This window comes from Methylobacterium sp. D53M, from assembly GCF_053345625.1.
Genome location: NZ_JBKFAL010000009.1, coordinates 1 through 114,140, shown reverse-complemented (window position 1 = coordinate 114,140; position 114,140 = coordinate 1). Strand labels below are relative to the sequence as shown.

The window sequence follows — 114,140 nt, the reverse complement described above, 5'->3', positions numbered from 1 at the left end:
GGCGCGAATGGATCGCTTCGCTCCGCTCGCAAGGACGGTGGGGCTGCTGCATCCGGATCTGCTCTCAGTCTGCCGGATCGGGCTCGCCCCGCTCCAGGCGGTGGCCCTCGTGCCGCTCGGTCTCCAGGGCCTTGCGGCGCTGCTGGAGGGTCCTGGCCTTCTTCGGCTGCCCGAAGGCGATGCGGTTGGCCTCGGCCTTCGTGTCGGCCTCGGCGCGGGCCTTCGCCTTGCGGACCTGACGCAGGTTGATGATCTCGGCCATGGATCGCCTCCCGGCAATGGCGGCCGGCGCAGGACACCCGCGCCGGCCAAATACCCAAGAAACTAGTCGGCGCTGGGGGCCAGCATGGTCTCCGGCCGGACCACGCGCTCGAACTCCGCCTCGGTCACGTAGCCGAGGCGCAGGGCCTCCTCCTTGAGGGTCGTGCCGTTCTTGTGCGCGGTCTTGGCAATCTCGGCGGCCTTGTCGTAGCCGATCGAGGGGGCGAGCGCGGTGACCAGCATGAGCGACCGGCTCATCAGGTCGGCGATCTTGTCCTCGTTGGCCTTGATGCCGACGACGCAATTGTCGGTGAAGCTCACCGCCGCGTCGGCGAGCAGGCGGATCGACTGCAGCACCGCGTTGGCGATCACCGGCTTGAACACGTTGAGCTCGAAATTGCCCTGGGAGCCGGCGAAGCTCACCGTGGTGCCGTTGCCGATCACCTGGGCGCAGACCATCGTCAGGGCCTCGCACTGGGTCGGGTTGACCTTGCCGGGCATGATCGAGGAGCCGGGCTCGTTCTCGGGGAGCGACAGCTCGCCGAGGCCGGAGCGCGGGCCCGAGCCGAGGAAGCGGATGTCCTGGGCGATCTTGAACAGGCCGGCGGCGAGCGCCGAGAGGGCGCCCTGCGTGAACACCAGGGCGTCGTGGGTCGCGAGCGCCTCGAACTTGTTCTCGGCCGACGTGAAGGGCAGGCCGGTCAGCTCGGCGACCTTGGCGGCGAAGCGCTCGGCGAATTCCGGATGGGCGTTGAGGCCGGTGCCGACCGCCGTGCCGCCCTGCGCGAGCGCCAGCACACCCGGCAGGGTCGCGGCGACCCGCGAGCCGCCGAGGGCGACCTGCGCGACGTAGCCGGAGAATTCCTGGCCGAGCGAGACCGGGGTCGCGTCCTGCAGGTGGGTGCGCCCGATCTTGACGATCGCGTCGAAGGCCTTGGCCTTGGCGTCGAGGGCGGCGTGGAGGTGGGAGAGCGCCGGCAGCAGGCGGCCCTGGATCTCGCGGGCCACCGCGATGTGCATGGCCGTGGGGAAGGTGTCGTTGGAGGACTGGCCGCGGTTGCAATGGTCGTTCGGGTGGACCGGCGACTTGCCGCCGCGCTGGCCGCCCAGGCGCTCGTTGGCGAGGCTGGCAATCACCTCGTTGGCGTTCATGTTCGACTGGGTGCCCGAGCCGGTCTGGTAGATGACGAGCGGAAACTCGTCGTCGTAGCGGCCCTCCACGACCTCGGCGGCCGAGGCCGCGATGGCGTCGGCGAGCTTCGGGTCGAGGGCGCCGAGATCCTTGTTCACCAGGGCGGCGGCCTGCTTCACCACCCCGAGGGCGTGGACGAGCGGCGCCGGCATCCGGTCGGTGCCGATCTTGAAGTTCTGGATCGAGCGCTGCGTCTGTGCGCCCCAGTAGCGGTGGGCCGGGACCTCGATCGGACCGAAGGTGTCGGACTCGGTGCGGGTGGCGGTCTCGGTGGGCGACATCGTGGCCTCTACGTCTGGTGCAGTGCGGTGCCTACTTAAATGAGGCGCGGGTGAATCGCGATGCCGGTTTTCCCGGCGCGCCGACAAGGGCGGGGCTCTGTTCCCGCCGGACAAGGAGCCGATGAGCGCCACGATCGATCTCTCCGAACCGATGGCCGGCACCCGGTTCCGCCCCGTCGTGCCGCCGCCGCTGAAGGAGCCGCTCGGCTTGTTCGAGTTCCTGCGGGCGGCGCGCAAGAACCCGATCACCACCTGGATGGACGCGCATTTCAAGCTGCCGGTCGTGGCGGCCGAGGGCGCGATGGGCCGGATCACCCTGGTGAGCGACCCGGCGCTGATCCGCTACCTGCTCATCGAGAACCCCGACGGTTACCGCAAGGACGACCTCCAGCGCCGCGTGCTGGCCCCGGGGCTCGGCAACGGCCTGCTCAGCGCCGAGGGCGACGAGTGGCGGCTCCAGCGCCGGACGCTGGCGCCGATCTTCAACGCCCGCACGGTCCAGGGCTTCTCCGACGCGATGAACGCCGCCGGGGCGCGGCTCGGCCGCCGCCTCGTCCGCCGCGACGGCAAGCGGGTCGACGTCGCCCTGGAGATGACCCGCGTCACCCTCGACGTGCTGGAGCGGACGATCTTCACGCAAGGTTTGCCGAGCGATCCCGACGCGCTGGGCCGCGCGATCACGCGCTTCCTCGAGGCCGTCGGGCCGATCGACCCCCTCGACGTGTTCGGCGTGCCCGACTTCGTGCCGCGGATCGGCCGGTTGCGGGCGCGCCCGGCGGGGCGCTTCTTCGCCGAGGTGGTCGACGAACTGATCGCCCGGCGCAAGGCGCTGATGGCGGGGGGCGAGGCGCCCCGGGACCTGCTGACCCTGCTGCTCGCCGCGCAGGATCCCGAGACCGGCAACGGGCTCTCGGACCTCGCCGTGAAGGCCAACATCGTCACCTTCATCGCCGCCGGCCACGAGACCACGGCCAATTCCCTGACCTGGGCGCTCTACTGCCTGTCGCAGGATCCCGCCGCGCAGGCGCGGGTCGAGGCCGAGGTCGACGCAGCCGGGCCGGGGGATTTCGCCGTCGAGCGCCTGCCCTTCACCCGGGCGGTGATCGAGGAGGCGATGCGGCTGTTCCCGCCGGTGCCGTTCCTCAGCCGGCAGGCGGTCCGCGACGACCGCCTCGGCCGGATCAAGGTGCCGCGGGGCTCGCTGGTGATGGTGGCGCCCTGGGTGCTCCACCGCCACCAGCTGCTCTGGGACGACCCGGAGGCCTTCGTGCCGGAGCGGTTCCTGCCCGAGAACCGGGACGCGATCCCGCGCTTCGCCTACCTGCCGTTCGGGGCGGGGCCGCGGGTCTGCATCGGCCAGAGCTTCTCGATCCAGGAGGCGGTGATCGTGCTGGCCCACGTGGTCCGGGCGGTGCGCTTCCGGCTGCCGGCGGATCACCCGCCGGTCACGCCGCTCCACCGGGTGACGCTCCGGCCGGAGCACGGCTTGCGCATGGAGGCCGAGCGGCGAGCGTGAGCGGGTTGACGGGTTCCCCGTGCGTTCTCACATTGCCGGAACGGGTCAGCAGAGTCGCGCTGGCTGAGATCGGGCACGAACCGCGATGGTCGACACCGTTGCTCCCGCGACGCTGGATTACGCCGAGCAGGTCGCCCGCGTCCTGCGGTCCAATGCGGAGACGGAAAAGTTCGTGGCCGAGCAGCGGAAGCTGATCGACGAGCAGACCAAGCTTCAGGCCGAGGCGGCGAAGCTGCACGCCGAGACGCTCAAGCTCGGTCGAGACCGTGTCCTGGCCCCGCTCTCCATCGGTTTCGCCGGCATGGCAGCAGCGGCCGCATTCTTCGGCGCGGGCGCCGCGTTCGTCAAACTTCTGAGCCCCTGATCGTCGATCTGGGGCAGGACCGGCGCCGGCGCGGTCCGAAATGCCTGCCGCGACTGTGTGAAGCTCCCTGGGCGATCGTCTGGGCAACGTTCTGTCGTGGCCGGCTACGGAGCACGCCCCCGAGCTTCGACTTGAGCGCGTTCCCATCGCCTCGCCTCACTGCGCCTGAGCCTGACGGATCTCGCAGCTGAAGGTCGTGACCGAGTCGGCCAGGGGCGATCTCAGCTCTTCTTGCGGAAGGCGTCCAGGCTCACGACCTCGGCGCTGCCCTCCTCGCCCTCCTTCTTGGCGGCGGGGCGGGGGGCCTTGTCGTCGGTCTTGCCGGCGTCCTTCTCGCCCGGGGCGGCGGGCGCGGGCAGCCCCTTCGGCGCGCCCGCGCCGATCGTCGCGAGACCGGCGCTCTTGGGCCGCACCTCGCCGGGTTCCGAGCCGGCGCCGCGGGGACCGGGCTTGGCCGGGGCGGCGTTGGCCTCCTCGGGGGTCTCGCCGGCCTCGCTGAGGTCGAACTTCAGGCCGAACTGCACGGAGGGGTCGAAGAAGCCCGACAGGGCGTCGAACGGCACCAGCAGGCGCTCCGGCACACCCGAGAAGGACAGGCCGACCTCGAAGGCGTGCTCGGTGACGTTGAGGTCCCAGAACTGGTGCTGCAGGACGATCGTCATGTCCTGCGGGTACTTCTCGCGCAGGGCCTGCGACATCCGCACGCCGGGGGCCTCCGTCCGGAACGAGACGTAGAAATGGTGCTCGCCCATCAGCCCCTCGCGGGCCGCGTCGGTCAGGACCTTGCGCACCACGCCGCGCAGGGCGTCCTGTACCAGGAGGTCGTAGCGGATCAGGTCGTCTGCCATCTGCGGTCGCGCTCTCGCCCGGTCTGCCCGGCGCCCCGCCGCGGATGGCCGGACCGAGGACTGAAGTGGAGGCTTCTGGTGCCAGGCGCCTCCGAACCCCGCCTATGCGGAGCTACCCGCTAGGACTTCAGGTCGATATTGGGGACCGCTTACGCGGCCACCGCCACCGGAGCAAAGTTGTCGTTGGCAACTATTGCAAAGGCCCGATAACGGCGGAACCATGCCGAGCGAAAGCTCAACCTTTACGCCCTCGTCGATCCTATTTCGCCCCCGCCGAAGCCCCGGTTCCGATCACGCCCCTTGCGGCAGCATGTCCTGGGCTCGGGTGGAGGCGCCGGGTACCGCCCCCGGGTCCGATAGGTTTATTGCGAAGAACGTTTATCGCCATAGCCGGCCTCGCGACCGGCTCCCGAGATATAGAGGGGATCGGTCCGGTTTTGAAGCCCGATCGTGTCGCGCCGCCGCCTCATTTGGAGCCTCCGGGGGAGGCTGTTGCCGGAAGTGCGCAGTCGCGCGCCGCCGTCCCCGGTGCGCGGGGCCCGCTCGAGCGCGCCTGGGGCGCGACGTGGCGGCTCGGCGCCCTGGTCGCCCTCGTGGTCGTCTATCTCGGCGCGGCGAGCCTCCTGTCCCTCGCCACGGTGCGCGTCGGCTTCGACCTCTGGAGCGGGATCGACCCGTTCCTGCCCCCCGAGCGGCGCCCGTTCCTGGGCGCGGTGGAACTCGCCCACCGGGCCTTCGCGATCGACGCCCTGCGCCAAGTCTACCTCGCCGCCCTGGTGCTCGGCGGCGCGTGGTGGCACGACCGGACCGGTTGGCGCCGCCGCCTCGCCCTCGACCGCGAGCGGCCGAACGGCATGCGGCCGGTCGCGCTGCTGGGCCTCCTGCTGGTCTGGCCGGTGCTGCACATCGCCTGGGTCACCGGCACGGCGGAGCTGTTCGGCGCGAGCTTCGGCCAGCACGTGCGGCTGTCGCCGTTCATGAGCCAGGCGGCGGTCGCGGCCTGGCTCGCCTATCTGGCGATCCTGGCGCCGGTGGCCGAGGAGCTGCTGCTGCGCGGCGAGGCCTTCGCCCGCGCCCGGGCGGCCGTCGGACCCGCGGGGGCGATCCTGGTCACCGCGCTCATCTTCGCCGCCGCCCACATCTCGTCCTGGGGGCTCGCCCGGCCGGTCTCGCTGCTGCCCCTCGCCCTGGCGCTGGGCTGGCTGCGCTGGCGCACCGGCCGGCTCTGGCCCGGCATCGCCCTGCACGGCTGGTCGAACCTCGCCCTGGTGACCTACCTGCTCTGGCCGGTCTGAGGGCCGGTCTGAGGGCCGGTCTGGCCGACAGGGCGCCGCGCGCAGGCCTGCGCCGGAGCGGCTCCCGCGTGACGGCGGTGGACATATGGCGCCGGCGCGCTTGCCGGCCGGCGCGCCGGCGCGCAGGAATGGGCGATGGACGCTTATCACGACCTGCTCCGGCGGATCCTCGACGCGGGCGTCGCCAAGGACGACCGCACCGGCACCGGCACGCTCTCGGTGTTCGGCCACCAGATGCGCTTCGACCTCTCGGCGGGCTTCCCGCTGGTCACCACGAAGCGGCTGCACCTGCGCTCGATCATCCACGAGCTGCTCTGGTTCCTGGCGGGCGACACCAACGTGGCGGCGCTGAAGGCGAACGGCGTGACGATCTGGGACGAGTGGGCGGACGAGCACGGCGATCTCGGCCCGGTCTACGGCAAGCAGTGGCGCTCCTGGGAGAAGCCCGGCGGCGGCACGGTCGACCAGATCGCCTGGGTGCTCGACGAGATCCGGCGCAACCCCGATTCCCGCCGCCTGATCGTGTCGGCCTGGAACCCGGCCGACCTCGACCGGATGGCCCTCGCCCCCTGCCACTGCCTGTTCCAGTTCTACGTCAGCGAGGGGCGGCTCTCCTGCCAGCTCTACCAGCGCTCGGCGGACGCCTTCCTCGGCGTGCCGTTCAACATCGCGAGCTACGCCCTCCTGACCCACATGATCGCCCAGGTGGCCGGCCTCGGGGTCGGCGACTTCGTCCACACCTTCGGCGACGCGCACCTCTACAGGAACCACCTGGAGCAGACCCGCACCCTCCTGGCCCGGGAGCCGCGCCCGCTGCCGCACCTGCGGCTCAACCCGGAGGTGCGCGACCTCTTCGCCTTCCGGTTCGAGGACATCGCCATCGAGAATTACGACCCGCATCCCGCCATCGCGGCCCCGGTGGCGGTATGAGCCCGATCGTTTCCCTGGTCGCCGCCGTCGCCCGCAACGGCGTGATCGGCCGCGACAACGGGCTCGCCTGGCATCTCTCCAGCGATCTCAAGCGCTTCAAGGCCCTGACCATGGGCAAGCCGATGCTGATGGGCCGGCGCACCTGGGATTCGATCGGCCGGCCCCTGCCGGGGCGCCGCACCCTGGTGCTGACCCGGGACACGGGCTTCCGCGCCGAGGGGGTCGAGACCCTCCACGACTGGGACTCCGCGCTGGCCGCCGCCGGGGCGGAGCTGATGGTGGTCGGCGGCGCCGAGATCTACGCGCTCGCGCTCCCGCACGCCGACCGGCTCCACCTCACCGAGGTCGAGGCCGAGCCCGCCGGCGACGTGCGATTCCCCGCCTTCGACCGCGCCCGCTTCCGGGAGACGTTCCGCGAGGCGCACCCGGCGGGCCCGCGGGACGAGCACGCCTTCGCCTTCGTCGACTGGGAGCGCGCACGCTGAGGCGCGCCGCCGCATTTGCGTTCCGCGCCGCGCATGCCCACCTGCCAGCCTTGACAGCACGGGGCGTGCGCCCGCAGGTGCCTGTCGGGTGCGCGCGCTCACGCCGGGCCTGCACATCCTGCGGGAAGATGCGCGTGCGGGCCCTCGAGGCCTCCAGCCGGGAGCGGTCGCGGTGCGATCGGTCCGGATGGTCGGGACTAGGCGGGCGAGCGTGGCCGTTCAGGCAGGGGGCGCCGGTCGGGACGTGGGCCGGGCGCGGACAGGCAGGAGACGACGGCTAGGATGCCTTGGAGCAATCAGAGCGGCGGCGGGGGGCCCTGGGGCCGGCCCGGCGGTAACGGCGGTGGTCCCTGGGGTGGCGGCAGCGGCGGCGGCGGTGGCAAGACGCCGCCGAACCTCGAGGACCTGCTCCGGCGCGGGCAGGACCGCCTGCGCGGTCTGATCCCGGGCGGCGGTGGCGGTTCGGGCGGCGGTTACGGCGGCGGCGGCTCGACCGGCGTCGGCGGCGGCCGCAGCGCGGCGGTGATCGCCGTCCTGGCCGTCGCCATCTGGCTCGCGACCGGCTTCTACACCGTCTACCCCCGTCAGGTCGGCATCGAGACCATCTTCGGCCGCTACGTCGGCACCAAGGGCGAGGGCCTGCGCTACAACTTCCCCTATCCGATTGGCGGGGTGGTGAAGCCGGATGTCGGCTCCCAGAACTCGATCCAGATCGGCTTCCGCGCCGGCCCGAACGGGCAGGGCCGCAACCGCGACGTGCCGGACGAGAGCCTGATGCTCACCGGCGACGAGAACATCGTTGATCTCGACTTCGAGGTGCAGTGGCGGGTCAACCCGCTGAAGGCCTCCGACTTCGTGTTCAACCTCCAGAATCCGGAGGGCACCATCAAGGCGATCTCCGAGAGCGCGATGCGCGAGGTGATCGGCCGCCGCAACATCCAGGCGATCCTCACCAACGAGCAGTCGAGCATTGCCCAGGAGGTGAAGGAGATGGTCCAGAAGGCGCTCGACGAGTACGGCGCCGGCGTGCGCATCGAGGTGGTGCAGCTCGTCTCGGTCAACCCGCCGCCGGAAGTGCGCCCCGCCTTCATCGACGTGAACGCGGCCCAGCAGGACGCCGACACGGCGCAGAACGAGGCCAAGACCTACGCCAGCCGCGAGGTGCCGCAGGCCCGCGGTAAGGCGTCCCAGATCGTCCAGCAGGCCGAGGCCTACCGGACGAAGGCGACCGCCGACGCCACCGGCCAGGCCGCGCGCTTCAGCGAGGTCTACGCCTCCTACAAGGCCGCCCCGGCGATCAGCCGCGAGCGGATCTTCCTGGAGACGATGGAGAAGGTCCTGGGCTCCGTGAACAAGGTGATCATCGACCAGAACGGGACGCAGTCCGGCGGTGCCACCGCGGCCGGCGTGCTGCCGGTGCTGCCGCTCTCCGAGTTCGGCGCCCGCGCCCAGACCCAGACGGGAGCTGCCCGATGAAACAGGCTCTCCGCACCGGCCTGATCGTGGTCGCGGCCATCGTCGCGATCGGCCTCTACGCCTCGATCTTCACCGTCGGCCAGATGCAGCAGGCGCTCGTCCTGCAGTTCGGCCGCGTCCGGGCCGTCCTCAACGCCACCGGCGAGGACAAGCCCGGCCTGTACTTCAAGATCCCGTTCATGGAGAACGTGGTCGTCTTCGACAAGCGCGTGCTCGACCTCGACCTGCCAGTCCAGACGGTGCTCACCGCCGACCGGCAGAACCTGGAGGTGGACGCCTTCGCCCGCTACCGGATCGTCGATCCGCTGCGCTTCTACCAGGCGGTGGGCAATATCGGGCTGGCCAACCAGCGGCTCGCGAGCTTCACCAATTCCGGCCTGCGCAACGTGCTCGCCCGCTCGACCCGCGACGCGATCGTGAAGACCGATCGCGGGCAGCTGATGCACCAGATCCAGGAGGACGTGAACCGGCAGGCCAAGGCGCTCGGCATCGAGATCGTCGACCTGCGCATGACCCGCGTCGACCTGCCCGCGCAGAACTCGGCCGCCGTCTACCGGCGGATGAAGACCGAGCGCGAGCGCGAGGCAGCCGACATCCGCGCCAACGGTGACCAGATCGCCGCCACGATCCGCGCCAAGGCCGACCGCGAGGTCACGGTCATCCTGGCCGAGGCGACGCAGAAATCCGAGCAGCTGCGTGGGCAGGGTGACGCGGACAAGAACCGCATCCTCGCGGACGCGTTCGGGAAGGACGCGGATTTCTTCAGCTTCTACCGCTCGATGCAGGCCTACGAGAGCGGGCTGAAGGGATCCGATACCCGCCTGGTGATCAGCCCGAACACGGACTTCTTCCGCTTCTTCAGCGATCCGCAGGGCCGGGCACCCGCCCCGGCCGCCCGCGGGCCGCGCGGGCCGGCCGATCCGAGCGCCACCACGGGCTCGACGACCGGCTCCACGGCGGGGACGGCGCGCTGAGGGGGCCCGTTGGCGCCCCGGCGCCCGGGGATTACCGTGCAGGACAACCCGCGGGCGATCGGCCATCGGTCGAGGCCCGCGGGACCGGAAACGCGTTCTTGAAGAGGTCGACCATGCACCCCGTCGCGAGCGCCCCCGAGGCGCCGTTCGACCGCGCCCCGGCGCGGCCCCGCTCCCGCGCCCGCGCGGTGATGGCCTCGATCCTGATCGGCGCCTCGGTCACCGTCTCCGTGGCCGCGGCCGCCCTGCCGGTGCCGGCCTTCGCCAAGGGGCCGGCCTCCCTCGCCGATCTCGCCGAGCAGGTCACCGACGCGGTGGTGAACATCTCCGCGTCCACCACCGTCGAGGCCCGCGCCGGCCGTGCCGGGCCGCAGGTGCCCCCGGGCACCCCGTTCGAGGACCTGTTCGAGGAGTTCTTCAACAGGCGCGGTGGCCGCGGCGGTGGTGGCGGCGGTGACGGCGACGGGCCGCGTCAGCAGCGCAAGTCGAACTCCCTCGGCTCCGGCTTCATCATCGATTCCGCCGGCCTCGTGGTGACGAACAACCACGTCATCGGCGACGCCAACGACATCCAGGTCATCCTGCACGACGGCACGAAGCTGAAGGCCGAGATCGTCGGCAAGGATTCGAAGATCGACCTCGCCGTCCTGCGGGTGAAGCCCCCGGCCGACCGCACGCTGAAGGCTGTGCCGTTCGGCGATTCCGACAAGATGCGGCCGGGCGACTGGGTCATCGCCATCGGCAACCCGTTCGGGCTCGGCGGCTCGGTCTCGGCCGGCATCGTCTCGGCGCGGGGCCGGAACATCGAGTCCGGACCCTACGACAACTACATCCAGACCGACGCGGCCATCAACAAGGGCAATTCCGGCGGCCCGCTGTTCAACATGGACGGCGAGGTGATCGGCATCAACACGGCGATCCTGTCGCCGACCGGCGGCTCGGTGGGCATCGGCTTCGCGGTCCCGTCGGGCACGGCCAAGCCCGTGATCGACCAGCTCCGCGACTTCGGCGAGGTCCGCCGCGGCTGGCTCGGCGTGCGCATCCAGAACGTCGACGACACCACCGCCGAGGCGCTCAACCTCAAGGGCGGCGCGCGGGGCGCCCTGGTGGCCGGCGTCGACGAGAAGGGACCGGCCAAGACCGCCGGGATCGAGGTCGGCGACGTGATCCTGAAGTTCAACGGCGCGCCGGTGAAGGCCTCGGGCGACCTGCCGCGCATCGTCGCCTCGACCCCGGTCGGCCAGAAGGTCGACGTGGTCGTCATGCGCAAGGGCGAGGAGGTGACGAAGCCCGTCACCCTCGGCCGCCTGGAGGACGGCGACAAGCCGCAGCTCGCCAACCTGCGCCAGCCGGAGCCCGAGAGCGCGACCCGGCAGGCGCTGGGCCTCAACCTCTCCGGCATGACCGACGAGCTGCGCAAGAAGTACTCCATCAAGGACACCGTGAAGGGCGTGGTCGTCACCCGGGTCGACCCGAACTCGACCGCCGCCGACAAGCGGATCCAGCCCGGCGAGGTGATCGTCGAGGTCGGCCAGGAGTCGGTCAGCACCCCCGCGGAGGTGACCAAGCGGATCGACGCCCTCAAGAAGGACGGGCGCAAGTCGGTCCTGCTGCTGGTGGCGGGCGCCACCGGCGACGTGCGCTTCGTGGCCGTCGGCCTCGACTGAGCAGTCTCATCGCGTTTCCGAGGGCCGTCGCTCCCCGGGGAGCGACGGCCCTCGCGCGTTCAGGGCGCCCCACATTGACGCTGCGCCGCGGCACGGCACACTGGGGCCGCGAGTCGGTGCGGCTCGGGCGGGTTCGGACCCATGACGGCCGTAGCGTTCGACACCCTGAAATTCGCCCGCGCCCTGCGGGAGAAGGCGAAGCTGTCGCCCGAGCAGGCGGAAGGCCTGGCCGACGCGCTGGTGGACGTCTTCGACGGGAATCTTGCAACCAAAGCCGACATTCGCGACGTGCAGGCCGAACTGCAGATCGTCCGCGGCGATATCGAAGCCCTCAAGATACAGACCCGCGGCGACATCGAGGCACTGCGACTCACGACCCAGGCGGATATCGAGGGGCTTCGCATCTCGACCAAGGCGGATTCTGACAGTCTTCGTCAGTCGACCAAGTCGGATATCGAAGCCCTCCGCCTATCCACAAAAGCCGACATCGACAGTCTGCGCCTCGAGACCAAGGCCGACATCGAGGCCGTGAAGGGCGCGATCGCCTCCGCGAAGGTCGAGACGGTGCGCTGGCTCGTCGGCGCGATCGGCTTTCAGACGCTCGCCGTGCTCGGCGCGGTCATCGCCCTGACCCGCACCCTCCACTGAGCCTCACCCCACGAACTCCGCCGCCGCGTAGCCCTGCAGGTACAGGAGCGCGGTGAGGTCGCCGTGCTCGACCCGGACCCGCGCCGCGGCCGCGACCGCGGGCTTCGCCCGGAACGCCACCCCGAGGCCGGCCTCGCCCAGCATGTCGAGGTCGTTGGCGCCGTCGCCGACCGCGAGGGTCTCGGCGGCGCCGAGGCCGAGCTGCCCGCGCAGCGCGATCAGCGTCGCGCGCTTCTCGGCCTTCCCGACGATCGGGTCCTCCACCAGGCCGGTGAGCCGCCCGTCCGCCACGCCCAGCACGTTGGACCGGTGCTCGTCGAAGCCGATCATCGCGGCGATCGGGCCGGTGAACAGCGTGAAGCCCCCGGAGACCAGGCAGGTCTGGGCGCCGTGCGCCCGCATCGTCCGCACCAGCGTGCCGCCGCCCGGGGTCAGGGTCAGGTGCTCGGCGATCAGCCCGTCGACCGCGCCGACCGGGATGTCCTTCAGGAGCGCGACGCGCTCGCGCAGGGCCGGCTCGAAGGCGATCTCGCCCCGCATCGCCCGCTCGGTGATCGCCGCCACGTGGTCCTTGAGGCCGAGCGTCCCGGCGAGCTCGTCGATGCATTCCTGCTCGATCATGGTGGAATCCATGTCGGCCAGGAACAGGCGCTTGCGCCTGTGCGCGTCGGCGGGCAGCACCGCGAGGTCGATCGGCTCGCCGGACAGCGCCGCCCGCAGCCGCTCCGTGAGGGACGCCGCGGCCGCGGGCTCGCCCGGCACCAGCAGCTCGGCCGCCACCTCGCCGTGCAGGATCCGGGGCTGGTGCTCCGTCCGCAGCACGGCGCGCGTCTCGGCCAGCACCGCGTCGGTGATGGACGGCCGATCCGGGTTTGCTATCAGGACCGCGACCAGCATCGTGGAGTTTCGCCTTGCCGCCAGACCGGGGGGAAGCCGGGGGGCGCCCGGCCGCGGTCCTCATCGCAGGGCCCACCGCGTCGGGCAAGTCGGCGCTGGCCGCCCGGCTGGCGGAGCGTCACGGCGGCGTGGTGATCAACACCGATTCCATGCAGGTCTACGCGGACCTGCGCCGCCTGACCGCGCGGCCCGACCCGGACGAGGAGGCGCGGGTCCCTCACCGGCTCTACGGCCACGTCGACGGCGCCGTGAACTACTCCGCGGGGCACTTCTCGCGGGACGCGGCAGCGCTGCTGGCGACGCTCGGCGGGCGCCTGCCGGTCTTCGTCGGCGGCACCGGCCTGTATTTCCGGGCGCTGGAGCAGGGGTTTTCGGAACTGCCGCCGGTGCCCGACGTCGTGCGGCGGCAGGTGCGGGACGCGGCCGAGGGCCGCCCGACCGAGGCGCTGCACGCCGACCTCGGCCGGTACGATCCCGAGGGGGCCGCCCGCCTGCGGCCGAGCGACCGGATGCGGGTGATGCGCGCCCTGGAGATTTTTCTCGCGACGGGTCGGCCGATCTCCAGCTTCTACGGCGACCCGGTGCCCGGGCCGCTCGCCGGCCGGAACCTCCGGAGAATCTTCCTGGCACCCGACCGGGCGGTGCTGCGCGCCCGGATCGACGCCCGCTTCCGGACCATGATCGCCGAGGGGGCGCTGGACGAGGTCGCCCGCCTGCGTGCGCGCGATCTCGACCCGATGCTGCCGGTGATGCGCGCCCACGGGGTGCCGGGCCTGATCGCCCACCTCGACGGGGCGATGAGCCTCGAAGCGGCGATCGTCCGGGGGCAGGCGGACACGCGCGCCTACGCCAAGCGCCAGGTCACGTGGTTCCGCCACCAGATGGGGGAGGCGTGGCGCTGGGTGGATCCGGAATCCGCGGGGGTCGAGGAACTGTTCTGAGGCGAGCGTCCGACCCGCCGGGGGAGACCGGCGCGCGGCGCCGCGATCCAGGCGGCCCCCTCTCGCGCGTGAGAGGGAGCCTGTCGCGTCTTGCCCGGTCCTCGGCTCCGGGCGAAGGCCGGAGGCGTCAGCGCTCCAGCCGCGCCACGAGGCTCGACGTGTCCCAGCGGTTGCCGCCCATCGCCTGCACCTCGGCGTAGAACTGGTCGACGAGGGCCGAGACCGGCAGCTTGGCGCCGTTGCGGCGGGCCTCGTCCAGCAGGATGCCCAGGTCCTTGCGCATCCAGTCGACCGCGAAGCCGAAGTCGAACTTGCCCTGGTTCATGGTCTTGCCGCGGTTCTCCATCTGCCAGGAGCCGGCGGCGCCCTTGGAGATCACGTCGAGCACCGCCTCGACGTCGAGGCCGGCGCGCTTGGCGAAGTGGACGCCCTCCGACAGGCCCTGGACGAGGCCGGCGATGCAGATCTGGTTGACCATCTTGGTGAGCTGGCCGGCGCCGGCCGGGCCCATCAGCCGGCAGGCGCGGGCGAAGGACCCGATCGCGCCCTCGACCTTGGCGTAGGTCGCCGCGTCGCCGCCGCACATCACGGTGAGCACGCCGTTCTCGGCGCCCGCCTGGCCGCCGGAGACCGGCGCGTCGATGAAGCCGAGCCCCTTGGCCTCGGCCGCCGCGGCGAGTTCCCGCGCGACCTCGGCGGAGGCCGTGGTGTGATCGACGAACACCGCGCCGGGCTTCATGCCGGCGAGCGCCCCGTCGTCGCCCAGCACGACGCTGCGCAGGTCGTCGTCGTTGCCCACGCAGGCGAACACGATCTCGGCGCCCTCGGCGGCCTGCCGGGGCGTGGGCGCGTGGGCGCCGCCGTAGGTCTTCACCCAGGCCTCGGCCTTCGGGGTGGTGCGGTTGTAGACGGTGACGTCGTGGCCACCCTTCTTGGCGAGGTGTCCGGCCATCGGGCCGCCCATCACGCCGAGACCCAGGAATGCGACCTTCGCCATTGTCGTGCGCTCCTCGCAGGCCCGACCGCGCCGGCGCCCTTCCATCTCCGACGGCGGGCGGCGACGGAGCTCGGCAGCCGGGCCGTGAAGGGGGTCGGGGCCGTGCCGGGGGACCCGATGTGACAGATTGGGCGTCGTGCCGCCGCCGACGCTGCATCACAGCTCGGATCGCTTGCGTCAACGCCGGACCAATAGGATAACCCGCCCGTGTAGCCCGGGACCACGAAGTCCCAGCCGGAGCCCCCCGCGCGTGGCCCCGCGCGCGAGGCGTTCGGTCAGGGAGTGGGACATGGGTTCGGCGATCGGCAGGCACGGGCCCTGGGCCCTCGTGGGGGCGCTCGGCGCCGCGGCGCTGGCGATCGTGGCGAGCCAGCGCGGCGAGACGATCAACGCCCTCTGGATCGTGGTCGCGGCGGTCTGCGTCTACCTCATCGCCTACCGCTACTATTCCCAGTTCATCGCCGACAAGGTGATGCGGCTCGACCCGAAGCGCGCGACCCCCGCGGTGCGCCACAACGACGGGCTCGACTACGTGCCCACCAACCGCGGCGTGCTGTTCGGCCACCACTTCGCGGCGATCGCGGGCGCGGGCCCGCTGGTCGGCCCGGTGCTCGCCGCCCAGATGGGCTACCTGCCCGGCATGCTGTGGATCCTGGCCGGCGTGGTCCTCGCGGGCGCCGTGCAGGACTTCATGGTCCTGTTCGTGTCGATGCGCCGGGACGGCCGCTCGCTCGGCGAGCTGATCCGGGCCGAGCTCGGCACCGTGCCGGGCATCATCGCCCTGTTCGGCACCTTCCTGATCATGGTGATCCTGCTCGCCGTGCTGGCGCTGATCGTCGTCAAGGCGCTGGCCGAGAGCCCCTGGGGCACCTTCACGGTGATGTCGACGATCCCGATCGCCATGCTGATGGGCGTCTATTCGCGCTACATCCGCCCGGGCAAGATCGGCGAGGTCTCGATCCTCGGCTTCGTCCTGCTGATGCTCGCCATCGTCGCCGGCGGCTCGGTGGCGGCGAGCCCGGTCTGGGGGCCGGCCTTCACCTTCACGGGCCCGCAGCTCTGCTGGATGCTGATCGGCTACGGCTTCGTGGCGTCGATCCTGCCGGTCTGGCTGCTGCTGGCCCCACGCGACTACCTGTCGACCTTCCTCAAGATCGGCACCATCGTGGGCCTCGCGCTGGGCATCGCCTTCGTCGCCCCGCACATGCAGATGCCGGCGGTCACCAAGTTCGTGGACGGCACCGGCCCGGTCTGGGCGGGCAGCCTGTTCCCGTTCCTGTTCATCACCATCGCCTGCGGCGCGGTCTCGGGCTTCCACGCCCTGATCTCGTCGGGCACCACCCCGAAGCTGATCGCCAGCGAGTCCGACGCCCGCTTCATCGGCTACGGCGGCATGCTGATGGAATCCTTCGTGGCGATCATGGCGCTGGTCTCGGCCTGCGTGATCGACCCGGGCGTCTACTTCACCATGAACTCGCCCGCGGCCCTCATCGGCACGACGCCCGAGACCGCCGCCGCCGCGGTGACCAAGCTCGGCTTCGCCACGACGCCGGAGGTCATCACCCAGACCGCCGCCGACGTCGGCGAGCACACGATCATCTCGCGGGCCGGCGGCGCGCCGACCCTCGCGGTCGGCATGGCCCACATCATCTCATCGGCCATCGGCGGCAAGGCGATGATGGCCTTCTGGTACCACTTCGCGATCCTGTTCGAGGCGCTGTTCATCCTCACGGCCGTGGACGCGGGCACCCGCGCCTGCCGGTTCATGGTGCAGGATCTCGTCGCCTTGGCGATCCCGTCATTCAAGAACACCACGTCGTGGGGGCCGAGCATCGCGGCGACCGCCATCTCGGTGGGGGCCTGGGGCTACTTCCTCTACCAGGGCGTGACCGACCCGCTGGGCGGCATCAACACCCTGTGGCCGCTCTTCGGCATCTCGAACCAGATGCTGGCCGCGGTGGCGCTGACGCTCTGCACGGTGGTGATCTTCAAGATGAAGCGCGAGCGCTACGCGTTCGTGACCATCATCCCGACCGCGTGGCTGTGCATCTGCACCCTCACGGCCGGCTGGCAGAAGATCTTCTCGGCCGACCCGAAGATCGGCTTCCTGGCCCACGCCGAGCGCTACGCGGCCGCCGCCGCGGAGGGCAAGGTCCTGGCGCCTGCCAAGAACGCCGACCAGATGAGCCAGATCATCCTCAACGACCGGATCGACGCGGTGCTGGCGGCCCTGTTCATCGGCCTCGTCGTCGCCATCGCGGGCTTCGGCATCGCCGCCTGCGTGAAGGCGTGGCGCGCGGACCGCTGGACCGCGCTGGAGACCGAGCCGCACATGGTCGCGGCGGAATAGGAGGTCCCATGCTGCCGTCGTCGAACCTGCGGGACCGGATCCGGACGCTGTCCAAGTGCGTCTGCGACGGCGCCCGCCTGATGGTCGGGCAGGGGGACTACGCGGCCTATGCCGAGCATGTCCGCCGCACCCATCCCGACCAGGCGCCGATGAGCGAGGTGGAGTTCTTCCGCAACCGGGAGAACGCCCGCTTCGGGGTCGGCAACACCGCGGGCTTCCGCTGCTGCTGACAGGCGGCCGGTGAGCTTTGTCGTCCTTGCGAGCGGAGCGAAGCAATCCAGGCAGCGCTGCGTCTTCCAACGTGGCGTTGCCCTGGGTCGCTTCGCTGCGCGCGCGATGACGGCGGCGTGTCCTCGCCGCGGACCGGGCCCCGCTCGCTGCGCGGACCCGATCGGGCCCGGCCGGCGTTCTCCACGCCGGAGGGCCGCCCGGCCCTTGCCAGATGCGGAAGGCCGATGACCGACCAGAGCGTGCAGGACCCGATCGAGCCCCGGGCCGTCAACATCGCCCATGCCTGGGAGCGGGCCTACTGGGCGCGCCGGTTCATGGTCCCGGTGGAGCAGGTCGAGGCCGCCGTGGCGGCGGTCGGCGACGATCCGGCCCGCGTGGCCGCCCATCTCGGGCGGGACTGGCCGGGCCACGAGCCCGCCACCTGATACCGCCGCGCCAGGACTAGTCCTCCGCGATCTCGGGCTTAAGCTCGGCCGCATCTTGACTCCGCCGCCACAATATCCGCCATCTCAGGCCCGACGGGAGGTCGGCATGAGCATTTTCCAGGACGCCATCCTTCGGTTCGGCCGCACGATCATGTCGTACGCGGGCGACGCGGTCTTCCTGCAGGCCGCGGTCTCGTCCGCCGCCAACGTCATCGTGGCCGATGGCGACGTGGGCGAGGAGGAGATCGAGTCGGCGATCACCGGCATCCGCGCCAACCCGATCCTCGAGAAATCCTACGACACGCTGCGCGTCGAGCAGGAGCTCTACGAGGCGATCACCCGGGCCAAGACCCGGGCCGGGCGGCTGGAGAACCTGCGCCATGTCGGCGCCATCGCGGATCGGCCGATCGAGCAGCGCCAGGACGTGTTCCTGATCGGCGCGGACGTGGCCGATATCGACGGCATCAGCGAGGTCGAGCACAAGGCGCTCGACGAGATCGCCGGGGCGCTGCAGGTCGACAAGTCCGCCCTGCTGCGCTGATCCGGCCGGCCCGTCGCCCGGCAGACCCCGGGACGGCGCGCCGGGACCGCTCTCCCCGTCCGGCACCCGCATCCCGAGGTGACGCGGCCCGGCCCGCCGTGCCGGGTCTTCGCGGACGCCGGCGCGGGCGCGATGCGGGCCGCGACGCGGCCGCCACCCCGAACCCTGCGGCGACGCGGCCCGTCCCTTGCCTGACCGGACGTGATAGCGAAACAGTCCGGGTTTAGCCGGTGAGCCGGTATACAACGCGGAGTTGCCGGCCCGGGGCCGGACGGCGGAGACCGCATGGGCCTCGTCCTCTACGCGCTCAAGTTCCGGATCACGACCTACGTGCTCGCGGTCCTGATGATGCTCGGCGGCGTCGGGGCGATCGTCGTCGCGCCGAAGGACGTGCTGCCGGTCGTCGACATCCCGGTCGTCGTGGTGGTCTGGACCTATACCGGCCTCTCGGCGCCGGAGATGGAACAGCGCATCACGACCTACGCCGAGTACGGCATCTCCAACAACGTCAACAACATCCGCCGCATGGAGTCGACGACGCTCCAGGGCACGGCGGTGCAGCGGATCTACTTCGAGCCCACCGTCAGCCTCAATCTCGCCATTGCCCAGGTGGTGTCCTCGACCAACTCGATCCGTGCCGTGATGCCCCCCGGCACGCAGCCGCCGGTGATCGTGCGCTACTCCGCCTCCTCGGTGCCGGTGATCCAGCTCGCCCTGACCTCGGCCAAGGAGAGCCTCAACCAGGTCTACGACTACGCCCAGTACCGGATCCGCCAGACCCTGGCGCAGGTCCCGGGCTCGACCCTGCCGTCGCCCTTCGGCGGCGCGCCCCGGCAGATCATGGTCGACCTCGACCTCAACGCCCTCCAGGCGCTCGGCCTGACGCCGCTCGACGTCACCAACGCCATGACGGCCCAGAACCTGACCGTGCCGTCCGGCCTCGCCAAGATCGGCGAGCAGCAGTACCCGGTCCAGCTCAACGGCACCCCGCCGTCGATCGAGACCCTGAACCTCGCGCCGATCAAGGTGGTGGCCGGCCAGCCCGTGCTGGTGCGCGACGTCGCCTATGTCCGCGACGGCGGCCCGCCGCAGGTCAACGTGGTCAGCGCCGACGGCCAGCAGGCCGTGCTGATGCAGATCATCAAGAACGGCAACGCCTCGACCCTGAGCGTGGTCAACAACGTCAAGGCGGCGATGCCGACGATCCGCGCCGCCGCGCCCGAGGGGCTGGCGATCAAGCCGCTCTTCGACCAGTCGGTCTACGTCTCGAACGCCATCGAGGGGGTGCTCCACGAGGCGCTGACCGCGGCGGCCCTGACGGGCCTCGCCATCCTGCTGTTCCTCGGCTCCTGGCGCTCGACGATCATCGTGCTGATCTCGATCCCGCTCTGCGTCATGACCTCGCTCGCCGTGCTGGCGGCGCTCGGCGAGACCATCAACGTGATGACGCTGGGCGGCCTGGCGCTCGCGGTCGGCATCCTGGTGGACGACGCCACGGTGGCGATCGAGAACACCTACCGGCTGTTCGAGGAGGGCGAGGAGTTCCGCGAGAGCGTGGTCCACGGCGCCGCCGGCATCGCCAAGCCGGCGCTGATCTCGACGCTCGCGATCTGCGCGGCCTTCACGGCCGTGTTCGCGCTCACCGACACGCCGAAATACCTGTTCACCCCGCAGGCGCTCGCGGTCGTGTTCGCGATGCTGACCTCCTACCTGCTGTCGCGGACCCTGGTGCCCCTCCTGATCGACGTGATCGTGGCGCCGGAATACCGCCAGAAGCACGCCAAGGACCGGGACGCGCACCGGGACGCGCACCCGGCGCAGCACGCGGCGCCCCGGCGGGGCCGGATCGCCCGGGCCGTCGGCCTCGTGGGCGCCCCCGCGCTGCGGCTCGCCGGCCGGATCCACGGCGCGTTCGAGCGCGGCTTCGCGCGGTTCCACCGGGGCTATGTCGGGCTGCTCCACGCGGTGCTGCGCCACCGCGTCGTCACCCTGGGCGCCGTCGGCGGCGTGCTCGGCATGACCGGCGTGCTGTTCGTCTTCGTCGGCCAGGACTACTTCCCGCAGATCGAGGCGAGCCAGATGACCATGCATCTGCGCACCCGCGTCGGCATGCGCATCGAGACCGCCCGGCAGGTCTTCGCCGAGGTCGAGGACACGGTCCGCGAGGTGATCCCGGCGGGTGAGGTCGACCAGATCCTCCAGAACATCGGCCTGCCGTCGAACAACTACAACTTCGCGTTCTCGGACGGCTCGTTCGTCTCCTACAATGACGGGCAGATGCTGATCAGCCTGAAGGAGGGGCACGGCCCGGTGGCGGGCTACATGAAGCGCCTGCGCGAGGTGCTCATGAAGCGCTTCCCCGACGTGGTCGTCTACTTCCAGCCCGCCGACATGATCACCCAGATCCTGAACTTCGGCGTCCTCACGCCGATCGACGTGCAGGTCTCCGGTCGGCACAAGGAGAAGGACCTGGAGGTCGCCCAGCGCATCGTGCAGCGGCTGAAGCACACGAAGGGCCTCGTCGACGTCCACCTGCAGCAGATCGTCAACGAGCCGCAATTCTACGTCGACGTCGACCGGCGCCTCGCCTCCGAACTCGGCCTGACCGAGCAGCAGGTGGCGCAGAACATGAACATCTCGCTGTCCGGCAGCTACCAGGTCACGCCGAACTTCTGGCCGGACCCAAAGACCGGCATTCCCTACCAGCTTTGGGTGCAGACGCCCGAGTACCGCAACAGCTCGCTCACCGACCTGCGCAACACGCCGATGTTCGTGCGCGCCGCCGCGACCTCCGGCTCCGGCCCCGGGGTGCTGACCCTGCTGTCGAGCCTCGCGGACATCCGCCGGACGCCGACGCAGACCATGATCAGCCACGTCAACATCCAGCCGACCTTCGACATCTTCGCCTCGGTGCAGGACCGGGACCTCGGCTCGGTCGCGCGCGAGATCGACAGGATCGTCGAGGACGAGCAGAAGAACCTCGAGGCGCCGGACAAGATCGTCGTCCGCGGCCAGATCGAGAACATGCGCTCGGCCTTCTTCCGCCTGGAGATCGGCCTCGGCATCGCGCTGATCGCCGTCTACCTGCTGATGGCGGTGAACTACCAGAGCTGGGGCGACCCGTTCGTGGTGATCGCCGCCCTGCCGATGGCCTTCTGCGGCATCACCTTCGCGCTGTTCGTGACCGGCACGCCGTTCTCGATCCCCTCGATTTTCGGGGCGATCATGTCGGTGGGCATCGCCTCGGCGAACTCGATCCTGCTCGTCACCTTCGCCAAGGAGCACCGGGAGGAGACCGGGTGCAGCGCCCTGGAGGCGGCGATCACGGCGGGCGAGACCCGGCTGCGGCCGGTGCTGATGACCGCCTCGGCGATGTTCCTGGGGCTCATCCCGATGGCGCTCGGGACCGGCGAGGGCGGCGAGCAGAACGCCGCGCTCGCCCGCGCGGTCATGGGCGGCATCGCCTTCGCGACGCCCGCGACCCTGCTGCTGGTGCCGTTCCTCTACGTGCTGATGCGCGGCGGCCCGGCGCGGCCGGTGCAGGATTACCTGGAGCCGGAGGGCCGCCCGGCGGCGGCGTGAGGGACGGCGGCGCGTCGCGCGCCGCGGCCGGTGTCGCTGGCCCGATCCGGATGCCTGACCGTCGGATCCCGATCGGGGGGATGCCCTTGCGGGCCGCTCACCCCTCCTTGAAGCCGTATTCCGGCGTGTCGTCGTCGTTGCCGTAGTACTTGTACGGCAGGAACTTGCCCGACATGGTGAGCTTCACGCGGTCGCCCTTGTTGTTGGCCTCCCGGGCCATGTCCATGTTGAAGTCGATCGCCGACATGATGCCGTCGCCGAACTCCTCCTGGATCAGCTCCTTGAAGGTCGTGCCGTAGACCATCACCAGCTCGTAGAACCGGTAGATCAGCGGGTCGGTGGGCGGCATGGACGGGATCGAGCCGCGATAGGGCGGCTCGTTGAGCATCCGCTCCTCGGCGGCGGTGAGGCCGAAGAGCTCGGCCGCCCGCTTGGCCTGGGCCTTCGGGAGCTTCATCTGGCCCATGCAGGCCGCGGTGATCAGGAACGGCGACAGGCCGCCGATCTCCGCGTGGATGTGCTTCCAGCTCCACCCCTTCTCGCGCTTGATGTCGAGAAGCTTCTCGGTGAGGTCTTCGCGCTTCATCGTCGGCTCCCGGATCTCGATCTGCGATGGGTCCGGTGAGGCCGCGCGCTCCGCGGCCCCACCCACCCGGTGCGGGTGCGCGTCCGGACCGCGACCGGTGAGGGTGGACGGTCGCGTCCGGACGCGGACGTCCGCCGGGCGTCGTCGCGGCGCGCCTTCGGGAGCGGTGCCGGCCGACGGGCGGACAGCCTCACTCGGCAAAGGGTGTGCCAGAAGGGATGCCGGAGAAATGGCTCGGTCTGCCAGAGGTTTGGGTCGCCGGATGTCGCTCACGACATCTCGTTGGAAACGAGATATCGTGAGCCAATGACGATATCTCGTGAGTCCGGTGCCGCCGGAAGCTTCGGGCCGGTCTTCGAGGCGAGCCCGGATCCCATGCTGGTCCTCGCGCCGGAGGAGGACCGGGTCGCGGACGCCAACCCGGCGGCGGCGCGCCTCCTCGGCTACGGCCGCCCGGCGCTGCGCGGCGCGCGGGCGAGCGCCCTGTTCCCGGGCCAGCTCCCGGCGCTCACGGTCTTCACCGAGGCCGCGCTAGCCCGGGGGCACTGGTGGACGCGCACATTGGCGCCGCGCGACGCGGCCGGGCGCGACCTGCGGGTCGAGACCGCGGCCTTCCCGCTCCCGGGCGACGCGATGCGCCTCCTCGTCACCCTGGCGGACCCGGACACGCTCCACCGCCGCCAGGTCGACGGCGAGGCCGAGGCCCACATGCGCGCCGGCCTCTCGGAGTGGCAGCGCGTGGAGCGCATCTTCCGCGACATCGAGCGGGGCAACCAGCTGATCCTGCGCGCGGCCGGGGAGGGGATCTACGGCGTCAACGCGGAGGGTGTGACCACCTTCGTCAACCCGGCCGCCGCGCGCATGCTCGGCTGCGAGGCCGCCGACCTCGTCGGCCGAGACATGCACGCCGCCGTGCACCACACCCGCCCGGACGGGAGCCACTACCCCCACCGCGACTGCCCGATCTACGCGGCGTTCCGGGACGGGACCGTGCATCAGGTCGATCACGAGGTCTTCTGGCGCGCCGACGGCACCGCCTTCCCGGTCGAGTACACCTCGACGCCGATCCGCGACCGGGGGCGCCTGCTCGGCGCCGTCATCGTGTTCCGCGACATCAGCCAGCGCCGGGAGGCCGAGGCCCGCCTGACGAGCGCGCTCGCCGAGGTCGACTCCCTCCGCGAGCGCCTGGAGCTGGAGAACGCCTACCTGAAGGAGGAGATCCGGGCCGAGCGCCAGCACCAGGGCATCATCGGCCGCTCGCCCGCCATCGCGGCGACGCTCCGGCAGGTCGACCGCGTCGCCGCCACCGACGCCACCGTGCTGATCACCGGCGAATCCGGCACCGGCAAGGAGCTGATCGCCCGGGCAATCCACGAGGGCAGCCGCCGCAGTGCCCGCCCGATGATCCGCGTCAACTGCGCGGCGATCCCCCGCGAGCTGTTCGAGAGCGAGTTCTTCGGCCACGCCAAGGGCAGCTTCACGGGGGCGCTGCGCGACCGGATCGGCCGGTTCGAACTCGCCGACGGCGGCACGCTGTTCCTCGACGAGGTCGGCGAGATCCCCCTCGACCTCCAGGGCAAGCTGCTGCGCGTCCTGCAGGAGCGCTCGTTCGAGCGGGTCGGCGAGGCGCGCACGCGGGCGGTGGACGTGCGCGTGGTCGCGGCCACCAACCGGGACCTGCGCGCCGAGATCCGGGCGGGCCGCTTCCGGGAGGACCTCTACTTCCGCCTCAACGTCTTCCCGATCCAGGCGCGGCCCCTGCGCGAGCGGCCCGAGGACATCCCGCCGATCGCCCAGCACCTGCTCCGGGTCGCCGCGCGCCGCCTCACCGTCCCGGAGCCGCGCCTCACGGAGGGCGATGTCCGCCGCCTCTGCCGCTATTCCTGGCCCGGCAATGTCCGGGAACTGGAGAACGTGATCGAGCGGGCGGTGATCCTCTCCGCCCGGGGGCGCCTCCGCCTCGACCTGCCCGACGGTGAGGCGACCGGACCCGCGGACGCGGCCAGCCCGGCCGCGCCGCCCGGCGGGCGGCCCGCCACCGAGGCCGAGCGCCGGGCGCGCGACCGCGCCGAGATCGTCGCGGCCCTGGCGCTGTCGGGCGGCCGGATCTCCGGGCCGGGCGGCGCGGCCGCGCTCCTCGGCCTTCGGCCGACGACGCTGGCCTCGCGGATCAAGGCACACGGGATCCCGCGCGGCTGATCCGGCGGGCCTTTGATCCGATCTTAAGGCCGCTGTGCCAACGCTCGCGCCGGGCTTTCCCCGCGAAGGCGCAGCGTCCCCGACCGATGCACGACCTCTCCGATCCCGTCACTCTACCGGCCGGCACCGTCCTGTTCGAGGAGGGGGCGATCGGGCACTGCGCCTACCTGATCCTGAGCGGGCGCATCGCGATCTTCCGGCGGCGCGACGGCGCTGAGGCCGTGCTCGCCCGGCGCGGCCCCGGCGAGATCTTCGGCGAGATGGCCATCCTCGACGCCCTCCCGCGCTCCGCCGGCGCGCGCGCCGAGGCGGATAGCGTGCTCGTCCCGGTGGACGCGGCGCAGATCCGCCAGCGGCTCGCCGGCGCCGATCCGATCCTGCGCCTCTGCCTCGAGGGGCTCATCGCCCGGTTCCGCGAGACCCTGCCGCGCCTCGGGCCGGCTTCCGCCGAGGGGCTTCAGGCGCCGCCGTCGCCCTCCGCCCGCGCCGATTTCGACGCGACGGTCGCGTCGCTCGCGCAGGAGCGCGCCCTGCGGCGCGCCCTGGCCCGGGACGAGTTCGCGCTGTTCCTGCAGCCGATCGTGCGGCTCGCCACCGGGCGCCTCGCCGGCTTCGAGGCCCTGATCCGCTGGCACGATCCCGAGCGCGGGCTCGTGCCCCCCGCCGCCTTCATTCCGGCCGCCGAGGCGAACGGCCTGATCCTGGCGATCACCGCCTGGGTGATCGACGCGATCGGCCGGATCGTGCCCCGCATCCTGCAGGCCGGCCTGCGCGCGCCCGCCTCCGTCGAGCCCTCCCTGTTCGTGAGCTTCAACGTCACGGCCCAGGATCTCGCCCGCGCGGACATACCGGGCCTCGTCGACGCGATGCTGCGCCGGACCGGCCTCGCGCCCGGCGCCCTCAAGATCGAGGTCACCGAGAGCGCGCTGATGCAGGATCCGGCCGGGGCCGCGGCCGCCCTCGCGCGCTGCCGCGCCGCCGGCCTCGGCATCGCGGTGGACGATTTCGGCACCGGCTACTCCTCGCTCAGCCATCTCAGCACCCTGCCGATCACCACGCTCAAGGTGGACCGCGCCTTCGTCCGGGCGATGCTGGCGGAGCCGCGCGATCGCCGGATCGTCCAGACCATCCTGCGGCTCGCCGAGGAGATCGGGGTGGCGGCGGTCGCGGAGGGCATCGAGGGCCGCGCCGAGGCGGAGGCCCTCGCGGCGATGGGCTGCGCCCTGGGCCAGGGCTACCATTTCGGCCGCCCGATGCCGGAGGCCGACGCCCTCGCGGCGGCGGCGGCCTGGAACGCCGAGGCGTGGCGCGTCGGGCTCTCCGGGGAGGCTGATCCGGGGCGGCACGGGTTCCACGCCCGGGCCTGACGGATTCCCGGCCCCGGCGCGGTCTTTCGCCACCCCCGCGAGCGTGGTTTCGATGCACCGGGCGGGCGGGAAGCGCGCGGCTCCGGGCGGAAACGCTTGCATCCGGTGCGTGTTTTCGGACCATGCGTCTTCGGGTCTCGGAGGCGGGCTTTGGGCGGAGACGAGCGGGACGGGCAGATGGCCGAAGGGGCTGCGGGGGCATCCGCGCATCCGGCGCCCTGGGAATTCGTGCTGCCGGAGGAGACGGCCACCGAGGATCTCGGCCTGTTCCTCTCCGAGTTCCTGATGCCCGGGGACGTCGTGGCTCTGTCCGGCGGCCTGGGTGGTGGCAAGACCACGCTCGCCCGCGCGGTCATCCGCGAGCTCGCCGGCGACCCGCGCCTGGAGGTGCCGAGCCCGACCTTCACGCTGATCCAGCCCTACGCGGCCCGCGACGGCCGGCCGATCGTCCACGCCGACCTGTACCGGCTGCGCGACCCCGACGAATTGGTGGAACTCGGCTTCGACGAGATGGCCGAGGGCGCGATCACCCTGGTGGAGTGGCCCGACCGGATGCCGCCCCGCGCCGGCCCGGTGCTGACCGTGGACCTGTCCCTGCGGGCGGAGTTCGGCCCCGAGGCGCGGCTCGCGCGGATCGACGGCACCGGCGGCATGCGCGCCCGCCTCGACCGGGCCCGCGCGGTGCGCCGCCTCCTCGACCGCAGCGGCTGGGACATCGCCGAGCGGACCTTGATGCAGGGGGACGCCTCCTCCCGCGCCTACGAGCGCCTGACCAAGCCCGACGGCACCAGCGCCGTGCTGATGATCGCGCCGCCGCGACCCGACGGGCCGCCGGTGCGGGACGGCAAGCCCTACAGCGCGATCGTGCACCTCGCCGAGAGCGTCCACGCCTTCGTGGCCCTCGACCGCGGCCTGCGGGCACTCGGCTTCTCGGCCCCGAAGATCTACGGCGAGGACCTGACCGAGGGCCTGCTCATCCTGGAGGATCTCGGCAGCGAGCCGGTGATCGAGGGGGGCGCCCCGCGGCCCGAGCGCTACGCCGAGGCCGTGCGCGTGCTGGCCAAGCTCCACGCCAACCCGCTGCCCCCGGTCCTGCCCGTGGTGGAGGGGATCGAGCACAGGCTGCCGCCCTACGACATGGAGGCGCTGCTGTTCGAGGCGGAGCTGATGCCCGAATGGTACGCCCCGGCGATCCGGAACGTCAGCCTGTCGGCGGAGGCGCGGGCGGCCTTCGTCGACCTGTGGCGGGGGGCGCTCCAGGGCGCGATCCCGGACCGGCCGACCTGGACCCTGCGCGACTACCATTCCCCGAACCTGATCTGGCTGCCCGAGCGCGACGGGCTGGAGCGGGTCGGGCTGATCGATTTCCAGGACGCCGTCATGGGCCACCCGGCCTACGACGTCGCCTCGCTGCTGCAGGATGCCCGGGTCGATTCCAGCGCGGAGTTCGAGCTGCGGCTCCTCGGCCTCTACGCCCGCGAGCGCCGCGGCCGGGACCCGACCTTCGACGTCGGCGCCTTCGCCACCGCCTACGCGCTGCTGGCGGCCCAGCGGGCCACCAAGATCCTCGGCATCTTCGCGCGCCTCGACCGGCGCGACGGCAAGCCCGGCTACCTCGCCCACCTGCCGCGGATCGAGGGCTACCTCGCCCGCAACCTCGCCCATCCGGCGCTCGCCGGTCTGCGGGCTTGGCACGCGGACCATCTGCCGGGCCTCGTCGCCCCGGCGCCCGACCCCTGACCACCGGATTCCCGACCGCATGAGCGATCCCAGCCCCGCCGTCAGCCGCGCCTTCGTCCTGGCCGCGGGCCTGGGCAAGCGCATGCGGCCGGTGACCGCCACCGTGCCGAAACCCCTGGTGGAGGTGTCCGGCAAGGCCCTGCTCGACCACGCCCTCGACCGGGTCGCCGAGGCCGGGATCGGGAGCGCAGTCGTCAACGTCCACTACCTCGCCGACCTGATCGAGGGGCACCTCGCGCGCCGGGCCGAGGGGGCGGCCCCGGGACCGGCCACGACCGTCTCCGACGAGCGCGCGGCGCTGCTGGAGACGGGCGGCGGCATCCGCAAGGCGCTGCCGCTCCTGGGCGACGCGCCGTTCGTGGTGCTGAACTCGGATTCGTTCTGGCTCGAGGGGCCGGCCTCCAACCTGCGCCGGCTGATCGAGACCTGGGACGGGGACCGCATGGACGGCCTGCTGCTGGTGGCGCCGACCGCCACCAGCCTCGGCTACGAGGGCGCCGGGGATTTCGTGATGGATCCGGACGGCCGCCTAGAGCGCCGCGGCGAGCGCGCGGTGGCGCCGTTCATCTACGCGGGGGTGGCGATCCTCACGCCGGGCCTCTTCGCCGACACGCCGGAGGGCGCCTTCTCGCTCAACCTGCTGTTCGACCGGGCGATCGCGGCGGGGCGGCTGTTCGGGATGCGGCTCGACGGCCAGTGGCTGCATGTCGGTACGCCGGAGGCGATCCGGGCCGCGGAGGAGCGCGTTCGCGCGAGCGCCCGGGCCCCGTAGAGAGCCGGATCCGGGGCACAATGCGCGGAGCGCGAAGTCCTTGTCCGAAGTGTCTTGCCAAGCCGGATCTGAGCCTCTAGAAGCCCCTTCACACCGGCGGGCCGAGAGCCCGCCGCCGTGTCAGGCGCCCGTAGCTCAGCTGGATAGAGCACCAGACTACGAATCTGGGGGTCAGAGGTTCGAATCCTTTCGGGCGCGCCATCTAACCTATTCTTATACATCGCGATTTCCTTTCAATGCCTTCGGTTTCGGAGGCGCGGTTTGCAGTTGGTTTGCAAATTTGGTTCGCGGTGAGTTCTCCCAGTTGAAGATGGCTTGGTCCGCGAGCGCTCGCGTTCGGGCGAGGTAGCGGTCCAGGATCACGGTCACCGTCTTGAGCGAGTGGCCGGTGATGGTCGCGATCTGCTGCGGGTTGCAGCCGGCCTCGGACAGCATGGTCACGGCCGTTCCGCGGAGATCGTGGAAGTGCAAGGCTACCGGCTCATCAAGGCCGGGCAGGCTGATCCGGCTGAGACCCGCTTCGGCCGCCGCCTCCTCCCAGAGCCGGGCGAAGTAGCGCTTCTGCAGCGCCCTCCCGGTCTTCGTCGTCAGCACCAGCGGCGAGCCTCGTGGCATGCCGTCCAGCATGCGCCGCAGCGCCAGGGTGCAAGGAATGGTGATCAGAGGCGCCACGCGGCCGCCGCGGGCGCTCTTGCCCTGCCGTAGGGTAATCGCGGTCCCATCGTAGGCAGACCAGGGCAGGCGCAGGATGTCCGCCTGCCGTTGGCCCGTGTGCAGGGCGATGATGAGAGCACGTTGCAGCTCGATCGGTGCAACCGCCATGAAGGCTGCGATGTGCTCGGGCAGCCATACGATCTCGGAGCGATCGGCGTGATAGAGCCGCTTGAAGCCGCGGACGTGATTGGCCTGGATCCGGCCGTTTTCCTGAGCCCAGGTCAGCATGGCCGAGATGACGGACAGCCGGTTGTCGCCCTCTCGCTCACCCGAGGCGCGGGCGACCTTCGCGCGCCAATCGAGGAAATCGCGCCGCACGCCGGGCTCGTTCAAGGCCTCGATCGGCATGTCGCCGAACTGGGGCTCGGCCTTGGTCAGCATGCGCTTGTACTCGCGCTGCGTCCCAGCCGAGAGCTTCGTCTCGAACTCCGGTGAGGCGGTGAACTCGCGCACCAAGCCGTTGAAGGTTTCGCCCGAATGCCGAGCCTTGAGCGTGCGTTCGGCTTCGGCATAGCTCAGGATGAAGGAGCGCTCGCCAGGCTCACCTTCGAGCCGCATCCCGGTTGCGCGGTGATACCAATAGGCCCGCCGCGTTCCATCCTTGAGCGCCTTGTAGGTGGCGAAGACGCCCGGGTAGTCAGCTCGCACCACGGCTCGCCCTCCAGGCTTCGAGCTTCGTGAGCGGCTGAACAGAGTCGTCCCCGGATACGACGACGATGCGGCCAGTGCTGGGATCAATCTCGACGCGCCCGACCTTGAGTCCGGCGGCCTGAGCGCCCTTCACGGCACGTGCGATTGCGGCCTGGGTGATGACCGGGCGTCGCGGCATCATCAGTCCTTCTGCTTCACGACGCGCCAGAGTGGGCAGCCAGCACGATCAAGGATCGTGTCAGCCAAACTGCGCAGGTTGAGGATTACGGTTGCGGCCGGGACCGAATCGGAAGCGAAATAGGCGTCGACGGCGCTGACGAACTCGTGGCCGTTGCCGTCCCAAACGAGATACCAGCGGTCGAAGCCGGGCGGGGCGCGAACCGGGGGCTCGTTGGCCAAGCCCTCGGGATCTTCGACGGCCCCCTCGATCTTGGCGAGTGCCATCACGATGATGGCCGAGGCGCTATCTGCGATCGCGGCGCTCGCGCTGGGGGGCACCTTGAAAGCCGCCAGGCTCTGCATGACGAGCAGCTTCGCCAAGGCGCGAGCATCTTTGCGCTCGTGCCCAGGATTGGACTTGGCGTCGTGATCCGCTCGCCGAAGATTGCGCTGCTGGGTCGTGCTGACGCCGGTGATCGCCTCAGTACCGCTAGCGGAAAAGGTCACCGGTTCGAAACGAATGGTCACGTTTCAACCTCGCGATCGTGTAGCCATACACGAACCTGACACAGCAGTGGTTTCGTGTAAAGCCACACGATGCGAGCTGTCCCTATCGTTCAAGATCGCCGCCGCCTCCGCGCAGCCACACGATCTGCGAGACGTGCCCTTCGGGTGCACCGAGGCTCGGCTCCGCGTCGCCCCCGTCCTCGAGGTCCGGATCCTCATCCATCTCGTCGAGAGCGGCCACGAGGTGGTCGACGGCGTCGAGAGCCAGGGCCAGCGCCCCCTCGATGCGGGCCCGGGTGTCGGGGATGGTCAACCGCTGACGGCGGCGGAACGGGATGACGTTGCTCATCGTGTAGATCCCGAGGTGACGTTGATCTTGGCGAGTTGAGCTGCGCCTTGCTGGATCTGCCGGAGCACATTCCAATGGCTCGCGAGGGGGCCCTGTGCCGCGATCGGCCGGCACGGCCCGGAGTCGTCGCTATCAAGCCGCGCCAGCAAGAGCGCCTTGATCCCGAGGCCCTCAACCGTTCCGGCCGGTAGCCGGGCGATCTGCTCCGCGAGCTCGGTGCAGGCCCGATAAGCGGCCTCGTCACCGTCCGATTCCTCGGCCACCCATGCCGCCATGAACTCGGCGCCGAGAGCGGCTAGGGCAGCGTCGGGACGCGACGCGGTGGCGGATGTAGGCGTCTCCCGCTCAGCATCGCGCAACAGGGAGTTCAGCAGCCGGCCGCCGGGATAGTCGCTATCGTGCTCGTCCTCGTAGTGCCCGGCAGCTCGTAGCTTGATACGCAGGCCTTCGGCGCTGAAAGCCGGCATCTCAGCGATGCGATCAGCGAGCGCCTGGACCTCGACTTCTGCCGCTTCCGCGCGATCCTCCCTGTCATCCTCGTCACTTTCGAACGCGGCGCGGACCCGCGCACATTCGGCCTTCCACGCGTCCCACGCGGTGATGATCTCGTCGGCGCGAGCCTGTGCCTCCGGCCAAGGATGATGCTCGACAATCGTGTGAGCGTCCGCCGGCAGCCCATCGTCCGGTCGAGGCGCTCGCCTCACTTCACGGACGTATGGCTTCCGTCGCATCCAGGCGACATCATCTGCGGACACCTCCATGCCGTCGAGCGCAGCCGGCTCGGTCAGATATTGGCGGAGGTAGAGTCGTCGATCGTCCTCGCGGAAGTAGAGGCATGTCGGACGCTTCGGCGTCGCAGAGATCCGGGCCTCAATCAGCTGCTGCGATGCCTCATGAAGGGCTCTGGCTCGAGCGATCGCGTTGTCCAGCTGAGCACCGAGCTGCAGCAGCTCGGCGTCTACCACTTCGGCCGAGGGCGGCGGCGACGGATCCGGACGTCGGATGAACCGCCCGGCGGCGTCCCGGGCGCGGGCGGCACGCTGGCGAAGATCCTGAGCTTCCGGCGCGGCCTTCGCGGTGTTGGGCCTCCTCATGGCAGCCTCCCTCACGCGAGAGGGATGTAGCCGTAGGCGAACACGCCCCCGGCTACGATGAGAGCAGCGGTAACGAGCTCGCCGGCCAGGTCGAGGAAGCGCGGCGCGCGGACGTGCTCGGTGTCGGGCCGGACGGGTGCGACCGCCTCCCAGGCCTCGACCGTGCCGGGGACGAGCTCGTTGGCCTCCAGCGTCGGCTTGGCGCGATTGTAGTGGGCCGCAGGCGAGCAAGAGCGTTCACCGGCCCGCGCCGGTGCTGTAGAATGACGGGTAGCCATGATCGTCTCCGAGGGACGTGCGTGGTCAGGGCCGCGAGCGAGGGTTCCAGCCTTGCTCCGGCCCGCACTTTGTGACATCATAAAAATACGATGTCAATTTGTGATGCCACAAAAAAACGGGGACGCCCCGCCACAGGTAAAGGTGAGCCTGTGACTGTCCGGCTGCAGCCAGATCACACAGGTCCCCTCGACGCCTGGATCAACGCTCAGCCGGATCCGAAGCCCTCGCGACCAGACGTGCTGCGTCAAGCGCTTGCAGATTGGCTAAAAGAAAAAAACAGGAGGAACGCGTGACTTCTGAAGTGTGCGTGATGAATAGGCAGGCACTTGTATTGGCTGCCGATAGCGCCGTCACGGTTTCCAAGTGGGACGACAACGGCAAAAAAGAAGAGAGATACTTTAAAGGCGCAAACAAGGTTTTCCAGTTATCAAACCATCAGCCTATTGGAATGATGATTTTTGATACGGCTGACTTGCATCGATTTCCGTGGGAGATTATTGCAAAGCAATATCGCAAACAACTTGGTAATAAAACATGCGGTTCTCTTGAGGATTATGCCGCAGATTTCTTCTCGTACATAGAGCAAAATCTAGATATATTTTCTGCCGCGGATCGGATGTCCATATTTGTTGAGGCTGTCGATCGCGCGATGGTCAGAAATATTGCTATAGCCAACGACGATCCGTCTGTGAAAGCTGCTGCGGGCAATCAAGCGGCGGAAGATGCTGCGCGAAATATTGCGCTCGATAAAATTAGAACTCTGTTTGCCGGAATGCCCATAGTTGCTCCCATAACTCAGGCTGAAGTAGACGCCTTGGTCACATTGCACCAAGCTGAACTGGATAAAGAGGCGACAGACGATCTGACAATTTTTGCGGCCGGATCAACATATCCCATCGCTCATCTAATCGAAATTGGTGTTGCTGCCGTCTTTAAAGTTGAGGATGCTTATTTATCTGAGACCGGGATTGTCGTCGCCGGCTTCGGTGACACGAGTCATTTCCCTGAATATATAGAGTATAGCTGCTTAGGGCTGTTTGGGAACAAGCTTCTGACAAAAAAGATCGGCGATCACAAGATCACCAGACGCAGTACTGGATTTATCAATGCGTTTGCCACCAAGTCAATGGTTGACACGTTTTACCTTGGGTTCAGCCCAGACGTATTCTACGCCGTGAGGCACAATCTTAAAGATATTCTCAAGGCTAACGCCGCAGCTATTATCACTGCTGTGGGCGGGAATGCAGTTGCTATACCAGACACTGTCATAGACATGGTGGTAAAAGATCACACAGACTCTTGGACTAAGTATGTATTCGACAGGCATGCGTCGCCTTTCCGCTCAGTTGTAGGGTCATTGCCAATAGATGATTTATGCAATTTGGCAGAGACTTTAGTGATGCTAGAGTCTCTTAAGGAAAAAGTAACTAAGCCGTCGGAGTCTGTCGGCGGTCCTATTGATGTCGCTGTCATTACAAAAGCAGAAGGCTTCCTTTGGGTTAAGCGGAAGCACTTCTTCGACGCAAAGCTAAATCCACGATATATGCACCGTCAGCATGCAAGTTAATATGAATGTGGAGGAGGCTATGATGAACGTTTCTGATATCGAGCGGCAAAAGCTTATCGATGAGCTGTCTAAAATTGAGGATCGCAGCCTAGATATCCTTGTCGAGACACCGCCGCAGCGGCCAGTTATAGAAGATAGATCCAACAAAGAGGATTATAGGAAGATTCTTCAGGAGTTTAAAAACTCTGATGATACGTCGAGCAAAATGTCGGCTAGACGTCGTTCGAATTGACGCTTGCCATTCCAATGTGCCGATCACTCAAGAGGAACTTCAGGGCAAACTGTCGTGAACCCTAAGGATGATTGACTCAGTTTGCCTTCCATCTGGGTGAACATCTCGTGGCTGCCGTATCTCGCGAGCTTCGAGCGGCACAGGTGCGGTTCTCGGTCGACCCGGCCGACATCCCGCCGGAGAAGGTCGCGCGCCGCCTGCATCTCACGCTGGCGCAGTTCGTTGCGGTCCGGACGCGACTGTTCATGCGGGGCTTCCCGCTCCCCGACATCGACACCGGCATGTACTGCCTCGAGGCGGTCGACCGATGGCGCCTGCAACGATACCCAGCCCTATTCCCCGAGCTGCCCCGGTTCGATGCGGCAGTCATCACAGATGGCTCGGGGAAGGATCTGGGGACGGCGACCCGTGAAGTCTTCGGGAGGAAGCCTGCCAAGCGCAACCGAAAGATCGACGATTGCTTATAAGAGCCGGCGCCTCAAAGCCTAGCCGCGGCAGCTCCGCGTGCGTCTATCCTGTGGCTCGCCTAATCGCGACAGTGATCCGCGAGCGCGATAGTGACTAGGTCATAAAACTGACCCAAAATTGATATTTACGGTGGCGCTTCATGGGTAACCTGCAGCGGGCGTTAAATGATGTCATCTCCCAATTGCCGCGGAATATACTCAAGAAATTTGTCAAGGAAAAACTTGTTTCAAGCAATGTTGCGCCATCGGAGGGAATGATCGATGCTTTGACCGATCACATACTAAAGGGGGAGGCAGAAAATTTTGTGTGGCATGACGACTCCTTAGGCGACGAAGATATAGATATCAAATTATCATTCGATGGTCGGGATTTTGAGGAGTTAGATCGGCTAATTAATGACCTGCCTGGAAAGATCGAGCATGTAGTACAAGACTCAGTCGAAGTAGGCGGAAAAATTCTACACCGGCAGCTCACGAAGAATTGGCAAACCTACGGCGAGATTCAGCGCATTGAGATTTCAGAATTTGCAGGCAGGCTGGAGGATCGTTGGGGAAAGGGCCTTGATCAACTTCGCATGCTTTTGACGGCATCTAGAGAAATCAGCCAAGAGGCCGCCAAGCGTCATCGCCGATCGAAGTCGAATTCTCATAGGCAGCGCCACTTTATACTCGCGCGATTACATATGCGAGCATGCCAGATTTCTGATGAGATCATCGTCCTGCTCGAAAATGGTTTTGCTGATGGTGCGATGGCCCGATGGCGGACGTTGCACGAGATTGATGTCGTGGCGACAGTCATTGAAGACGGAGATGAGGTACTCGCCCAACGCTACATTGATCATGAAATTATAGATCAAAAAAAGATGATCGACGACTGGGATGAAAACCAGGTCAATTTAGGGTATTCTCCGGTTGATCAAAAAACACGTCGCGAAGTCGAAAGCAAGTATCAGGCTGCTCTAAAAAATTATGGGCCCGAATTCAAAAACGAGTACGGGTGGGCGTCACAGCATCTAAGTATGAAGAGACCGGATTTTCGAGCGATGCAACGCGCTTCCGAGCAGTCTGGTATGAGTACCTATTACAAGCTCGCCAATTACAACGTGCACGCAAGTTCAAGGAGTATGTTTGTTCGATTGACTGATATGGGCAGCGATATTCCGATCGCAGGACGAAGCAATGCGGGTCTTCTAGAGCCAGGTCAGAACACAGCTTTTACGCTGACACGTATCACCGCAGCTCTACTCGGCCGGGTCCGAGGATTGGACGAACTCGTAAAGGTGCGAGCGCTCACCATGATGCGGGATGCAGCGCAGGAAGCGTTCGTGAGGGCAGATAGAAGACTTCAAAGAGACGAAGCTGCGTTACGGCGCGCGCAGAAGAAGAAGGCGAATCGATCAAGAGCGAGACGTTCAGTGTCTGCGAAGACGTGACCATGCGAGGCCGGCATATCGTGGCGGGGGGGGGGCGCTACGGCGAGCCGTAGAACACCCGGATTGCCCGCACGATCGAGCATTCGACGCCGACCAGGAACGTCTCGAATTCGTGCTCGAGCATCCGCCGGTTCGAGCGGTCCTGTGCGTTCCCGGCGCGCTGCTCCGCGAGAATAGCAGCCAGACGCTTCTCGGCCGCGGCGCGGGTAGGCCCGAAGGTGCCGCGCATCAGGTTCGGGACGATCCGTACCTCAGCCGATCGGTAGGCGAGCACAGCCCTGTACCACTCCTCCTCGGGCAGCTCTCGCTGGCGCAGCGCAGGTTCAAGGATGGCTCGCTCTTGGGCCGTGACGATCATGTCGCCGTGATCCCCGACGAGCTCGTCGTCCGACAGCGTGCGGGCGCGGATGTGGGCCTCGACTACAGGCGCGGCGCCTTTGGCGAACCGGCGCACAGCCTCGGCGGCCTCGTCCTCGGTCGCACCTTGAGCCCTGCGAGAGACCCCGTACATCACGCTGGCATCGGCCACCATCGCCTGCAAGTGCTCGAAGCGGTCCCGATCGTCACCAACCTCGTCGCAGGCGCGGCTCGCGACATCGTGCCCGATTACCTCCGCCTCAGGCATGCGTGCGTCCCTTCTTGGCCTGTGCCTCAGCAGCGCGTCGCTGCTGTCGCGTCATGCCGCCAGTGGCGAGGGCAACGATCCTATCTGCAATCGCCGGTAGGATCACGTCGGCGCGCTGCGCGGAGATCCGCCGGCCGGGCACGTCCGGGAACACGATGCCCTTCACAGCCGAGACGCCGTGCCGGGTGATCGTGGTCATCATCATGTAGCCGCCGACGAAGCACACCGGCTCGCCGCCAGGCAGCAGAGGCTCCCGTAGCTCGCGCTGGGCGCAGACGATGCCGGCGGCGTAGTGAGCGATGGAGGGCAGCTCGTCGAAGTCCGCCTCCGGGTCGACCTTGTAGAACTCCATGGCCTCGGAGGTCGGGAGCGGCCGCACGTAGCCCGCGTCGATCTCCAGGACCTGGTACGGCAGGGCGAGATGCATGGTCTCGGCATCGATCTCGATGCCGCGCGCCGCCGCCTCGGCGCTCTCATCCTTCGAGCTGAGGAAGATGGCGCGGGGCCGGTCCTGCGCCTTCGACCACCCGACCGCGATCACCTCAACGTGGCCCTGCTCCATCCACCCTGTGAGGTGATCGGCCTCGCGCTCGCACCAACGCCGGAGGAAGTCCGCCGCGCCATCGGCGAAGGCGTCGAAGTCGGCGAACAGCAGGCTCGCCTCGGTCGCGATCGTAGCGTGTGCCAACCCCGGGCCGCGCGTGGCGATGGCACCGGGCCAATTCGCCACTACCTGGCTCTTCGGGCCGAAGTTCTGCACCACGCCTTCGAGGTCGTACCACGCCGCGTCCGTGACGAGGTGCCCAGCCTCACGCTGCAAGAGGACGTTGATCGCGGTCATCGGCCGGCTTCTCCTGATCGGGCTTCGGGTTGTCGTTGGCGGTCCGGCGCTTGCCGAAGTGACCGCCGATGCCCAGCGCGGGGCCGGCCGCGGCCAGCAGCGGGTTGGCCGTCATGGCGCCGGCGAGCGCACCGCTGAGGCCGCCCAGGAGCGGGCTCTGCGACGAGTAGCCAACCGAGGCACCGGCCGCGATCGTGGTCAGGCCCTGGCCGAGCGGCGAGGTGAGGATGCCGCCGCCCTGGCGCGATTCCTTGAGCCAGCCCGAGACTGCGCTGCCGAGGCCGGTTTCGGCGCCCAGGCCGAGGGCGGACGCGATCTTGTCCGTGTTGAACATGCTCCCGAACATGCTCGCGGTCGGCAGGGACGGCCCCTGCGCGCCGGGTAGGGGCGAGCCGGCCTCGCTCGACGTGCCGCCGCCGAACAGGCTGCCGAGGCTGATCTTGCCGCCGAGCAGGCCGCCCAGCTGCCCGCGCTCGCTCGAAGCAGTCCCGAGGATGCCGGCGAGCGGCCCCTCGCCGGAGATCAGACCCTTGAGGACGCTGCTGCTGAGCGACTTCGACAGCGAGGCGAAGGCCTGCTCCATCTTCTGGCCGCCGAGTACGATATCGTCGACGAACCCGGTGAAGCCGTCGGCGAGCTCGCGCTGGCCCTCCTTCAGGAGCTCGAACGCCCTGCGGTTGTCGGCGAGACGGGACGTGCTGGCGGCCAGCCGATCGCCGAGGCGGTCCCACTCCACGCGCATGGCCTGCGTGACTTCGGTCCCGTCCTTCTGCGCGGCGCGCTCCAGATCGTGCGCCAGCTTCAGCTTGATCACCGCGTCAGTCGTCTTGCCGACGCTGTCCGCCTCCAGGTTCAGCTCGTCGATTCGGTCCTCTGTGCGCTTCAGCAGGAGGTCGTAGGACGAGGCTGCCTCCTGGGCGGCCTGCTTCGCCTGCTTCGCCGCCGCGGTCGCCTTGGGCAAGTTCTCGACGCCTGGCCCGAAGTTGTACGGGAACGAGCGGCCCGTGATCTTGAATGGCGGGCCCTGCGCCTCGGGCGGCCCCTGCACCTCAGCGGTCTGCTGCTTGGTGATGATGCCGTACTTCGCGGCCAGATCCGCGGCGGCCGAGCCCGCGGACTTGATCCCGTCGAGCATCTTCGTCGTGAGCGTGCCGACCAGATCCGCGCTCGCCGCGTTCGCCTCGTTGACCTTCTCCAGCACCCACTGGACGGACTGAAGGATCTTCAACCATGCTTCGTTCGCAGCGATGGCAGCGGCTGACAAATCGAAGGTCACACCGACAGCATCGCTAATACCTTGTTTTGCATCGGCGATCTGCTTGTTCAGTTCGAGGGCCTTGTCTACCTCTGCCTGCTTCAAGACTTCTTTGTCCTGAAGAGAGTTAAGGTCGGCAACAATCTGGCCGATATTCGCCTGTCCCGTCCGGACGCGCTCGGCCACGTCGGGGCCGAACAGTTTCTCGGTCAGGTCGAGGGCCGCGAACTCCTGTCCGCGCTCCTGAAGCTCCTTGATCGCGTCCAGCGTCGCGCGGACCTTCTCCTGTGCGGTGTTCGCGGTCTCCAGGGCCGCCATGGATGACGGCTTGTCCGCCCCGAACGCCCCGGAGGTGTAGAGGCTCGACACGGTCGAGAGCGCGCCGCTGGCCTGCCCGTAGCGCTCCTTCACGAAGTTCGAGGCCTGCTGCAGGGCCCTGTCCATCTGATCCGTGGTCGCCTGGATCTTCGGGCCCAGCGCCTCGAACGATTTCACGAAGGGGGCGGCGAGGTCGAGGCTGCGCGCCTTCTCGCCGAGGGCGATCAGCCGTTCGAGGTCGTCGCCGGCCTTGCCGATCGCGGCGCGCACCGCCTCGAATGCGACGAACGCAAGCACCGCCGGCCCGATCGCGCCTGGCAGGCCGCCGAGCGCCCGGCTCATCAAGCCTGTCGCGGTCGTGATGCCGGCCACTTTCTCGGCATAGGTCCCGAGGCCGCTGGCCGCCGCCGTGGCCGCCGTCGAGGCGAGGCCGAGACCGCGCGCGGCCACCGTGGCGGCTGCGACCACCGTGGGTCCCATGGCGGACGCACCCTCGGCGAACGCCGCCGTCGAGGCCGACGCGGCGCCGAGCGACCCGGCGGCCGACGTGGCAAGGGCCGCGAGCCCGCGCGCCGCCGCGACGCTGCCGGCGATCACCAGCAAGGGGTGTTCGAGGGCAAATTTCCCGGCGGCTCGATACGCCTCGTTCTGCTTCTCCAGCGACTGCACGTTGTCGTTCGACGCCCGGTCGACCGCCGCTGCCGAGCGGGCCGCAGCAGCCTGAGCGTCGGAAAAGCGCTGCGTCGCGGCCGTCAGCGCGTCCTGCTGAGACTGTGCCATGCCCAGGATCTGCGCCTGAGCCTGCATCTGCGCCTGAAAACGATCATTCGCGGTCGCCAGCTTCGCCTTGCCTTGCGCCGCTCTGTCGGCCGAGGCCGCAGCCTTGGTCTCGGCGTCCATGGCCTTGGTCTGCGCGGCGGTCGCCTTTCCCAGCGAGCCAGCCAGCTTGTCGGCCTCGGCCTGGGTCTTCTCCAGGCCCTCGTTGCGCCAGCGGAAGACGGTCTCTGTGACCTGCAGCGTGTTGATCTGGGCCACGTCAGCACCTCGCGCGGCGCGTCGCCACCTCAGGCGGCGGAATCAGGGGCCCCGAGCGCCGGTACATCCGCGGTCGCCCGGGGCATCAGCGCCGGGGCGCCGAACGGAATGGGGGTGCCGGCCGCGCCCGTACTCACTCGGGCCGCCGGCTCTCGCTGTTCTCTCGGGCACCTGCGAGTGGCCCGCGCCGAGGATGCACACCCCGGCAGGAAGGCCTCAGCTCTGAGCCGGAGCCGGGAAGCTGCCAGTGATCAGGGCCTGCGACCGCTTCACGGCCAGCGCCAGGCGCTTCTCAGCCCGGGCCGTGAGCATGTTGCGGATGAAGTTGTCCCGGTCCTCGCTGGAGACGAGCACCTCGGCATCCATCCGATCGAAGATCTGGGCGGCCACCGCGAACGAGCCGACGAGGAACCGGCCCTCCGGCATCACTGGCGTCACGGCGGTCGGCAGGCCCCACACCCGGCGCAGCTGCTCCGGCCCGAAGGGGCCGCTGCCGATGTACTGGCCGGTGGTGTCCTTCATCGCCACCATGCGGATCCAGTCCATCGTGTTGAGCACCATGCCGGTGGCCGGCAGTAGGGACTTCTCGGCCTGCCCGATCGCCATCAGCAGGGTGTCGGCCCGCGTGGGGCTCGCGATACCCGTGAGCAGGGCCGTGTCGAAGGCGGTCGCCTGCGGCAGCAGACCGAGCAGGTTCTGGCCGGTGCCGTCACCGAGCAGAAGCTGACGCTCCTCGGCCTCGTCCAGGCCATAGACGAGCTCGCCGTCGAGGGTGGAGCGCAGCGCCGGCACGTCGTCGAAGAGTTGCCGCGAGATCGGGATCCAGTGCGCGATCGTGCGCACCGCGGCCTCGGCCTCCTCGTAGCTGATCACCGATTCCGGCTTCAGCGCGCCCTCGGCCACGGTCGCCGCGTTGTTGGTCCTCACGGTCTGCCGGACAAACTGGACGAGATTGCTCTCGGTCTCCCCGGGGGAGAGCAGTCCTCGAACCGTCATCGGCCGCTGGGGCAGCGCCACGATGCCCGGCTGACGGGCCGGGGTGACGAGGGCGCCACCGGAGCCGGTCGCCGATGTCAGGGCCTTCACCTCGACGCGGGCGGTGCCGCGCAGGCCGCCGGAGACGAAGCCCTTGAAACCCTCGCTCTCGGTGAGCTTGTTGCCCCAGCTCTCGTCCTGCGGTGCGGTGCCGCCCGGACCGCTGCGGCGCGCCAGCTTCTGCTCGACGTCGAGGAGCCGGGAGTCCTGCTCCTCGATCCGCTGCTTGGACTTCTCGGCGAAGCCCTTCACCTCGCCGAGGATCCGGGACATCTCTCCCTGGATCTGCGCGAGGCCGGGATCGGCACCGCCGCCGCCCGCATCCTTGCGGCCGTACTCGCGATGCGCGGCGGTGAGACCGAACGAGGCGGCCACGAGATCGACGGGCGACAGGCCGCCCAGATGGGTTGCGTGATGCGCCAGCGTCGCCGCGTGGGCGTTGGGCACGGCGAGGAGGACGAGGCAGGCGATCGCCAGCCCGGCAAGTGCGAAGTGTCGGGAGGTGTTTCGGGTGAACATGCGGTTCTCACGGACGATCCTGCCCGTGCCGGACAGGTTCAACTCGGGAAGCCAGAGGATCAGGGCGTGCCCATCAGCCTTCCAGCGCGACAAAACGAGGGCTCACGCCCGTCGAGTTCTGCCCTTCACCAAGCCCGGACTCACTCCGGTAACCGGAAGGTCTGCCCGCATCCACGCCAGTCTCACACCGGCCCTTCACGCGAGGATCGCATCGCACCGCGATAGACGATGGCTAAATTTCTACGGCGCGCGATCGGTTCCGTCAATGTCGCGGCGGCGACGCCTCTCCGGCTGCGGACAGTAGCGCGGCGCCGGCGGCGTAGAGTTTCGATCCGGCTCGGATCTGCCCCTCGATGCTGACCGCCAGGGCGCCGCCGACAGCGAGCGCAGCCTCGGCTACGTCGAGCGGATCGGCGCCGTCAGCGATCATCCTTCGGAAAACATCCCGCATCTCGCGATGTAGGGGCATGTCGGACAGGTCCTCGGTCAGCATCGGGATCTCCTAATCAAGACATCGGCTTGAGAATGGTAGGTAATTGATCAGTTTTTCACTTCGGCGATCAGACCTAAGTCGAGGGCTAGGCGGCGGCTAAGTGCGACGCTGGCTTCAAGAGACCGGAGAGTCGACAGATAGTCTTTCAGGAAACCTTTGGTGCGCTCCTTCTCGGCGATGTCAGCTAGATACTCGATGCGGGACCGCGACTGCACGTAGTCGGCAAGGAGATCCGATTTGGTCGCGGGAAATGCCCCATCCTGAAGCTGAACTGCTCCTATCAAACGACGAAAGGCATACTTTTCCCGCCTGGAAAGGTGCGAAGGTGCCTCGATCTGAGTTGATGCACTCATGCTAAGCCTCTGGAATTCATAGCGATTGTTTGCTGGGGGGCGTCGCAAGATCGACCGCCTTTGAACTTTGAGGTGTTTCGGCCGCCTCAGCGAAAATTCCGACGCCGGAAATTTTTTGCGCGGATGAGATCCCATCCGGTCGCCAACCCCTAGGCTGGCGAGTTTCGACCCGCCCTACCCATCCGGAACGCGAGCGTCGGCGAGGATCACCATCCGGCATCTCCCGGTTCGGCGTTGAGGTCGATCTGCTGAGGTGTGAGACGAACTCTGTTTGCCGAAGCCGCAGCTTCCACGATCCTCAACCGGTCCTCAGCATCCCTGCGATCGGCCGCCAAGCGACCAGCTATGCGCGCCGTTGAGCGGTAGCTGTCCTGCACAGCGCTGCAGGCCTTCAGCACTTCGGCGATCTCGGGCGCGAACACCGACTCACGCCGCAGCCGCTGGCATGCGCTGACTACGACGCACGGTGGGTAGCCGAGATCGGCGAGGTCGAAGGTGAGCGCCTCGACGTATGTCGCCATGTTCGCGGGCTGCCGGATGCGGCTGTCGACGAGAACCGCGACCGACATCGCGTTGACGCTGCGACTGGGCTTGGTGTCGAGAGCCTGATTCAGGGCGTTGGCCAGGCCGAGCAGCTCGGGAATGCTGGGGACTTCGCGTAGGGCCAGCTCGATGTCCCGCAACCCGCTCGCGGTCTGGAGCGAGCGGCGATCGAACTGCGCCTTGAACGCTGCCGCAACCGCCGGGCCGTGTTCGCGGACCAACCGCTCCGGCTCCAGATGGCGCGCGACGTTCGGCAGGCGCGGGCGCTGAGGCTGTGTCGCGGGAAGTTCACTCATCGTCGTGCATCCTGTGCGCGAGGTAGGCGAAGGCGCTGGATTCAGGGGCGCGTCCGTTGGCGGTCGTCTTCCTCGGCGCTGCCGGCTCGTCGGCCCAGTGACCGCCGTTCAGCCACGTGGTCGGGACCTTCGTGAACTTCGGATCCTGGCCGCCCCGGGCTTCGGCGTAGCGCTGGGCCCCGGCGATCAACTCCTCGACCGTGGCTTGCCGGTTTTTCAGGACCCGATCGAAAGCCTTCCGGGCTGCGATCTTTCCATCGCGCCGCGGGTACGTCTCCCACCACTCGTCGAAGGCTGAGGGGGTAGGGGGAGACTCTTCCCTGTTTCCTTTCCCTGTATCTTTCCCTGAGTTGGGTGTCTCGCCAGACACTGGGGGGAGTGTCTCACCAGACACTCCGGGGGTGTCTCGCGGGACACCGGGGGGAGTGTCTGACGAGACACCGGGGGGAGTGTCTCCCTGTGCACCGGGGGGGAGTGTCTCACCAGACACTGGGGGGAGTGTCTCGCCGTGCACCGGGGGGGCCTCGTCGGACCGGTCGAAATTGATCCGGAATCCGTTCGTCACGAACCCCTGTGCCGCGGCCGGATCGCCACCTTTCACGCGGTTCACGGCTAGCCATCCGCGGGCCTCGAGGTCCTGCACGGCCCTGATCACGGCCCGCCGCTGAAGCGCGATGCCATCCGCGACCGTCTGATAGGACGGCGAGCAGCGGCCGGACTGCGCGCTATGGTGATAGAGCAGCCGCGCCGCCACCAGCTTCGCCGTCGCGGGTAGAGCAGCGTCCGCGAGGATGGCCTGCAGCAGCTGCCATTTCTGGAGGAGCGTCACGGCTGCCATCGATCAGGCCTCCTGCACCATGCGGTCCACGGCGAGGAGCTCGTCGGCAATCTCGATTGCGCGCAGCGCTTCCTCGGTGGTGCAATCGGGCCATGTGCGCCAGATCCAATGCACCGTGCCCCGGGTGCTCATCAGCTCTGGCGGATTCTCGATCAGGACGCGGGCGATGATGGGGGCGAGGTCGCGGCGGATCATGCCCGGCCTCCTCGGAGGAAGGCCCGCGCCTCGGCGCGCTCGGCGACCACGGTCAACACCATGCCGCGGCAGTCGAGGACGGCCGTCAGGGCGCTTGCCAGAGTTCGGTGTTCGGCCCTATCCCTGCGCACGGTTTCTTTGCGGGAGCCGATCTTCTCAGCGCCGTTCCGGGATCCGACTCCCGGGGCGGCGTTCTCGTTGTTCGGCTTCAGCAGGCCCGGATTTTGGTTTGCAACAGGGGTGCTAACCCCTTGATCCATAACAGGCTGCCGAGTGCCCGGTTTGCAGAGATCTTGAATGTTTCCAGCGCCCGGCCCCAATCTACGAATCTGGGGGTCAGAGGTTCGAATCCTTTCGGGCGCGCCATTCAAATCACGTGCTTAGCGGATGCCGGGGCAATGCCCTTTCCCGCTGACGACTATCGGACGACCCACCCACGCAGTCTCTGAACTCGCGACGAGAGCGTGTTTGGTCCCGGCTTTTGGTGGAGCGGGTCGAGCCTGAAGTGCTCTGATTCTGCGGCCCAGGCTTTGCTGACAGCCTCGCAGCTCGACCGACAGCACGGTCGAATGCCGCTCCTTCGGCCTAGTACGCTGATCGAGGACGGACGTGCGCGTCTTCCACTTCGCCACGGATTTCAGGTTGATGCCGTAGCGCTCGGCCAGCGTTCGATCTGGCGCAGCTTCAGCACCACCTGCTCCGCACTCGTCTTCTGACCTCGCCGCATGTCCGACGCCTTCGGGCCCAACTGATCCTCTCAATCAGCCCGGTCCAAAGCCGGCCGGTCAGGTCAGATTCGGAGCGACGCGCTTGGTGTGCCGTCCGCGATGAGAACAGGTCGCGGGCGCGAGCCTCGCCGCCCTCACGGATTCATCGGCGCGGCGTCCGAGGCTACGCGTACACGCGAAAGTAATCGACGCGCATATGGGTGAGTTTCTGCGCTTCGGTCAGTTGAGGGGCCGGGACATCCGTCCGCAACGCCAATGTGAGGAGCGGCCAGAAGACGTCGCCGGCTTGTTCCATCTCCGACGCGCGGGTGAGTGTCCAGATATTGAGCTGGTTCGTTTTAGGATTGATGATTGGTTTGCGCTCAAAATAAGGAATGCATTGACCGTCCTGGATCAGCACGCCGTACCGGCAGTACTGTTCGGTCATGTCGACGGGCGTGGGAACGCCGGTGCCTTCGTTGTGCTCACCGGGCTGCCCCCATTCGTGCAGGTACGCGCCGTAGAGCTTCGGCTCGAAACCCTTGTGCTCGACGATATCGACCTCTATGCTCCGTTTGGCATTGGTGATGCCCTCTCGGTTGAGGAGCCAGAAGGCTGGCCACGTGAGCGGATGCCGCGGGAATCTCATCCGCGCTTCGAGATAGCCTTGGCGCCAGCCGACCGATACGACACCGCTGCGGCTGCCGGTTTGCAAATTTCCGGAAATCCACTGATAGTCGGATGTGTTGTTTCCATAGTAATTCACGACGCTCATCTTGCGTCCGATGTATTTCGCGGAAATCTGGAGGGCCGTGCCGCCCGTGGCCTCCGCATCCGCGACGATCACGTAGGGTTTGAAGCCTTCCGCCCCGGCAAGGGGAGCGAAGGCGGAACGGCCGTAGAAACCGGACGGCCCTGTCGTGGCCTTCGGTCCGCCATTCCAGATCCGTCCGTTGATCTCCGCGAAGGGCTCATCGAAGACGAGCGTGCGGCCCTGCGTCGGATCCACGGAGGCGTCGATCGCCGCGCTCGAGTGGCTGGTCGGCAGCAGGGACGCGGCCGCGCAGATCGGTAGATCCCGGAAGCACGATTTCAGCAGATCGCGGCGTACCCAGCGAGGTTTCGTCATGGCTCAGGCTCCGAGTTCCGGCGTGGCAAGTGAGAGAGAACTTCGCGGCACGAACCTCCCTTTCGCGGCGACGCCATGATCTGGGACGTGCCGGTGCCCGGCGGCGCGCCGCTGTGGTGAGGCTGACGGCCTTCAGGACCGGTTTCGCTCCCGTGTTTCCGCTCGCAGGATGTCCAGCGCCATGGCGCGGGCCCTGGCCATTCCGTAGCGGTGTCGATACCCGGCCTGCCGCAGACGATCGTTCGGGAACCGCATCCTCCAGAGAGGATTGCGCAAGGGCAGCGTCCGGTTGCGCAGGAAATCGTGGAGCCAGTCGACGAGGGCCGGCATCGGGATGACCCGGAAGCGGGGATCGCGGCTTATCGCGAACGCCCGCCGCATGAAGTCGCCGATCCGCGCATCGCGCGCCTCGTGATCGGAGAGATTGAAGACCTGGACCTCGCCCGCCGGCCAAGCCCCGGTCAGGGACCGCGTCATCGTCCAGATCGCCGCGTCCGTGACGTCCCGGACGTAGACGTGATGGGAGGGCCGATGCGCTGCGAAGAGGCGCTTCGAGAGGCTCCAGTCGCGCAAGCCGATGAGATTATAGAGATCGACGACCACCGTCGGGCGCAGGATCACGTAGGGAAGGGTCGAGGCGATCCGCCTGATGGCCTCTTCGCCGGCGAGCTTCGTTCGACCGTAGGCGCGAACGTAGTCCAGGGCCCAGTATTCGGATTTGACGTCGACGCTGCTGGTGAGAACCGGCGCCGTCTCCGTCATGGTGCGCGCGCGGCCGCTGCCATACACGGAGACGGTGCTCATGTAGCAGAAGGCCCGGACGCCGTCCCGCTCGGCGGCTTCGGCCAGTCGCCGCGTCGCCTCGACATTGATGGCCTGCATCCGATCCTGCTTCCCGAGCTCGGCGGCGAGATGCATGACGGCCGCGCAGCCGTGGACGAGGCCGGCGTAATCCTGATCCGCCGCGAAGTCGAAGGTCCGCCACTCGACCCGACCCGTGCGCGGCTGCGCCTCGGTCAGGGGCTGGGACGTGACGGCCCTGACCGCGTAGCCGCGTTCCTGCAGGTCCTCCACCAGGATGCGGCCGATCCGCCCCGTCGCCCCCGTCACGAGGACGCGGAGATCGCCCGGGACGGGCGGAGACGTTCGGAGGTCGGAGACCACGGTGTCGCGCTGTTCCCGGACCTTCAGCAGGTCGGCGAGGCGGATCGCCAGAGCGACGATCATCTGCGTGGGATTGCAGTGGCCTCCTGTCGGGAACACCGAACTTCCCGTGACGAACAGGCCGTCGATCCCGTGAACCTGGCCGCGCGCATCGACGACGCCCCTGGTAGCATCGTCGGACATGCGGGTGGTGCCGGTCGGGTGGGCGACATCGACGAAGCTGAGCGGGATCGGCGCCTCTTCGCGCACCCAGTCTGCCAGCTCGGGCACCGGCAGGCCCAGGCGGGCGAACTCGGAGACGACGAGCCGCGCCGTCTCGCGCATCGTGCGGCCTTCATCTTCGTGACTGCGCCAGTCGATCAGGGGCAGCCGGCTGCCCAGGTGATCCCGCTGATCGGAGAGCATGACCCGGCTCTCGGGATCCGGCCGCTGCTCGACCATGCATTCGAGGCTCAGCTCGGACAGCTTCCGCGGAAAGCCGTTGCGCGCGATGAAATGGTCCCGGCAGCCGCGCAGGAGCAGCGGCAGGTTCGACGTCAGCGTCAGGATGTCCTTCGCCCGCGGCTTGCCGACCAGGATCCTCCGGATCGCGTCGCCCGGGTCGTCGGGGGCGAGCGTCTCCCCGAGCCAGACCGCGCTGTTCAGGAGCTGGCGGCTTCGCTGGACGTCCGGGCTCAGGCGGAGCCCGCCCCGGAACAGCCGATCCTCGATGGTGTAGCGGCCGAACCGCCGCTGCAGCGCGCGCGATCGGTGAGGGTCGAAATGCGCGACCGGCCCGCGCAGGTGATCCATCAGGTAGCGACCCACGCGGTCGAACCTGTTGCCGAGGCCGCCCGGGACCTGATGATCGGAGGCGAGGAGGAGCCGCGCATTCTCGATCCCGCCGGCACACAGGACGACATGGCGGGCCGGCAGCTTGACGATCGCGCCGTCGGGCGCCGCGACTTGGACGCCCTGTACCCTGTCGCCCGTCCCGTTCACGTCGATCGCGACGACGGTCGCGCCGCTGATCAACGTGACGTTCGGGCCCAACTTCTCGTCCAGTTTCCGCCCGAAGCGCGTGTACTCGAACGGATAGGATTCCGCGTCGTCGCGGCTGAACTGCCAGAAGAAGGGCAGGAGCATCCGAGGATCCGGCTCGGACCAGGCCGGCTGCGAACCGAACAGGTCCCAGAAGCGCGCGTCGCTGAAATGGTTGCCGTAGGCGAGCCCGAGATACTTGGCCGTCCGCTCGAGATAAGGATCGAGCGCGTCGCGCTGGAACGGCCACCCACTCTCCGGGACCCAGGCACGCTGCTCGAAGTCGATCGTGTCGAAAGGGGCGCACCGGCCGCCCCACGTGTGCGAGCTACCACCCACGATCCGGTTCCGGACGGCCCACTGGGTCGCGCGCGGCCGGCCGACATTCACGATGGCGTCCAGCGCGTCCGCGCTCTCCATCCGGTCGAGGCCGCCGCTCTCCAGCAGCACGACCCTCAGGCCGCCGCCGGACAGCTCGCGCGCCAAGGTGCTCCCGGCCGGGCCCGTCCCGACAATGCAGACATCGCAAGCCGCATCCAGAAGACCCTCGATTTCACGTGCGGCACGCAGCTGGATCACGGTGGGCGGCTCCCGGGCTCATTCCATCGAGACTACCGTCGCGCACTTATTGCCGAAGCGCGGACGTGGACGATCGACGCGTTGAGGAGGCATGAATATGCTCAGTGTCCACTTGCCATGACGCCGGATCGTCAGTGATTCTTCGGGCACGACGCGGATATGGACCAGCGATAGATCCGTCGACGAGCGGGCGCGACGGTTGCGCGCGGTCGTGAGGACGGCGATCCATGACGCTCCGCGGCGCGGTCCGGACGTTGTCGGCCGGTGGTGCGGCTCTCCCGTGCGACGCGCGCCTATCGCCCCGTACCGGCCGGCCGGCGCATCGCGGCTGCGAACCCTGACGCGCTCGGCGGGCCGCCGCGTCGATGCTGCTTCCGCGGCGCGCGCGACGACTTAGAGCCGTGCCCGATCGCGTTGCAATCGGGCACGGCTCTAGACCTTTGTCTCGACGCGCTCTCTTACGCCGAACCGGTATCCACTTCGGCGGAGAGCGCTCTAGGGTCGAGGTGGAGGATGGGCCGGGCCGCTGCGCGACCGGGGGCTGGCCGAGGTTCAGCATGCCGATTGCCGGATCGCGTCGGCGTGAATGTGCACGATCCTCTCGGCACTGTACTGGTCGATGTGATGCTTCCTGAATTGCGAAAACGATCTCTCCAGGATTATATTGTCGCAGTAATACTCCATGGATTCTATGAGCGCCTCCTCGTCGTCGGGTGAGATCAGGCGCCCGAGACGTCGGTCGACCAGGATGTCGCTGGGGCCGAATTCGCAGTCGGTGGATATGACGGGCAGTCCGCATCGGAGGGCTTCGCAGATCGCCAGCGACCAGCCCTCCCATCGAGACGTCGCGACGAAGACATCACTCGCGAAGAGCGCCCGTTGCGGGTTGTCCGGGGAGTGGACGAGCCGGACGACCTCGGACAGGCCGAGCGCCTGAATCTGGTCCGCCAGCGCCGCTTTGTCGGATCCGTGGCCGACCAAGTTGAGCCGCACGTTCCTGCGCCGCTCGTACAATCGCGCGAACGCGCGCACCAGCAGGTCCTGACCCTTCTGGAAGGCGTAGCGTCCGACATTCACGAAGGTGATGACGGCGGGGTCGGGCCGGATGTCGGCGTCCGACGCTTCGAAGTGCCTGACCGGGTTGGGAACCCAGTACATTGGCCGTCTGCAGTTGAAATCGGCCTCGAACGCCCGGAGCTGCCGCGGCGACGTGCCGAAAACGGAAGCGATCCGCGGGAGGATGTAATGCTTCAGGAGGAAGAATTTGACCTTCGATTTCAGGCTGGCGGATTCGCGCCGCGGGTTGCCGTGCAGGTGCATCGTGATCCGCTGCGGGATGCCCAACCGGGCGAGCCAGAAGATGACGGTCGGCTCGATCTGCGGGACGATGACCAGATCGTAGCGGCCTCCTTTGCTGACATCCCTGAAGATCCGCAGGAGGTGCAGGCGCGATGTGACCGGCCGGAAGACGCTTCTGTAAGGCCGCGGTTCCGCCGGGTAGTCCGCGTGCTGCGTGACTCGCAGCACGTCGACGGCGAACTCGGTGCCGCACTTCTGCGCGAGTTCCCCGCCGATCGTGTCGACCACTCGCTCGATGCCGGCGAAGACGGAAGACCCCGGCTGTAGATAGAGGATCTGGACCTTCTCACGATCTCCGGCCGCCATCCCAACCAACTCCTTCCGTTCGAAGCTCCGGCGATCCGGGCGCGGGCCCGTCGACGATGCCGGAGTCCGACTCACGCGCGATTGAGGACGGCGCCGATCACGTTCGCGCCGGCACCGATCAGGCCGTTCACCGCGTCCGACAGCTCGTCGACGGTCGTCCGCCCGGCCTCGGCGACGATCACCACGACATCCGCTCGACGGGCCGCGACCCGGGACTCGGCCGAGACGGAGAGCGGCGGCAGGTCGAGGATGACGTAGCCCCCCCGGCGCATCTGGTCGATGACGCTCTGGAAGACCGAGGAGCTGAGGGAGATGCCGGTGCCGACCGCCGTGTACGGCGACCGCGACGGCAGGACCGAGACGCCCCCGAAATCCACGAACTTGGCGAGGGCCAGATGGCTCGGATTGATGATCAGGTCGGCGAGACTCGCGCCGACCCCGGCCTTGGAGTCCGGGGTCAGGAAGAAGGTGCCGGCGCCGTGGATGTTCGTGTCGATCAGCCGGGCGGTCCGGCCACCTTCCTGCAGCAGGCGCGCCAAGCTCAGGCCGATCAGGGTCGTGCCGGTGCGCGGGGTGCAGCCGACCAGGGCGATGACACAGTCGGAATCGTGTCCGCGCGCGGAGAGGGCCAGCTGGATCGACGTCCGAAGGTCGCGGACGCCCGTGGAGAATTTGACGTTGAGGAACCACGGCGCGTTGACGTTGCGCAGATCCACGGTCTCGCGGCGCCCCTCGGCCGTCTTGCGCAGGACCTCGGGCATCACGGCGAGGCAGGGGATGCCGGCCCTCTGGACGAGATCCTGCGGCGTCCGGATCCGGCGGTCGAAGGCCTGCAGCAGCGCCACGGCCAGGAAGCCGCCGACGAGGCCGATCATCGCGCCGAGGCCGAGGATCAGGGTCTTCCGCGGGGCCGAGGGTTTGAGGGGCTGCAGCGCCGCGCCGATCACCCGCGCGTCGGCATCGGGCGTCGGCGCGTCCGGCAGCGTGCCCTCGGTGACGGCCGCCGCGGCGGACCGCGCCTGGGAGGCGAGGGCATTGACGCGACCCTGGAGGAACTCGGCGCCGTTCTTGGCCGCATCGGCCTTGGCAGCGATGGATTGCAGGAGATAGGCCGAGACGGCCGCGTTCGCGACGCGCCGCGCCAGGTTCGGGTCTCTGGACGTGTACGAGACCTCGACAACGTACGACTGTCCGACCCGCCTGACGGTAAATCGCTCGGCGAAGTTCTCGAACTTCCTCTGCTGCAGGATGGCTGCCGTCGACGGCGGGGCGGTCCGCAGCCCCGACAATTCGGACGCGCCCGGGCCCGGCTCCTTCGGGCTCTCGGCTTCCGGAGGACCGAATTCCGGATTGTTCGCCAGCTGGAGACTGTTGAACACGTTCGCCAGCAGCCGTTCCGAGCGGAGGACCTGGAGCTCACTCTCGGCCCGGCCCACATCGAGGCTCGGCATCAGGGCGCCATCGGAGGAGCCCGACCCCACCGGGCGCCGCGGCTCGAGCAGCAGCACAGCGGTCGCCGTGTAGAAGGGGGTCGCGGTCACCGTGTAGAGCGCCGCGCAGCCGATGCAGAAGACCACCCAGACGGCCACCGCCAGTTTGTGCCGGCGGGCCGCCTTGAGGGCCGCCGAGATGACGGCCAGCGGGCCGTCCTGCACGCCGATGGAGGTCGTCTCCGGAAAATGGGAGACCGATTGGGACTGGTCCGGCGGGATCCGGTTGGTGTTGTGGATGTTCATCTCACACTTTCCGTCGGATCTTCAGGGCCCGCTCGGGCTCCAGCCGTCCCAGGAGCACGTCCGCGGCGCCGCGCAGATTGCCGCGCAGCCGGCCGCGCCGGTCGATGAACGGCTCGGGGGCCGCGAAGCGCGTCACGTTGCTGAGAACGTTGCGGGTAATCTGGCCGAAGACTTGAGACAGGGTCATCGTGCCCTTGCGCAGCATGTATAGCGGGTTGACAATCTGCGAATAGCCGAGCCGATCGCCGGAGATGCGGCCGCCTTTCACACCCATATGGACGCCGCGGGCCTCCATGCATTTGACGAGCCGGCCGCCTCGGGCCGCCAGGGCCGCGCCGAAATCGCGGTCCTCGAGCCAGCCGTACAGGACGAGCCGCTCGTCGAAGCGCAGCGTGCCGATGGCCGAGCGGCGGAACGCCATGTTGCAGCCGTACGGGCTGAAGGCCTCGATGGGCGCCGCCGGCTCGACCGGAGCCAGCGCGGCGAGCATCCGGTCGACCTCGGTGAAGCGCAGTCCGGGCCCCTTGATGCCGTCCGCGACGACGTCGCCCGTCAGGCCGACGATGTCCGGCTCGTCTTCGAAGCGCTGCGCGGCTGCCGCGAGCCAGCCGGCCTCGGGGACGAAGTCATCGTCGAAGAAGACCACGATATCGATCGCCTCGGGCAGCGCGGCGAGGGCGGCATTTCTCTGAGTGGCGAGGCCGGGACGCCCCGTGACCACCGTCACGCCGGGCCACGCGGCCGCCTCGCCGGCATCGTCCGGGGTGACGCAGGAGATCAGGATGGCGGCGGGCTTCAGGGTCTGCCGATCCAGGATCCGCCGCAGCGTGCCGGTCACCACCTCGGGACGGCCCAGCGTCGCGATGGCGACGGCGATGCTGGGCGGAGATGGCGGTGCCGCGGATCGCGCGGCAGGGCGCGCGGCGGGGCGCGCGGTCGGCCGCACCTTCGGCGCCCGCATGAGATCGAGGTAGCCCTGCGCCGAAGCCTCCCACGAGAAGAGGGCGGCCTGATCGCGACCGCGGCCGATCAGGTCCGATCGCAGGTCCGGGCTCGCGGCCAGGGCACGGATCTGGTCGAGCCAGCGTTCCGGCCGGTCCGGCGGAGCGAGCAGGGCCGCCGACCCGCAGATCTCCGGCAAACTCGCGCGGTCGGTCGAGACGACGGGGCAGCCGCGTGCCATCGCCTCCAGCGCCGGAAGCCCGAACCCCTCCGTGAGGGAGGGGAAGGCCAGGCACAGGGCGCGCTCCATCAGGTAGGCGAGGTCGTGGTCGGTGACGAAGCCGAGGTGGCGGACATTCTCGCCGCGCCGCAGGTCCTCGGCGGCGTAGATGGTCGCCTGGCCGCCCGCCACCACGAGGTCGAGCCCGAGTTCGCCCAAGGCGGGCGCCAGTTTGAGCAGCAGATCGAGGTTCTTGTGGCGGGCGCGGGACCCGAGGGCCAGCACGAAGGGGCGCTCCAGGCCGTCGGCGTCCCGGTCCAGGGCCGCCGGCGCCCGGACGGCCTGTCGCGGATCCCAGGCGTGCACGTGCTCGTGCCCGTTCGGGAGCACGACGATGTCGGAGGCTCTCACCGAGAGATGGTTGGCGATCTGTCCGGCCGAGAAGCTCGAGACGGTGGCGATCCGCGCGGCACGGCGCGCCAGAAGCGGCTGGAGCGTCCTGTAGAAGGTCCGGAACGACGCGCTGTAGCTCTCCGGCGCGTTGAACACGTTCGCGTCGTGGATGCAGACGACCTGATCGGCCTTCAGCGCGGGGGCGGTGTTGCAGAGGTTGAGCAATCGGCCGGGCCAGGCGCGCGGCAGGACGAATTGCTCCCAGGCATGCCCACCCGCCGGTCCGACGGTGCGGAGCGGCGTGCCTGCGAGACGGGGATCCTGCGCGTCCGGCACGGACAGCAAGGGGACGCTCTCGCCCCCAGCGGCCAGGGCCGCGCTCAGCGCCCGGGTGACGTTCATCGCGTAGCGCTGAACCCCGGTCATCGGCTGGGTGAGGAACCGACCGTTGATTCCGAACGATCCGACTGCCGTCATGCTGTCGCTCTACTCCTGTCGGAGCCCCGATTCGCGGATCGAATACGAGAACAAGAGTGTTCCACCTTTCGCGTGAGCGGCGCGGTCGGGCCCGCGATCCCAGGAACCGGGATCGCGCATGACCCCGCGCGTGCGCAGAATTCGCGTACGTAATAGAGGCAAAAATCCGGGACGCTAATTATTTTATAGGCAGCATTCTGATTCTCGACAGGAAAATCCAAGTTCAGTAGCCGAGGCCCGAACGCTGCATTCGACGACACGGAGAGACCTCAGTTCGCGCCAGAGGCCTGCCGGCGCCACAGGGGCGGCTCCGCGCGCGCCTCGGGCGCGGGCTCGCGGCGGCGGACGAGACGGGACGTGGCCTCCCTTCGAAGGGCGCGACCGGCGTAGACGGCCTCGATCACGGGAAGCAGGAACCGGCCCGCGCGCGGGAAGAAGCGGAGAAGCGCGCCCTCGCGCCAGAGACTGTCGCGGATCTGCTGCGCGGGTCGGGCCGGCCGCGGTGTGGCGTACTGCGCGCTCAGCTCGACGCGTCCGAAATCGCGGGATCTGCCGCCGAGACTCAAGGTCGAGACGGTCCGGTCATCCGGCCAGATGATTGCCTTCTTCAGGGCCGCCCACGCCCGCGCCGCGTCGTCCGGGATCGCCGCGACGCTCTCGGAGCGAAGATCGTCGATGTGGGCCAGGACGCCGGTGAAGAGGTCCGGCCGCGTCGATGCGATCCGCGCCTCCCAGCCGTCGTCCTGAAGATTGGCCCGCGGCGGCGATCCCGGGACGGCCTGGGCGAAGGTGCGGACGCTCGGCAGGTCCGGTTCCAGGCAGGCCTCGATCAGGTGCCAGAAGCGCAGCACCGACGTGCGCGCGTCCCAGGGCTTGTACCAGTCGCTCTCGACACTCAGGCCGAACGTGCGGCGGAAATGCGGTGTGGCGAGGCGCTTGTAGTTGCAGCGGGCGAGCTGGAGCCCTGACCACGTCCGCTCCGGCAGGCCCTCCTGAAGCATGCGGACCGTGCTGCCGTAGAGCCCGGTATCGACCAGCACGCAGTGGCGCGCCGGGCCGGCGCAGGCCTCGAGATGCGCGCGGAAACGGGCATCCTGTTGGGCGACCGCGGCGTGAAGGCGGGCCACGCCGGGCTGGTTGCCGGACAGCAGCGCGGTGAAAGCCCCCTCCTCGAAGGGCTCATCCCAGGACGCCGGAAGGGCCAGATCGTCGCGTTGCGCCAGCGCCGCCGCGATCTCCGCCATCGACCGGCCGCTGAACTCCCGACCGAGTTCGGAGAGCATGCCGGGGCTCGGCGGATCGAAGGCGGTGCGGGCGGCCACGAGGCGCGAGACCATCAGGGCCGCGCGCGGGAGGTTCTGCGGCAGGCCGGTTCGCTGGAGGAAGCGCTCGTAGACGAGTTGCAGGCGCAGGCCACCCCGGGCGCAGAACAGGAGGACGGTCCTGTCCGGCGCGAGGAAGCGTTCCGCGAGCCAGAGGCGTAGGCAGAACTCGGCGAGGATCGGGCCCAGCACGCGCTGGCCGAACGCGACCGCGTCGTCGCCCGCGGGGCCGCGTGCGGCGTCGGTCGCGCTCACGGCCCGATCCTCCTGGCCCCGCTCCGGGCGGCACCGATCCAGTGCCGGTGCATCACGCGAGCGCGGACGGCATCGAGGCGGCGACGCAGCACCACGTGGCGCGGCCGGAGCAGTTGTGCCGTCCTCAGGCCCGCGGCGGCGGCCATCGTCACGTCCGCCAGCGTGTCATCGCCGAGGTGGAGGATCTCGGCGGGGGGCACTTTCTCGCTCCGGAGAACGACATCGAAGAGCGCCCGTGTCCGCTTGGTCGCGTCGTGGTCGGCACTGGTGTAGATGCGCGCGATGGGATGGTCGGGAGCCAGCGCATTCAGCAGCTGCGCGATGGTCTCGCCGCGGTGGTACGTATCGCTCACCGCGATGATCCTACCCCCGGCCCGCGCCCGGCCCCTCAGCCACGTCATCAGCCGGGTGTTCGCGCGCAACTGCGCGCGTTCGACCGTGATCTCGGCCCGATACAGGATATCCGCGGCCCGATCATCGAGACCGAGGACGCGCGTCATGGCCGCGAGCATGTCGGCGAAGCGCACGTCGCCCGAGGGATTGGCCAAGTCGAGCGCCCGGTAGGCCGCTCGCTGCACCTCCAGGCGCGCGGCGTAGATCGCGCCCGGTCGGCGCACCACGCCGTGCTCCGCCGCGAGCAGCTGCGACGCGACGGCCGCGATCTCGTGGAAGCGGTAGCGCTCGGACCGGTGATCGCGCAGGAGCAGCGTGTCGAAGACGTCGCAGGATACGATACGGGCTGCCGTCTCGGGTAGGTGCATGATGGCTAGATCTCTCCCGATCGATGGCGATCGAACCTGATGTCTGCCCGCCGGGCCGCGTCCGGCGGATCCCTTCTGCAATGACGGTGCCGTATCGGCACCACGCTGCGCGCGATGTCCATCCTCCAACGAGTATAGCAACAATCTGTCCCGTCCGACATCAATGAAGGCGTGCTGCTACGGCCATAAGCATTGACGAGGCGACCGCGCACCCCCGAAAAGGCGGGTTGATCGGCCCGACCGAGGGGGAATCTCCGGGAAAGGGGGCCTTAGTGGAGCTTGGCGGCGCCCAACAAGACCGCCGTTCGGAGTAGGTCCGGGGGATCAAAGGTACGACCGCCCGCGCTGGGAGGGCGGGCCGGCGCCGTAGGCCGCGACGGATCGACCGACAGGCTCAACGTGCCTGGATGTCACCTTGATCTCGCGCCTCATGCGAGGCTCAACACGTCCCCAGAGCTCCGAGTCGGGCCGGAAGGTGACGATCATCGATCGATTCCCGATCACGGAGTGTTGATTTTTGTCTCCGAGCCAACGTGAAGTGCGCAGAGCGTCAGCGATTAAACTACCAATTGGACTTGGATTTTTGCTGCGGCTTCAGATGTCGATTGTGGATTTCGGTGGGATACCGTGCTAGCCACATCCTGTCGGGCGCCGGAGACCGTGAGATACGGGCGCGCTGAACGACGAGCGTGAAAGACATTTGTCGTGGTCACGGATCCCAAGCTCGCAGTCATCATTACCTGTTACAACTACGAAAATTTTGTCGGTCGAGCAATTCAAAGCGTTGTTGGGCAAGGCAATGACTCTTGTGAGATCGTCGTGATAGACGATGGATCGACGGATGACTCGTGGTCGATTATCCAGCGGTCCGGTGTCGCGGCGTTCCGGATCCCGAACGGCGGTCAGAGGGCGGCTTGCCTGTACGGATTGGCCAAGGCCCGGGCCCCGTTTCTGCTCTTTCTCGACGCGGACGACGAGCTTCTGCCGGGTGCTCTCGACCGTATTCTCGCGGAACTAGATCCGACTGTCGCCAAACTTCAGTTCTGTCTGAGGTGCGTCGACTCGACCGGGACGATCCTGGCGGACCCATACCCCGCTCTCGGCGCGTTCCGCGGGCAGGACAGGACTGTCAACGACATCTTGCGCTCAGGCGTCTACCAGACGCCGCCCACGTCCGGGAATGTCTTCCGCCGCGATGTCTGCGATCTGCTCCATCAATGCGCGTACGACCAAGCTGTCGATGGCGTGATTCTGTTGGCTGCCCCGTTCATGGGCGAGATCGTCAGTCTTTCCGAAAGTCTCGGGCTCTACCGTGTCCATGGCCGCAATGACTCGGGTCTGGGCCGCGTCCCGCAGGCGGCCACCGTCGAGCGGGATCTCCAGCGTTTCCAGTCACGTCTGAGGCATCTGCGCGGTCTTCTTCACGACTGGCGTCCCGGAGTCTCCCTCGTCGAGCCAGAGCAGACATACTATTTTCGGTTCCTCGAGTTCTGCCTGGCGATCCTCCGGGGTGTCCGGTACGGTGGCAGGCCGTTCCTGGGCCTGATCAGATCTGTCCTGATCGAGCCGCGTTCCCTGAAATGGAAAATGGCGAATGCGCTCTTCGTAGTCGCGACGTTTCTCGCGCCCGTTCGGTGTGCGCAGGCGTTGCTCGCCTTCCGCTTCTCGCCCAAGCGCCGGCCGGTCCGACAGATCCTGCGCGCCACGATCGGTGCGGGGCATTGTTGAAAATCAGTAGTGCGCCGGATTTTTCTGTTGCGCCCGGTCGCGCTTTTACACCTAGATGGCTCCGGAATATGTGGCGGCTCTCCTGTTCGGCCAGGGTCGTATCTCCCGCCTAATCGGCGCCGCGGCTTGCATGGAGTCCAGCGCAGGCCGGGGCTCGGATCCGACACGAGCGCTCGTAAGTCATGCGTATCCTCCATCTGCTGAATCACACGCGCCGACTGAACGGCCATGTCCACGCGGCCGTCGATCTCGCGTGCCAACAGGCGCAGGCCGGACACCGGGTCGCGATAGCCAGTCAGGGTGGGGATTTCGATGCGCTGCTCCGGTCCAACGGCGTCGAGTCGATCTTCGCGAGCCACGCGCGCACGCCGGCCCGGATCCTGACGTCGTTCCTCGGATGTGGCGGTGTGCTCCGGCGTTGGCGTCCCGATGTCGTCCACGCCCATATGATGACCAGCGCCGTGCTGGCTTGGCCGACCTGCAAGCTGCTGCGCGTTCCCCTCGTGACGACCGTCCACAATGAGTTCGAGAAGGGTGCCGTCCTCATGGGCCTTGGGACCAGGGTCATCGCTGTGAGCGGCGCGGTCGCTGCGGCAATGCGGAAGCGCGGCATCGCGGCTTCCCGCATCGACGTCGTGCTCAACGGGACCATCGGCTCAGCCCGCATGCGCGGTCGGTCCGAGGAACCGCAGGCTCTGGATCATCCCGCCATCGTCTTCGTCGGAGGCCTGCATCCCCGGAAGGGATTGCCCAATCTGCTTCAGGCCTTCGACAAGGCGTTCCCCCACAATCGCGCCATGCGGCTCTACGTCGTCGGCGGCGGTCCTCACCGGGACGCCTATGAGCAGACCGCGCGCGCGCTGGCCTGCGCGGATGCCATTACCTTCGCCGGGCCGCGGGACGATCCGTACCGCTGGATGCTGGGCGCCGACATCTTCGTGCTCCCGTCCCACGCCGATCCGGCACCGCTCGTGCTCTCCGAAGCCCGGGAGGCGGGCTGCGCGATCGTGGGCACCGACGTCGACGGGATTCCCGAGCTGCTCGACGGGGGAAGGGCGGGCATTCTGGTCCCGGCAAACGATCCGGACAAGCTTGCGCAGGCGCTGATCACGCTCACGACCGATCCGAGCGCCCTGGGCGCTTTGAGAGCGAAGAGCCAGATCAACCTGGATCACCTGCGGATCGCACGGGTGGCCGACGAGACCTTAACCGTCTATCGGCGCGCTGCCGGCCTCGCGGGGTGATGCGCGTCCCGGTGCGCGGAAGCCGGACACGGCTCCCACAACGCACCGCGGGCGCGGCTCGATCGCAAGCTGACCAAATTAGCTAGATTGATGCCGCCGCCGGATGCTGGTTCAGGACTGCCTTGCAGAGCGTGTCAGGATCGGAATCGCCATGTTGCTCAGATCCGGATCCGTGTCGTGACCACGAGGCACGACGTCGTTCCGGGCCGGTGTGGCGCCGGTCAGTCCTCCGTGGGACACGTTCATGCTCGCCTCTAAGACGCTGCGCGGCGCCGGATGGAGTGTCGCCGCGCGGATCTCCGCGCGCGCGATCGATCTCGGCACGCTGCTCGTCCTCGCACGGATCCTGTCGCCCGCCGATTTCGGCCTGACGGCCATCGCCGCGTCCCTGATCTCGATCGTCGAGATGATCCTCGAGATCCCGCTGGTTCAGGCCCTGTTGCGTCTGCAGAAGATCGAGAAGTCGCATCTGGATACTGCATTCACGCTGGGCCTTCTTCGGGGCGGAGTCATCGCCGTTCTGATGATGGCCGCCGCTTGGCCGGTCGCCCACATCTACGACGACGTCCGACTGATCCCCATCACGCTCGCGCTCGCGTCGGCGCCGATCGCGCGAAGCCTCTACAGCCCGGCCATGGTACACCTGTTCCGCAAGATCGACTTCCGTGCGTCGTTTCTCGCGGATTTTTCCGGAAAAGTGGCCGCGGCCCTGATCTCGATCGGGTCTCTCTACTTGGGAGCCGGCTACTGGGCCCTGGTGATCAACCCAGCTGCATCCGCGATCCTGCCGACCATCCTGTCCTACGTGCTGGCGCCTTACCGACCGGGGCTCTCCCTGGCGCGGCTGAGTGCCTTCTCGGCGTTCACAGGCTGGTTCACATCCTCACAGATCCTCGCTGCCTTCAGTTGGCAGTTCGATCGCATGTTCCTCGGTTACCACGTCGACAAGGCCGTACTCGGCCGCTACGGGGTGGCGAGCGATTTCTCCGTCCTCCCGACTCAGAGCGTCATCGGTCCGGCTATGCGGCCGGTCATGGCCGCGTTCGCGACGATGGCCGATGACCGCCTCCGCTTACGAGCCGCCTTCCTCAAGGCGGCTCGACTCACGATGATCATCGCGCTCCCGGCTGGCGTGGGCATCGCACTGACCGCCGACCAGATCGTGAGCGTCATCCTCGGTGCGCAATGGATTTCCGCGGCGCCCTATCTGCGATGGCTGTCGCTGGCCGTCATGTTCACCGCCTATTACCAACCTGTCTCAACGCTCTGCCTCGCGATGGACGAGCCGAACGTGATGCTCAAGATCACGCTCCTCGAATCGGTGGCGAAGGTCTTGAGCATGACACTGGGATTCTATCTCGGCGGCGTGATGATGATGATCTACGCGCGCCTTGCCACGGCCCTGTTTCACTTCCTGATCAGCGCGATCTACGCGCGGCGTCTCGTCGGTGCCGGTGTGGCGGGGCAGATCCGTAATCTCTGGCAGATTGCCCTCTCGTGCGCGGCGATGGCGGCCGCCGTCCTCGCGCTGCGGGCCGCCTTGAGCCGCCTGGATATCGGCTCGGCCGGGCTTCTCGCGGCCCTGATCCTCGGCGGCGCGGCGGCTTACGGCGTGAGCATGCTGCTGCTCGGCTTTCGCCTGAGGACCCTGCGTCCATGAGGCCGGTCGCGCGAGGGCCAGCGGCGAAGAACGCAGAACTTACAGCCGCCAGCGGGCTGATCCACGAGATTGCGGAGGGTACAATTTTGGCCGCGCTCACTTCGACGGCTCGGATGAGCAGCGGCCGCAAGACAGACCTCGGGTCGTTAAATCTTGGCTAACTTGGCGGCGTCTGCTACCTTTCGATGTGGCCCTCGGGATTCTGTGCTGCGGATACCGTAGGGCGATCGCAGCGCGCAGACTTATACTCAAGATTTGGCTCTGGTCGGAGAGAATTTGATGCGTCTGCGTCTAGTTGCGGCGGCGTGCGTCCTGCTGTTCGGCAGCCCGCACGCGAATGCGGCCGCCGACGAAGCCGGTCGATATCTGCTCGGCCCTCAGGATCATCTGACGATCCGCGTCTATGATTTGCGTCGCAACACCGGCGAAGCGTACTCGTGGACGGCACTGAACGGTCAGTTCGTCGTTGCGGCGGATGGAACCGTGTCCATGCCACTGATCGGCCAGATCAAGGCGGCGGGCGGCACGCCGATCGATCTCGCGAACGCCATCGGTGTCGCTCTGAAACAGGTCGCCGATCTCGCGGAGAAGCCCGCGGCATCGGTCGAAGTCGCGACCTACCGTCCCTTCTACATCATCGGTGCGGTCCAGCAGCCCGGCAAGTACGAGTATCAACCCGGCCTGACCGTACTACAGGCCGTCAGCACGGCTCAGGGACTGATGCGCGGCACCGACCCGCGCAGTATCCAGCGCGACGCGGTCACAACGCGCGGCGAGTTGCGAAATCTGGCCGCGGAGCGGGTCGCCTTGGCCGCCAAGCTGGCGCGTCTCGAAGCGGAGGTCGGCGGCGCGGAGACGATCGCGTTCGGCGGCGAGCTGAAAGGCACGGTGGACAGGATATACGCGGAGCAGGCCGTCCGCGGTGAGCAACTCCTGTTCGACACGCGTCGGAACGCGCTGAAGGCCGAGATCAAGTCGATTGAACAGTCGATCGCCAGCTTTCAAAATGAAATGAGCACGCTCGATAATAAGTCCAAAACGCTGGACCGCCAGATCGAGCTCAGTCGCGGTGAGCTCGGCCTGATCAACGATCTGGTCTCAAAGGGACTCACGATCGCGCCGCGCAAGCTGGCTGCGGAGCAGAGTCAGGCGTCGTTCGAGAGCAGCCGACTCGACGTGCAGGTCGCCATGCTGCGCGCTCAGCAGAGCCTCACGCGCGCCGAGCGCGACATCATCGACCTCAAGGCCCGGTTCCGCCGCGAAGCTCTGTCGGAGGCCGCGGATGCCCGTCAGAAGCTCGCCTCGATCGACGAGAAGGCGCGGACAGCCGAGCGGCTCGCGGCCGATGCCGAGTCTCAGATGGTCGGCAGCACCGACGACGCGGCAGAAGCCGTGAGCGCGCGCTACGAGATTACCCGGAAGCAGGGGGTGAAGGCGGGCACATGGCTCGCCTCCGAGGAGGCCGTCGTCGAGCCCGGCGACGTCGTGCGGGTGACGCTCGTGCGCCAGCCGGCCGACAAGGCCGGGGAGACGCGGCCGTCCCCGTCGCCGCGGCCCGGATCATCGGGCGCTCCGGTGAGCCGCGGTCCGGCCGCTTCGGATGCGCCACTGCGGCCAACCGAGAGTGCGAATCGCTGAGATGGTCGATGCGTGCGCGTCGCATCGATCCGGGCGGTGACCAGACGACGCGATCGCCCGATCCCCGCCCGGCACGACCGCCGGGGGTGCCGGTGCGTCGCCTGAGTGCCACCGCCGCTCCGCCGTCGATCATGCCTGGATCAGCCTGACATGAGCTTCGAACCAATAGGCGCCATCGCGGTCGTCATCGGCCTGTTCTGTCTGCTGTTCGGCAGGGAATCGGTGGTGATCGCCTTCGTGGTGTTCTGCAATCTCGGCTCGGCCGCGGCACTCCTGCTGGGCGGTGCCAACGTGCAGCCGGCGCATCTCTTCCTCGTGTTCCTGATGATCGCGACACTGTTCCATCGCAACATCTCGACACAGGTCCTGAGTTCGTTCCGCCTGCCTGAACCGGGTTTCTGGCTTCTCTGTCTCACTCTCTACGGGGTGGCGAGCAGCTACATCCTGCCGCGGCTCTTCGCAGGGCAGACCTATATCGTGCCGCTGGGAACGTCGTCACACCTGATCACGAGCGACGGCGTCGTTCCCCTGGGACCAGTATCCAGCAATTTCACGCAGCCGATCTATCTAATCGGTGATCTGGTCTGTTTCAGTATCATCACCGCTTTCGGATCCTCGAAGAACGGGATTGAGACGCTCGCGAAGGCGCTCATCCTCTACGCGGCTGCCAACATATGTTTCGGCATCATCGACGTCCTCACGGCGGCAACGGGCACGCAGGAGGCCCTGCAATTCATTCGCAACGCTCAGTACACGTTCCACGACGAGGAGAGTGTCGGCAGTATGCGGCGGATCATCGGGGCTTGGCCGGAGGCGTCGGCCTTCGCGGGAATGACACTGGGAGGTTGCGGGTTCACGGGCATGCTGTGGCTCTGTGGCCGCAAGCCCTTGGTGACGGGACCTCTGGCGTTGATCTCGCTGTTGTTCGTGATCCTGTCGACATCCTCGACCGGCCTGGTCGGCGCCGCGGTGCTGATCCCGATGCTCTACACGATCGCGTTGCTGCGATGCAGCACGCGTCGTCAGGACCGCTTCAGCGCCTGGCTGGTGGTCGCGGGTCCGTTGGTCGCCTGCGTCCTCGTGCTCCTGGCCTTCTCGGTCGGCGGCGTGGCTGAGCGCGTCTACGATTACGTCGATACGCTTGTCCTGAGCAAAGCCGAGACGAGTTCGGGTGTTCAGCGTTCGGCCTGGAACGCCTATGCGTGGCGGAACTTCATCGACTCGAACGGCCTGGGCGTCGGCCTCGGAACCAATCGCACATCGAGCTTTCCGCTCGCGGTGCTGTCGAATGTCGGGATTCCCGGAGCCGTCTTCTACGTGCTTTTCCTGGCGTCGGTGTTCGGATTTCGGCGCGGAGCGCCGCGGACCTACGCGAGCGACATCCGTGCTGCTGGCCGCGTCGCCTGCCTGTCCCTTCTCCCTGGCAGCCTCATCGCGGGCCCGACCGTCGATCAGGGCTTGATATTCTACATCTTCGCCGCCACCGCCTGCGCCTATCCCGCACGTCATCCAGTCGGGCGTATCGGTGTCTCCGCAACTCCGATCGAGCCGGCCGCGGTCGCGATACGGTCGCGGCTCGCCGAACCGGCTCGCCATTCGGCTCAGAACGTATCACTCGGCACGTGAGGGCAGCCCCGGAGGCCGATGGCCGGACCGGGGGCCGGGCGTTGCTGCCGTCCGGCACCGGGAGCTGCCGCTCCGTGTTCCGCTCCGGGAGCAAAACCACGGACCGAGCCGTCGCGCCGCGACGGCCGTGCAGGGAGCTCGGAAACGGCCCGGGGGCGCGGGGGACGCTCAAGGTATGCTGGGTGGATCCACTGCCTCGAAGCCATTGATCAAATGGCTCATGAGACATCTGTCGTTTTCGTTGTTGACTTTACCCTGCTGAAGGGCGGCCAATGCTGCCTCTGTCGGCCGCAAGGCGCGGAGCGCCTGTCCGCTCGTTCAGAACGGGGACAGATCCATGATGCGATCGTCAGGCGATGTTTCGGTCCGCGCGCCACGGTGTGTTTGCAAATTCTGCTCAGTTAACGGTAGTCATGACTGGGTTCCGAACTGATCCTATGGTATCGATCCGCAACTTCCGATCTGATTCGAGTGTCGGCGATGATCATCGTGCTCGGCGCGGCCGACCATGATGCTCCGGCATCGTCCTCCATCGCCTGACGCCGTGGCCGATGCAAAGCGAATCATGACCGTTTCTCCAGCCTTCGATTGTCATGGGCACTCGGGAGACGAGATTTTCGATGCGATCGTATTAGGGGCCGGTATTACAGGCCTCGTATCGGCTTCAATTCTTCACGATCTCGGCTATCGGAATATTGCCGTCATCGACGAATTTGAAAATATCGGCGGCAATCATATCGACCGGTCCATCAATGGATATACATTCGACGTCGGAAGTCTAATATTTCAGGACGATTCACCGCTGCTGAAGTATTTTCCGGAGTTGCTGGAACATTACGTTCCGATCAAGCCGACGTGGGGAAAGCTGACACCCCAGGCTTTCGTCACCTCGTACCCGCTGTCGATCCGGGACGACATCGTCCGGGCCGGTCCATGGGGCATCTTCAGGATCGTGCTATCGGCCGCTTTCTCGCGCGTGGCGCGGCGCAGAATCGGGAATGCGCGGGAGTTTGCTCGCTACTGGATCGGTGATTATCTGCTCAGAAGGTCCGGCCTCGAGAGCTACATGAAGCGGTTCTTCGGCGTTCCGGCCGACTGGGTCGATCTGGAATTTGCCGAGAAGCGGATGCTCTGGATCAAGGAGCACGCCAGCCCGCGCGTCTTGTTGCGCTATGTCCGCCGGCATCGCGCGCCGGGTCCGACCAACAGGCAGTTGGCGCGACCCCGCGAAGGCTTCAATGCCCTCTACGAAGTGGCCGCCCGGACCCTGCGGCAGCGCGGTTCGGTCTTTCATCTGGGCGAGCGGATCGAAGCGATCACACGGCGCGGGACGCAATTCGATGTCCGCACAGGTGGCCGCCGTTTGACCGCCCGGCGACTCATCTCGACGATCCCCATTGCGCGGGCGTTGGCCCTCTGCGGAGTCCGAGAGGATCCCGGTCTCGCCTCGGTAACGCTGATCAGCCTGTATTTCAGCTTCGACGGGAATCGCGGCTTCGACTGTTCGATCCTCTACAACTTCGCGCATGACGGCGCTTGGAAGCGGCTCACGATGTATTCCGATTTCTACGGTCGGGTGGAGGGGCGCGAGTATTTTGGAGTCGAGGTCATCGCTGGCCACGCGAACGATTCCGTGACGATCGCCGAGCAGGATTTTCGGGCACATGTCGCCAAGAACGGGCTCTTCGCCGGTGATCTGGTTTGTGAGGGCAGCCAAGTGGTGCCCTGTGCCTATCCCATCTACACCGGGCAGGCCCATCAGCGGGTGTCGCGCGCGCTCGCCCAACTCGCCGACTTCGGGATCGAGTCGTTCGGACGACAGGGCGGTTTCGACTACCAGCCGACGGCCCGTGTTTCGACGCTCAACGCGGCGGCTCACCTGATGCCGACAAGGACGTCGGACGCTTAGTCGAGTCGATTCGGCCGGCGGGCGCCGCGCGCCGCCCTCTGAGACCGGGGCCTCCCCCGCCTCGGTCGTGACCTCGGCGGTTCGGCGAGGCGGCCGGGGCCGCCGGCGCGGGGCCGTCTCACTGGACCAGATAGGCGCGGCTCGGCTCACGCGGAGGACGAGGGGCCGCCAAGCGCTCGCGCGCGAGGACCCCGTCGACGAAACGGCTGATCTCGTCCGCGAAGCGGCCGACACCGAAGTCGGCTGCGCGGCGGACGAGGCGCTCTGGCTCCACCCCAATCGCCCGACAGCGCTGGACGGCATCGATCAGCGCGTCGACGGACTGCTCGTGGAAGAAGGTGCCGGTCACGCCGTCGATGACCGTCTCGGTGACACCACCCTTGCCGAACGCGACGACCGGCCGTCCGCTCGCCATGGCCTCGACCGGGACGATGCCGAAATCCTCTTCTCCGGGGAAGATCAGGGCTTGGCACCGTGCGTAGTGGTGTTTCAGGACCTCGAAGGGCTGCGGACCGAGGATCTTGATGTGCGGACCGGCCATGCTGCGCAGTTCACGCAGCATCTCGCCGCCGCCGATCACCACGAGCGGCTGCCCCAACCGGTTGAAGGCCTGGATCGCCAGTTCCGGCCGCTTGTAGCGAACCATTTCGCCGACCATCAGATGGTAGTCACCGCGCTGGCCATCCGGAGCGATCTCGAAGGCCGCCGTGTCCACGGGCGGATGGATGACCTTGGCTTGGCGCCGATAGTAGGTCTCGATGCGTCGCGCGACCGTGTCCGAGTTGGCGATGAACTCGTGGACCCGGCCCGCCGAGACCGCGTCCCAGTTGCGCACGTAATGGGCCACCGGCGGCATCAGCAGGCGCGTGAGCAGCCCCGTCCGCTCGCGATAATCGTGGTACATGTTCCAGACGTACCGCATCGGTGAGTGACAGTAACAGATATGAAGCGCGTCGGATGGCGGGATGATCCCCTTCGCCGGACCCGATTCGCTGCTGATGATCAGATCGTATCCCCGCAGATCGAGCTGCTCGAGGGCCATCGGCATCAGGGGTAGATAGGATTTGTATCGGCTGGTCGCGAACGGCAATCGGCCGATGAACGAGGTCCTGACCCGGTGCGCCCTGATGGTCGGCGACATCGATTGCGGGGCGTAGGCGTGCGTGAAGATGTCGGCTTCCGGATAGAGGTCGCAGAGCGCCTCGACGACCTTCTCGCCGCCGCGCATCCCGATGAGCCAGTAATGGACGATCGCGACTCTCATCGCTCGGAACCTGCTTCCCCGATCGCCGCGCAGCTCTCACCGAGTCGCCCGGTGGATGTCCGATCGGTCGCTGGCAGGCAGCTGCTCCACAGGCAAGGGACCATGATTGCGCTATTCTCAGTCTTGATCGGAAACGTGCGCCTTCGGCTGGACCTGTGTGGTTCGAGCCTCGGGAGCCGCGGGGATTGATGACTTTCAGACGGGATCGACGGGTCTCACGCCATCCGCTGCGGATGGACGTTGCAGGCAGGCCTGGCCGACTTGGCGGGTATGCTCCGGGGCCGCATCAGGCTCTGCGCTCCCACCCGTCGGCCGAACAGGCGCAGACCACCCGGCGTGCCGCGCCGCCCGGCACTCTGTTCTCTCTCGGCGTATGCATCATGAGTGGCCCCAATCCGTACTGGCTCCGGCATTGTGGCCGCTCCTGCACGTTGGATGCCGCTTAGCCATCCGCAGGATACTGAGTTCGCCCATCCGGGTCACGCTGCGGAACCCGCCGCCATAGGGATTAGTCCCGCGGCATCGCAATAGGGCCGCGCACGCACGGTCCGTCGCGGCGCGGCGGCCGATGCCACCGATCCGGCACGCGTCTCATCCCGCTGACCGCGCCTGAGGTACTGTATCGGAAGTCCATCCATAGAGCGCGCCCCGCACCTTGTCATGATCGCCCTCGGTGCGAAATTGATTTCGCGACGCCATTCAGCAACATCCCGGCGATCGCCGCCGCAGCGACCTCCCGGAATGCCTGCGGCGGGACGTCTGGACATTGCACCGCGATCCCATGCGCGAGCGTCCCGGTCTGGACGGGTGACCCGCGCGCGCGGGAGAAGCACAGAGCTGCAAGTGGCTCAGCTCTCGACCATCAACCGTGGGAACGCGCGGCATTCCTCGGGCCGGACGAACGCAGTGCACAATGATGGGTGAGCATCCGGCCAAGGTCGATGTCTCGTGACATTGCTTGGATTGCGGCATCGAGGCGGATTCGTGGCCGGGTCGAGAGGCAGAGGGCCGGTGCCACTGTGCTTCATCCTGCGAGATCGAAATCTATTCTTGAATTTTTGTGCGGAAAATATACTGGCATATAGGGTATGGTTAAGCTTGAAACAGGCGCGATGATTTGATATCCGGTCGTTGACAATTGATTAACCGTTGCTGCGCCTGGCGGCCACCTGCCGTCACGAGGAGCCAGAACATGCTGCGCGACGTCGGCCCACCGCTTCAGCCTGCCTTGCGTGCGCCGCAGTACGGTGTCGAACTGGCGGACCAAGTGGGCGATGCCGCGGAGGCTGTCGCGGAGGCCGTTCTGCCAACGGCGCCGTTCGTGGCGCGCGGTCTGCGGTTGGGCTGGGCGGCCAAGCGCGGGCTCGACATCACGGTGGCGGCCACGGCCCTCTTCCTCTTGCTGCCGTTGCTGATCCTGATCGCCGCTCTCGTGTATGCCGGTGATCGCAAGGCGCCGATCTTCCGCCACATGCGGGTGGGCCGGGACGGTCGCCGCTTCGGGTGCCTGAAGTTCCGCTCCATGGTGACGAATGGCGACGCTGTTCTGGCGGCGCATCTGGCCGCCAATCCTCTGGCCCGGGCCGAGTGGGCGGCGACGCACAAGCTCAGCGACGACCCGCGCGTCACCGCCGTCGGCTACGTGCTGCGCAAGACCTCGCTCGACGAGCTGCCGCAGCTCTGGAATGTGCTGCGCGGCGAGATGAGCTTGGTCGGTCCGCGCCCGATCGTGCCGGCCGAAGTCGCCCGCTACGGGCGGGCATTCCCCACCTGTTTCGCCGTGCCGCCGGGCGTGACGGGGCTGTGGCAGGTCTCGGGCCGCTCCGACACGACCTATGCCGAGCGCGTCGCGCTGGATCTGGACTATGCCACCCGGTGGACCTTGCACCGGGATCTCGCCATCATGCTGCGCACCGTTCCCGCGGTTCTGGCGCAGCGCGGGAGCCGATGAGGCGCGGGTGGTCCCCGCGCCGGGGCGCGGCGTGCTCTGGCCCTGCGCGACGGCGCACCACGAACCGCGCACCCAGATCCGGTTCGGGGCAGCACTTTGCTGGTCCGACAGATGAGGGCCGGATCGGATTGTGGCAGGTGCCAGCGATGACCGAACGAGACCCGTACCAGCACGAGGATCCGATCTGGTACGATCGGATCGAGGCGGATGAGCCGCCTGGCGTCATCCTCGATCTGCTGGCGCACGTGTTCGTGCCGATTATGGCGGCTCTCGGTGCGGTGAGAGCGCTGTACTGGCTACCGACTCGACTGTGGTGCCGGGCCGCGCGCTCGATCCTGCGCGATCGGACCACCGCTGCGAAGCGGCTCTGAGCCGAGCGCAGCATCGTCACAGTCGAGCATTCGCCGGGCTCGAGCGGCCTGTCGTGATACGTCATCCGCCGACGGACCCGCGACGCGGCCTCCAGCCGTCCGAGCTCCGGTGAGCGTGATGCCACGCTGAACGCGCATCTGAGCGTCCGTTCACCGCCCACCTCTCGGGCACGCAGGCCGGTTATGTCCGGAGCATACCGAACTCGGAGCCGCGGCGTCGGTTGTGGGAGCTTCATCAGGTCGAGATTGACAATATTAACGCTATGAAGTAGCGCTATTGACCATTCTGAAAATTGACAGACGTGATGGATCCCGAACGGGATCAGATGTCATTTGCCCATATCGAGTGGCGAGTGCTTGTATGAGGTTCTCGGAGGCAGGGGCTGCCATTCGGCGCTGGCACTTTGGCTGGCCGCCGCGCACGCGCAGGATGACCGCCAGCGAGCGCTCCCTCTCGGTCGGTGCCTGCCAAACGTGCGGGGCAAAGGTGGAGATCTCCAACGCATACTGCGTTCCCTGCGCCACAGAATACGCCGACTGCGATGTCGCATATTTTGATCGATGGTTGCTGGTCTTTATCTGGGTTGCTGCAAGTGTAACGCTGTTCGGCGCAATCTATTTTATGTTGAGACTCTTCGGTGCTGTATCATAGAGATGTTCACGATCCTTCGTCGCTCGGCTTTCGCGTCATCGCCGACGTCGGATTGTGGAGCGGTCGGAAGGCTCACCGATCGGAGCGGGACGGCGCAAGCGGCATTCTCAGGATTCGGTGCGCGATGCCGCGCCATCGATTCCAGGTCTGGGACGTATAGGTCCCTGGTCAGGAAAGGTGGCACGTTCCCGGTATCGGATGGCGATCGCGTCGATGCGCCGGCTGTCAGGTTCGTGCACGCTCCTGTCCCGGACCCAGGGCCCTGGCTCGGCGATCACGGGCGGGCCGGCGCTCGAGCGTTGGTATACGGTCCGTCCAGCTCGATATCCCGGTGGATGGGAGATCTGAGTACCTCTATCGGGTGATGGACGCTGGCCATTGCTCGGTAGAATGGCTGTGGGATCCGCTGTTCAGGGCGCGATCACGGCTGACGATACAATCGAGCCGGGTCTGAACAGGTTGCGGGTGAGGGTGAGGGCAGGATGCGCGGCTTGGTTTCGACTGCGACGCTCTCCGGAGTGCTGGCGCTTGTCTTCAGCATGCCCGCATCGGCGGCCTCCGATATCACGGTCGCTGCCATCGCCACCGGTCGGCTCTATGTTGTCGGGACGACCGATCGCCCGCACACGGCCGTGATTTTGGACAAACGGTTCAAAACCGAATCCGACGAGAATAGGAAGTTTCAGTACGAGTTGGTGTACCATCCCGCCAATTGTGTGGTTTCCGCCGCAATCGATGGGACGATACATGAAGCGGTTGTCAGCAATTGTGGGCAGCAGGTGGTGCCCGGAACTTGGCTGGACCCGAAGCCCGCGATGACCAGGCCGACTCCTCTGGAGCGGGTGCTCTCACCGACGGTCGAGGTGCCCTCCACCGTCTTCTGCCCCTCGGTTCAGACAGAGCGCTCGCAGGATCCGGCACGCATCGAGCTTGCTGACCGCACGCCACCGGTCTTCACCGTCGTGACGGGGATGAATTTCTCGCCGCGCTACTGACGCTTGGCCGCAGGTGTGAAGAAGGCGGAGAGGATGGGTGCGGCGCATCGTCGGGATCCTCCCCGGAAGGAGTCCGCGAACGGACTTCTGCGCGGCGTCGGCTGACGGAGCGCACGGCGAAAGCGATGGCCACTTCGCCGGCTCGGGGGCCGTAGTCGGGACTGGCGTGGCAAGTGAGAACGCACCGAGGCGTGCCAGTCGATACAGACAACTCGCCGTTCACTCTCGAGCCGCGTCGAAAAGCGACGTCAGCATCCTGAGCATACGCTCTTCGCGGCGCCGCGTCCGCCCTTCAGGAGCGCCGCCATCGCCGCTTCGCGATTGTACTCCGACATGATCCTCTTGGTGGCGAGATCCTTATCGAAGCCGGGAATGTTGTCTTTCTGTGTGGCCGAGGCTTCTCCGACGCCGGCACCGTTCGACATGCGGGACAGGCCGGAATAGATCGGCGGCTTCGTCAGATTCTCCGGACGGAGACTCTTCCAGCTCATGCGGTTGCGCATCGAGGAATCGAGAACCGCCAGAGGGTTCACACCGTTCTGGCCGATCTGCGCGTCCGTGAGCTTCAGAGTGCCGGGAATGACGACGGAGAGCGGATCGATATCGCGCTCAGCACGCGGTGCCGCGGCGCCCACGAGCGGGCCCGTCGACGCGGTTGCCGCAGGCATCGCGGTCGGGGGCGGCAAGGCGCTGTAGGCAGTCGGCATCAGCGGCGCGTGGGAGCACGCGCCGAGAGTGAGCACCGCCACGAGCGTTCCGATTCGTCTGAAAGCCATGGTCGCCCTCGCGCTGCGCCGGGCCATTCTAGCCAAGCTTGCACATGACATACCAGTGTTGGGCGGGGCGAGTCCAACCCCTATAAACTGGCTACAGCAATCTCCGAAGTACGCAATGACCAAAAGTAGTATAGGGGCTCAGTGGCCATTCTTGCCGACGGATCCCGGCGATGGGCTCCGTCTCGCGACAAGTGACTTTCGGCCCTGATATGAACAGCTCCGATTTCCGTGCATCTAAGACAAATCGAATTTCGATGATGTATCTAACGCAGTAGATTTGTCGATTGAAGCGCACAGCTACGCTCTCGGTTGTCCCTGTCCTTCATGCGAAGTTGGTTGCGGTGTTCGGGTCGGAAGGTGTCCGTGCCCGCGAGAGCGGGGTCGCGGGTCTCCGGGCAGTTAAAGATAGCCCCGATAGATCGTCCTCGCCGTCGAAGAGGCTGCGCCTACTGGCCCAGTTGGGCACGAGATCGCCACCGTTCGGCCGAGCACGTTCGATCTGTGAGCATTCATGACGCTGCTTGCAGGTAGGACACCACGCGACACGCAGGTTGGGGGCGGCCCGGGCGGTGCGGGGCAAGCCGACGACGTCAATTGACCGAGTCGGCCGCCGCGCGAGCGCGCGGCGGGCAGGCAGGGGCCGCGCAGATCCGCACCGCGCTCCGTCGGTCACCGTCCCCGGAACGCGGCGTCCAGCGCGTGCGAGACACGCGCCAAGATCCCGGCGCGGGCGGCGGCGTCGGAGCCGATATGCGGGTCGCGCTGCACGCACGGGTCCGCGTAGGTGAACGGCGTGGCGTCCGGGCCCGCCACGAGGGCGCCGTCCGCCGCCTCGCTTATCGCGCAGGCGCGGACGGTCTGCGCGCCCCGGGCGACCACGGGCTGGGTCGGCCCGGCCGGGTTGTCGAAGACGTGCTGCGCTCCGGGAAAGACGGTCAGGTCGACATCGGCGCCGGCCGCCCTCAGCCGCTCCGCGTAGGCCGCGCAGGTGGCGGCGGGATTGTAGTCGTCGCCCCCGCCACCGAAGATCCGGATCGGCCGATCCGCCACGGCCGTGTCGTCCCGGAAGCGGATGGAGCAGTCCGGGTAGACCGGCAGGTAGAGCGCGGGGATCACGCCGGAGCGGTTCCAGGCCGCGTCGAAGCGCTTGAGGCTGGCGTAGAGCGCGGCCTGCCCGCCGCGCGAGAAGCCCATTACGGCGATCCGCGCCGGGTCGACCCGCGGATGCTTCGCCAGCACGCCCAGCGCCCGGTAGATGTCGAGGATCAGGTTCGTGCGCGCCAGGAGGCTCTGGTCGGTGTTGACGCTGGTCAGGCCGCGCCCGGTGAAGCCGTCGATCGCGAAGGTCGAGATCCCGCGCGCCGCCAGCGCCCGCTGCCAGAACTCGATGTTGCCGCCCAGACCCCCGGAGCCGTGCATCAGGATCGCGGTCGGCAGGCGCTCGGTCCCCGCCTTGGCGATGCGCAGGATCCCCGCGACCGTGACCGGCTTCGCTCCCTCGGACGTGCCGGTGAGGAACTGCCGGTCGGTCAGCGTCAGGCTCTCGAACGGGTGAACCTCCACGCGGGCGGCGTAGCTGCCGAGATCGGCGACGCCGTCCGCTGCGGGCCCGGCGGAGGCCGCCGGCGTGATGCCGGCCAGCAGACAGGCCGCCAGGAACAGGATCGATCGCCGCATCGGAACGCTCCGCCACCGGGCGGCAGCCTAGCAGCGGCGCGGGTGGCCTGTCGCCGCGGGAGGGACTGGAACCGGTTTCCTCTCGCTGCCCGATGTCAGGCCCCGGGGGCGAGGGCTACGCGGCCGCGCGGTCGGCCAGGTAGGCGCGCCAGCCGCCGAAGCGCGTGATGTCGGCCGCCCCGTCGAGGCCGGCTTGCTCGACCAGGAAGCCCTTGGGCGCCGTGCCGTCGGCGAGCCGCAGCGTGCCGATGCCGAGCGGTGCCGGGATGGCGGCGACGAAGCGTCCGAACGCGGCGGGCGGCAGGGCCCACACCTCGGTCTCGATGGGGGCGCCGTCCCCGGCCGCCACCCGGAGCAGCCCCGGGCGCTGCGGCGGGCCGCCCGGCAGGGCGTAGAGCCGATAGTCCCGGGCTGTCGGCACGGCGCGCAGGAAGCGCCCGCCGCAGCCGGCCAGCTCGCGGTTCAGCGGCAGTCCCGAGAGATGCGCCCCGACGACCGCCAGCTCGATCGCGTCCGGTCCGGCCGCGGCCGGCCCCGGCTCCACGACCGGCACCGGCATCGTACCCGCGCCGATCCGCGGCGCCGAGGCCGCGTGCAGGCGTGCCCCGAGGGCGGCGAGGAGCCCGTCCGAGCCGCGCGGCGCCAGCAGGGTGATCCCGGCGGGGAAGCCGTCGGCGCGGGGCCGGCCCGGCACCGCCAGGGCGCACCAGTCCAGCAGGTTGACGAAGTTGGTGTAGGTGCCGAGCTCGCTGTTCGGCCCGATCGGGTCGGCCGCGACCGCCGCGCAGGTCTGCGGGCGCGGGTAGGTCGGCACGGCGAGGACGTCGATCCGGTCCCAGACCGCGTCCGCGGCCCGGCGCAGCGCCGCGAGGCAATAGAGGCCCGCGAAGGCGTCGGCCGCGCTGTGGCGCTCGGCGGAGGCGATGACCGCCCGCGTCGTCGGGTGGAGGATGTCGGGGCGCGTCTCCATCACCGGGCGGATCGCCGCGTAGCGCTCGGCGACCCAGGGGCCGTCGTAGAGCAGGGCCGCGACGGCGAACATCGGCGCGAGATCGACCGGCGCCGCCGCCCCGGCGAGGGCTTCGAGATCGGCGACCGTCGCCGCGAAGGCCGCCTCGGAGAGCCCGTCGCCGCCGAAGCGGAGGCTCGCCCCGTCCGGGAGCCCGAGGCGCAGGCCCGGCGGGAGGGCGGCGGGGGCGGCCGGCACCGGCAGGGCCCGCGACCAGGGATCGGCGGCATCCGGACCCAGCATGACCCGGAAGGCCGCGTCGGCGTCGGCCACGGTGCCGGCGAAGACCGAGAGCGTGTCGAGGGTCCGGCAGGCCGGCAGCATCCCGCGGCTGGAGATCGCCCCGAGGGAGGGCTTCAGCCCGACGACGTTGTTGAGCGCCGCCGGCACCCGGCCCGACCCCGCCGTGTCGGTGCCGAGCGCGAAGGCGACGATCCCATGGGCCACCGCCACGGCCGAGCCGCTGCTGGACCCGCCGGGCACGTAGGCCGGATCGATCGCGTTGCGCGGGGCCGGGTAGGGGGTGCGCAGGCCGACGAGCCCGGTGGCGAACTGGTCGAGGTTGGTCTTGCCGATCAGGATCGCGCCGGCCGCGAGGAGACGCGCCACTGCGGGCGCGGTCTCGGCGGGGGTATGGGCGAAGTCCGGGCAGGCGGCAGTGGTCGGCAGCCCGGCGACGTCGATGTTGTCCTTGACGGCGAAGGGCACGCCCCAGAGCGGCATCGCCGCGGAGTCGAAGGGCGGGAGCGCCGCAGCGGCTTCGCGAGCATCCGCCTCCGGGACGAGCGCGAGGAAAATGCCGGGATCGTCCACCGCGGCGAGCCGCCGGTAGGCCTCGGCCACGACGGCGCGCGGGTCGAGGCCTTCGGCGTAGGCCGCGTGCAGGAGCGGGATGGTCGGGAAGGGAGGCACGGTCATTCCTCGCAGCGAGGCTCAGGATTCATCGCCGGTGGCGCGGTACCAGTCGAGGATCTCGCCCCCCTGCATGAACACCGCGTCGCTGCGCGCCAGGACGGCGTCGAGCAGCCGCTCCAGCAGGCCGATCCGGTGCGGCACGCCGGTGATGTAGGGGTGGATCGCGAAGCCCATCACCTTGGCCCCGCCGAGGGGGCCGGAGCCGGCGGCCTCGGCCGCGAGCCGGTCGAGATGGGCGAGCGCCCGCTCCACGAACTCGTCGGCCCGGTGGTGCTGGATGGCCAGCAGCGGGATGTCATTGAGCTCGACGGAGTAGGGGAGGGCGACGAGGTCGCCCGTGCGCGTCGCCACCCGGCAGGGGCGGTCGTCGACCACGAAGTCGCCGACGTACTCGAGGCCGGCCGCGTGCAGGTGGTCGGGCGTGTCCAGGGTCTCGGTGAGGCCCGGCCCGAGCCAGCCGCGCGGCGGGCGCCCCGTGGTCGCGGTGATCGCCGCGACGGTGCGGGCGATCATCGCCGGCTGGTCCGAGACTCTGTGGGTCGGGACCTGGTGGAAGCCGTGGGCCATGAACTCCCAGCCGGCCGCGTGGGCGGCCCCGGCCACGCGGGGATAGGCCGTGCAGACCGAGCCGTTGATCGACAGCGTCGGGCGGATTCCGCGGCTGGCGAAGGCCTCGAGGAAGCGCCAGAACCCGACCCGCATCCCGTACTCGTGCCACGCCCAGTTGGGGATATCCGGGAGCAGGCTCGCGGCGGTCGGCGGCACCAGGATCTGGCGCGGCATCGGGTTGTCGATCAGCCAGTGCTCGACGTTGACCACCGGCCAGACCGCCACGTGCTTACCGCCCGGCAAGGTGAGGCGCGGCCGGTCCACGGCGGCGTGGTAGGCGAGGCGATTTTCGGGCCGGCGGGGATCGTCGGGCGCGGTGTCCATCAGGCGGCGGCCCGCGGGGCGTGGTGGCTGTGGAGCTGGGCCGCGAGAATCCGGCGCAGGTCGTTGAAGGCCGGGCTCGACACGTCGCGCCGCCGCGGCAGCTCGACCGGGTGGATCGCCTCGATCCGGCCGGGGCCGGGCGACATCATCACGATGCGGTCCGCGAGGAAGATCGCCTCCTCGATGGCGTGGGTGACGAACAGGATCGTCAGCCCCGTCCGCGACCACAGGTCGAGCAGCTCGTCCTGCAGCCGCTCGCGGGTCATGGCGTCGAGCGCCCCGAAGGGCTCGTCCATCAGCACCACCTCGGCCTCGTTGGCGAGCACCCGGGCGATGGCGACCCGCTGCTTCATCCCGCCCGAGAGCTGGTGCGGGTAGGCGTCGGCGAAGGCCTGGAGGCCGACCAGGGCGATGTAGCGCTCGGCGGTGTCGCGCACCTCGGCGGCGGGCCGCCCGCGGGCCTTCGGGCCGAAGCCGATATTGTCCCGCACCGTGAGCCACGGGAACAGGCCGTAATCCTGGAAGACCATGCCGCGGCTCGGCCCCGGCCCGGCGATCGGCTTGCCCCACATCAGGGCCTGCCCGGAACTCGGGGCCTCGAACCCAGCGGCGACCCGCAGCAGCGTCGACTTCCCGCAGCCCGAGGCGCCGAGCAGGCAGACGAACTCGCCACGGGACACCGTGAGGTTCGCCTCGCGCAGGGCCTCGGTCCGGCGGCCGCCCGCCGCGTAGGTCTTGGAGACCGCCCGCATGTCGAGGATCGGGATCGTCGGATCAGCCATGATTGGGGCTCCAGGCGAGCAGCCGGCGGCCGAGCTGCATGACCAGCCAGTCGGAGACGAAGCCCGCGACCCCGATCACCGCCATGCCGCAGATCACGATCTCGGTGCGCGAGAGCTGGCGCGCCTCCATGATGATCGCGCCGAGGCCGGTCTGGACGCCGGTCATCTCGCCGACCACGATCACCACCCAGGCGAAGCCGAGGCCGAGCCGCAGGCCGGTGAAGATCGACGGCAGCGCCGCCGGCAGCACCACGCGGACGAACTGGGCCGGCCCGGTGCAGCCCAGCATCGCTGCCGCCTCGAACAGGCGCGGCTCAACGGAGCGGACCCCGAACACGGTGTTGACCAGGATCGGGTAGAACGCCCCGAGGAACACGAGGAAGAAGGCCGAGCGCGGCCCGAGGCCGAACAGGATCATCGCCAAGGGCAGCCACGCGGTGACCGGAACCGGCCGCAGCACCTGCAGGACGGGATCGAGCAGCGCCCGGATCAGGGGCACGCGGCCGATCAGCAGGCCGAGCGGCAGGGCGGCGGCGGCCGCCAGCGCGAAGCCGCCGTAGACCCGGCTCAGCGAGGCCGCGAGATGGGTCCAGAGCGTGCCGCTGAAGGCGTCGTCGTTGACGCCGCCGACCGCGAGATCCCGCATCTCGGCCCAGACCTCCGCGGGGGGCGGGATCAGGCTGTAGGGCCGGCCCGCGGTGGTGACCTGCCAGACCGCGACGAGCGCGGCCGGCACCACGCAGGCGAGCGCCAGCCGGCGCAGGTGGGCGAAGCCAGGCCCCGCCCGCCCGGCCCCGCGCGCCGGCGTCACCTGCGCCGCCGCCGGCAGGGCGCCGGCCTCGATGCCGGTGCTCACGCCCGCCCCAGCGCGTCGACGAAGCGGGTATCGATGAAACCCGGCTCCGGCAGCCGCTTGATCTGTTTGAGCGCGAGCATGTGCTGCGCGTAGGCGTCGGCCTGCCGGATCTCGTTCGGCCCGAGGCGCCAGGTCAGCTCGACGTTCGGGGCCGAGAGCTCGAGCGCCTCGCGCTTCTGGCCGAGCTTCGCCACCGCCATGGCGATCATCGCGTCGCGGTCGCCGGCCGCGAAGTCCGTCGCCTTGCGGTGAATCTCCAGCATGGTCCGGACGAGGTCCGGCCGCTCGGCCAGCGTGTCGCGGTGGGCGCCGAACACCATGTTCAGCGCGCCCATCTCGGTGCCGTAGGGGTACTCGACGAGCTGGCCGACGCCCGAGGCGAGGCTGACGCCCGGGCCCGGCTCGGCGCCGACATAGGCGTCGACGTCGCCGCGGGCGAGCGCGATGTGCATCTCCGAGAAGGAGACGCGCACGGGGGTGATGTCCTTCACCGAGAGGCCCTCCATGCGCATCCGCTCCAGGACGAAGACCTCCTGGGTGCTGCCGGGCCAGATCGCGACGCGCTTGCCGCGCAGGTCCTTGATGGCGTGGATGTCGGAGCCCTTCTTGGCGATCACCGCCATCCCGCGGTTGCAGGTGGAGGCGATGACCACGAGCGGCTCGCCGGCGGCGGCGCCCAGCGTCGCGGCGGCGATCCCGAAGGTGCCGAAATCCACCGACTTGGTGACCACGGCGTTCTTGCACTCGGTCGGGCTCTCGAAGGGCACAACCTCCACGTTCACCCCGGGCGGGGTGAAGCGCGCGTAGAAGCTCGGCGCGATCGAGTGGATCAGCTTGAGCGAGCCCATCCGGATCGTGACGGGCGCGCCCTGTGCGCGGGCCCGGGCCAGGGGTCCGAGGGCGAGGCCGGCCCCGAGACCGGCCAGGAGGGTGCGGCGGCGGATCATCGAACGGCTCCTGCAGGGTCTCGATGTGCCGAGGCTACGGGCACCAACCTGTTGCGAGGAAGTGCTATTTTCTGAGCGTGCCGTTGCCATAAACGCAACAGCCCGGCAGGGTGCGGGCGTGAAGCACCTGCGCACCGTCACCTACGTCGCCGAGGTCGCCCGCGCCGGCTCGATCCGGCGCGCCGCGGAGCGCTTGAACCTCACGCCCTCGGCCCTGACCCGGCAGATCCAGGATCTCGAGTACGAGCTCGGCACGCCGATCTTCGAGCGCCTGCCGCAGGGGATGCGGCTCAACGCGGCCGGCGAGCTCTTCGCCCGGCACATCCGCGACCAGGCCGCCGACCTCGACCGGGTCCGCTCGCAGATCGCCGACCTGTCGGGCGTGCGGCGGGGGCACGTGGCGCTCGCCTGCAGCCAGGCCTTCGTCACCCAGGTGGTGCCCGAGGAGGTCGAGGCCTACCGCGCCCGCTTTCCGCAGGTCGGCTTCACCGTGCAGGTCCGCGACCACGCTCAGGCGGTCACCGCCCTGGCGGAATTCGAGGCCGACCTCGCCCTGATCCTGCAGCCGCCGCCCTCGGCGGAGCTGCACCCGCTCTATTCCGGCCATCAGACCCTGTGCGCGCTGATGCGCAGAGGCCACGCGCTGGCGGCGGAGAGCGGGCCGGTGCGGCTGCGCGACTGTCTCGCGCACGCCCTGGCGCTGCCCGACCGATCGCTCGCCATCCGCCACCACATCGAGCACGCGCTGGCCCGGCGGGGCGTCGAGCTGCGGCCCGTGGTGGAGTCGGGCTCGCTGGAGTTCCTGCGCAACCTCACCCTGCGGGAGGACGTGGTGAGCCTGCAGGTGCCCAGCGGCATCCCGGAGGACCCGCGCCTGCACAGCCGGCCGATCGACACCCGCGACCTCACCCCGATGACGCTGGTCCTGGCGCAGCTGCGCGGGCGCTCGCTGTCGGTGGCCGCCGCCAAGTTCGCCGATCAGCTCGTCGTCCGGCTGAACCGGGAAGGGGCCTGACCGGCGTCCCGCTCAGGCGGGTAGGCCGGCTTCGGCCAGCGCCTCGGCGTATCGCTGCCCCAGGGCGGCGACCGGGAAGGGGATCCGCGCCAGGAAGCCCGAGATCGTCAATCCGGGCTCGATCGCCAGGAGCTCGGCGACCGCCTGCCGGGCGCGCTCCGGCTGGCCGAGCCCGACATGGGCCACGGCGAGCGCCCGCAGGGCGACGGCGAAGCGCCGGTTCTGCGCCAGCGCCCGCTCGGCCCACCGGATCGCCTCGGGATAGTCGGACTCGCTGACCGCCGCGACCGCCATCACGCCCGACATCAGCCAGCCGCGCGGATCCCGCGGGTTGAGCTGCAGCGCCCGCTCGACCATGGCGCGTCCCGCCTCCGCGCGGCCGCACATGGTCTCGATCCAGCCCGCGAGGGTGAGCGCCAGGGCGGAGTTCGGGTTGACGAGCAGCGCGCGGCCGAACAGGTCGCGTGCCCGGTCCCGCCCGGTCTCCGACATGTTCCAGACCGCGAAGGCCGCCATCCACAGCACCTGCGCGTCCCCGGGCGCGCGCTCGACCGAGCCCCAGGCCAGCCGCACGGCCGCCGCGCGCTCCGCGTCGCCCTGCGCGATCCAGCCCTGGAAATGGCACTGCGCCCGGCAATAGGCCGCGGCGGCCATCGCCGGTGCGTAGCCCGGGTCGAGCGCCAGGGCCTCGTCCAGGTGATCGAGCGCCGCCGCCATGCCGGCGGCGGTGAAGTCGGCGAGCCGGGCATTGGCCCGGAGCAGCCGGTCGTAGGCGTCCGGATGGGCCGGCGCGTCGCGGCCGAGCCGGCCGATCTCCGCCAGCTGGAGGGTGGGCTCGATCGCGGCGGCGGCGCGCGCGGCGACCCGCTCCTGCAGGGCGAAGACGTCGTCGAGCCCGCCGTCGAAGCTGTCGGCCCAGAGATGGGCGCCGGTCCCGGCATCGACCAGCTGGCCGGTGATCCTCAGGCGCGACCCGCCGCGGCGCACGCTGCCGGCGACCACGTAGCCGACGCCGAGCTCCTGCCCGACCCGGCGCACGTCGATCGCCGCGCCCCGGTAGGTGAAGGTCGAGTTGCGCGCGATCACGAACAGGCCGCTGACGCGGGACAGCGCCGTGATGATCTCCTCAGTGATCCCGTCGGCGAAGTAGGCCTGCTCCGGATCCGCGCTCATGTTGGTGAAGGGCAGGACCGCCACCGCGGGCAGGCGCGGCCCTGTGCGCCACGTGACGCCCGCCTCCGCCGCCTCTTCCGGAGCGATCCCGGGCGAGACCTCCGATGCGGCCTCCCGCACGGCGCCGACGAAGCGCACGCCCTTGCGCGGGAGCGTCCGGATCCAGCGCTGCTCGGTTCCGGTGTCGCCGATCGCGGTCCGGGCCGCGTTGATCCGGCTGTCGAGGGTCGCTTCGGAGACGATGCGCCCGTTCCAGACCGCCTCCAGCAGGTCGTCGCGGCTCACCACCCGGTCGCGCCGCTCGATCAGCACCCGCAGGAGGTCGAAGACCTGCGGCTCGACGGCGATCTCGGCGCCGTCCCGGCTGAGCTCGCGCCGGGCAGAATCGAGGGTAAAGGGTCCGAACCGGTAGATCACGGGGCGTTCCTGGGCGGGGCCATGTCCGCGTTCCGCGCCCTGCTCACCGAACCGGTCTCCGCGGCGGAGGGCGCTCTAGCACGGGCCCGGGCGGGCATAAATCATGGGCCTCTGAAGGTGTCCTCAAGGTCCTCTCAAAGCGCGGTGTCGAGCATCGGGATAGATTTCGCTCCATCGAAGACTTTCCGACGAGGGAGCCGTCCATGGCCCGCGAGACCGATCCCGACACATCCGCCTGGAGCCGCCGCCGCCTCCTGAAGAGCGCGGTAGCCACCGCCGCCCTCGCCGAGTTCGGCCTCGGCGGGACCGCGCGGGCGCAGGGCGACTCGGCCCCCGGCGCCCCGGTCCCCGGCGCCATGCCGGGCGTCCTGAAGCAGGTCGAGGCCGGTGTGCTCGACGTCGGCTACGTCGAGGCCGGTCCCGCCGACGGGCCGGCGGTCATCCTGCTGCACGGCTGGCCCTACGACATCCACGCCTTCGCGGAGGTCGTGCCGATCCTCACGGCGGCCGGGCACCGGGTGATCGTGCCGTACCTGCGCGGCTACGGCACCACCCGTTTCCTGGCGTCGGACACGGTCCGGAACGGCGAGCAGGCGGCACTCGCGGTGGACGTCATCGCCCTGATGGACGTCCTGAAGATCCCCCAGGCCGTCCTGGGCGGCTTCGACTGGGGCGCGCGGACGGCCGACATCGTCGCGGCGCTGTGGCCGGAGCGGTGCCGGGCGCTGGTGGCGGTCAGCGGCTACCTGATCGGCAACCAGGAGGCCGGCAAGAAGCCGCTGCCGCCGCGGGCCGAGCTGTCCTGGTGGTACCAGTTCTACTTCGCCACCAGCCGGGGGCGGGCCGGCTACGAGGCCTACCGCGCCGACTTCGCCAAGCTGATCTGGCAGACCGCCTCGCCGCGCTGGCGCTTCGACGACGCCACCTTCGCGCGGAGCGCCCCGGCCCTCGACAACCCGGATCACGTCAGCATCGTCATCCACAATTACCGCTGGCGGATGGGCCTCGCCGAGGGCGAGCGCCGGTACGACGCGCTTGAGAGCCGCCTCGCGCAGGCGCCCACGATCGGCGTGCCGACCATCACCCTGGAGGGCGACGCGAACGGCGCCCCGCATCCGGACCCCGCCAGCTACGCGGCCAAGTTCACCGGACGCTACGCGCACCGGCTGATCACCGGCGGGATCGGCCACAACCTCCCGCAGGAAGCCCCGCGCGCCTTCGCGCAGGCCGTGATCGACGCGGCCGCGGCCTGACCGCGCCGGCGCGGCCGGATCATCCCCGGACACACGATCATCCCGAGACGATGACGGAGGTTGCCATGCGGTTCCTGGCTGTCGCGCTGCCGGCCCTGCTCGCTGCGGGCCTGATTTTGGGAGGCTCCGCGGTGCGCGCCGTGGATGCCGTGACCGCCCCGGCGGCCTCGCCGATCTACGGCGTCACCGTCCCGGACGGGTACCGCGACTGGCAGCTCGTCGGCGTCGCGCAGGAGACCGGGGCCCTGGACGAGCTGCGTGCCGTGGTCGGCAACGCGCGGGCGCTGGACGCCTACCGGTCGGGCACCCTGCCGTTCCCGGACGGGACGGTGCTGGTGAAGCGCGCCTGGACGCGGGTGCCGTCCGCGGAGTTCGCGCCGGCCTTCGTGCCCGGCGGCGCCACGACGGTTCAGGTCATGGTGAAGGATTCGCGGCGCTACGCGGCGACGGGCGGCTGGGGGTTCGGGCGCTTCGTCGACGGCAAGCCCGCGGACGCGGCCCAGCACGAGACCTGCTTCGCCTGCCACAGCGCCAATGTCCGGGACCACGACTACGTGTTCACGCGGCTCGCGCCCTGAGGCCGGCCGCCGCCCGGACCGCCGCCACGACGCCCCTGTCAGCGCGCGGCTTCCCTCAACGTCCGCTCGCTGTCGCGCCTTGCGTCTCCCGTCAGCCGGCGCCTACACCTTTGCCGGCTCAAGCTCGGCCCGGACCGGGCGGGACATGACGGCGCCGGCCCGAGGCACGGCCCCGCAGGGAGGATAGCGCGTGACGATCGCCCGATACGGCGCAGCCCTGGCGCTGCTCTGCGGCTTCGGTTTCCTGTCGCCCTTGAGGGCCGACGAGTGCCCCAACCGCGGCCAGCTCGACGACGCCTACTGCGACGCCAACAAGGACCTCGTCGCCGACGTCCCGGCCAAGACCCGCGACCCGAGCGTCATCGTCTTCGCCTACACGCCGGTGGAGGATCCCGCGGTCTACGAGAACTCGTTCAAGCCGTTCACGACCTACCTGAGCCAGTGCACGGGCAAGCGCGTCGTCTACTACCCGGTCCAGTCGAACTCCGCCGAGATCGAGGCGATGCGCTCCGGCCGGCTCACGGTGGCGGGCTTCTCGACCGGGCCCCTCGGCTTCGCGGTGAACATGGCCGGCGCGATCCCGTTCGCCGCCAAGGGCACCGAGAAGGGTGCCGAGGGCTACAACCTGATCGTCGTGGTGAAGGCGAGCAGCCCGTACAAGACACTGGCCGACCTCAAGGGCAAGCGCGTGGCCCACACGGCGCCGTCGTCGAATTCCGGCAACCTCGCCCCCAAGGCGCTGTTCCCCGAGCAGGGGCTGAAGCCCGGCGAGGACTACAAGCTCATCTACTCGGGCGGCCACGACAAGTCGGCGCTGGGCGTCGGCACCGGCGACTACGACGCCGCCCCGGTGGCCTCGGACGTGTTCTACCGGATGGTCGCCCGCGGGACGATCAAGGGCGACGATTACCGGGTGATTTACACGAGCGAGAAGTTCCCGACCTCGGGTTTCGCCTACGCCCACGATCTCAAGCCGGAACTCGCCGAGAAGCTGAAGCAGTGCTTCTACGACTTCCGCTTCCCGCCCGACATGGTGAAGGATTTCGAGGGCGACGACCGGTTCGCGCCGATCACCTACCTCAAGGACTGGGCGATCGTCCGCAAGGTCGCGGAGGAATCGGGCACGCCGTACAACAAGGTCGCCTACGAGCGCGAGGCCGCCCGCGAGGCCGAGGCGGCGCGCAAGAAGGCCGCGGGCGCGCCCAAGCCGTGACTCAGGCGTTGACGTCGGCCGTGACGGCGAGGAGCGCGGCGCGCGCGGTGGCGGCCGGACTCGAGGGCGATCCCCGCGCCCTGGTGATCCGGGGACTGACCAAGGCGTACCGGGCCGGCCAGCCGGTCCTGAAGGGCATCGACCTCGTGGTGCCGGGCACTGGGCTCACGGCGATCATCGGGCCGTCCGGTACCGGCAAGAGCACCCTGATCCGCTGCATCAACCGGCTGGTCCAGCCGACCTCGGGGGAGATCCTGTTCCGGGGCGAGGACCTCGCCCGGCTCTCCGGCCCCGCCCTGCGCCGGGCGCGCCGCAGGATCGGGATGGTGTTCCAGGAGTACAACCTGGTCGAGCGCCTCTCGGTGATGGAGAACCTGCTCTGCGGCCGCCTCGGCTACGTGCCGGCCTGGCGCGCGTGGCTGCGGCGCTTCCCCGAGGCGGACATCGCCCGCGCCTTCGACCTCCTCGACGCGGTCGGCCTGTCGGGCTTCGCCACCCGCCGGGCCGACGCCCTGTCGGGCGGGCAGCGCCAGCGCGTCGGCATCGCCCGGGCGATCATGCAGGAGCCCGAGATCGTGCTCGCCGACGAGCCGACCTCGTCCCTCGACCCGAAGAGCTCCGTCGAGATCATGGAGATCCTGTCCCGGCTCGCGGCCGAGCGCGGCGTGCCGGTGGTGGTCAACATCCACAACGTGGCGCTCGCCCAGCGCTTCGCCGCGCGGATCGTCGGCATGTCGGGCGGGCACGTGGTCTATGACGGGCCGCCGGACCGGCTGAGCGAGGCCGACCTGCGCGGCATCTACGGCGGCGAGAACTGGCTCGAATGAGCGCGCCCGCCCGCCCGGCCTCTCCCAACGCGTCCCCCGACGCTTCCCCCGACCGCGTCGCGTTCCGGCCCAACTGGACCGCCCGCGTGGGCTGGGCGCTCCTCGCCGTCTACGCGGTCTACGCGGCGACCCAGCTCGGCTTCTCGCCCGAGCGCTTCGCCGGCGGCCTCGCCCACGGGCAGCAGTTCCTGGCCCGGATGTTCCCGCCGAACTTCTCCCGCTGGGAACTGATCCAGTCGGGCATCCTCGAGAGCCTGCAGATCGCCGTGATCGCCACGGTGGTCGGCATCGCGGTCGCCCTGCCGATCGGCTTCCTGGCGGCCCGCAACCTGATGCCGCCCTGGGTGACGTGGCCGACCCGCATCCTGATCGCGCTCTGCCGGTCGTTCCACCCGATCATCGTGGCGATCCTGTTCGTGAAGGCGATCGGCTTCGGGGCGCTCGCCGGCGTCATGGCGCTGATCGTCGCCTCGGTGGGCTTCATCGCCAAGCTGTTCGCCGAGGCGATCGAGGAGATCTCCCTGAAGCAGGTCGAGGCGGTGCGGGCGACCGGCGCCGGCTTCCTGTCGACCCTGATCATGGGCGTGCAGCCACAGGTGCTGCCGCGCTTCATCGGCTTCGCCACCTACCAGCTCGATTCCAACCTGCGGAACTCGACCATGGTGGGCATCGTCGGCGGCGGCGGCATCGGAGCGACGCTGTTCACCGCCTACCAGCGCTTCGACTTCGACGTGGTGCTGGCGATCCTGATCGTCATCGTCGCCCTGATCATGGTGGCCGAGATCGTCTCCGGCTGGGCCCGCAAGGTGTTCCAGTGAGCGTGGCCCTCGCGCCCGCTTCCGCCGGCCCGCGCCACTGGCAGCGCTTCCCCCTGTGGAAGCGGCTGGCGCGGCTCGCCTTCACGCTCTGCGCGGTGGCGGCCTTCGTGGCGAGCCTGCGCACCATCGAGGTGATCCCGGAATTCCTCTACGACGCCCCCGACCAGCTGGCCGACCTGTTCGGCCGGATGTGGCCGATGGATGCCGGCTATGTCGGGCCGACCCTGCGGGCGCTGGTGGAGACGCTCCACATCGCGACGCTCGGCACCCTGATCGCCATCGCGATCGCGGTGCCGATCGGGCTGATGGCGGCCCGCAACGTCACGCCCAGCCGCGCGCTGAACCTCTTCGCCAAGTTCGTGTTCGTGACCTCGCGCTCGGTGAACTCCCTGGTCTGGGCGCTGCTGTTCGTGGCGGTGTTCGGCCCGGGGCCGCTGGCCGGGACCCTGGCGATCGCGCTCCGCTCCGTCGGCTTCACCGGAAAGCTGTTCGCCGAGGCGCTGGAGGAGGCCAATCGCGGCACGATCGAGGCCCTGCAGGCCGCGGGTGCCGGCCGGATGTCGACTTTGCTGCTCGGCTACTGGCCGCAGGTGAAGCCGGCCTTCTGGTCGATCGCGCTGTTCCGCTGGGACATCAACATCCGCGAATCCGCCGTGCTGGGGCTGGTCGGCGCGGGCGGCATCGGCGTCGCGCTCGATACCGCCCTGAACCTGCTCTACTGGGACCAGGTCGCCGTGGTGCTCGCCGCGATCTTCGGCGTCGTCATCCTGGCCGAGATCGTCGTGACGGCGCTCCGCGCCCGGACGCTCTGAGACGGGCCCCGGTCAGCGCCCCAGCGACATGCCGAGCGGCGGCTCGACCTCCGGCGGCAGCGGCGAGACGTAGCCCGCCGCGCCGACCCGGCGGGCGAGGTCCGCCTTGGCGGCGTCGCGCAGGGCCGCGTCGGTCACCGCCCGGGCCCCGGTGGCGGCCATCGCCTTGGCGACCTGCACCATCGCCTTGTGGGCCGCGGGGGTCTTGCCCTGCGCCACCACCTGCCAGGTGTGGAACGGCGTGCCGATGGCCACCGTGGGCGCGTGGGCCTGGACGGTCGGCACCACCCAGCTGACGTCGCCGACGTCGGTGGACCCCACCGCCGGGTTGCGCGGCGCGTCGAGGGGCACGAGGAAGTCGGCGAGCGGCGCCTCGGTGCGCGGCATCCCGATGGCGCGGAACACGGCGTCGATGTCGCCGTCGGTGAGCGTCGCCCGGATCTTGCCGGCGAAGTCCCGGTCGGCCTCGTCGAAATGCGGCGGCCCGAGCTCCTCCATGACGCCGTGCAGCGCCCGCTCCAGGGGATCGTTGCCCAGCAGGTTCGACACCGCGCTGACGATCCGCACCTCGACGGCGGTCTCGGTCATCAGGGCGGCGCCCTGCGCGATCTTCTTCACCCGCTCGACCAGCGCCAGCATGCCGGGCAGGTCGCGGGCCCGGATCGAGTAGCGCACCGTCGCGCCGGCCTGGACGACGTTCGGGGCGATGCCGCCGGCGTCGAGATAGGCGTAGTGGACCCGCGCGTCGGACGGCATGTGCTCGCGCATGTAGTTCACGCCGACGCTCATCAGCTCGACGGCGTCGAGCGCCGAGCGCCCGAGATGGGGCGCGGCCGCCGCGTGGGCGGTGCGGCCGGTGAAGACGAAGTCGGCCCGGGTGTTGGCGAGGGCGACCGGCGGTGCCACCTCCCAGAAGCTGCCCGGATGCCAGGTGATCGCGATGTCGGCGTCCGCGAAGGCGCCGGCGCGGACCATGAAGGCCTTGGCGGCGCCGCCTTCCTCCGCCGGGCAGCCGTAGTAGCGCACGCGGCCGGGCGTCCCGGTCTCGGCGAGCCAGTCCTTCAGCGCGGTGGCGGCGAGCAGAGCCGCCGAGCCGAGGAGGTTGTGGCCGCAGCCGTGGCCGTGCCCGCCCGCCTCCACCGGCCGGTGCTCGGCGACGCCGGCCTCCTGCGACAGGCCCGGCAGGGCGTCGTACTCGCCGAGGAACGCGATGACCGGCCCGCCGTCCCCGGCCTCGCCCATCACGGCGGTCGGGATGCCGGCGACCGCCTCGGTGACCCGGAAGCCCTGGTGGCGCAGTTCGGCGACGTGCTCGGCGCAGGAGCGGCTCTCCGTGTAGCAGACCTCCGGCATGCCCCAGACCCGCTCGGACAGGGCGATCAGCCGTTCCGACTGCGCGTCGACGTGGCGCCACACGGCGTTGCGGTTGTCCATCGGGTCCACTCCGGGAAAGCTGCGCATCGAGGTCGCGCCACCATAGCGGGCTCCGCGCCGTCTTCGCGAGCGCAGCGAAGCGACCCAGGGTTGCGCGCCCTCGGGAAGCGTGGCGCCGCTGGATTGCTTCGCTCCGCTCGCAAGGACGGACACGGCGCGCGCCCTGCTGCTGCCTGACCGCATGCACCGCCCAGGCCATGCTCCTGCCCGAACCAAGCGTCCGTCAACACGTTCCGATTGAACCGTCACTGGCCCGCCCCTTGCCAAGGCCGCTGCCGGAATGTTGCTGTGCCTGTCACGGCGGTAAACGGGAAAGCGTACATGGACGAGCGGGATCTGCGCGGCCTCATCGGGCAGGTGAAGGACGGCCGCCTGTCGCGGCGCGCTTTCGTGCAGCGGATGGTGGCTGTGGGCCTCACCGTGCCCATGGCCGGGCTGATGCTGGCCGGGAATGGGGTCGCGATGGCGGCCGATATCCGGGCCGGCTACAAGCCGACCAAGGCCGGCGGCGGCGGCGCGCTGAAGCTCCTCTGGTGGCAGGCGCCGACGCTGATCAACCCGCATTTCGCCGTCGGCACCAAGGACCAGGACGCCTCGCGGATCTTCTACGAGCCGCTCGCCGCCTGGGACGCGGACGGCAACCTCGTGCCGGTGCTCGCCGCCTCGATCCCCTCGAAGGAGAACGGGGCGCTCGCCGCCGACGGCCGCTCGGTGGTCTGGACGCTCAAGCCCGGCGTGAAGTGGCACGACGGCAAGCCGCTCACCGCCGACGACCTCGTCTTCACCTGGGAGTACGCCCGCGACCCCGCCACCGCGGCGGTGACGGCCGGGTCCTACAAGGATTGCAAGGTCGAGAAAGTCGACGACCTCAGCGTCCGGGTTCTGTTCGACAAGCCCACGCCCTACTGGTGCGACGCCTACGTGGGCATCGTCGGGATGGTGCTGCCGAAGCACCTGTTCGGACCCTACAGCGGCGCCAAGTCCCGGGACGCGCCCCAGAACCTCGCCCCGGTGGGCACCGGCCCGTACCGGTTCGTGGAGTTCCGGCCCGGCGACATCGTCCGCGGGGAGCGCAACCCCGACTACCACCTGCCGAACCGGCCGTACTTCGACACGGTCGAGATGAAGGGCGGCGGCGACGCGGTCTCGGCCGCCCGCGCCGTGCTCCAGACCGGCGAGTACGACTACGCCTGGAACATGCTGATCGAGGACGAGGTGCTGAAGCGCCTGGAGACCGGCGGCAAGGGCCGGGTCGACGTGGTCTACGGCGGCAAGCTCGAATTCCTGCTCCTCAACGCCGCCGACCCGAACGTCGAGGTCGACGGCGAGCGCGCCTCGATCACCACCAAGCACCCCGCCTTCTCCGACCCGAAGGTGTGCCAGGCGATGAACCTCTTGGTCGACCGCAAGTCGATCCAGACCTACATCTACGGCCGCACCGGCAAGCCCACCGCCAACACGGTCAACGGCCCGGAGCGCTTCGTCTCCAAGAACACGAGCTTCGCCTTCGACCCGGCCAAGGCCAACGCGCTCCTCGACGAGGCCGGCTGGAAGAAGGGCTCCGACGGCATCCGCGCCAAGGACGGCAAGAAGCTCAAGCTGGTCTTCCAGACCTCGATCAACGCCCCGCGCCAGAAGACGCAGGCGATCATCAAGCAGGCGGCCGCCAAGGCCGGCATCGAGATCGAGCTGAAATCGGTGACCGGCTCGGTGTTCTTCTCCTCCGACCCGGCCAACCCCGACACCTGCACGCATTTCTACGCCGACATGGAGATGTACGCCTACAGCATGACCCAGGCCGATCCGGCGATCTGGCTGCTCATGTACGCCTCCTGGGAGGTGGCCCAGAAGGCCAACAAGTGGCAGGGCCGCAACGTCGTGCGCTGGCGCAACGCGGCTTACGACGAGGCCTACAACGCCGCCCAGAGTGAGCTCGACCCGGTCAAGCGGGCGGCGCTCCTCATTAAATGCAACGACCTCGCGGTCTCCGAGAACGTGCTGCCGCTGATCCACCGCGCCGAGGTCTCGGCGGTGGGCGCCACGCTCACGGCGCCCCGCAGCGGCTGGGACAACGACCTGTCGTTCCTGCCCGACTGGTACCGGGAGGCCTGAGCGGGAGCGCCGCGCCATGGGCGCCTACATCCTGCGACGCCTCCTGATCGCGATCCCGAGCCTGCTCGGCATCAGCCTGATCCTGTTCACCGTCCTGGCGCTCGCGCCGGGCGACCCGTTCGGCGAACTCGCCAGCAACCCGAACGTGCCTCCGGAGGTGCGCGCGGCCCTGCGGGTCAAGTTCGGCCTCGATGACCCGATCCTTACCCGCTACCTGCACTGGCTCACCGCCATGCTGCAGGGCGACTGGGGCTTCTCCTTCGCCAGCCGGGTGAACGTCGACACGCTGATCCTGCAGCGGCTGCCGACGACCCTGTTCATCGTCGGCTCCTCCCAGGTTCTGGCGCTGCTGATCGCCGTGCCGGTGGGCCTCTACGCGGCGCGGCGGCCCTACTCGCTCGCCGACCAAGTCGCCAACACCCTGGCCTTCGTGGGCTTCTCGCTGCCGACCTTCTTCACCGGCCTGCTGTTCATCCTGCTGTTCTCGATCAAGCTCGGCTGGCTGCCCTTCGTCTACCAGGCCGACCTGCCGGGAACCGGGCTCACCTGGGTCTGGGCGAATGTCCGGCAGGCGATCATGCCGGTGGCGGTGCTGGGCTTCTTCCAGGCCGCCTCCTACACCCGGTACGTGCGCGCCTCGGCGCTGGACGTCGCCCGCCTCGACTACGTCACCACGGCCCGCGCCAAGGGCCTGCCCGAGGGCACGGTGACCCGCCGGCACATCGCCCGCAACGCCCTGATCCCGGTGGTGACGCTCGTCGCCCTCCAGATCCCGGCGGTGTTCGGCGGCGCCATCGTCACCGAGCAGATCTTCCGGATCCCCGGCATCGGCTCGCTGCTGATCGACGCGATGCTGTCCAACGACACGCCGGTGGTGATGGCGGTGACCTTCGTGTTCGCCGGCCTCGTCATCCTGTTCAACCTCGTCGCGGACCTGCTCTATGGCTGGCTCGACCCTCGCATCGCCCTCCGATGAGGCGCCTGCCCTCGCCCGCGCGCCGGTCTCGCCGGGGCGGGAGACGTGGCGGCGCTTCCGGCGGCACCGGCTGGCGCTCGCCAGCGTCGGCGTGCTGGCGCTCCTCGTCGCCGGCGTGGTGTTCGGCGGCCTGCTCTGGCCGGTCACCATCGACGACATCGACTTCGCGGCCCAGCTCCAGGGCCCGTCCTGGGACCACCCGTTCGGCACCGACGATCTCGGTCAGGACCTGCTCGCCCGGATGATCTACGGCGGCCGGATCTCGCTCGCGGTCGGCTTCGCCGCCATGGCGGTGGCGAGCCTGATCGGGGTGCTGGTCGGCGCGCTCGCCGGCATGTCGCGCCGGTTCCTCGACCCGGTGCTGATGTGGCTGACCGACCTGTTCCTGTCGCTGCCGCAGCTGCCGTTGCTGCTCCTCGTGATCTACCTGTTCCGCGACAGCCTGAAGGCCGTGTTCGGCAGCCAGGGCGGCGTGTTCCTGATGATCGTCGCGGTGATCGGCGGCCTGCGCTGGATGCCGGTCGCCCGGCTGGTGCGGGCGCAGTTCCTGTCCCTGCGCGAGAAGGAGTTCGTGGAGGCGGCCCGCTCGCAGGGCGCGACGACCGGGCACCTCGTGCGCCGCCACATCCTGCCGAACGCGCTCGGTCCGGTGATCGTGGCGGCCTCGATCGAGGTCTCGTCCGCGATCATCGCGGAATCGACGCTGTCCTTCCTGGGGCTCGGCTTCCCGCCCGACATCCCGACCTGGGGGCGGCTCCTGTTCGACGCCAAGGACCATCTCGACGTCGCCCCGCACTGGGCGCTGTTTCCCGGCGGCGCGATCTTCCTGACGGTGCTGTCGATCAACTTCATCGGCGACGGCCTGCGCGACGCCCTCGACCCGCGACGGGTTCTCTAGCGATGGCGGATCCAGTGGACCCGATCCTCTCGGTCTCAGACCTCACCGTCTCCTTCCGCTCGGACGGGCGCTGGCGCGAGGTCGTGCACGGCGTCTCGTTCGACGTGGGCCCGCGCGAGACCGTGGCCCTCGTCGGCGAATCCGGCTCCGGCAAGAGCGTCAGCGCCCTCTCAATCCTGCGCCTCCTGCCGCGGGACGCGAGCCGTATCGGCGGGCGCGTGCGCTTCGAGGGCCGCGAGCTGCTCGCCGCCCCCGAGGCCGAGATGCGGCGGGTGCGCGGCGATTCCATCGCCATGATCTTCCAGGAGCCGATGACCTCCCTGAACCCGGTCCTGACCATCGGCTTCCAGATCGCCGAGGCGCTGATCCGGCACCGGGGCCTGTCGCGGTCCGCCGCCGAGGCGGAGGCGCTCCGGCTCCTCGACAAGGTCCGGATCCCGGCCGCCCGCTCGCGCCTGCACGAGTACCCGCACCGCTTCTCCGGCGGCATGCGCCAGCGGGTGATGATCGCCATGGCGCTCGCCTGCCGGCCGAAGCTCCTCATCGCCGACGAGCCGACCACGGCGCTCGACGTCACGATCCAGGCCCAGATCCTCGACCTCATCAAGAGCCTGCAGGACGAGGAGGGCATGTCGGTCCTGTTCATCACCCACGACATGGGCGTGGTCGCCGAGATCGCCGACCGCACCGTGGTGATGTACCGGGGCCGCGCCGTGGAGGCCGGCCCGACCGCGCGGATTTTTTCCGAACCCACCGAGCCTTATACGCGGGCGCTGCTGGCCGCGGTCCCGCGCCTCGGGACCATGGCGGGCCGGGCCCGCCCGATGCGCTTCCCGGTGGTCGACCGGGCCACCGGCCTCGCGGCACCGACGCCCGAGACCCCCGACACCGTCAGGGCCGCCGAGCGCCTGGTGCTGGAGGTGCGCGACCTGACCACCCGGTTCGACATCCGCTCCGGGCTGCTCGGCCGCGTGACCGGCCGCGTCCACGCGGTGGAGCGGGTCTCGTTCAGCCTCGCGGCCGGCGAGACCCTGGCGCTCGTCGGCGAATCCGGCTGCGGCAAGTCCACCACCGGGCGCTCGATCCTGCGCCTCGTCGAGCCGCTCTCGGGCTCGGTCCTGCTCGACGGCGAGGACATCACGGGCCTCGATGCCGGCACCCTCCGCGCCCGCCGCCAGCGCATGCAGATGATCTTCCAGGACCCGTTCGCCAGCCTCGACCCGCGCCTGAGCGTCGGTGCGGCGGTGGCGGAGCCGCTGCTGATCAACCGCCTCGCGCCCCCCCGCGAGGCGCGGCGGCGGGCGGAGGATCTGCTCGCCCGGGTCGGGCTTCCGCCTGAGACCGCCGCGCGCTTCCCGCACGAGTTCTCCGGCGGCCAGCGCCAGCGCATCTGCATCGCCCGCGCGCTCGCCCTGAACCCCCGCCTGATCGTCGCCGACGAGGCGGTCTCGGCGCTGGACGTCTCGGTGAAGGCGCAGGTCGTGAACCTGATGCTCGACCTGCAGGCGGAGTTCGGCCTCGCCTACCTGTTTATCTCGCACGACATGGCGGTGGTCGAGCGGGTCAGCCACCGGGTGGCGGTGATGTATCTCGGCGAGATCGTGGAGATCGGCCCCCGGGCCGCGATCTTCGGCGACCCCCAGCACCCCTACACGAAGAAGCTGCTGGCCGCCGTGCCGGTCCCGGATCCGGCCCGGCGCGGCGAGCGGCACGCCCTGCCGGACGACGAGATCCGCAGCCCGATCCGAGCCCCGGACTACGTGGCGCCGGAGCGGCTCTACCGGGAGGTCGCCCCCGGCCATGTCGTGCAGGACTGGGGCACCGAGTGGGACGCGGGCGCCCGCCAGGGCGCGGCCGCCTGAAGCCGGCGGCCCGGACCCTCGCGCGCGATGCCGCGCGGTCCGCGTCAGGATCCAGCGTAAAGCTTGCGGCACTGCTCGCAATACAGGCAATGTTGCTCAGAAAGCGATCAGTACCGGTAAGAAATCTTTGATTATTTCCGCATTAATGTCGGCGCTACACACGCGGTGTGTTGCCGCGATGAAGCGGTCGAGAGGCTTCCTTGCGCGCGAGCGATTTCCGATCCTTCCACGAGGCTTCGAAGCGCAGCGGCGTGATCCTGTCGTTCGGCGGAGATCTCTCGGAGAACATCCTGTTCTCGCTCGGGGAAGTGCTGAAGCTGCGCATGCGGCACGAGGAGACCGACGCCGCGGTCGCCAAGCGCGTCTTCTTGATCTTCGTCGAGCAGGCCCAGAACGTGATCCGCTACTCGGCCGACAAGGTCGCGCCCGCCGAGCCGCCGGGCCCCGCCCGGGTCAGCGCCGGCATGATCGCCGTCGGCACCGAGGAGGGGCGGTTCTTCGTGGTCTGCGGCAACGAGGTCGGCAGGACCGAGGTGCCGCGGCTGCGCGAGCGGCTCGACGAGATCGCCACCCTGTCGAGCGACGAGCTCAGGAAGGTCTACCGCGAGAAGCTGCGCCAGCCGCCGGACGAGGGCAGCCTCGGCGGCAGCATCGGACTGATCGAGATCGCCCGCCGTTCGAGCGCCCCGGTCGAGTACGACTTCCAGGATCTGGGCGCGGAGCGCAGCCTGTTCTGCCTCAAAGCCTTCATCTGAGGATCGCACGGACATGGACCGCATCACGCTGCCCCGGACCGAGCGCTCGCCCGAGGTCGATTTCGACTTCGCGTCGGGGCGGCTCGTCCTGCGCGGCGAATCCTACCCGGAGGACGCCGCCGCATTCTTCGGCCCGCTGCTGCAGGCCCTGCGCGGCCACCTCGCGGCGACCGAGGCAAGCCCGATCACCTTCGACGTCGCGCTCGCCTACTTCAACTCGTCGAGCGCCAAGGCGCTGATGAACCTGTTCATGCCCCTGGAGGACGCCGCCGCCGAGGGGCGCCCGGTGACGATCCGCTGGATGTTCGGCGCCGACGACGACGTGATCCAGGAGGCCGGCGAGGATTTCGCGGCCGACTTCGCGCATGCCCGGTTCGAGATGATCGCGAGCGTCCCCGCGTGAGCCCGCACCGGGCGCCGGCCCACGATCTCCTGTCCGAGCCGGCGGACGCCTTCAGCCTGTTCGACACCGAGGAGGCGGTCCTCGGCCGGTCCGAGGTGATGCTGGCCCGCCTCGCCGAGGTCGGCGACGGGGTGCGGGAGCTCGCCGGCGCCTACCGGCGCAGCTACCACGAGCAGCGCCGGCTGGTGCGGCTGAGCGACCGGATGCAGCTCGACCTGCACCGGGCCAACCAGCGGATGGCCGAGCAGCAGCGCGCCCTGCGCCACCTCAACGACGCCCTCTCGGCGGAGATCGAGCACCGGGCGCGCCTCGAGGCCGAACTCCGCCGCCTCGCCGACACCGACCACCTCACCGACGCCCTGTCGCGCCGCCGCTTCCTGCAGATCTGCGAGGAGGTCTGGGCCCGGACCCAGTCGGGCGACACGCCCTCCAGCGTGCTGATGCTCGACCTCGATCGCTTCAAGCTGATCAACGACCGCTACGGCCACAGCGCGGGCGACACGGTCCTCAAGGCCTTCGTCGAGACCTGCCGCGACAGCCTGCGCGCGGTCGACGTGATCGGCCGCATGGGCGGCGAGGAATTCGCCATCCTCGTCACCGGCACCGTGATGGCCGAGGCGCAAGTCATCGCCGAGGCGCTCCGCCGCGCGGTGGCGCAGCGGCCGGTGCGCCTGGAGCACGGCCCGCTGCCGATCTCGGTGAGCATCGGCCTCGCGGCGTTCGGCCCGAGCGAGTCGATGTCGGCGACCCTCCGGCGGGCCGACGCGGCGCTCTACGCCGCCAAGCATGCCGGCCGCGACTGCGTGCGCTGCGCGGCCGAACCGGGCGCGTCCCTGACCTGAGGCGCCGCGCGTCCGGCCTCGGAGCGGAACCGCTGTGACACGGAGTGACGTCGCGTGAGCGGACCTGACACGGCCCTGGACAGCCCGCGTCCCGCCGGGGGGATCCGCGGCGCGCGACCGCTGCGGACCGGGGATGCCCTGGCGCGGCTCGGCTTCGCCGACATCGATCCGGTCCCGGCCGCCGGCGGCGCCGGGCGCGCGGGCGGCCTGCGCGGGGCCGGCCCGATCCGCCGGGGCGATCCCCTGTCGAAGCGCGGCTTCGCCGACGTGCTGGCCGCGGGCGCGCCCGCGGACGAGCTGATGAAGCCCGGCGCCCTGCGCGGGGCGGCCCGAGGCCGCGACCTCGACAGCCTGTCCCACACCTTGTTCCTGCGCATCTACCCGGTGATCGGCGCCCTCCTGCTGCTGACCCAGCTCGGGATCGCCTGGGTGACCTACACCGACCAGCTCCGGCTGTACGGCGACCGGGCGCATCTCCTCGCCCGGCTCACCGCCGCGGCGATCGCGCGGCCCGACTGGGCGCGCGACCCGGACGCCTACGACGGCCCACTCAAGGCCCTGGCCGCCGAGCCCGATTTCGCCTACGCCGTCCTGCGCGACGCCGCGGGCCACGTCGTGGGGACGGCGGGCGCGGCGCCCCCCGCGCGGGGCTGGTCCACCCTCTCGGCCCAGGCCGACCTGTCGGTGCCCGGCCGCGCCGGCCCGGCGGGCAGCCTGACCGTCACGGTCTCCACGAAGGCGCTGCGGGACAACGCGGCGTGGCAGGTGATGCTCGCCCTCGGCGCCAGCGTCGGGCTGATGATCGCCTTCGTGGTCACCCTGCACGCCACCGTGCGCCGCCACGTCATGGCGCCGCTGATGCGGCTGCTGCTCGCCATGCGGGAGATCGAGCACAAGCGCTGGACGACCGTGGAGCTCGGGGGCGCCTACCGGCCGAGCAACGAGATCGACGTCATCAGCCAGGCCTTCAACCGCATGGTCGAGGGCCTGCGGAGCGGTGACGCCGCCAAGCAGCTCCTCGTCGAGCTGGAGCAGGCCCACGACCGGCTGGAGCGCGCCAATCGCCAGGTGGTCGAGAGCATCGGCTACGCGCGGCGCATCCAGGATTCGGTGCTGCCGGACCGCAACGCCCTGGCGGGCGCGGGTGTCGAGGTCGCGGTGCTTTGGGAGCCGCTCCACGTCGTCGGCGGCGACTATTTCTGGCTGGAGGAGATCGACGGCCTCTGCGTGATCGCGGTGGCTGACTGCACCGGCCACGGCGTGCCCGGCGCGTTCCTGACCCTGATCGTCGCGACCGCCCTCGACCGGCTGCTGCACGAGCGCGGCCTGCGCGCGCCGGCGGCGATCCTGGCCGGGCTCGACACGATGGTCCGCACGCAGCTCCGCCAGGACGGCCGCGGCGCCGAATCGGATGACGGGCTCGATTGCGGCCTGTGCGTCTGGGACCGCGCGGCCGGGACGCTGCACTTCGCCGGCGCCGGCCTGTCGCTCACGGTGGTCCGGGACGGCGTGGCCGAGCGCGTCCGCGGCGGCCGCCGGGGGCTCGGCTACCCGCGCCCCGCCCGTGACGGGCAGCCGGAGGACGTCGTCGCGGACATCGCCGTTCCGGTGGCGGGCGCCACCTTCTACCTGATGACGGACGGCATCACCGACCAGATGGGCCGCGCGGCGCCCGACCGGGCGCCGCGGCTCCTCGGCCGGCGCGGCGTGGTCGACAGCCTCCTGCGCCACGCCGACCTGCCCCTCGCCGCCCAGACCGTGGCCCTCGAGGCCGATCTCGACGCCTATCGCGGGACCGAGGCCCGGCGGGATGACATGACCCTGGTGGCGTTCCGGCTTCCTCCGGCGACGGCCGCCGGCTGAGACCGGCCGTCCCCCTCGGAGCCATCGATGCCAGGTGCGCATCGATCGATCCAACAATGACGTTGGACAGGCCGTCCGGCCTGCGGCACTCCTGGGCCCGGCCCCGGGAGAGCCGTCGCGGTCGCCGCCGAGAGGCACCGCCAAGAACCGCCTCCGGGGCTTCCAGCGCGCCCGCGCGGACAAGACCTGGAGGAAGCCATGGCTGAGGACGCCGTCACCGGGATCCGCCTGCGGTCCGTCGCCCTGCCGCTGAGGACCCCGATCAGCGACGCCAAGGTGCTCACCGGCCGCCAGAAGCCGATGACCGAGATCGCGATCCTGTTCTGCGAGGTCGAGAGCCGGGAGGGCCATCGCGGCCTCGGGATCAGCTATTCCAAGCGCGCCGGCGGGCCGGGCCAGTTCGCCCATGCCCGCGAGATCGCTCCGGCGCTGCTCGGGGCGGATCCGAGCGACATCGCCAAGGCCTGGGACACGCTCGCCTGGGCCGGCGCCTCTGCCGGCCGCAGCGGCCTCGCCGTCCAGGCGATCGGCGCCTTCGACGTGGCCCTGTGGGATCTCAAGGCGCGGCGGGCCGGCCTGTCGCTCGCCAAGCTCCTCGGGGCGCAGCGCGACTCGGTGCGCTGCTACAACACCTCGGGCGGCTTCCTGCACACGCCGCTGGAGGAGTTGCTCGTCAACACCGACCGCGCCCGGGCGAAGGGCATTGGCGGCATCAAGCTGAAGGTCGGCCAGCCGGACTGGGCCGAGGATATCCGCCGGGTCTCGCGGGTGCGCGAGCATCTGGGCGACGCCTTCCCGCTCATGGTCGACGCCAACCAGCAATGGGACCGGCCGACCGCGATGCGGATGGGCCGGACCTTCGAGCGCTTCAACCTGATCTGGATCGAGGAGCCCCTCGACTGCCTGGACGCCGCCGGGCACGCGGCCCTGGCCGCCGCCCTCGACACGCCGGTCGCCACCGGCGAGATGCTGACGAGCGTCGCCGAGCACTGGGACTTCATCCGCCAGGGCGGCGCCGACTTCCTGATGCCCGACGCGCCGCGGGTCGGCGGCATCACGCCCTTCCTCAAGGTGGCGGCGCTCGCTGAGTTCGCCGGGCTGACGATCGCGCCGCACTTCTCGATGGAGCTCCACATCCACCTCGCCGCCGCGCTGCAGCGGGAGCCCTGGGTCGAGCATTTCGAGTGGCTGGAGCCGCTGTTCAACGAGCGGCTGGAGTTGGAGGACGGCCGCATGCGCGTGCCGACCCGGCCGGGCCTCGGCCTCTCCCTGAGCGAGCAGGCGCTGGCCTGGACGCGCGAGAGCGCCGGGTTCGGCAGCCTCGGCTGAGCGCGCGGGGAGGGAACGCTCCGAGGCCGCCCGACCGGGATCGTCCGACCCTTCCCCATCCCGCGGTGCGGTCGCCCGGCGGCCGCCTCGAAGAAGCTCTCCGCCGGGGCCGCGACGCGTCACCTCAGGACGAGGGTCGGACCTCGGCGTGCCGCGCTCCCCCCGAGCGGGCGCAGCGAAGGCCCGTTCCGTCCCGGCCACGCCGTCGGGCGGGCCGCCGGAGCCGTGGACCGGAGCCGCCTGTACCAGTGTCCGCCGCCCGGAATCGGCTGCCGGTACGCGCGCGACGATATCCTGGCCTGGAAAATGACATAGGCCCCTTTTTCAGGCCGGTCAGCGAAGTAAAACCGTGACCTTTTCGCGGGGTGGCGTCCGCGATCGATTGCCGATACGCTGCGTTTCTGTCGTCGCGATCCTCTCATTTGAAAATTTATAAAGAACAGATCTGGAGTGACCGGTCCATGTCGTGTGTCGAAGGAGAAGGTCATCGCCGCGTGCCGGGCGGCACGCGCGCGGGGTCCGGCGCGACGCGGCCGGTCGCGCGTTCCGAGGCGGCGGGCAAGATCGTCAACCGCCACGGCGATCACGCCTGTCGCCTGCGGCTGACCGCCGGCGCCGCGCCGACGCTGACCCGATGAGCCCCCCCGGCCATCTGTCGCGCCGCGCGCTCCTGGCCGCCGCGGCGGCCGGGGCGCTCGCCCCGCGCGCCGCCGCCGCGCAGGCGGCCACCCGCATCGCCGCCCTGGGCGGGGCCGTCACCGAGATCCTCTACCGCCTCGGCGCCGGCGGCCGGATCGTCGCGGTCGACACGACCAGCCTCTACCCGCCCGAAGCGCTGCGCGAGAAGCCGAGTGTCGGCTACCTGCGGGCGCTCTCGGCCGAGGGCCTTCTGGCGCAGCAGCCCGACCTGATCATCGCCGCCGAGGGGGCCGGGCCGCCGGCCGTCCTGGCGCAGCTGCGCGAGGCCGGGCTGCGCGTCGAGACGGTGACAGAGCCGCCGAATCCCGAGGGCGTGCTGGACAAGATCGAGACGGTCGGGCGCCTCGCCGGCCTGGAGCGCGAGGCCGAGGCGCTCGAGACCGAGGTCCGCGCGCGCTTCGCCGACCTCGCGACCCGGCGCGCCCGGATCGCCCGGGCGGCCCGGGCCCTCGTCGTCCTGTCGGTCCAGGGCGGCCGGACCGTCGTCGGCGGCACCGGCTCCTCGGCGGACGGCATCCTGGCCCTGGCGGGCATCGTCAACGCGGCCGCGGGCCTGGAGGGCTTCAAGCCGATGACCGACGAGGCCATCGTGGCCGCCGCCCCCGACGCGGTGGTGATGATGCAGAACGGTCCCGAGCCGCCGAAGTCCGAGAGCATCTTCGCCCCCGGCACGGCCCTCGGCCAGACGCCGGCGGCGGCGCGGGGGCGGCTGGTGGCCATGGACGGCCTCTACCTCCTCGGTTTCGGGCCGCGCACGCCCGAGGCCGCCACCGACCTGATGCGGGCGCTCTACCCGGACCTGCCGCGTGACTGAGCCGCGCGGCGGCGGGCGGGGCGCGTGAGCCGCCGCGCGGCGCCCTGGGTGCTGGGTGTCCTGGCGGCCCTGGTGCTCGCCGCCGCCCTGCTCTCGGTGAGCCTCGGGGCGATCCCCATCCCGCCGGACCGGGTCTTCGCGGTCCTGATCGGGGAGGGGAGCGATCCGGCCCGCGCCCGCGACGGGCTTGTGATCCTCTCGATCCGCCTGCCCCGCACTCTGCTGGGGCTGCTGGTCGGGGCCGGGCTGGCGGTCTCGGGGGCGCTGATGCAGGGGCTGTTCCGCAACCCCCTGGCCGATCCGGCGCTGGTCGGGGTCTCGTCGGGGGCGGGGCTCGCGGCCGCGGTGATCATCGTCCTGGGCGACCGGATCCTCGCCGGGCTGGGGCTTCCCGGGCCGCTGCCCTACGCCGCGCTGCCGGCCGGAGCCTTCCTCGGCGGCCTGTGCGCGACCCTCATCCTCTACGCCCTCGCCACCCGGTCCGGGCGCACCGCGGTGGCGACGATGCTGCTCGCGGGGATCGCGCTGGGGGCGCTGAGCGGCGCGCTGACCGGCCTGCTGACCTTCGTCAGCGACGACCGGCAACTGCGCGATCTCGCCTTCTGGTCCCTGGGCAGCCTCGGCGGCGCCACCTGGTCCAAGGTCGCGGCCTCGGCGCCGCTGATCCTGCCGGTGCTGGCCGCGGTCCCGCTCCTCGGCCGCGGCCTGAACGCCCTCGTCCTCGGCGAGGCCGAGGCGTTCCATCTCGGCGTCCCGGTGGAGCGGCTGAAGCGCGCCTGCATCGTGCTGGTGGCGGTCGCGGTCGGCGCCAGCGTGGCGGCGGCGGGGGTGATCGGCTTCGTCGGCCTCGTGGTGCCGCACGCCCTGCGGCTGCTGATCGGCCCGGGGCACCGGCTGCTGCTGCCGGCCTCGGCGCTCCTCGGCGGCGCCTTCCTGGTCCTCGCCGACGTGGTGGCGCGCCGCGTCGCCGCGCCCGCCGAGCTGCCGATCGGGATCGTCACCGCGCTGGTCGGCGCGCCGGTCTTCCTGTGGCTGCTTCTCGGCCGGGTGCGACCGGACGATATCTGACGATGTCTGACAATGTCTGATCCGGCCCTGCTCACGGCGCGCGACCTGACCGTCACGGTGGCGGGGCGCGACCTCGTGCGCGACGTCTCCCTGGCGGTGGCGGGCGGCACCCTGCAGGTGATCGTCGGCCCCAACGGGGCCGGCAAGTCGACCCTCGTCCGCCTGCTCAGCGGCGCCCTGCGCCCGACCCGGGGCAGTGTCGCCTATGACGGTGCGCCCGTGGCGACGATCCCGCCCTGGCGCCTCGCCGCGACGCGGGCGGTGCTGCCGCAGGCGGCGCGCCTCGCCTTCCCGTTCGCGGCGGCCGAGGTCGCCCGGATCGGCCTCGACGGCATCGGCCGGGGCCTCGGGGCCCGCGACCGGGCGGCGATCCTGGCTCGGGCCCTCGCGCGGGCCGACGTGGCGCATCTCGCCGACCGGGCCTACCCGACCCTCTCGGGCGGGGAGCAGGCGCGGGTGCAGTTCGCCCGCGCGCTCTGCCAGCTGGAGGCCGGCCGCACGGTGGCGGACCGGCAGGTGCTGTTCCTGGACGAGCCGACCGCGAGCCTCGACCTCCGGCACCAGGGCGCGCTGCTCGACGCCGCCGCCGGGCTGGCGGCGACCGGCGTCGCCGTGGTGGCGATCCTCCACGACCTCAACCTCGCGGCCGCCTACGCCGACCGGCTGCTGGTGCTGGACGGGGGCCGGCTGGTCGCCGGCGGGCGGCCGGCCGAGGTCCTGACCGACGACCTCATCGCCGAGGTCTTCGGCGTCCGCTGGCCGGTCGGGCGGGTGCCGCCGGGCGGCCAGCCCTTCCTGCTACCGCACCGGGGCGCGCCCGGTCGGCGCGGCTAGCGATAGCGCGACGGGTGGTATTCCCGGTAGCTCAGGCCGATCACGGCCGCGAGCAGGCCGGCTCCCCGGCACAGCGTGTAGCCGCCGCCGATCAGGGTCGCCGGTCTGAGAGACAGGCCGGCGATCCCGAGCCGCAGAAGGCCGCCGCCGAGGCGCACGAAGCCGCGGCCCGCGTTGGCGAGCCGGCCGCCCACGGTTTCCGGGCGGAGCCGGCCGAGATAGGCCTCGACGCTGCCGCTGCGGTACCAGCGCGCCAGCAGCCAGCGCACCCGCATCCGGTGCGTCGGGATGCTGTCGTAGACCACGGCCGTCTCGGCCCAGGCGATCCGGTGCCCGGCGAGCATCAGGGCCCGGAAGAAGAACGTGTCCTCGCCGCCCATCGTGTTGAAGCGCATGTCGAAGGACAGGCCCAGCGCCCGGATCACCCGCAGGTCCAGGAGCGCGTTGGCGGTGTAGCCGTCCTCCACGTAGCCGTCGCGGACCGGCAGGCGCTTGGCGAAGAAGCCCCCGGCGGCCGCCCAGGCGGGCGGAACCCGGTCGAAGAACGGCACGACCGGCCCGACGCAGGCCGCGACGCCCGCGGCGAGGGCGGTCTCGAGCAGGTTGTGGAGCCAGTCGCGGTCGGGAAACTCGTCGTCGTCGATCAGAGCGACCCAGTCCGCGCCGGCCGCGGAGGCCTCCGCGAGGCTGCGATTGCGGACCGCGGCGAGGCCGCGGGTCTCCTCCCGGGCGTAGGTGACGGGGAAGCGGCCGGTCGCCCGGTAGGCCTCCACCACCGGGACGGCGGCGCGGCTGCGTCCGTTGTCGATGATCAGGATGCGCAGGGCGGTCTCGGCGAGGCTGCCGAGCCGCTGCTGGTCCAGGGCCTTGAGCAGGCGCGCCAGCCCCACGGGCCGCTCGCAGGTGCAGATGCAGATGCACAGGCGCATCGTCTTACCTCTGTCCGATCGGGTGGGCGTGCGGCCGCGGCCGCAGGCGCTTGCCCGCCGCCGCCAGCAGCGTCGCGGCCAGGAACCGCCAGATCCGGGGATGCCGGAGCGCCAGGGTCGCGCCCGCGCGCCAGCGGCCGGCCTGGGCCGCCTCGATGACCTGGGCGATCAGCCGCGTCACCGCGAGGCCGTCGCGGTAGGCGCGGCTGCCGTGGCGGATCTCGGCGGAGCGCGACCGCGCCTCGGCGAGGCGGCCGTGCTCGGCCCGGGCCGCGAAGGCCGCGTCGAGGCGCGCGATGTCGGCCTGGCGCAGCCGGTGCGACAGGGAGGTGGGCCCGCGCCGGTAGCCGTAGCCCGCGTAGGTGGTGACCACGAACCGCGCCCCCGCCGCGAGAGCTTCCAGGCACAGCAGGAAATCTTCCCCGATCCGGACGCCCTCGTCGTACCGGATGCCGTGCCGGCGCAGGATCTCGGCGCGCATCATGGGCTTGAGGTAGCCGAGCTTGGTCACCCGGCTGAGCAGCTGGTTGCTGGCGATGTACTTGGCGAGGTCGATCTCGAACAGGTACGGCTCCCGGCCCCCCTCCAGCATCCCCGGACCCTGCGGGTCGAACATGTCGGTGAACGGGATCGGGTTGTCGGCGACGATGTCGGCATCCGCCGCGAGCGCGAGATCGAGCAGGGTCCGGGTGCGGTCGGGCAGGATCAGGTCGTCGGCGTCGAGGATCGCGATCCACCGGCCCCGGGCGGCGTTCAGCGCCGCGTTCCGGGCGCTCGACGGGCCCCGGGGCGTGCCCGGTCCGGCATCGGCGAGAGGAATGACGCGGACCCGCGGATCGGCTTCCGCCAGGCGCGCCAGCACGGAGGCGGTCCCGTCCCGCGAGCCGTCATCGACCGCCACCACCTCCACGGCGACGCCGGTCTGGGCGAGGGCGGAGCGGATGGCCGTCTCGATCCAGGGCGCCGCATCGTGCGCGGCCATGATGAACGAGACATCCACGAAGGTGCCCCGAGCATCGGACAAGAGTTGATCCGCCATCGCGCTTCCTGGGCCGCCGGGCGCGGCCTCCGAGACCGCCCCCGACTTTGGCCGGAAGCGATCGGCGCGCACGACGCTCAAAGGGCGTAGGGCGGCCGCCATCCCCTCCCATTGCGGGGGATGGCCCCGACGGCCGGAACAGGTCAGTGCGTGTCGGGGGCTGTGTCGCCCGCGGGGCGGGAATTCCGGACGCTGAGGCCCTTCGCCAGAATCGTCCGGACGTGGGCGCGCAATTTTTGTTTTCTCTCCGCCGAGGCAGGAGAATCTTTTTTGAGGCTCGAATCGCCGGAGGCTGCCATGTCGAACGCCCCTGAGGCCCGTCACCGCGCGCCGCCATCGCCGAAGCGGCCGCAAGGGTGATCGGCGATACCTATAATGGATTATTTGGCCGGAATCTCGACATTATTGCAACGCAACCAACGAAAACAGTTTTGATGTTTGTTAAGGTTTATGTCTCCTACTGAGCATTGTCGGACGTGGGCGAACTACGTAGGTAGTATCCGAGGGCCCTCCCGAGGGCGGAAATCAGGGAGGAGATGAGTGCCCAGTCGCTTCTATTTCGACATCGAGAACGGCGAGGAGACGATCCGCGACGCGCAGGGCGTGGAAGCCGCGGACGTGGCCGAGGCGCTCGCGGAGGCCCGCAGCGTGATCGACGAAATGGCGGGTGAACTGGAGGTCGCGGGACCGGCCGGCGCGTGGACGCTCGTCGTGCGCGACGCCACCGGCGCGGAGGTCGGCCGGGTGCCGATCAAGGGCTGAGCCGGGGACGCGCGAGCGGATTACGGGCCGACCAGCGCGGAGGCGCCGACCCGCCGGCGCGGGGCCCGCAGCAGCCGGCGTGCGGGCCGCTCCAGGAGCCGCCACGACAGTTCGGCCAGCAGCAGCGTCAGCATCAGGTCGAGCGCCATGGAGACCGAGCGCGGTCCGGCGACGTCGAGGCCGACGAGGGCCAGCACCCGCTCCGCGTGGAGCGGCACGTGGAACAGGTAGGCGGCGTAGCTGATCACGCCGATCCGGCGCAGCCACGGGATCTCCAGGAGGGCGACCGCGCGGCCCTCCCGCGCCTCGACCACCTGCAGTAGCAGCAGCGCCGCCAGGACGCCGCTGAGGCGGCCGAGAACGAGCCACCAGCCGGTCGGCGCGATCAGGAGCGGCAGGGCCACGAACAGGGCCAGCACGCCGGCCAGGGCGGCGTCGTGGGCGAGCCAGGCCGGGAGCGGCCGGGTGCGCAGGCCGGCGAGGCCGCCCAGCGCGATCAGTCCGACATTGGCCAGGGTGTCGACGTCGAAGCACCGCGGCGCGGCGCCCGCCCGCCACAGGGCACCGTGCGCCAGGACGCTGATCCCGACCAGGAGCCAGCACAGCGTGCCGAGGTGGCGCCGCGGCAGGAACAGGGCCGCCGGCGCGAACAGCAGGTAGAATTGCTGCTCGACCGCGAGGCTCCAGAGATGGCCGAGCTCGGTGCCCCAGCCGTTCAGCTCGATGTAGATGTTGGTGACGTAGAACCACGTCGCGAGCTTGAACGCGTCGTTGCCGAGACTGGCCGGGTCGCCGGGCCGGACCGTGTAGAGCACGAACAGGAAGACGTAGTAGACCGGCACGATCCGGGCGACGCGATTCCGGTAGAACAGCCCGAGGCTGCCGAGCGGGGTCGACGCGCCCACCTCCACGGCCGTGCGGGCCGCGGCGAGGATCCGGACGATCAGGAAGCCGCTCAGGACGAAGAACAGCCACACGCCGGCCGTGCCGAGGGCCTCGGTCCTCGGGCTCGGCGCCTTGTGGCTGACGAAGACCATCAGGAACGCCAGGGCCCGCAGGCCGTCGAACCCGTTGATGCGGCGCTCTGAAGGGGCCACGGCGCGTCCTGTCCGGTGATCGACCGCGCCGCGCCGGGGCAGAACGCGCCCGCGCGGCCGGGTCCGGCCGGGAGGGCCGGGCAGCCCGGTTTAGACCGGCCCCCGCGCGGGGGCCCTTACCTCGATCGGCGGACGGGACCTCCCCGAAAGCGGTCCCGCCGCCCGGCTGGGCCGTCAGCGGCGGCGGATGAGCAGGACGACGAGGCCGACGGCGACGGCCGCCCCGGCCTGGGCGGCCAGCAGCGCGAGCAGGAACCCCTTCGGTAGAACAACCGCGAAACCGATCGCTCCTCCAATCAGTGCAGCGAACACCAGCACGACCAGCAACGCCTTACCTCCATTGATGGATCGGCGGCCGTCTTGTTGCCGAACCGGTCGTGGGCCCAGTGTTGTCGCAAGGGTTCCGCCTGCGATCGACGCCCCTTCGGACCGGCCGAGCGCCGCCGAAGCCGGCTGCGGCGAGGCTGGCCGAACCGGCCGGCTGCGCACGTCGCTCCGCAAGTTCCGATCCCGTCTCACCCCGAGTCAAGGAGCCGACATGTTGCGCCCGGCTGGGACCCCGACGCCGATCGAGTCGTCGACGCCGCAGGATATGGTCGAGACGCTGAACGAGGCGTTGGTCAAGACATTGCCGGCCCCGCGGCAGGCCGGCCCCGGCCTCCGGGCGAGCTGGGCGATGAAGCGCGTCCTCGACGCGACGATCGCACTGACGGCGCTCTTCCTGCTTCTGCCCCTGCTGCTGTTCATCGCCCTGCTGATCTGGGGCAGCGACGGCCGGTCGCCGATCTTCCGACACAAGCGCCTCGGCCGGCACGGACGCCCCTTCGGATGCCTGAAGTTCCGGTCCATGGTCGCGGACGGCGACGCGGTGCTGGCGCGGCATTTCGCCGAGAATCCCGAGGCCCGGGCGGAGTGGGAGGCGTCCTTCAAGCTCACCCACGATCCCCGCGTCACGGCGCTGGGCCATGTCCTGCGCAAGACGTCCCTCGACGAGCTGCCGCAGCTCTGGAACGTGCTGCGCGGCGAGATGAGCCTCGTGGGGCCGCGGCCGATCGTCCAGGCGGAAGTCGTGCGCTACGGCGCCGACTTCACCGCCTGCTTCTCCGTCCCGCCGGGCCTGACCGGCCTCTGGCAGGTCTCCGGGCGCAGCGACACGGGCTACGCCGAGCGCGTCGCCCTCGATTGCGCCTATGCCAGCCAGTGGAGCCTTCGCCGCGACCTCGCCATCCTGCTCAAGACGGTTCCGGCCGTGCTGAGCCAGCGCGGCAGCCGCTAGGGCCATGACCGGTCGGCCGCGCCGCGCCCGCCGCGCCCGCCGCGGAGCGCGCCGATGAAGGGCATGATGCTCAACGCCCTGCTGGGCGTGATGCTGGGCCGCTTCGGCTCGGTCTGGCGGCTGCTGGTCTTCGTCCCGATCGTCGCGGCCGAGGTCGGCTACGGCCTCCTCGTCTACAACCTGAGCGCCGGCGCGTGCCTGCGGCGCGGGACGGCGCTGCTGGTCTGCGGGCAACTGGCCTTCCTGCTCGGCGCCCTGCTGCGGCCCATCGCCAACGAGCGGTGAGCCGTCCGGGCCCGGTGCGGCCCGGCGCGGCGAAGCGGACACGTCAGGCCGGATCCTCCTCGGCGGCCGGCGCCTGAAGGCAGAGCCGCCAGAACTCCACGAAGCCGGCGGCGTACGCGGCGATGACGAGGCTCGACCAATGCATCGCGTGGCTCCGGGCGCGTTCGAGGGCCCAGCCTGCCGCGGAGACGTTAAGATTTAGCCCGGCCCGGTGTCGGGTCCGGTGTCCGGAGCCCGGTGCGGTGTCGTATGTGGTCCGATGCCCGGGGCGGTCGCCGGTGCGGCGTCCGCCCGCCGGTGCGGCTAGCGGCAGACGATCGATTCCTTGAAGCCGCACGGATCGCCCATCCGGGTGAACGCGACCCGCTCGAACAGCGCGGTGACCGGCTGTCCCGAATACTCCGTCGGTCCGAGCCACGACGCGAAGTCCGGGCCCTGTCCCGACCAGACGCTGAGCATGATCTTGCTCGGATGGGAGGGAAGCGGCCGGTCGGGCGTGCCGACGACCTCGCGCAGCAGGCGTCCGTTGACGTACCAGCGCAGGCGGTCGGGCAGCCACTCGAAGGCGTAGTCCGCGGTGGTGGTCGCGGCGTCGAAGCCGAGGGCATCGAGGCTGACGTGCTCGCCGACGCCGCCGACGAAGTAGTTGAGCTGGACCTTGCTCGTGTCCTTGCCGAGCCACTCGAAGTCGATCTCGTCGTTCGTCCGCCGGTCGCCGTTCTCGGGGCCGTTATAGGTGAAGAATGCCGAGACCATGCCGGACCCGGTGCCGGCCCGCATCCGGACCTCGTAGGTGCCGTAGCCGTAGCGCTCGCGGGTCTGGATCTCGGCGCAGCTGAAGGGGCGCTCCTTGTAGGTGATGTCCGTCAGGGACAGCGAGAGTTCGCCGGGCGTCGCGATCCGGGCGCGGTGCTTCGACCACGTGCAGCCCTGCCAGTCGCCGTTGACCCAGCCGTCCGAGACGTACCAGCGGCGTTCGTTCAGGGTGCTGAACAGCTCCACGAAGGATGCGCCGCCCTGGGCAACCTGGGCCGCGGCGGGAGAGGCGGGAGAGGCGGCCTGGGCCGCGGCCGGCGGCGCGGCGGTCTCGCCCGCGCTCGCGGGATAGGCCTGCAGGAGAAGCGTCGCCGCCACGCAGAGGCGGCGGCCCGGGCCGGACCAGATCGTCATGCGCACGTCCTCAAACCAGTCGCCGCAGGATCGCGGCGGCGCGCATCGTAGCGGCGGGGGCGGCTCCGGCCGGGGATCATTCGGACGATCCGGCCCGGGGCCGGCCCACTCCTTTCGGACGATCTCGCGCGCCGCGCCGGGGTCGCCCTACCGTGCCGGCGGACCGGCCGCGGCGCGGACCGGCCGGAGAGTCGCGGAGTCGTCCGGTGCGCAGCTTAGAGGCCTCGTCCCCCGTCCCGGAGGTCTGCGTCATCATCGCGGCCCGGGACGCCGCGGACACGATCGCGACCGCCGTCGCCTCGGCGCTCCGGCAGCCGGAGGTCGCCGAGGTCATCGTGGTGGACGACGCCTCCGCGGACCCGACCGGCGCGGCCGCCGCGGCGGTCGACGACGGTACGGGCCGCCTGCGGGTTATCCGGCTCACCGAGAATGTCGGGCCGGCCGAGGCCCGGAACCGCGCCATCGCGGCCGCCCGCGCCCCGCTGCTCTGCATCCTCGACGCCGACGACTACTTCCTCGAGGGCCGGCTCGGCCGGCTCCTCTCCGCGCCCCGGACCTGGGATCTGATCGCCGACGACATCGTCATGGTCCGCGGCCGCGAGGCGGCCTCCGCCGCCGGCCTCGTCACCGGACCGGGGCGGCCGCAGCGGCTCACCCTCGCGGCCTTCGTGACCGGCAACATCCCCCGTCCCGGCGCGAGCCGGCGCGAGCTCGGCTTCCTGAAGCCGATCATGCGGCGGGGTTTCCTGGACCGGCAGGGGCTGCGCTACGACGCGCGCCTGCGGCTCGGGGAGGATTACGCCCTCTACGTCGAGGCGCTGGCGGCCGGGGCGGTGTTCGCCGTGACCGCGCCCTGCGGCTACGTCGCGGTCGAGCGGTCGAACTCGCTGAGCGCGCAGCACCGGACGGACGACCTCGGGGCGATGCTGGCCTTCGACGACGCCATGCTGGGCCGGCCGGGTCTCGCCCCGGAGGCGCGGGCGGCCCTCCGGGCCCACCGCGCCGCCACGGCGCGGCGCTGGCAGCACCGGCGCGTACTCGACCGGCGGCGCGCCCAGGGCTACGCGGCGGCCCTGCGGGAGCTGCTCGGCACGCCCCTGGCGTGGCGCCACATCCTGTCGGTGACCCTGGCGGACAAGCTCGCGCGCCTCGTGCCCGCGTCCGTGCCGGAGCGGGAGACCGGTCCGCGCCTGCTCCTCGGACCGGAGCGCCGCCTCGAGCCGGCGCGCTGAGCCGGCGCTGGGCCGGGCCGACAGCGGCGCGTCAGCGGTCGCGCTCCTCCCTGCGCGCCCGCACGGCCGCCACGTCGGACCGGACCTCGTCCAGCGCGCTGCGGACCCGCTCCAGGGCCGTCGAGACCGTCGCGTCCAGGTCCGGATCGACGGCGTCCGGCGCCGTGCCGTGACGGAAGCTGTCCAGCAGGTAGGGCATCATCTTGCCGTGGAGCGCCGTGTAGGCACCGGGACTGGACAACTCGTAGACGACCGCGAGAGCGTGATAGGCTCGGACGAGAACCTCGAGCGCGACATCCGCGCTGCGCGCCCCCCGATCGCAATCATCGCTGCCCATCATCGTGCTTGATAATTTATTGCTGCCCCGTCCGCCGGGTAACATGCCCACCTAAGACTGTCGACGTCGGGAGCCATTGCAATCTTCGATCCCCTATGGCGCGGGGCCGTTTATCCGCGCGCCATGGCTCGACTGCAACAGTCACTGAATAGCGGGGGCCAGTTCAAGGTCTCGTCTAGCCGCGCAGGTGCCGCGTCGGCCGGATCATTGTGGCGATCTTGGTCTCGACCTCGACCAAAACGCTGTTCACAAGGTGAAGGGCGCCGTCAACTGTGCCGGTTGTCAGGCTCTCGTCGCGGCTCGTCTCTTGGATGATGCGGAAATTGTCCTCGACGAACGCGCGGATCTTCTGCTGAACGTCGACGAACTCTCCCGGATGGGCCGTCTCGTAGAGGAGCGCCAGGGCCAGGTAGGCGCGCCCCACCATGTCCAGCGCCAGGGTCGTGCTGACCTTAGAATGTCCGGCGTCCGGGGGCGACACGACGACTGAATTTCCTGTCGGATGTTAGTTTTTTACACTATCACGGACTTTATTCGGCGCCAACCGCGCCGATGATCGGTGGTGTGGATTCTGCATTGATTCCCGTCGACCGGGGGGCCGGTCCCCGGCGGGGCGGTCGGTGCCCGGTCGGAGCGCCGACACGACGTGCGCGGGCGCCGCGCCCGCCAGCAATCCTCGCCACAGTGATCAACGGACCGCCGGCAGGCCGGTCCGGGTGAGCCCGGCTCGGGTGGTGAGACGCGTCCCGTCGCGTGCGGCGCGGGCTCCGTGACCGTCCCGGGCCGATCGCGCGCGGCGTTAACGGCCGGCGGTGGCCCGGCGCTCGGCGCGGTCTTGGCCCGGCGCCAGATCCTGCGCGATCCGCAGCTTGAGCGCGAGGATCCGGTTGTGTCGCGCCATCGCGAGGAGCGACTCGGCGGTCCCGACATCGCCGCGCATCCGCAGCGCGTGGGCGGCCAGCGCCATCTGGGCAGCCATCGCGTCCGCCTGGCGGGCGGCGTGCGGGACGTTCTGGGAGAGGGGCATTCCGGATGGCCACGGTTCGAGGGCTCAGCCGATCCTCCGGACGATCCGTTAACGATATCTTAATGGCCGCACCCCCGCGCCGTCCGAGCGGCGCGGGCCGTCACTTCCGGATGGGCAGGCGGCCGACCAGCCAGCCCTCCTCGTTGCGCACGAGGAGGGTCCAGGGCGGCTCCCGGCCGTTTCCCGTAATCTCGTCGGCCATCTCGGCGATCACGCTACGCGCCTCGATCAGGGCTTCCTCGAGGCCAGCGGCCTCGACCCCCACGTGGTCGTGGATCGTCTCCTCGGCATTTGCGATCTCGAAGTAGAAACGCGCCGCCAACAGGGTTCTCCTCCGCCGGAACTCTTCGGGGAGTTCAGTTCTATAGACCGGTGTTAGCATCTTAGCCGTTCGCGCTCCCGGACAAAGCGGTCGGGAAAAAGCAGCCTGTCTTTGACAATTCGGGTGATGCGCCGGGAAAATGTTCGCGCGATCGTCGACCGGCGCCGCCGGATCAGCCGAATGGCGTAGCCGCCCGGCCGCCGCCATGGCCGGATGGCGATGTAAGGCGCGGTTCGGGGCGGCCCGGCTGCCGGTTCGGGACGGGCCGCGGCGGGGTCGGGCCGGTCGGGCCGAATCGTCGCCGCTACGCCCGATCGGCAGAGCCGCGTACGCCTAAGATATGATGTTGGTGGCCCTGTCGGGCCGCCGTAGACCCGAGCGTCGGTGCGATCGCGGCGAGGATTCCATGAACATCACGATGGTCGGGTCGGGCTATGTCGGTCTGGTCTCTGGCGCGTGCTTTGCGGATTTCGGCCACACGGTCGTGTGCGTCGACAGCAATCGCGGCCGGATCGACGCGCTGAATGCCGGCCGGATGCCGATCTACGAGCCGGGCCTCGAGGCCCTTGTCGCCGAGAACGTCCGCCAGGACCGCCTGTCCTTCATCACTGACCTGGAGACGGCGGTCGGTCAGGCGGACGCGGTCTTCATCGCGGTGGGCACGCCCTCCCGCCGCGGCGACGGCTTCGCCGACCTGAGCTACGTCTACGCGGCCGCCCGCAGCATCGCGCGCGCGCTGCGCGGCTTCACGGTGGTGGTGACCAAGTCGACCGTTCCGGTGGGCACGGGCGACGAGGTCGAGCGCATCATCCGCGAGACCAACCCCGAGGCGCAGTTCGCGGTCGTCTCGAACCCCGAGTTCCTGCGCGAGGGCGCGGCCATCGCCGATTTCAAGCGCCCCGACCGCATCGTCGTCGGCACCGACGAGCCGCGGGCCGTGGCGGTCATGGAGCAGATCTACCGCCCGCTCTACCTCAACGCGGCGCCGATCGTCGCGATGAGC

At 69.5% G+C, this 114,140-nt stretch carries 103 protein-coding genes, 1 tRNA gene and 1 other RNA gene; 58 read left to right on the top strand and 47 right to left on the bottom strand.

Going from position 1 to position 114,140, the window contains the following annotated elements:
• Window positions 1-64 precede the first annotated feature (64 nt).
• The gene (locus tag ACLBYG_RS15295; RefSeq protein WP_042672647.1) at window positions 65-262 is read right to left on the bottom strand and encodes a DUF4169 family protein; all 198 of its coding nucleotides are present in this window, start codon (window positions 260-262) and stop codon (window positions 65-67) included.
• 62 nt (window positions 263-324) lie between these two features.
• Window positions 325-1,734: a class II fumarate hydratase gene (fumC, locus tag ACLBYG_RS15290; RefSeq protein WP_020091298.1), complete on the bottom strand. Its 1,410-nt coding sequence runs from the start codon at window positions 1,732-1,734 to the stop codon at window positions 325-327.
• A 121-nt stretch (window positions 1,735-1,855) separates the two neighbouring features.
• Here fumC and ACLBYG_RS15285 point away from each other — a divergent pair, with 121 nt between their 5' ends.
• Both ACLBYG_RS15285 and ACLBYG_RS15280 read left to right on the top strand, forming a co-directional pair.
• Entirely contained in the window at window positions 1,856-3,250 is a 1,395-nt protein-coding gene (locus ACLBYG_RS15285; RefSeq protein WP_331297771.1) for a cytochrome P450, read from the top strand.
• A gap of 85 nt (window positions 3,251-3,335) precedes the next feature.
• Complete coding sequence (locus tag ACLBYG_RS15280; RefSeq protein WP_091927877.1) at window positions 3,336-3,614, top strand: hypothetical protein; 279 nt, start codon at window positions 3,336-3,338, stop codon at window positions 3,612-3,614.
• Window positions 3,615-3,835: 221 nt separating this feature from the next.
• Here the strand turns inward: ACLBYG_RS15280 and ACLBYG_RS15275 are convergent, their stop codons facing one another.
• Together ACLBYG_RS15275 and ssrA are read right to left on the bottom strand one after the other, a co-directional pair.
• On the bottom strand, window positions 3,836-4,462 hold the full coding sequence (locus tag ACLBYG_RS15275) for an SspB family protein (RefSeq protein WP_020091294.1): 627 nt from the start codon (window positions 4,460-4,462) through the stop codon (window positions 3,836-3,838).
• Window positions 4,463-4,526: 64 nt separating this feature from the next.
• Window positions 4,527-4,908, bottom strand: a transfer-messenger RNA (tmRNA) gene (ssrA, locus tag ACLBYG_RS15270).
• On the opposite strand from ssrA, the gene ACLBYG_RS15265 reads away from it, so the two are divergent.
• The 7 genes from ACLBYG_RS15265 to ACLBYG_RS15235 all read left to right on the top strand — a co-directional run bounded on the left by ACLBYG_RS15265 (window position 4,900) and on the right by ACLBYG_RS15235 (window position 11,937).
• Complete coding sequence (locus ACLBYG_RS15265; RefSeq protein ID WP_447681999.1) at window positions 4,900-5,757, top strand: CPBP family intramembrane glutamic endopeptidase; 858 nt, start codon at window positions 4,900-4,902, stop codon at window positions 5,755-5,757. The genes ssrA and ACLBYG_RS15265 overlap by 9 nt on opposite strands.
• Window positions 5,758-5,892: 135 nt before the next feature.
• Window positions 5,893-6,687 carry a thymidylate synthase gene (locus ACLBYG_RS15260; RefSeq protein ID WP_447681998.1) on the top strand — a complete coding sequence of 265 codons (795 nt, stop codon included), beginning with the start codon at window positions 5,893-5,895 and terminating at the stop codon, window positions 6,685-6,687.
• Complete coding sequence (locus tag ACLBYG_RS15255; RefSeq protein ID WP_447681997.1) at window positions 6,684-7,172, top strand: dihydrofolate reductase; 489 nt, start codon at window positions 6,684-6,686, stop codon at window positions 7,170-7,172. Before ACLBYG_RS15260 ends, ACLBYG_RS15255 begins: the two co-directional genes overlap by 4 nt.
• Window positions 7,173-7,454: 282 nt before the next feature.
• Window positions 7,455-8,648, top strand: coding sequence for an FtsH protease activity modulator HflK (hflK, locus tag ACLBYG_RS15250; RefSeq protein WP_042672660.1), 1,194 nt, complete (start codon window positions 7,455-7,457; stop codon window positions 8,646-8,648).
• Window positions 8,645-9,622: a protease modulator HflC gene (hflC, locus tag ACLBYG_RS15245; RefSeq protein WP_020091289.1), complete on the top strand. Its 978-nt coding sequence runs from the start codon at window positions 8,645-8,647 to the stop codon at window positions 9,620-9,622. The genes hflK and hflC overlap by 4 nt, the downstream gene beginning before the upstream one ends.
• Window positions 9,623-9,735: 113 nt before the next feature.
• Window positions 9,736-11,289, top strand: coding sequence for a DegQ family serine endoprotease (locus tag ACLBYG_RS15240; RefSeq protein ID WP_091676451.1), 1,554 nt, complete (start codon window positions 9,736-9,738; stop codon window positions 11,287-11,289).
• Window positions 11,290-11,430: 141 nt separating this feature from the next.
• The gene (locus ACLBYG_RS15235; RefSeq protein WP_091675581.1) at window positions 11,431-11,937 is read left to right on the top strand and encodes a coiled-coil domain-containing protein; all 507 of its coding nucleotides are present in this window, start codon (window positions 11,431-11,433) and stop codon (window positions 11,935-11,937) included.
• Window positions 11,938-11,940: 3 nt separating this feature from the next.
• On the opposite strand, the gene serB is transcribed toward ACLBYG_RS15235, so the two are convergent.
• Window positions 11,941-12,834 (bottom strand): phosphoserine phosphatase SerB, encoded by an 894-nt coding sequence (serB, locus tag ACLBYG_RS15230; protein ID WP_447681996.1) that lies wholly within the window; start codon window positions 12,832-12,834, stop codon window positions 11,941-11,943.
• A gap of 14 nt (window positions 12,835-12,848) precedes the next feature.
• Between serB and miaA the strand changes: the two genes are divergently transcribed.
• Window positions 12,849-13,775 carry a tRNA (adenosine(37)-N6)-dimethylallyltransferase MiaA gene (gene miaA / locus ACLBYG_RS15225; RefSeq protein ID WP_447681995.1) on the top strand — a complete coding sequence of 309 codons (927 nt, stop codon included), beginning with the start codon at window positions 12,849-12,851 and terminating at the stop codon, window positions 13,773-13,775.
• Window positions 13,776-13,902: 127 nt separating this feature from the next.
• Here miaA and ACLBYG_RS15220 read toward each other — a convergent pair whose 3' ends face one another.
• Window positions 13,903-14,772, bottom strand: coding sequence for an NAD(P)-dependent oxidoreductase (locus ACLBYG_RS15220; RefSeq protein ID WP_447681994.1), 870 nt, complete (start codon window positions 14,770-14,772; stop codon window positions 13,903-13,905).
• Between the two features lie 289 nt (window positions 14,773-15,061).
• Here ACLBYG_RS15220 and ACLBYG_RS15215 point away from each other — a divergent pair, with 289 nt between their 5' ends.
• The 5 genes from ACLBYG_RS15215 to ACLBYG_RS15195 all read left to right on the top strand — a co-directional run bounded on the left by ACLBYG_RS15215 (window position 15,062) and on the right by ACLBYG_RS15195 (window position 21,901).
• Complete coding sequence (locus ACLBYG_RS15215) at window positions 15,062-17,122, top strand: carbon starvation CstA family protein (RefSeq protein WP_447681993.1); 2,061 nt, start codon at window positions 15,062-15,064, stop codon at window positions 17,120-17,122.
• A gap of 8 nt (window positions 17,123-17,130) precedes the next feature.
• On the top strand, window positions 17,131-17,352 hold the full coding sequence (locus ACLBYG_RS15210; RefSeq protein WP_020091282.1) for a YbdD/YjiX family protein: 222 nt from the start codon (window positions 17,131-17,133) through the stop codon (window positions 17,350-17,352).
• Between the two features lie 225 nt (window positions 17,353-17,577).
• Complete coding sequence (locus ACLBYG_RS15205) at window positions 17,578-17,778, top strand: DUF3606 domain-containing protein (RefSeq protein WP_020091281.1); 201 nt, start codon at window positions 17,578-17,580, stop codon at window positions 17,776-17,778.
• 106 nt (window positions 17,779-17,884) lie between these two features.
• Entirely contained in the window at window positions 17,885-18,319 is a 435-nt protein-coding gene (locus ACLBYG_RS15200; protein WP_020091280.1) for a tellurite resistance TerB family protein, read from the top strand.
• Between the two features lie 285 nt (window positions 18,320-18,604).
• A complete protein-coding gene (locus ACLBYG_RS15195; RefSeq protein ID WP_447681992.1) occupies window positions 18,605-21,901 on the top strand; it encodes an efflux RND transporter permease subunit in 3,297 nt (1,098 codons plus the stop codon).
• Between the two features lie 97 nt (window positions 21,902-21,998).
• Here ACLBYG_RS15195 and cynS read toward each other — a convergent pair whose 3' ends face one another.
• Window positions 21,999-22,487: a cyanase gene (cynS, locus tag ACLBYG_RS15190; RefSeq protein WP_029358676.1), complete on the bottom strand. Its 489-nt coding sequence runs from the start codon at window positions 22,485-22,487 to the stop codon at window positions 21,999-22,001.
• A 306-nt stretch (window positions 22,488-22,793) separates the two neighbouring features.
• Here cynS and ACLBYG_RS15185 point away from each other — a divergent pair, with 306 nt between their 5' ends.
• The 5 genes from ACLBYG_RS15185 (at window position 22,794) to ACLBYG_RS15165 (ending at window position 28,766) form a co-directional block, all read left to right on the top strand.
• The gene (locus tag ACLBYG_RS15185; RefSeq protein WP_447681991.1) at window positions 22,794-24,686 is read left to right on the top strand and encodes a sigma 54-interacting transcriptional regulator; all 1,893 of its coding nucleotides are present in this window, start codon (window positions 22,794-22,796) and stop codon (window positions 24,684-24,686) included.
• Between the two features lie 86 nt (window positions 24,687-24,772).
• Window positions 24,773-26,053, top strand: coding sequence for an EAL domain-containing protein (locus ACLBYG_RS15180; protein WP_447681990.1), 1,281 nt, complete (start codon window positions 24,773-24,775; stop codon window positions 26,051-26,053).
• A gap of 177 nt (window positions 26,054-26,230) precedes the next feature.
• Window positions 26,231-27,793, top strand: a complete 1,563-nt coding sequence (gene tsaE / locus ACLBYG_RS15175; protein ID WP_447681989.1) for a tRNA (adenosine(37)-N6)-threonylcarbamoyltransferase complex ATPase subunit type 1 TsaE — start codon at window positions 26,231-26,233, stop codon at window positions 27,791-27,793.
• A gap of 19 nt (window positions 27,794-27,812) precedes the next feature.
• Window positions 27,813-28,565 carry a nucleotidyltransferase family protein gene (locus ACLBYG_RS15170; RefSeq protein ID WP_091927888.1) on the top strand — a complete coding sequence of 251 codons (753 nt, stop codon included), beginning with the start codon at window positions 27,813-27,815 and terminating at the stop codon, window positions 28,563-28,565.
• A 124-nt stretch (window positions 28,566-28,689) separates the two neighbouring features.
• Window positions 28,690-28,766: transfer RNA gene (locus ACLBYG_RS15165), tRNA-Arg, on the top strand.
• Window positions 28,767-28,778: 12 nt separating this feature from the next.
• On the opposite strand, the gene ACLBYG_RS15160 is transcribed toward ACLBYG_RS15165, so the two are convergent.
• From ACLBYG_RS15160 to ACLBYG_RS15140, 5 genes are all read right to left on the bottom strand, one after another.
• Complete coding sequence (locus tag ACLBYG_RS15160; protein ID WP_447681988.1) at window positions 28,779-29,927, bottom strand: tyrosine-type recombinase/integrase; 1,149 nt, start codon at window positions 29,925-29,927, stop codon at window positions 28,779-28,781.
• 183 nt (window positions 29,928-30,110) lie between these two features.
• Window positions 30,111-30,617, bottom strand: coding sequence for a hypothetical protein (locus ACLBYG_RS15155; protein ID WP_447681987.1), 507 nt, complete (start codon window positions 30,615-30,617; stop codon window positions 30,111-30,113).
• A gap of 82 nt (window positions 30,618-30,699) precedes the next feature.
• Window positions 30,700-30,945, bottom strand: a complete 246-nt coding sequence (locus ACLBYG_RS15150) for a hypothetical protein (protein WP_447681986.1) — start codon at window positions 30,943-30,945, stop codon at window positions 30,700-30,702.
• Window positions 30,942-32,039, bottom strand: coding sequence for a hypothetical protein (locus ACLBYG_RS15145; RefSeq protein WP_447681985.1), 1,098 nt, complete (start codon window positions 32,037-32,039; stop codon window positions 30,942-30,944). The genes ACLBYG_RS15150 and ACLBYG_RS15145 overlap by 4 nt, the downstream gene beginning before the upstream one ends.
• Window positions 32,040-32,050: 11 nt before the next feature.
• Window positions 32,051-32,317 (bottom strand): hypothetical protein, encoded by a 267-nt coding sequence (locus ACLBYG_RS15140; protein ID WP_447681984.1) that lies wholly within the window; start codon window positions 32,315-32,317, stop codon window positions 32,051-32,053.
• A 290-nt stretch (window positions 32,318-32,607) separates the two neighbouring features.
• Here ACLBYG_RS15140 and ACLBYG_RS15135 point away from each other — a divergent pair, with 290 nt between their 5' ends.
• The 4 genes from ACLBYG_RS15135 (at window position 32,608) to ACLBYG_RS15120 (ending at window position 36,017) form a co-directional block, all read left to right on the top strand.
• The gene (locus ACLBYG_RS15135; protein ID WP_447681983.1) at window positions 32,608-33,885 is read left to right on the top strand and encodes a hypothetical protein; all 1,278 of its coding nucleotides are present in this window, start codon (window positions 32,608-32,610) and stop codon (window positions 33,883-33,885) included.
• Between the two features lie 19 nt (window positions 33,886-33,904).
• The gene (locus ACLBYG_RS15130; protein ID WP_447681982.1) at window positions 33,905-34,117 is read left to right on the top strand and encodes a hypothetical protein; all 213 of its coding nucleotides are present in this window, start codon (window positions 33,905-33,907) and stop codon (window positions 34,115-34,117) included.
• Between the two features lie 71 nt (window positions 34,118-34,188).
• Entirely contained in the window at window positions 34,189-34,584 is a 396-nt protein-coding gene (locus ACLBYG_RS15125; protein WP_447681981.1) for a hypothetical protein, read from the top strand.
• Window positions 34,585-34,724: 140 nt separating this feature from the next.
• Window positions 34,725-36,017 (top strand): DUF5677 domain-containing protein, encoded by a 1,293-nt coding sequence (locus ACLBYG_RS15120; RefSeq protein WP_447681980.1) that lies wholly within the window; start codon window positions 34,725-34,727, stop codon window positions 36,015-36,017.
• A 37-nt stretch (window positions 36,018-36,054) separates the two neighbouring features.
• On the opposite strand, the gene ACLBYG_RS15115 is transcribed toward ACLBYG_RS15120, so the two are convergent.
• The 16 genes from ACLBYG_RS15115 to ACLBYG_RS15040 all read right to left on the bottom strand — a co-directional run bounded on the left by ACLBYG_RS15115 (window position 36,055) and on the right by ACLBYG_RS15040 (window position 56,814).
• Window positions 36,055-36,642: a hypothetical protein gene (locus tag ACLBYG_RS15115; RefSeq protein ID WP_447681979.1), complete on the bottom strand. Its 588-nt coding sequence runs from the start codon at window positions 36,640-36,642 to the stop codon at window positions 36,055-36,057.
• The gene (locus ACLBYG_RS15110; protein ID WP_447681978.1) at window positions 36,635-37,483 is read right to left on the bottom strand and encodes a hypothetical protein; all 849 of its coding nucleotides are present in this window, start codon (window positions 37,481-37,483) and stop codon (window positions 36,635-36,637) included. Before ACLBYG_RS15110 ends, ACLBYG_RS15115 begins: the two co-directional genes overlap by 8 nt.
• Window positions 37,452-40,091 carry a hypothetical protein gene (locus ACLBYG_RS15105; protein WP_447681977.1) on the bottom strand — a complete coding sequence of 880 codons (2,640 nt, stop codon included), beginning with the start codon at window positions 40,089-40,091 and terminating at the stop codon, window positions 37,452-37,454. Before ACLBYG_RS15105 ends, ACLBYG_RS15110 begins: the two co-directional genes overlap by 32 nt.
• 216 nt (window positions 40,092-40,307) lie before the next feature.
• The gene (locus ACLBYG_RS15100) at window positions 40,308-41,645 is read right to left on the bottom strand and encodes a phage major capsid protein (RefSeq protein WP_447681976.1); all 1,338 of its coding nucleotides are present in this window, start codon (window positions 41,643-41,645) and stop codon (window positions 40,308-40,310) included.
• Between the two features lie 262 nt (window positions 41,646-41,907).
• Window positions 41,908-42,138: a hypothetical protein gene (locus ACLBYG_RS15095; RefSeq protein ID WP_427508544.1), complete on the bottom strand. Its 231-nt coding sequence runs from the start codon at window positions 42,136-42,138 to the stop codon at window positions 41,908-41,910.
• Window positions 42,139-42,185: 47 nt separating this feature from the next.
• Complete coding sequence (locus ACLBYG_RS15090; protein WP_447681975.1) at window positions 42,186-42,491, bottom strand: hypothetical protein; 306 nt, start codon at window positions 42,489-42,491, stop codon at window positions 42,186-42,188.
• A gap of 206 nt (window positions 42,492-42,697) precedes the next feature.
• The gene (locus tag ACLBYG_RS15085) at window positions 42,698-43,330 is read right to left on the bottom strand and encodes a hypothetical protein (protein ID WP_447681974.1); all 633 of its coding nucleotides are present in this window, start codon (window positions 43,328-43,330) and stop codon (window positions 42,698-42,700) included.
• Window positions 43,323-44,168, bottom strand: coding sequence for a hypothetical protein (locus ACLBYG_RS15080; protein ID WP_447681973.1), 846 nt, complete (start codon window positions 44,166-44,168; stop codon window positions 43,323-43,325). The genes ACLBYG_RS15085 and ACLBYG_RS15080 overlap by 8 nt, the downstream gene beginning before the upstream one ends.
• Window positions 44,169-44,171: 3 nt before the next feature.
• Entirely contained in the window at window positions 44,172-44,363 is a 192-nt protein-coding gene (locus tag ACLBYG_RS15075; protein WP_447681972.1) for a hypothetical protein, read from the bottom strand.
• 891 nt (window positions 44,364-45,254) lie between these two features.
• Window positions 45,255-46,199 (bottom strand): glycoside hydrolase family 16 protein, encoded by a 945-nt coding sequence (locus tag ACLBYG_RS15070; RefSeq protein ID WP_447681971.1) that lies wholly within the window; start codon window positions 46,197-46,199, stop codon window positions 45,255-45,257.
• A 132-nt stretch (window positions 46,200-46,331) separates the two neighbouring features.
• The gene (locus ACLBYG_RS15065) at window positions 46,332-48,962 is read right to left on the bottom strand and encodes an FAD-dependent oxidoreductase (RefSeq protein ID WP_447681970.1); all 2,631 of its coding nucleotides are present in this window, start codon (window positions 48,960-48,962) and stop codon (window positions 46,332-46,334) included.
• A gap of 552 nt (window positions 48,963-49,514) precedes the next feature.
• The gene (locus ACLBYG_RS15060; RefSeq protein ID WP_447681969.1) at window positions 49,515-50,627 is read right to left on the bottom strand and encodes a glycosyltransferase; all 1,113 of its coding nucleotides are present in this window, start codon (window positions 50,625-50,627) and stop codon (window positions 49,515-49,517) included.
• Between the two features lie 71 nt (window positions 50,628-50,698).
• Window positions 50,699-52,363 carry a Wzz/FepE/Etk N-terminal domain-containing protein gene (locus tag ACLBYG_RS15055; RefSeq protein ID WP_091927908.1) on the bottom strand — a complete coding sequence of 555 codons (1,665 nt, stop codon included), beginning with the start codon at window positions 52,361-52,363 and terminating at the stop codon, window positions 50,699-50,701.
• A 1-nt stretch (window position 52,364) separates the two neighbouring features.
• Window positions 52,365-54,395, bottom strand: coding sequence for a glycosyltransferase (locus tag ACLBYG_RS15050; protein WP_447681968.1), 2,031 nt, complete (start codon window positions 54,393-54,395; stop codon window positions 52,365-52,367).
• A gap of 269 nt (window positions 54,396-54,664) precedes the next feature.
• The gene (locus tag ACLBYG_RS15045) at window positions 54,665-55,972 is read right to left on the bottom strand and encodes a glycosyltransferase (protein ID WP_447681967.1); all 1,308 of its coding nucleotides are present in this window, start codon (window positions 55,970-55,972) and stop codon (window positions 54,665-54,667) included.
• Window positions 55,969-56,814, bottom strand: a complete 846-nt coding sequence (locus tag ACLBYG_RS15040) for an HAD family hydrolase (RefSeq protein WP_447681966.1) — start codon at window positions 56,812-56,814, stop codon at window positions 55,969-55,971. The genes ACLBYG_RS15045 and ACLBYG_RS15040 overlap by 4 nt, the downstream gene beginning before the upstream one ends.
• A gap of 624 nt (window positions 56,815-57,438) precedes the next feature.
• Between ACLBYG_RS15040 and ACLBYG_RS15035 the strand changes: the two genes are divergently transcribed.
• The 6 genes from ACLBYG_RS15035 to ACLBYG_RS15010 all read left to right on the top strand — a co-directional run bounded on the left by ACLBYG_RS15035 (window position 57,439) and on the right by ACLBYG_RS15010 (window position 66,538).
• The gene (locus tag ACLBYG_RS15035; protein ID WP_447681965.1) at window positions 57,439-58,461 is read left to right on the top strand and encodes a glycosyltransferase family 2 protein; all 1,023 of its coding nucleotides are present in this window, start codon (window positions 57,439-57,441) and stop codon (window positions 58,459-58,461) included.
• A 182-nt stretch (window positions 58,462-58,643) separates the two neighbouring features.
• Entirely contained in the window at window positions 58,644-59,705 is a 1,062-nt protein-coding gene (locus ACLBYG_RS15030; protein ID WP_447681964.1) for a glycosyltransferase family 4 protein, read from the top strand.
• Between the two features lie 244 nt (window positions 59,706-59,949).
• Window positions 59,950-61,365 carry a lipopolysaccharide biosynthesis protein gene (locus ACLBYG_RS15025; protein ID WP_056524853.1) on the top strand — a complete coding sequence of 472 codons (1,416 nt, stop codon included), beginning with the start codon at window positions 59,950-59,952 and terminating at the stop codon, window positions 61,363-61,365.
• A gap of 279 nt (window positions 61,366-61,644) precedes the next feature.
• Window positions 61,645-63,003: a polysaccharide biosynthesis/export family protein gene (locus ACLBYG_RS15020; RefSeq protein WP_091675635.1), complete on the top strand. Its 1,359-nt coding sequence runs from the start codon at window positions 61,645-61,647 to the stop codon at window positions 63,001-63,003.
• A gap of 150 nt (window positions 63,004-63,153) precedes the next feature.
• Window positions 63,154-64,629 (top strand): O-antigen ligase family protein, encoded by a 1,476-nt coding sequence (locus tag ACLBYG_RS15015; RefSeq protein ID WP_056524859.1) that lies wholly within the window; start codon window positions 63,154-63,156, stop codon window positions 64,627-64,629.
• Between the two features lie 565 nt (window positions 64,630-65,194).
• Window positions 65,195-66,538: an FAD-dependent oxidoreductase gene (locus ACLBYG_RS15010; protein ID WP_447681963.1), complete on the top strand. Its 1,344-nt coding sequence runs from the start codon at window positions 65,195-65,197 to the stop codon at window positions 66,536-66,538.
• A 118-nt stretch (window positions 66,539-66,656) separates the two neighbouring features.
• Here ACLBYG_RS15010 and ACLBYG_RS15005 read toward each other — a convergent pair whose 3' ends face one another.
• Complete coding sequence (locus tag ACLBYG_RS15005; protein ID WP_020091237.1) at window positions 66,657-67,802, bottom strand: glycosyltransferase; 1,146 nt, start codon at window positions 67,800-67,802, stop codon at window positions 66,657-66,659.
• Between the two features lie 1,192 nt (window positions 67,803-68,994).
• On the opposite strand from ACLBYG_RS15005, the gene ACLBYG_RS15000 reads away from it, so the two are divergent.
• The 3 genes from ACLBYG_RS15000 (at window position 68,995) to ACLBYG_RS14990 (ending at window position 71,771) form a co-directional block, all read left to right on the top strand.
• A complete protein-coding gene (locus ACLBYG_RS15000) occupies window positions 68,995-69,753 on the top strand; it encodes a sugar transferase (protein ID WP_020091236.1) in 759 nt (252 codons plus the stop codon).
• A 146-nt stretch (window positions 69,754-69,899) separates the two neighbouring features.
• Entirely contained in the window at window positions 69,900-70,124 is a 225-nt protein-coding gene (locus ACLBYG_RS14995) for a hypothetical protein (RefSeq protein ID WP_447681962.1), read from the top strand.
• 1,134 nt (window positions 70,125-71,258) lie between these two features.
• The gene (locus ACLBYG_RS14990) at window positions 71,259-71,771 is read left to right on the top strand and encodes a hypothetical protein (protein ID WP_139215721.1); all 513 of its coding nucleotides are present in this window, start codon (window positions 71,259-71,261) and stop codon (window positions 71,769-71,771) included.
• A gap of 248 nt (window positions 71,772-72,019) precedes the next feature.
• Here the strand turns inward: ACLBYG_RS14990 and ACLBYG_RS14985 are convergent, their stop codons facing one another.
• The 7 genes from ACLBYG_RS14985 to ACLBYG_RS14955 form a co-directional block, all read right to left on the bottom strand.
• Entirely contained in the window at window positions 72,020-72,520 is a 501-nt protein-coding gene (locus ACLBYG_RS14985) for a hypothetical protein (protein ID WP_447681961.1), read from the bottom strand.
• Between the two features lie 696 nt (window positions 72,521-73,216).
• Window positions 73,217-74,224 (bottom strand): dienelactone hydrolase family protein, encoded by a 1,008-nt coding sequence (locus tag ACLBYG_RS14980; protein WP_447681960.1) that lies wholly within the window; start codon window positions 74,222-74,224, stop codon window positions 73,217-73,219.
• Between the two features lie 115 nt (window positions 74,225-74,339).
• A complete protein-coding gene (gene atzF / locus ACLBYG_RS14975) occupies window positions 74,340-76,151 on the bottom strand; it encodes an allophanate hydrolase (RefSeq protein ID WP_447681959.1) in 1,812 nt (603 codons plus the stop codon).
• A 15-nt stretch (window positions 76,152-76,166) separates the two neighbouring features.
• On the bottom strand, window positions 76,167-77,081 hold the full coding sequence (locus ACLBYG_RS14970; protein ID WP_447681958.1) for a polysaccharide deacetylase family protein: 915 nt from the start codon (window positions 77,079-77,081) through the stop codon (window positions 76,167-76,169).
• A complete protein-coding gene (locus tag ACLBYG_RS14965) occupies window positions 77,081-77,863 on the bottom strand; it encodes an ABC transporter ATP-binding protein (protein WP_447681957.1) in 783 nt (260 codons plus the stop codon). Before ACLBYG_RS14965 ends, ACLBYG_RS14970 begins: the two co-directional genes overlap by 1 nt.
• Entirely contained in the window at window positions 77,856-78,719 is an 864-nt protein-coding gene (locus ACLBYG_RS14960) for an ABC transporter permease (protein ID WP_447681956.1), read from the bottom strand. The genes ACLBYG_RS14965 and ACLBYG_RS14960 overlap by 8 nt, the downstream gene beginning before the upstream one ends.
• Window positions 78,716-79,666, bottom strand: coding sequence for an ABC transporter substrate-binding protein (locus tag ACLBYG_RS14955; protein WP_020091228.1), 951 nt, complete (start codon window positions 79,664-79,666; stop codon window positions 78,716-78,718). The genes ACLBYG_RS14960 and ACLBYG_RS14955 overlap by 4 nt, the downstream gene beginning before the upstream one ends.
• Before the next feature lie 118 nt (window positions 79,667-79,784).
• Between ACLBYG_RS14955 and ACLBYG_RS14950 the strand changes: the two genes are divergently transcribed.
• Window positions 79,785-80,681 (top strand): LysR family transcriptional regulator, encoded by an 897-nt coding sequence (locus ACLBYG_RS14950; protein WP_042671102.1) that lies wholly within the window; start codon window positions 79,785-79,787, stop codon window positions 80,679-80,681.
• Between the two features lie 12 nt (window positions 80,682-80,693).
• On the opposite strand, the gene ACLBYG_RS14945 is transcribed toward ACLBYG_RS14950, so the two are convergent.
• The gene (locus ACLBYG_RS14945; protein WP_447681955.1) at window positions 80,694-82,271 is read right to left on the bottom strand and encodes a winged helix-turn-helix domain-containing protein; all 1,578 of its coding nucleotides are present in this window, start codon (window positions 82,269-82,271) and stop codon (window positions 80,694-80,696) included.
• 203 nt (window positions 82,272-82,474) lie between these two features.
• Here ACLBYG_RS14945 and ACLBYG_RS14940 point away from each other — a divergent pair, with 203 nt between their 5' ends.
• From ACLBYG_RS14940 to phnE (ACLBYG_RS14915), 6 genes are all read left to right on the top strand, one after another.
• Entirely contained in the window at window positions 82,475-83,524 is a 1,050-nt protein-coding gene (locus ACLBYG_RS14940; protein ID WP_447681954.1) for an alpha/beta fold hydrolase, read from the top strand.
• Between the two features lie 65 nt (window positions 83,525-83,589).
• Window positions 83,590-84,102: a cytochrome P460 family protein gene (locus tag ACLBYG_RS14935; RefSeq protein ID WP_447681953.1), complete on the top strand. Its 513-nt coding sequence runs from the start codon at window positions 83,590-83,592 to the stop codon at window positions 84,100-84,102.
• A 190-nt stretch (window positions 84,103-84,292) separates the two neighbouring features.
• Window positions 84,293-85,315 (top strand): phosphate/phosphite/phosphonate ABC transporter substrate-binding protein, encoded by a 1,023-nt coding sequence (gene phnD / locus ACLBYG_RS14930; RefSeq protein WP_020091223.1) that lies wholly within the window; start codon window positions 84,293-84,295, stop codon window positions 85,313-85,315.
• A gap of 20 nt (window positions 85,316-85,335) precedes the next feature.
• Entirely contained in the window at window positions 85,336-86,142 is an 807-nt protein-coding gene (gene phnC / locus ACLBYG_RS14925) for a phosphonate ABC transporter ATP-binding protein (protein WP_244526695.1), read from the top strand.
• Window positions 86,139-86,960, top strand: coding sequence for a phosphonate ABC transporter, permease protein PhnE (gene phnE / locus ACLBYG_RS14920; RefSeq protein ID WP_447681952.1), 822 nt, complete (start codon window positions 86,139-86,141; stop codon window positions 86,958-86,960). The genes phnC and phnE (ACLBYG_RS14920) overlap by 4 nt, the downstream gene beginning before the upstream one ends.
• Entirely contained in the window at window positions 86,957-87,772 is an 816-nt protein-coding gene (gene phnE, locus ACLBYG_RS14915; RefSeq protein ID WP_447681951.1) for a phosphonate ABC transporter, permease protein PhnE, read from the top strand. Before phnE (ACLBYG_RS14920) ends, phnE (ACLBYG_RS14915) begins: the two co-directional genes overlap by 4 nt.
• Window positions 87,773-87,784: 12 nt before the next feature.
• Here phnE (ACLBYG_RS14915) and ACLBYG_RS14910 read toward each other — a convergent pair whose 3' ends face one another.
• Window positions 87,785-89,206: a M20 family metallopeptidase gene (locus ACLBYG_RS14910; protein ID WP_447681950.1), complete on the bottom strand. Its 1,422-nt coding sequence runs from the start codon at window positions 89,204-89,206 to the stop codon at window positions 87,785-87,787.
• A gap of 321 nt (window positions 89,207-89,527) precedes the next feature.
• On the opposite strand from ACLBYG_RS14910, the gene ACLBYG_RS14905 reads away from it, so the two are divergent.
• The 13 genes from ACLBYG_RS14905 (at window position 89,528) to ACLBYG_RS14845 (ending at window position 103,661) form a co-directional block, all read left to right on the top strand.
• Window positions 89,528-91,318 (top strand): peptide ABC transporter substrate-binding protein, encoded by a 1,791-nt coding sequence (locus tag ACLBYG_RS14905; RefSeq protein WP_447681949.1) that lies wholly within the window; start codon window positions 89,528-89,530, stop codon window positions 91,316-91,318.
• Between the two features lie 16 nt (window positions 91,319-91,334).
• Complete coding sequence (locus ACLBYG_RS14900) at window positions 91,335-92,294, top strand: ABC transporter permease (RefSeq protein WP_447681948.1); 960 nt, start codon at window positions 91,335-91,337, stop codon at window positions 92,292-92,294.
• On the top strand, window positions 92,260-93,192 hold the full coding sequence (locus ACLBYG_RS14895; protein ID WP_447681947.1) for an ABC transporter permease: 933 nt from the start codon (window positions 92,260-92,262) through the stop codon (window positions 93,190-93,192). Before ACLBYG_RS14900 ends, ACLBYG_RS14895 begins: the two co-directional genes overlap by 35 nt.
• A gap of 2 nt (window positions 93,193-93,194) precedes the next feature.
• On the top strand, window positions 93,195-95,054 hold the full coding sequence (locus ACLBYG_RS14890; RefSeq protein WP_447681946.1) for an ABC transporter ATP-binding protein: 1,860 nt from the start codon (window positions 93,195-93,197) through the stop codon (window positions 95,052-95,054).
• A gap of 200 nt (window positions 95,055-95,254) precedes the next feature.
• Entirely contained in the window at window positions 95,255-95,809 is a 555-nt protein-coding gene (locus ACLBYG_RS14885) for a SiaB family protein kinase (protein WP_447681945.1), read from the top strand.
• 13 nt (window positions 95,810-95,822) lie between these two features.
• Window positions 95,823-96,212: a DUF1987 domain-containing protein gene (locus ACLBYG_RS14880; protein ID WP_012321503.1), complete on the top strand. Its 390-nt coding sequence runs from the start codon at window positions 95,823-95,825 to the stop codon at window positions 96,210-96,212.
• Window positions 96,209-97,054 (top strand): GGDEF domain-containing protein, encoded by an 846-nt coding sequence (locus tag ACLBYG_RS14875; protein ID WP_082557813.1) that lies wholly within the window; start codon window positions 96,209-96,211, stop codon window positions 97,052-97,054. Before ACLBYG_RS14880 ends, ACLBYG_RS14875 begins: the two co-directional genes overlap by 4 nt.
• A 54-nt stretch (window positions 97,055-97,108) precedes the next feature.
• Window positions 97,109-98,917 (top strand): SpoIIE family protein phosphatase, encoded by a 1,809-nt coding sequence (locus ACLBYG_RS14870; protein ID WP_447681944.1) that lies wholly within the window; start codon window positions 97,109-97,111, stop codon window positions 98,915-98,917.
• 198 nt (window positions 98,918-99,115) lie between these two features.
• Window positions 99,116-100,246 carry an L-talarate/galactarate dehydratase gene (locus tag ACLBYG_RS14865; RefSeq protein WP_447681943.1) on the top strand — a complete coding sequence of 377 codons (1,131 nt, stop codon included), beginning with the start codon at window positions 99,116-99,118 and terminating at the stop codon, window positions 100,244-100,246.
• Window positions 100,247-100,611: 365 nt separating this feature from the next.
• Window positions 100,612-100,884, top strand: coding sequence for a hypothetical protein (locus ACLBYG_RS14860; RefSeq protein WP_447681942.1), 273 nt, complete (start codon window positions 100,612-100,614; stop codon window positions 100,882-100,884).
• Window positions 100,881-101,759, top strand: a complete 879-nt coding sequence (locus ACLBYG_RS14855; RefSeq protein WP_447681941.1) for a heme/hemin ABC transporter substrate-binding protein — start codon at window positions 100,881-100,883, stop codon at window positions 101,757-101,759. The genes ACLBYG_RS14860 and ACLBYG_RS14855 overlap by 4 nt, the downstream gene beginning before the upstream one ends.
• A gap of 24 nt (window positions 101,760-101,783) precedes the next feature.
• The gene (locus tag ACLBYG_RS14850) at window positions 101,784-102,827 is read left to right on the top strand and encodes a FecCD family ABC transporter permease (RefSeq protein WP_447681940.1); all 1,044 of its coding nucleotides are present in this window, start codon (window positions 101,784-101,786) and stop codon (window positions 102,825-102,827) included.
• A gap of 12 nt (window positions 102,828-102,839) precedes the next feature.
• Entirely contained in the window at window positions 102,840-103,661 is an 822-nt protein-coding gene (locus ACLBYG_RS14845; protein WP_447681939.1) for a heme ABC transporter ATP-binding protein, read from the top strand.
• Here ACLBYG_RS14845 and ACLBYG_RS14840 read toward each other — a convergent pair.
• Together ACLBYG_RS14840 and ACLBYG_RS14835 are read right to left on the bottom strand one after the other, a co-directional pair.
• Window positions 103,658-104,590 (bottom strand): glycosyltransferase family 2 protein, encoded by a 933-nt coding sequence (locus tag ACLBYG_RS14840; protein ID WP_091675696.1) that lies wholly within the window; start codon window positions 104,588-104,590, stop codon window positions 103,658-103,660. The two genes, ACLBYG_RS14845 and ACLBYG_RS14840, sit on opposite strands and share 4 nt — an antisense overlap.
• Window positions 104,591-104,594: 4 nt before the next feature.
• On the bottom strand, window positions 104,595-105,629 hold the full coding sequence (locus ACLBYG_RS14835) for a glycosyltransferase family 2 protein (protein ID WP_056524932.1): 1,035 nt from the start codon (window positions 105,627-105,629) through the stop codon (window positions 104,595-104,597).
• A gap of 540 nt (window positions 105,630-106,169) precedes the next feature.
• Here ACLBYG_RS14835 and ACLBYG_RS14830 point away from each other — a divergent pair.
• Window positions 106,170-106,391, top strand: a complete 222-nt coding sequence (locus ACLBYG_RS14830) for a DUF6894 family protein (RefSeq protein WP_447681938.1) — start codon at window positions 106,170-106,172, stop codon at window positions 106,389-106,391.
• Window positions 106,392-106,411: 20 nt separating this feature from the next.
• Here ACLBYG_RS14830 and ACLBYG_RS14825 read toward each other — a convergent pair whose 3' ends face one another.
• Window positions 106,412-107,488: an acyltransferase family protein gene (locus ACLBYG_RS14825; protein WP_447681937.1), complete on the bottom strand. Its 1,077-nt coding sequence runs from the start codon at window positions 107,486-107,488 to the stop codon at window positions 106,412-106,414.
• A 174-nt stretch (window positions 107,489-107,662) separates the two neighbouring features.
• A complete protein-coding gene (locus tag ACLBYG_RS14820; protein WP_020091203.1) occupies window positions 107,663-107,815 on the bottom strand; it encodes a hypothetical protein in 153 nt (50 codons plus the stop codon).
• Between the two features lie 211 nt (window positions 107,816-108,026).
• Here ACLBYG_RS14820 and ACLBYG_RS14815 point away from each other — a divergent pair, with 211 nt between their 5' ends.
• Together ACLBYG_RS14815 and ACLBYG_RS14810 are read left to right on the top strand one after the other, a co-directional pair.
• Complete coding sequence (locus ACLBYG_RS14815; RefSeq protein WP_427508512.1) at window positions 108,027-108,764, top strand: sugar transferase; 738 nt, start codon at window positions 108,027-108,029, stop codon at window positions 108,762-108,764.
• Between the two features lie 54 nt (window positions 108,765-108,818).
• Complete coding sequence (locus ACLBYG_RS14810; RefSeq protein ID WP_020091201.1) at window positions 108,819-109,049, top strand: hypothetical protein; 231 nt, start codon at window positions 108,819-108,821, stop codon at window positions 109,047-109,049.
• Between the two features lie 303 nt (window positions 109,050-109,352).
• Here ACLBYG_RS14810 and ACLBYG_RS14805 read toward each other — a convergent pair whose 3' ends face one another.
• Complete coding sequence (locus ACLBYG_RS14805; RefSeq protein ID WP_447681936.1) at window positions 109,353-110,219, bottom strand: glycoside hydrolase family 16 protein; 867 nt, start codon at window positions 110,217-110,219, stop codon at window positions 109,353-109,355.
• Window positions 110,220-110,425: 206 nt separating this feature from the next.
• Between ACLBYG_RS14805 and ACLBYG_RS14800 the strand changes: the two genes are divergently transcribed.
• A complete protein-coding gene (locus ACLBYG_RS14800; protein ID WP_447681935.1) occupies window positions 110,426-111,451 on the top strand; it encodes a glycosyltransferase family 2 protein in 1,026 nt (341 codons plus the stop codon).
• Window positions 111,452-111,482: 31 nt separating this feature from the next.
• On the opposite strand, the gene ACLBYG_RS14795 is transcribed toward ACLBYG_RS14800, so the two are convergent.
• From ACLBYG_RS14795 to ACLBYG_RS14780, 4 genes are all read right to left on the bottom strand, one after another.
• Window positions 111,483-111,791, bottom strand: coding sequence for a hypothetical protein (locus tag ACLBYG_RS14795; RefSeq protein WP_447681934.1), 309 nt, complete (start codon window positions 111,789-111,791; stop codon window positions 111,483-111,485).
• Between the two features lie 172 nt (window positions 111,792-111,963).
• The gene (locus tag ACLBYG_RS14790; RefSeq protein ID WP_447681933.1) at window positions 111,964-112,269 is read right to left on the bottom strand and encodes a hypothetical protein; all 306 of its coding nucleotides are present in this window, start codon (window positions 112,267-112,269) and stop codon (window positions 111,964-111,966) included.
• Window positions 112,270-112,587: 318 nt separating this feature from the next.
• The gene (locus ACLBYG_RS14785) at window positions 112,588-112,815 is read right to left on the bottom strand and encodes a hypothetical protein (RefSeq protein ID WP_020091196.1); all 228 of its coding nucleotides are present in this window, start codon (window positions 112,813-112,815) and stop codon (window positions 112,588-112,590) included.
• A 100-nt stretch (window positions 112,816-112,915) separates the two neighbouring features.
• Window positions 112,916-113,137: a DUF6894 family protein gene (locus ACLBYG_RS14780; RefSeq protein WP_020091195.1), complete on the bottom strand. Its 222-nt coding sequence runs from the start codon at window positions 113,135-113,137 to the stop codon at window positions 112,916-112,918.
• A 406-nt stretch (window positions 113,138-113,543) separates the two neighbouring features.
• On the opposite strand from ACLBYG_RS14780, the gene ACLBYG_RS14775 reads away from it, so the two are divergent.
• On the top strand, window positions 113,544-114,140 hold a 597-nt coding region (locus tag ACLBYG_RS14775; protein ID WP_447681932.1), incomplete at its 3' end, for a nucleotide sugar dehydrogenase.

Coding starts and splice junctions, on each gene's coding strand:
- ACLBYG_RS15100 (WP_447681976.1), bottom strand. CDS start 41,645: ATGTTCACCCGAAACACCTCCCGACACTTCGCACTTGCCGGGCTGGCG.
- ACLBYG_RS15200 (WP_020091280.1), top strand. CDS start 17,885: ATGAGCATTTTCCAGGACGCCATCCTTCGGTTCGGCCGCACGATCATG.
- ACLBYG_RS15030 (WP_447681964.1), top strand. CDS start 58,644: ATGCGTATCCTCCATCTGCTGAATCACACGCGCCGACTGAACGGCCAT.
- ACLBYG_RS14900 (WP_447681948.1), top strand. CDS start 91,335: ATGGGCGCCTACATCCTGCGACGCCTCCTGATCGCGATCCCGAGCCTG.
- ACLBYG_RS15055 (WP_091927908.1), bottom strand. CDS start 52,363: ATGAACATCCACAACACCAACCGGATCCCGCCGGACCAGTCCCAATCG.
- ACLBYG_RS15185 (WP_447681991.1), top strand. CDS start 22,794: ATGACGATATCTCGTGAGTCCGGTGCCGCCGGAAGCTTCGGGCCGGTC.
- ACLBYG_RS15110 (WP_447681978.1), bottom strand. CDS start 37,483: ATGACCGCGATCAACGTCCTCTTGCAGCGTGAGGCTGGGCACCTCGTC.
- hflK (WP_042672660.1), top strand. CDS start 7,455: ATGCCTTGGAGCAATCAGAGCGGCGGCGGGGGGCCCTGGGGCCGGCCC.
- ACLBYG_RS14815 (WP_427508512.1), top strand. CDS start 108,027: ATGTTGCGCCCGGCTGGGACCCCGACGCCGATCGAGTCGTCGACGCCG.
- ACLBYG_RS15075 (WP_447681972.1), bottom strand. CDS start 44,363: ATGATCCGCCGCGACCTCGCCCCCATCATCGCCCGCGTCCTGATCGAG.
- ACLBYG_RS15170 (WP_091927888.1), top strand. CDS start 27,813: ATGAGCGATCCCAGCCCCGCCGTCAGCCGCGCCTTCGTCCTGGCCGCG.
- ACLBYG_RS15000 (WP_020091236.1), top strand. CDS start 68,995: ATGCTGCGCGACGTCGGCCCACCGCTTCAGCCTGCCTTGCGTGCGCCG.
- ACLBYG_RS14995 (WP_447681962.1), top strand. CDS start 69,900: ATGACCGAACGAGACCCGTACCAGCACGAGGATCCGATCTGGTACGAT.
- ACLBYG_RS14840 (WP_091675696.1), bottom strand. CDS start 104,590: ATGCGCCTGTGCATCTGCATCTGCACCTGCGAGCGGCCCGTGGGGCTG.
- ACLBYG_RS15060 (WP_447681969.1), bottom strand. CDS start 50,627: ATGGCGGCCGGAGATCGTGAGAAGGTCCAGATCCTCTATCTACAGCCG.
- hflC (WP_020091289.1), top strand. CDS start 8,645: ATGAAACAGGCTCTCCGCACCGGCCTGATCGTGGTCGCGGCCATCGTC.
- ACLBYG_RS15095 (WP_427508544.1), bottom strand. CDS start 42,138: ATGCTGACCGAGGACCTGTCCGACATGCCCCTACATCGCGAGATGCGG.
- ACLBYG_RS15070 (WP_447681971.1), bottom strand. CDS start 46,199: ATGACGAAACCTCGCTGGGTACGCCGCGATCTGCTGAAATCGTGCTTC.
- ACLBYG_RS14970 (WP_447681958.1), bottom strand. CDS start 77,081: ATGGACACCGCGCCCGACGATCCCCGCCGGCCCGAAAATCGCCTCGCC.
- ACLBYG_RS14855 (WP_447681941.1), top strand. CDS start 100,881: ATGAGCCCCCCCGGCCATCTGTCGCGCCGCGCGCTCCTGGCCGCCGCG.
- ACLBYG_RS15180 (WP_447681990.1), top strand. CDS start 24,773: ATGCACGACCTCTCCGATCCCGTCACTCTACCGGCCGGCACCGTCCTG.
- serB (WP_447681996.1), bottom strand. CDS start 12,834: ATGCTGGTCGCGGTCCTGATAGCAAACCCGGATCGGCCGTCCATCACC.
- ACLBYG_RS15295 (WP_042672647.1), bottom strand. CDS start 262: ATGGCCGAGATCATCAACCTGCGTCAGGTCCGCAAGGCGAAGGCCCGC.
- ACLBYG_RS15195 (WP_447681992.1), top strand. CDS start 18,605: ATGGGCCTCGTCCTCTACGCGCTCAAGTTCCGGATCACGACCTACGTG.
- ACLBYG_RS14980 (WP_447681960.1), bottom strand. CDS start 74,224: ATGCGGCGATCGATCCTGTTCCTGGCGGCCTGTCTGCTGGCCGGCATC.
- ACLBYG_RS15020 (WP_091675635.1), top strand. CDS start 61,645: ATGCGTCTGCGTCTAGTTGCGGCGGCGTGCGTCCTGCTGTTCGGCAGC.
- ACLBYG_RS15050 (WP_447681968.1), bottom strand. CDS start 54,395: ATGACGGCAGTCGGATCGTTCGGAATCAACGGTCGGTTCCTCACCCAG.
- ACLBYG_RS14805 (WP_447681936.1), bottom strand. CDS start 110,219: ATGACGATCTGGTCCGGCCCGGGCCGCCGCCTCTGCGTGGCGGCGACG.
- ACLBYG_RS14905 (WP_447681949.1), top strand. CDS start 89,528: ATGGACGAGCGGGATCTGCGCGGCCTCATCGGGCAGGTGAAGGACGGC.
- ACLBYG_RS15120 (WP_447681980.1), top strand. CDS start 34,725: ATGGGTAACCTGCAGCGGGCGTTAAATGATGTCATCTCCCAATTGCCG.
- ACLBYG_RS15285 (WP_331297771.1), top strand. CDS start 1,856: ATGAGCGCCACGATCGATCTCTCCGAACCGATGGCCGGCACCCGGTTC.
- ACLBYG_RS15210 (WP_020091282.1), top strand. CDS start 17,131: ATGCTGCCGTCGTCGAACCTGCGGGACCGGATCCGGACGCTGTCCAAG.
- ACLBYG_RS15235 (WP_091675581.1), top strand. CDS start 11,431: ATGACGGCCGTAGCGTTCGACACCCTGAAATTCGCCCGCGCCCTGCGG.
- ACLBYG_RS15260 (WP_447681998.1), top strand. CDS start 5,893: ATGGACGCTTATCACGACCTGCTCCGGCGGATCCTCGACGCGGGCGTC.
- ACLBYG_RS15150 (WP_447681986.1), bottom strand. CDS start 30,945: ATGAGCAACGTCATCCCGTTCCGCCGCCGTCAGCGGTTGACCATCCCC.
- ACLBYG_RS15015 (WP_056524859.1), top strand. CDS start 63,154: ATGAGCTTCGAACCAATAGGCGCCATCGCGGTCGTCATCGGCCTGTTC.
- ACLBYG_RS15085 (WP_447681974.1), bottom strand. CDS start 43,330: ATGAGTGAACTTCCCGCGACACAGCCTCAGCGCCCGCGCCTGCCGAAC.
- ACLBYG_RS15115 (WP_447681979.1), bottom strand. CDS start 36,642: ATGCCTGAGGCGGAGGTAATCGGGCACGATGTCGCGAGCCGCGCCTGC.
- ACLBYG_RS14810 (WP_020091201.1), top strand. CDS start 108,819: ATGAAGGGCATGATGCTCAACGCCCTGCTGGGCGTGATGCTGGGCCGC.
- ACLBYG_RS15255 (WP_447681997.1), top strand. CDS start 6,684: ATGAGCCCGATCGTTTCCCTGGTCGCCGCCGTCGCCCGCAACGGCGTG.
- ACLBYG_RS15145 (WP_447681985.1), bottom strand. CDS start 32,039: ATGAGGAGGCCCAACACCGCGAAGGCCGCGCCGGAAGCTCAGGATCTT.
- ACLBYG_RS14895 (WP_447681947.1), top strand. CDS start 92,260: ATGGCTGGCTCGACCCTCGCATCGCCCTCCGATGAGGCGCCTGCCCTC.
- ACLBYG_RS14865 (WP_447681943.1), top strand. CDS start 99,116: ATGGCTGAGGACGCCGTCACCGGGATCCGCCTGCGGTCCGTCGCCCTG.
- ACLBYG_RS14935 (WP_447681953.1), top strand. CDS start 83,590: ATGCGGTTCCTGGCTGTCGCGCTGCCGGCCCTGCTCGCTGCGGGCCTG.
- ACLBYG_RS14955 (WP_020091228.1), bottom strand. CDS start 79,666: ATGATCCGCCGCCGCACCCTCCTGGCCGGTCTCGGGGCCGGCCTCGCC.
- ACLBYG_RS14835 (WP_056524932.1), bottom strand. CDS start 105,629: ATGGCGGATCAACTCTTGTCCGATGCTCGGGGCACCTTCGTGGATGTC.
- ACLBYG_RS15010 (WP_447681963.1), top strand. CDS start 65,195: ATGACCGTTTCTCCAGCCTTCGATTGTCATGGGCACTCGGGAGACGAG.
- ACLBYG_RS15240 (WP_091676451.1), top strand. CDS start 9,736: ATGCACCCCGTCGCGAGCGCCCCCGAGGCGCCGTTCGACCGCGCCCCG.
- ACLBYG_RS14890 (WP_447681946.1), top strand. CDS start 93,195: ATGGCGGATCCAGTGGACCCGATCCTCTCGGTCTCAGACCTCACCGTC.
- ACLBYG_RS15005 (WP_020091237.1), bottom strand. CDS start 67,802: ATGAGAGTCGCGATCGTCCATTACTGGCTCATCGGGATGCGCGGCGGC.
- ACLBYG_RS14910 (WP_447681950.1), bottom strand. CDS start 89,206: ATGGACAACCGCAACGCCGTGTGGCGCCACGTCGACGCGCAGTCGGAA.
- ACLBYG_RS14940 (WP_447681954.1), top strand. CDS start 82,475: ATGGCCCGCGAGACCGATCCCGACACATCCGCCTGGAGCCGCCGCCGC.
- ACLBYG_RS14990 (WP_139215721.1), top strand. CDS start 71,259: ATGCGCGGCTTGGTTTCGACTGCGACGCTCTCCGGAGTGCTGGCGCTT.
- ACLBYG_RS14880 (WP_012321503.1), top strand. CDS start 95,823: ATGGACCGCATCACGCTGCCCCGGACCGAGCGCTCGCCCGAGGTCGAT.
- ACLBYG_RS15080 (WP_447681973.1), bottom strand. CDS start 44,168: ATGGCAGCCGTGACGCTCCTCCAGAAATGGCAGCTGCTGCAGGCCATC.
- ACLBYG_RS15220 (WP_447681994.1), bottom strand. CDS start 14,772: ATGGCGAAGGTCGCATTCCTGGGTCTCGGCGTGATGGGCGGCCCGATG.
- ACLBYG_RS15025 (WP_056524853.1), top strand. CDS start 59,950: ATGCTCGCCTCTAAGACGCTGCGCGGCGCCGGATGGAGTGTCGCCGCG.
- ACLBYG_RS14795 (WP_447681934.1), bottom strand. CDS start 111,791: ATGATGGGCAGCGATGATTGCGATCGGGGGGCGCGCAGCGCGGATGTC.
- ACLBYG_RS14785 (WP_020091196.1), bottom strand. CDS start 112,815: ATGCCCCTCTCCCAGAACGTCCCGCACGCCGCCCGCCAGGCGGACGCG.
- tsaE (WP_447681989.1), top strand. CDS start 26,231: ATGGCCGAAGGGGCTGCGGGGGCATCCGCGCATCCGGCGCCCTGGGAA.
- ACLBYG_RS15140 (WP_447681984.1), bottom strand. CDS start 32,317: ATGGCTACCCGTCATTCTACAGCACCGGCGCGGGCCGGTGAACGCTCT.
- ACLBYG_RS15215 (WP_447681993.1), top strand. CDS start 15,062: ATGGGTTCGGCGATCGGCAGGCACGGGCCCTGGGCCCTCGTGGGGGCG.
- ACLBYG_RS14965 (WP_447681957.1), bottom strand. CDS start 77,863: ATGGCTGATCCGACGATCCCGATCCTCGACATGCGGGCGGTCTCCAAG.
- ACLBYG_RS15275 (WP_020091294.1), bottom strand. CDS start 4,462: ATGGCAGACGACCTGATCCGCTACGACCTCCTGGTACAGGACGCCCTG.
- ACLBYG_RS15205 (WP_020091281.1), top strand. CDS start 17,578: ATGACCGACCAGAGCGTGCAGGACCCGATCGAGCCCCGGGCCGTCAAC.
- ACLBYG_RS15090 (WP_447681975.1), bottom strand. CDS start 42,491: ATGAGTGCATCAACTCAGATCGAGGCACCTTCGCACCTTTCCAGGCGG.
- atzF (WP_447681959.1), bottom strand. CDS start 76,151: ATGACCGTGCCTCCCTTCCCGACCATCCCGCTCCTGCACGCGGCCTAC.
- fumC (WP_020091298.1), bottom strand. CDS start 1,734: ATGTCGCCCACCGAGACCGCCACCCGCACCGAGTCCGACACCTTCGGT.
- cynS (WP_029358676.1), bottom strand. CDS start 22,487: ATGAAGCGCGAAGACCTCACCGAGAAGCTTCTCGACATCAAGCGCGAG.
- phnE (WP_447681952.1), top strand. CDS start 86,139: ATGAGCGCGCCCGCCCGCCCGGCCTCTCCCAACGCGTCCCCCGACGCT.
- ACLBYG_RS14845 (WP_447681939.1), top strand. CDS start 102,840: ATGTCTGATCCGGCCCTGCTCACGGCGCGCGACCTGACCGTCACGGTG.
- ACLBYG_RS15130 (WP_447681982.1), top strand. CDS start 33,905: ATGATGAACGTTTCTGATATCGAGCGGCAAAAGCTTATCGATGAGCTG.
- ACLBYG_RS15280 (WP_091927877.1), top strand. CDS start 3,336: ATGGTCGACACCGTTGCTCCCGCGACGCTGGATTACGCCGAGCAGGTC.